General features: G+C 72.7%; 79 protein-coding genes and 1 tRNA gene. 28 read left to right on the plus strand and 52 right to left on the minus strand.

The features are described 5' to 3' along the window. Positions 1-199 precede the first annotated feature (199 nt). Positions 200-2,191 carry a M1 family metallopeptidase gene (locus tag Z164_RS0116570; protein WP_043690583.1) on the minus strand — a complete coding sequence of 664 codons (1,992 nt, stop codon included), beginning with the start codon at positions 2,189-2,191 and terminating at the stop codon, positions 200-202. Between the two features lie 67 nt (positions 2,192-2,258). Beyond that, complete coding sequence (gene ubiE / locus Z164_RS0116575) at positions 2,259-3,020, minus strand: bifunctional demethylmenaquinone methyltransferase/2-methoxy-6-polyprenyl-1,4-benzoquinol methylase UbiE (RefSeq protein WP_024891798.1); 762 nt, start codon at positions 3,018-3,020, stop codon at positions 2,259-2,261. Positions 3,021-3,112: 92 nt separating this feature from the next. Between ubiE and Z164_RS0116580 the strand changes: the two genes are divergently transcribed. Next, entirely contained in the window at positions 3,113-3,568 is a 456-nt protein-coding gene (locus Z164_RS0116580; RefSeq protein ID WP_024891799.1) for a nucleoside deaminase, read from the plus strand. Positions 3,569-3,593: 25 nt separating this feature from the next. Here Z164_RS0116580 and Z164_RS22835 read toward each other — a convergent pair whose 3' ends face one another. The 20 genes from Z164_RS22835 to Z164_RS0116685 form a co-directional block, all read right to left on the minus strand. Next, on the minus strand, positions 3,594-3,737 hold the full coding sequence (locus Z164_RS22835; RefSeq protein ID WP_160170699.1) for a hypothetical protein: 144 nt from the start codon (positions 3,735-3,737) through the stop codon (positions 3,594-3,596). Positions 3,738-4,352: 615 nt separating this feature from the next. Beyond that, on the minus strand, positions 4,353-6,212 hold the full coding sequence (locus tag Z164_RS22630; protein WP_152540987.1) for a hypothetical protein: 1,860 nt from the start codon (positions 6,210-6,212) through the stop codon (positions 4,353-4,355). Positions 6,213-6,427: 215 nt separating this feature from the next. After that, entirely contained in the window at positions 6,428-7,063 is a 636-nt protein-coding gene (locus Z164_RS0116600) for a hypothetical protein (RefSeq protein WP_024891801.1), read from the minus strand. A 108-nt stretch (positions 7,064-7,171) separates the two neighbouring features. Beyond that, on the minus strand, positions 7,172-8,494 hold the full coding sequence (locus tag Z164_RS0116605) for an acyltransferase family protein (RefSeq protein WP_024891802.1): 1,323 nt from the start codon (positions 8,492-8,494) through the stop codon (positions 7,172-7,174). Between the two features lie 130 nt (positions 8,495-8,624). Next, positions 8,625-9,125, minus strand: coding sequence for a GNAT family N-acetyltransferase (locus Z164_RS0116610; RefSeq protein WP_024891803.1), 501 nt, complete (start codon positions 9,123-9,125; stop codon positions 8,625-8,627). Between the two features lie 82 nt (positions 9,126-9,207). Further along, a complete protein-coding gene (gene hslU, locus Z164_RS0116615; protein WP_024891804.1) occupies positions 9,208-10,587 on the minus strand; it encodes an ATP-dependent protease ATPase subunit HslU in 1,380 nt (459 codons plus the stop codon). A gap of 103 nt (positions 10,588-10,690) precedes the next feature. Then, entirely contained in the window at positions 10,691-11,242 is a 552-nt protein-coding gene (hslV, locus tag Z164_RS0116620; protein ID WP_024891805.1) for an ATP-dependent protease subunit HslV, read from the minus strand. A gap of 93 nt (positions 11,243-11,335) precedes the next feature. Beyond that, entirely contained in the window at positions 11,336-11,887 is a 552-nt protein-coding gene (locus Z164_RS0116625) for a hypothetical protein (protein ID WP_024891806.1), read from the minus strand. Next, a complete protein-coding gene (locus Z164_RS22840) occupies positions 11,880-12,377 on the minus strand; it encodes an RNA polymerase sigma factor (RefSeq protein ID WP_024891807.1) in 498 nt (165 codons plus the stop codon). The genes Z164_RS0116625 and Z164_RS22840 overlap by 8 nt, the downstream gene beginning before the upstream one ends. Continuing rightward, positions 12,374-13,108, minus strand: a complete 735-nt coding sequence (locus Z164_RS22845) for a hypothetical protein (protein ID WP_024891808.1) — start codon at positions 13,106-13,108, stop codon at positions 12,374-12,376. Before Z164_RS22845 ends, Z164_RS22840 begins: the two co-directional genes overlap by 4 nt. Before the next feature lie 190 nt (positions 13,109-13,298). Next, positions 13,299-14,219, minus strand: a complete 921-nt coding sequence (xerC, locus tag Z164_RS0116640; RefSeq protein ID WP_024891809.1) for a tyrosine recombinase XerC — start codon at positions 14,217-14,219, stop codon at positions 13,299-13,301. 14 nt (positions 14,220-14,233) lie between these two features. Further along, a complete protein-coding gene (locus Z164_RS0116645) occupies positions 14,234-14,908 on the minus strand; it encodes a DUF484 family protein (RefSeq protein ID WP_024891810.1) in 675 nt (224 codons plus the stop codon). Next, positions 14,905-15,741, minus strand: a complete 837-nt coding sequence (dapF, locus tag Z164_RS0116650) for a diaminopimelate epimerase (protein ID WP_024891811.1) — start codon at positions 15,739-15,741, stop codon at positions 14,905-14,907. The genes Z164_RS0116645 and dapF overlap by 4 nt, the downstream gene beginning before the upstream one ends. A 16-nt stretch (positions 15,742-15,757) precedes the next feature. Beyond that, positions 15,758-16,051, minus strand: a complete 294-nt coding sequence (gene lptM / locus Z164_RS21495; RefSeq protein ID WP_052338496.1) for an LPS translocon maturation chaperone LptM — start codon at positions 16,049-16,051, stop codon at positions 15,758-15,760. A 52-nt stretch (positions 16,052-16,103) separates the two neighbouring features. Continuing rightward, the gene (locus Z164_RS0116660; protein WP_024891813.1) at positions 16,104-16,499 is read right to left on the minus strand and encodes a YbaN family protein; all 396 of its coding nucleotides are present in this window, start codon (positions 16,497-16,499) and stop codon (positions 16,104-16,106) included. 42 nt (positions 16,500-16,541) lie between these two features. After that, positions 16,542-18,710 carry a S9 family peptidase gene (locus tag Z164_RS0116665; RefSeq protein ID WP_024891814.1) on the minus strand — a complete coding sequence of 723 codons (2,169 nt, stop codon included), beginning with the start codon at positions 18,708-18,710 and terminating at the stop codon, positions 16,542-16,544. A gap of 76 nt (positions 18,711-18,786) precedes the next feature. Continuing rightward, positions 18,787-20,886: a prolyl oligopeptidase family serine peptidase gene (locus Z164_RS0116670; RefSeq protein ID WP_024891815.1), complete on the minus strand. Its 2,100-nt coding sequence runs from the start codon at positions 20,884-20,886 to the stop codon at positions 18,787-18,789. Positions 20,887-20,986: 100 nt separating this feature from the next. Then, the gene (locus Z164_RS0116675) at positions 20,987-21,316 is read right to left on the minus strand and encodes a hypothetical protein (protein WP_024891816.1); all 330 of its coding nucleotides are present in this window, start codon (positions 21,314-21,316) and stop codon (positions 20,987-20,989) included. Positions 21,317-21,406: 90 nt separating this feature from the next. After that, on the minus strand, positions 21,407-22,315 hold the full coding sequence (locus Z164_RS0116680) for a patatin-like phospholipase family protein (RefSeq protein ID WP_024891817.1): 909 nt from the start codon (positions 22,313-22,315) through the stop codon (positions 21,407-21,409). A 1-nt stretch (position 22,316) separates the two neighbouring features. Next, a complete protein-coding gene (locus tag Z164_RS0116685; RefSeq protein WP_024891818.1) occupies positions 22,317-23,285 on the minus strand; it encodes a helix-turn-helix transcriptional regulator in 969 nt (322 codons plus the stop codon). A 190-nt stretch (positions 23,286-23,475) separates the two neighbouring features. Between Z164_RS0116685 and Z164_RS0116690 the strand changes: the two genes are divergently transcribed. The 5 genes from Z164_RS0116690 (at position 23,476) to Z164_RS0116710 (ending at position 26,817) form a co-directional block, all read left to right on the plus strand. Further along, positions 23,476-23,703 carry a hypothetical protein gene (locus Z164_RS0116690; RefSeq protein ID WP_024891819.1) on the plus strand — a complete coding sequence of 76 codons (228 nt, stop codon included), beginning with the start codon at positions 23,476-23,478 and terminating at the stop codon, positions 23,701-23,703. Positions 23,704-23,867: 164 nt separating this feature from the next. After that, on the plus strand, positions 23,868-24,611 hold the full coding sequence (locus tag Z164_RS0116695; protein ID WP_024891820.1) for a hypothetical protein: 744 nt from the start codon (positions 23,868-23,870) through the stop codon (positions 24,609-24,611). A gap of 15 nt (positions 24,612-24,626) precedes the next feature. Then, positions 24,627-25,220, plus strand: coding sequence for a hypothetical protein (locus tag Z164_RS0116700; protein WP_024891821.1), 594 nt, complete (start codon positions 24,627-24,629; stop codon positions 25,218-25,220). Between the two features lie 102 nt (positions 25,221-25,322). Further along, positions 25,323-26,006: a DUF481 domain-containing protein gene (locus Z164_RS0116705; protein ID WP_024891822.1), complete on the plus strand. Its 684-nt coding sequence runs from the start codon at positions 25,323-25,325 to the stop codon at positions 26,004-26,006. Positions 26,007-26,055: 49 nt separating this feature from the next. Beyond that, positions 26,056-26,817 (plus strand): DUF481 domain-containing protein, encoded by a 762-nt coding sequence (locus Z164_RS0116710; RefSeq protein ID WP_043690587.1) that lies wholly within the window; start codon positions 26,056-26,058, stop codon positions 26,815-26,817. On the opposite strand, the gene hemC is transcribed toward Z164_RS0116710, so the two are convergent. The 9 genes from hemC to Z164_RS0116755 all read right to left on the minus strand — a co-directional run bounded on the left by hemC (position 26,802) and on the right by Z164_RS0116755 (position 37,492). Continuing rightward, positions 26,802-27,716, minus strand: coding sequence for a hydroxymethylbilane synthase (gene hemC / locus Z164_RS0116715; protein WP_024891824.1), 915 nt, complete (start codon positions 27,714-27,716; stop codon positions 26,802-26,804). The genes Z164_RS0116710 and hemC overlap by 16 nt on opposite strands. A gap of 51 nt (positions 27,717-27,767) precedes the next feature. Continuing rightward, positions 27,768-28,496, minus strand: a complete 729-nt coding sequence (locus tag Z164_RS0116720) for a LytR/AlgR family response regulator transcription factor (protein ID WP_024891825.1) — start codon at positions 28,494-28,496, stop codon at positions 27,768-27,770. 108 nt (positions 28,497-28,604) lie between these two features. Then, a complete protein-coding gene (locus Z164_RS0116725; RefSeq protein WP_024891826.1) occupies positions 28,605-29,660 on the minus strand; it encodes a sensor histidine kinase in 1,056 nt (351 codons plus the stop codon). A 21-nt stretch (positions 29,661-29,681) separates the two neighbouring features. Further along, positions 29,682-30,350 carry an alpha/beta hydrolase gene (locus Z164_RS0116730; RefSeq protein ID WP_024891827.1) on the minus strand — a complete coding sequence of 223 codons (669 nt, stop codon included), beginning with the start codon at positions 30,348-30,350 and terminating at the stop codon, positions 29,682-29,684. A gap of 82 nt (positions 30,351-30,432) precedes the next feature. Beyond that, on the minus strand, positions 30,433-32,352 hold the full coding sequence (gene mdoH, locus Z164_RS0116735) for a glucans biosynthesis glucosyltransferase MdoH (protein WP_024891828.1): 1,920 nt from the start codon (positions 32,350-32,352) through the stop codon (positions 30,433-30,435). 467 nt (positions 32,353-32,819) lie between these two features. Next, a complete protein-coding gene (locus Z164_RS0116740) occupies positions 32,820-33,314 on the minus strand; it encodes a YciE/YciF ferroxidase family protein (protein WP_024891829.1) in 495 nt (164 codons plus the stop codon). A 278-nt stretch (positions 33,315-33,592) separates the two neighbouring features. Further along, on the minus strand, positions 33,593-34,459 hold the full coding sequence (locus tag Z164_RS0116745) for a ribonuclease H-like domain-containing protein (RefSeq protein WP_024891830.1): 867 nt from the start codon (positions 34,457-34,459) through the stop codon (positions 33,593-33,595). After that, on the minus strand, positions 34,456-36,867 hold the full coding sequence (locus tag Z164_RS0116750; RefSeq protein ID WP_052338501.1) for a DEAD/DEAH box helicase: 2,412 nt from the start codon (positions 36,865-36,867) through the stop codon (positions 34,456-34,458). Before Z164_RS0116750 ends, Z164_RS0116745 begins: the two co-directional genes overlap by 4 nt. Positions 36,868-36,967: 100 nt before the next feature. Continuing rightward, positions 36,968-37,492: an FAD-dependent oxidoreductase gene (locus Z164_RS0116755; protein ID WP_024891832.1), complete on the minus strand. Its 525-nt coding sequence runs from the start codon at positions 37,490-37,492 to the stop codon at positions 36,968-36,970. 83 nt (positions 37,493-37,575) lie between these two features. On the opposite strand from Z164_RS0116755, the gene Z164_RS20850 reads away from it, so the two are divergent. Together Z164_RS20850 and Z164_RS0116765 are read left to right on the plus strand one after the other, a co-directional pair. Next, entirely contained in the window at positions 37,576-38,274 is a 699-nt protein-coding gene (locus Z164_RS20850; RefSeq protein WP_152540989.1) for a hypothetical protein, read from the plus strand. Next, a complete protein-coding gene (locus Z164_RS0116765) occupies positions 38,271-38,588 on the plus strand; it encodes an excalibur calcium-binding domain-containing protein (RefSeq protein WP_024891834.1) in 318 nt (105 codons plus the stop codon). The genes Z164_RS20850 and Z164_RS0116765 overlap by 4 nt, the downstream gene beginning before the upstream one ends. Positions 38,589-38,864: 276 nt before the next feature. Here the strand turns inward: Z164_RS0116765 and Z164_RS0116770 are convergent, their stop codons facing one another. From Z164_RS0116770 to Z164_RS0116780, 3 genes are all read right to left on the minus strand, one after another. Further along, positions 38,865-42,005 carry a DEAD/DEAH box helicase gene (locus tag Z164_RS0116770; protein WP_024891835.1) on the minus strand — a complete coding sequence of 1,047 codons (3,141 nt, stop codon included), beginning with the start codon at positions 42,003-42,005 and terminating at the stop codon, positions 38,865-38,867. A 394-nt stretch (positions 42,006-42,399) separates the two neighbouring features. After that, positions 42,400-42,475, minus strand: a tRNA-Ile gene (locus tag Z164_RS0116775). 82 nt (positions 42,476-42,557) lie between these two features. Continuing rightward, positions 42,558-44,894, minus strand: coding sequence for a GH92 family glycosyl hydrolase (locus Z164_RS0116780; RefSeq protein ID WP_043690589.1), 2,337 nt, complete (start codon positions 44,892-44,894; stop codon positions 42,558-42,560). Between the two features lie 134 nt (positions 44,895-45,028). Here Z164_RS0116780 and Z164_RS0116785 point away from each other — a divergent pair, with 134 nt between their 5' ends. The 4 genes from Z164_RS0116785 to Z164_RS0116800 are packed head-to-tail and all read left to right on the plus strand — an operon-like array spanning position 45,029 to position 49,732. Then, a complete protein-coding gene (locus Z164_RS0116785; RefSeq protein WP_024891837.1) occupies positions 45,029-46,099 on the plus strand; it encodes a LacI family DNA-binding transcriptional regulator in 1,071 nt (356 codons plus the stop codon). Continuing rightward, on the plus strand, positions 46,096-47,406 hold the full coding sequence (locus Z164_RS0116790) for a sugar MFS transporter (protein ID WP_024891838.1): 1,311 nt from the start codon (positions 46,096-46,098) through the stop codon (positions 47,404-47,406). Before Z164_RS0116785 ends, Z164_RS0116790 begins: the two co-directional genes overlap by 4 nt. Further along, complete coding sequence (locus Z164_RS0116795; protein WP_024891839.1) at positions 47,406-48,392, plus strand: carbohydrate kinase family protein; 987 nt, start codon at positions 47,406-47,408, stop codon at positions 48,390-48,392. The genes Z164_RS0116790 and Z164_RS0116795 overlap by 1 nt, the downstream gene beginning before the upstream one ends. Beyond that, a complete protein-coding gene (locus tag Z164_RS0116800) occupies positions 48,389-49,732 on the plus strand; it encodes an AGE family epimerase/isomerase (protein ID WP_024891840.1) in 1,344 nt (447 codons plus the stop codon). Before Z164_RS0116795 ends, Z164_RS0116800 begins: the two co-directional genes overlap by 4 nt. Here Z164_RS0116800 and Z164_RS0116805 read toward each other — a convergent pair. From Z164_RS0116805 to Z164_RS0116830, 6 genes are all read right to left on the minus strand, one after another. Continuing rightward, a complete protein-coding gene (locus Z164_RS0116805) occupies positions 49,683-51,278 on the minus strand; it encodes a serine hydrolase (RefSeq protein ID WP_043690592.1) in 1,596 nt (531 codons plus the stop codon). The two genes, Z164_RS0116800 and Z164_RS0116805, sit on opposite strands and share 50 nt — an antisense overlap. A 53-nt stretch (positions 51,279-51,331) precedes the next feature. Then, the gene (locus Z164_RS0116810; protein WP_024891842.1) at positions 51,332-52,372 is read right to left on the minus strand and encodes an N-acetyltransferase DgcN family protein; all 1,041 of its coding nucleotides are present in this window, start codon (positions 52,370-52,372) and stop codon (positions 51,332-51,334) included. A gap of 59 nt (positions 52,373-52,431) precedes the next feature. Further along, positions 52,432-54,759, minus strand: a complete 2,328-nt coding sequence (locus Z164_RS0116815; RefSeq protein WP_024891843.1) for a TonB-dependent receptor — start codon at positions 54,757-54,759, stop codon at positions 52,432-52,434. Between the two features lie 178 nt (positions 54,760-54,937). Then, complete coding sequence (locus Z164_RS0116820) at positions 54,938-56,200, minus strand: peptide MFS transporter (protein WP_024891844.1); 1,263 nt, start codon at positions 56,198-56,200, stop codon at positions 54,938-54,940. Then, positions 56,197-57,198 carry a dipeptide epimerase gene (locus Z164_RS0116825; protein WP_024891845.1) on the minus strand — a complete coding sequence of 334 codons (1,002 nt, stop codon included), beginning with the start codon at positions 57,196-57,198 and terminating at the stop codon, positions 56,197-56,199. Before Z164_RS0116825 ends, Z164_RS0116820 begins: the two co-directional genes overlap by 4 nt. A gap of 66 nt (positions 57,199-57,264) precedes the next feature. Further along, complete coding sequence (locus tag Z164_RS0116830; protein ID WP_043690594.1) at positions 57,265-59,286, minus strand: serine hydrolase domain-containing protein; 2,022 nt, start codon at positions 59,284-59,286, stop codon at positions 57,265-57,267. A 240-nt stretch (positions 59,287-59,526) separates the two neighbouring features. Here Z164_RS0116830 and Z164_RS0116835 point away from each other — a divergent pair, with 240 nt between their 5' ends. Beyond that, entirely contained in the window at positions 59,527-60,219 is a 693-nt protein-coding gene (locus Z164_RS0116835; RefSeq protein WP_024891847.1) for a helix-turn-helix domain-containing protein, read from the plus strand. 402 nt (positions 60,220-60,621) lie between these two features. On the opposite strand, the gene rpoD is transcribed toward Z164_RS0116835, so the two are convergent. After that, complete coding sequence (gene rpoD / locus Z164_RS0116840) at positions 60,622-62,496, minus strand: RNA polymerase sigma factor RpoD (RefSeq protein ID WP_024891848.1); 1,875 nt, start codon at positions 62,494-62,496, stop codon at positions 60,622-60,624. A 269-nt stretch (positions 62,497-62,765) separates the two neighbouring features. Further along, positions 62,766-63,206, minus strand: a complete 441-nt coding sequence (gene dtd, locus Z164_RS0116845; RefSeq protein WP_024891849.1) for a D-aminoacyl-tRNA deacylase — start codon at positions 63,204-63,206, stop codon at positions 62,766-62,768. A 129-nt stretch (positions 63,207-63,335) separates the two neighbouring features. Here dtd and Z164_RS0116850 point away from each other — a divergent pair, with 129 nt between their 5' ends. The 6 genes from Z164_RS0116850 to Z164_RS23575 all read left to right on the plus strand — a co-directional run bounded on the left by Z164_RS0116850 (position 63,336) and on the right by Z164_RS23575 (position 69,929). Then, positions 63,336-64,277, plus strand: coding sequence for a lauroyl acyltransferase (locus Z164_RS0116850; protein ID WP_024891850.1), 942 nt, complete (start codon positions 63,336-63,338; stop codon positions 64,275-64,277). Beyond that, a complete protein-coding gene (locus Z164_RS21500) occupies positions 64,274-64,861 on the plus strand; it encodes a PH domain-containing protein (RefSeq protein ID WP_024891851.1) in 588 nt (195 codons plus the stop codon). The genes Z164_RS0116850 and Z164_RS21500 overlap by 4 nt, the downstream gene beginning before the upstream one ends. After that, the gene (locus Z164_RS0116860; RefSeq protein ID WP_024891852.1) at positions 64,845-66,416 is read left to right on the plus strand and encodes a PH domain-containing protein; all 1,572 of its coding nucleotides are present in this window, start codon (positions 64,845-64,847) and stop codon (positions 66,414-66,416) included. Before Z164_RS21500 ends, Z164_RS0116860 begins: the two co-directional genes overlap by 17 nt. A 92-nt stretch (positions 66,417-66,508) precedes the next feature. Next, complete coding sequence (locus tag Z164_RS0116865; RefSeq protein WP_024891853.1) at positions 66,509-68,659, plus strand: TonB-dependent siderophore receptor; 2,151 nt, start codon at positions 66,509-66,511, stop codon at positions 68,657-68,659. Positions 68,660-68,667: 8 nt separating this feature from the next. After that, complete coding sequence (locus Z164_RS20860; protein WP_052338498.1) at positions 68,668-69,804, plus strand: PepSY-associated TM helix domain-containing protein; 1,137 nt, start codon at positions 68,668-68,670, stop codon at positions 69,802-69,804. Next, positions 69,801-69,929, plus strand: a complete 129-nt coding sequence (locus tag Z164_RS23575) for a hypothetical protein (RefSeq protein WP_269079018.1) — start codon at positions 69,801-69,803, stop codon at positions 69,927-69,929. The genes Z164_RS20860 and Z164_RS23575 overlap by 4 nt, the downstream gene beginning before the upstream one ends. Here Z164_RS23575 and Z164_RS0116875 read toward each other — a convergent pair. The 5 genes from Z164_RS0116875 to def all read right to left on the minus strand — a co-directional run bounded on the left by Z164_RS0116875 (position 69,867) and on the right by def (position 75,014). Further along, positions 69,867-71,099, minus strand: coding sequence for a glycosyltransferase (locus Z164_RS0116875; RefSeq protein ID WP_024891854.1), 1,233 nt, complete (start codon positions 71,097-71,099; stop codon positions 69,867-69,869). The genes Z164_RS23575 and Z164_RS0116875 overlap by 63 nt on opposite strands. Next, positions 71,096-72,094: a glycosyltransferase family 2 protein gene (locus Z164_RS0116880; protein ID WP_024891855.1), complete on the minus strand. Its 999-nt coding sequence runs from the start codon at positions 72,092-72,094 to the stop codon at positions 71,096-71,098. Before Z164_RS0116880 ends, Z164_RS0116875 begins: the two co-directional genes overlap by 4 nt. Before the next feature lie 56 nt (positions 72,095-72,150). Further along, positions 72,151-73,458, minus strand: a complete 1,308-nt coding sequence (gene rsmB, locus Z164_RS0116885) for a 16S rRNA (cytosine(967)-C(5))-methyltransferase RsmB (protein ID WP_024891856.1) — start codon at positions 73,456-73,458, stop codon at positions 72,151-72,153. Next, positions 73,455-74,390, minus strand: a complete 936-nt coding sequence (gene fmt / locus Z164_RS0116890; RefSeq protein ID WP_024891857.1) for a methionyl-tRNA formyltransferase — start codon at positions 74,388-74,390, stop codon at positions 73,455-73,457. The genes rsmB and fmt overlap by 4 nt, the downstream gene beginning before the upstream one ends. A gap of 111 nt (positions 74,391-74,501) precedes the next feature. Continuing rightward, on the minus strand, positions 74,502-75,014 hold the full coding sequence (gene def / locus Z164_RS0116895; RefSeq protein WP_024891858.1) for a peptide deformylase: 513 nt from the start codon (positions 75,012-75,014) through the stop codon (positions 74,502-74,504). 128 nt (positions 75,015-75,142) lie between these two features. On the opposite strand from def, the gene Z164_RS0116900 reads away from it, so the two are divergent. The 5 genes from Z164_RS0116900 to tsaC all read left to right on the plus strand — a co-directional run bounded on the left by Z164_RS0116900 (position 75,143) and on the right by tsaC (position 81,728). Continuing rightward, positions 75,143-76,324: a LysM peptidoglycan-binding domain-containing protein gene (locus tag Z164_RS0116900; RefSeq protein ID WP_425477237.1), complete on the plus strand. Its 1,182-nt coding sequence runs from the start codon at positions 75,143-75,145 to the stop codon at positions 76,322-76,324. A gap of 372 nt (positions 76,325-76,696) precedes the next feature. Then, on the plus strand, positions 76,697-77,872 hold the full coding sequence (gene dprA / locus Z164_RS0116905) for a DNA-processing protein DprA (RefSeq protein WP_024891860.1): 1,176 nt from the start codon (positions 76,697-76,699) through the stop codon (positions 77,870-77,872). Next, complete coding sequence (locus Z164_RS0116910; RefSeq protein WP_024891861.1) at positions 77,869-78,342, plus strand: DUF494 family protein; 474 nt, start codon at positions 77,869-77,871, stop codon at positions 78,340-78,342. The genes dprA and Z164_RS0116910 overlap by 4 nt, the downstream gene beginning before the upstream one ends. Positions 78,343-78,571: 229 nt before the next feature. Continuing rightward, entirely contained in the window at positions 78,572-81,103 is a 2,532-nt protein-coding gene (locus tag Z164_RS0116915; protein ID WP_024891862.1) for a DNA topoisomerase I, read from the plus strand. A 52-nt stretch (positions 81,104-81,155) separates the two neighbouring features. After that, positions 81,156-81,728: an L-threonylcarbamoyladenylate synthase type 1 TsaC gene (gene tsaC / locus Z164_RS0116920; RefSeq protein ID WP_024891863.1), complete on the plus strand. Its 573-nt coding sequence runs from the start codon at positions 81,156-81,158 to the stop codon at positions 81,726-81,728. A 242-nt stretch (positions 81,729-81,970) separates the two neighbouring features. Here the strand turns inward: tsaC and Z164_RS20870 are convergent, their stop codons facing one another. Together Z164_RS20870 and Z164_RS0116930 are read right to left on the minus strand one after the other, a co-directional pair. Continuing rightward, positions 81,971-83,617: an XVIPCD domain-containing protein gene (locus Z164_RS20870; RefSeq protein WP_024891864.1), complete on the minus strand. Its 1,647-nt coding sequence runs from the start codon at positions 83,615-83,617 to the stop codon at positions 81,971-81,973. Positions 83,618-83,632: 15 nt separating this feature from the next. Beyond that, positions 83,633-84,496: a hypothetical protein gene (locus Z164_RS0116930; RefSeq protein WP_052338499.1), complete on the minus strand. Its 864-nt coding sequence runs from the start codon at positions 84,494-84,496 to the stop codon at positions 83,633-83,635. A 198-nt stretch (positions 84,497-84,694) separates the two neighbouring features. Between Z164_RS0116930 and gltB the strand changes: the two genes are divergently transcribed. From gltB to Z164_RS0116950, 4 genes are all read left to right on the plus strand, one after another. Continuing rightward, positions 84,695-89,155: a glutamate synthase large subunit gene (gltB, locus tag Z164_RS0116935; protein ID WP_024891866.1), complete on the plus strand. Its 4,461-nt coding sequence runs from the start codon at positions 84,695-84,697 to the stop codon at positions 89,153-89,155. A gap of 124 nt (positions 89,156-89,279) precedes the next feature. Next, entirely contained in the window at positions 89,280-90,761 is a 1,482-nt protein-coding gene (locus Z164_RS0116940) for an FAD-dependent oxidoreductase (protein ID WP_024891867.1), read from the plus strand. Between the two features lie 156 nt (positions 90,762-90,917). Continuing rightward, a complete protein-coding gene (locus Z164_RS0116945) occupies positions 90,918-91,664 on the plus strand; it encodes a DUF4124 domain-containing protein (RefSeq protein WP_052338500.1) in 747 nt (248 codons plus the stop codon). Further along, positions 91,661-92,278: a DUF4124 domain-containing protein gene (locus tag Z164_RS0116950; RefSeq protein ID WP_043690597.1), complete on the plus strand. Its 618-nt coding sequence runs from the start codon at positions 91,661-91,663 to the stop codon at positions 92,276-92,278. The genes Z164_RS0116945 and Z164_RS0116950 overlap by 4 nt, the downstream gene beginning before the upstream one ends. Before the next feature lie 105 nt (positions 92,279-92,383). Here the strand turns inward: Z164_RS0116950 and Z164_RS0116955 are convergent, their stop codons facing one another. The 3 genes from Z164_RS0116955 to Z164_RS0116965 all read right to left on the minus strand — a co-directional run. After that, positions 92,384-93,856: a DUF11 domain-containing protein gene (locus Z164_RS0116955; protein ID WP_024891870.1), complete on the minus strand. Its 1,473-nt coding sequence runs from the start codon at positions 93,854-93,856 to the stop codon at positions 92,384-92,386. An 11-nt stretch (positions 93,857-93,867) separates the two neighbouring features. Then, complete coding sequence (locus Z164_RS0116960; protein ID WP_152540995.1) at positions 93,868-97,545, minus strand: TonB-dependent receptor; 3,678 nt, start codon at positions 97,543-97,545, stop codon at positions 93,868-93,870. A gap of 28 nt (positions 97,546-97,573) precedes the next feature. Further along, positions 97,574-100,114: OmpA family protein (locus Z164_RS0116965; protein WP_024891872.1), on the minus strand; the 2,541-nt coding region annotated here is incomplete at its 5' end.

The following is a 100,114-nucleotide window of genomic DNA, read 5'->3' on the forward strand; positions in this document are numbered from 1 at the left end:
TGCGGCGTGCCCCCATCCGCCTTCGGCACCTTCCCCCGCTCGCGGGGGAAGGGAAAAACAACATGCTCCCCGCTCGCGGGGGAAGGGAAAAACAACATGCTCCCCGCTTGCGGGGGAAGGGAAAAACAACACGCACCCCGCTTGCGGGGGCGGAAATCGCCTGGGCGCACCGAGCGTCGATACGCCCTAGCGGCCGCGCTCAGCCGCCCGTCGCTTGCGCATCGGCCGGATCGACCGGCGCCTCCGGCGCTTCCGCGCCGGCTGGCGCGGCCGGCTTCGGCTTGGCCTCGTCGATGATCCGCTGCACCGAGGCCGCGGTGATCGGATGGCTGCCCGGCCGCGCGCGCTCGAACACCTCGCGCGCCAGCGCCAGGCCCTCCGGCGTTTCCACCAGCGCGGCGTAGATCGGCAGGATCAGCTTGCGCCGGCCCACGGTCTGCAGGAACTGGGTCATCGGCTCGAAGGCCAGCATGTAGCCGCTGCGCACCGCCAGCGGGTACCAGCGCATCGCCAGCTCGCCGTTGGGGGTGCCGGTGAAGGCGTAGGCGGTGTCGAGCTGCGCCATCTGCTCCTGGCTGAGCGTGGGCGGCAGGCCCTCCAGGAAATGGATCCATTCCTGCGTGGTCCACTCGGCGGTCAGTTGCTGCGGCGGCAACTGCGCGCTGCCCAGCCAGGCCAGCCGCGCCGAGTCCACCAGCCCCAGCCGCGGCGACATCACCTGCGGCGCGGACGCCGGGATGCCGGGCGCGTAGACCCATTCCTGGATCTCGGCCTCGGTGGTCTTGCCGGGATTCGGATCGAACAGGTGCTCCTTGGCGTAGGCCAGGAACTGCTCGGTGGTCACGCTCTGGAAGGCGAAGTGGTCGAAGTAGCCGCGCAGGAACGCGTCGAAGGTCTCGCGGCCGTAGCGCTCCTCCAGGAACTGCAGGAACCACGCCCCCTTGTCGTAGGCCACCGCGCTCAGCGCGTCGTCGGCGTCGAGCTCGGTGCCGGGCTTCACCGCCAGCGCCTGGGTCGCCTCGGGCATGTCGCCGATGTTGTCCTTCAGCGCCTCGCGGGCGATGACGAACTCCATGTCGCTGAACTCCTTGCCGTACAGCGCCTCGACGATGCGGTTCTCGACGTAGCTGGTCACGCCCTCGTTGAGCCAGCCGTGCTTGGCGCTGGCGAAGGTGACCAGGTTGCCGGACCAGCTGTGCGCCAGTTCGTGGGCGATCAGCGAGACCAGCGACTTGTCGCCCACGATCACCGTCGGGGTGATGAAGGACAGGCGCGGGTTCTCCATGCCGCCGTAGGGGAACGACGGCGGCAGCACCAGCAGGTCGTAGCGCTCCCATCGGTACGGGCCGTACAGCGCCTCGGTGGCGGCGATCATCTTCTCGGTGTCGGCGAACTCGGCCACCGCGCGCTCGACCATCGCCGGCTCCGCCCACACGCCCGAACGCGCCGAGATCGGCTCGAACACCAGGTCGCCGGCGGCGATCGCCATCAGGTACGAGGGAATGCGCTGCGGCATGCGGAACGCGTACTCGCCGTCGCGCTGCGCGGCCGGATCGTTGTCGGCGCTCATCAGCACCATCACGTCGGGGCGCGTGCGGATGGTCGCCGAGTAGGTGTAGCGCACCGCCGGCGTGTCCTGCAGCGGCACCCAGCTGCGCGCGTGGATCTGTTGCGACTGGCTGAACATGAAGGGCAAGCGCTTGCCCTCGGTCATCTCCGGGGTCAGCCACTGCAGGCCGGACGCCTCGGGCGAGGTGCGGTAGGTCACCCGCACCCGCGCGTTGCGCTGCGGCACCTGGATCGCCAGCCGGCTGCCCAGGGTCAGGTGCGGCGCGTCGAGCGCGAACTGCAGCGGGCTCCATTGCCCGTCCGCCTCGCCCTCCACGCGCTCGATGGTCAGCGCGCGCGTATCGAGCACCAGCTCGGTGGCGTTGTCGTCCTTCCAGTCGAGGGTATAGGTGGCGGTGCCGGCGAGGGTGCGGCTGTCGAAGTCGAGGTCGAGGTCGAGCGCGAGGTCGTCGACGACGACCTGGGTCGGCTCGGCGTAGGAGTGTTCGTCGCGGTCGGCGGCCACGGCCGTCTCCTTCGTCGGAACGGGGGTGGCGGCGTCGGGGCTGGGCTCGCGGGAGCAGCCGGCCAGGGCGAGAACGGCCAGGGCCAGCGCCCATGCGGCGGACTGGATTGATCGCATCGGGAGGTTCCGTGCCGGGGGACGCGCCATTCTACGCCGCCGGCCGGACCGGTCGCTCCCGCGCTCCTCAGGCCTTGTAGCCGTCGTGGATGGCCACGATCCCGCCGGAGAGATTGCGGTAGCGGGCGCGGGCGAAACCGGCCGCCTGCATCATCGCCTTCAGCGCCTCCTGCGGCGGGTGCTTGCGGATCGATTCGGCGAGGTACTGGTAGCTCTGCGCATCGTTGGCGAACAGCTTGCCCAGGCGCGGCAGCACCTGGAAGGAGTGGAAGTCGTACAGCGGCCGGAACCACTCCGCCTTCACCTCGGAGAACTCCAGCACCCGCGCCTGCCCGCCCACCTTCAGCACCCGCAGCATCTCGCGCAGGGCGGCATCCTTGTCGGTCACGTTGCGCAGGCCGAAGGCGATGGTCACCAGGTCGAAGCTGCCGTCGGGGAACGGCAGCGCCTCGGCGTTGCACTGCACGTATTCCAGCCCGCGCACGCGCCCGCGGTCGGTCATGCGGTCGCGGCCCACGCGCAGCATCTCGCCGTTGATGTCGCCCAGCACGATCCCGCCCGTCTCGCCGACCCGGCTCGACAGCAGCGCCGCGATGTCGCCGGTGCCGCCGGCGAGGTCGAGCACGCGGTCGCCGCGCTTGACCTGCGCGGTGGCCGTGAAATAACGCTTCCAGGCCCGGTGGATGCCCAGGCTCATCAGGTCGTTCATCAGGTCGTAGTTGCGCGCGACCGAGGAAAACACCTGGCCGACCAGCTTCTGCTTTTCCGCCCGCGGAACGTCGCGGAAGCCGAAGTGGGTGGTGTCGCCGGGTTCTGGGGATTCGTTCATGGGCCGATTATCGCACCCCCGCGCCGGCGGCGCCCGGACGCGCCGCGGGCCGGCGTGCGACACTGCCGCATCGTTCCCGCCGCGCCGCCGCCATGATCGCCACCCCCGACTACCGCGCCCTGCTCGACACCGCGCTGGCCGAGGCCCGCGCCGGCCTCGCCGAGGGCGGCATCCCGATCGGCGCCGCCCTCTACCATGCCGATGGCCGGCTGCTGGGCTGCGGCCACAATCGCCGCGTGCAGGAGGGCGATCCCTCCATCCACGGCGAGACCGACGCCTTCCGCAAGGCCGGCCGCCAGCGCTCGTACCGCGACACGATCATGGTCACCACGCTGTCGCCGTGCTGGTACTGCAGCGGGCTGGTGCGCCAGTTCGGCATCGGCACGGTGGTGATCGGCGAGTCGGTGAACTTCGCCGGCGGCGCCGACTGGCTGCGCGAGGCGGGCGTGCGGGTGATCGATCTCGCCGACGCGCGCTGCATCGACATGATGCGCGAGTGGATCGCCGCCAACCCGGCGCTGTGGAACGAGGACATCGGCGAGGACTAGGCGCCGGACGCGGCGGAGGAACGGACTACCGCCCGTCGACCAGGACGTATTCCCCATCGCCGTTGCGCCAGGTCGGCGCCCGCGCGTCCACCCGGATGCAGGCGCGACCGCCGCAGGAACTGATCTCGACCTGGCGCAGCGCCTCCAGCACCTCCGCCTGCAGTTCCACCGCACCTCCAGCAGCTTCTCCGACAACCGCAACCGGGTCATGTCGAAGGTCATCCGCGGCGCCTCCACGCCCGGCTGGGGCGGATTGTGATGTCGCTCGCGCTGCGCCACGAAACTCACCAGGCTCGCGGCGTAGTAATTGACGTAGTCGGCGCTGCCCTGGGGGCCGAGGCCGCCGGGTTGCCTCGGCGGCTTGTCGAAGTAGTGTCGGCCCATCGCCTCCAGGTTCTCCGGCGTCGTGGGCATGGTCATGTCGGGGTTGAGGGTGAGACCGGGTTTGAGGGTGTAGGTCGGTGGACTATCCCCTGTGCCCTCTACGATGAAATCCATCATCCGCTGATCGGCCTTGTCATAGATTTCGCCAAGGGAAGGATTCGCGCTCTCGACTTTTACCGCGCTGACGACCGCATTCCAGCCCGCAACTTGTGCATCAGCTTCATTGCGTCGATGGACCAACAACATGTCTGCCGTGGCAGGGGTGTAATCATGTACCGGGCCGGAGCTGGTGGCCACGTTCTCTACTTGCTTTGAGAACGCCATCGACGCCTGACGCACCGCCTCGGCGTTGAAGCCATGCTGCAGTTCGTGCCCCATCACGAAGGTCAGGTCGCCTACGTCAGGCGGCGTGTTTAATTTGGCCAGCGGCAGCCGGATGGTCTTGCTTGCGGGGTCGTACTCTCCGCCCGCATTGGCATGGGCGAGCGGCGCGATCTGCTTGAGATGCCCCTGCGCGATGGCGGTATCGAACCGATCCACCAGGTCCGGCGAGCCCTCGAGGATGCCGCGCAGGTTGTCCACATGGTGCGGGGCAACGCCCGGTCACGATGACCATCTTGACGCAAGTACGCCCCCCGCCTCGCTCTTCCGTCCAGACTCGCTCGCCTTCGGGAACAACCTCGACGCGCATCCCCGGGCGGTCGAAGATGTGGCTCATCAAACGGTCATGCTCGCCGTAGCTTGGTGAACTCGAGAAGCCAAGCGCCTCCAATCCCGCAGAGAACGTCGGGAAATCCATTCGGCAAACATCGACCATGGAGAGTGATGGATCACCCCCCCTCGGAGTGAGGCTATAGCGGAATCCAGACCGCCCACTCAGGTCTTTGTAGACCAAGCCGCCGTGAGACCAGTCCAAGGTTAGTCTTTCGCCGAATCCATACCGCTCGGGTCCATCCTTCCAGACCTCAAGACCAAATGCTTCCCTCAACCTCTCCGGCGTGAACTCCCGTACCGTTTCGGTCGTGCGGATCAGTTCGAGCAGCCGGGTCAGGGCCTGCTCCGCGGTGAGCATCGGCTGCACGGCGGGCGCAGTGGTTTCGGGAGGCGACATGGCGGCGGACTCCTGTGCCGGGATCGAAACAGACGGCGCGGCGCCGTGGGCGCAGGCGGCCAACAGCGCCGCGGCCAGCGGCAGCGTGAGGATGGCGAGGGGACCGGGGCTTTGGGTCATCGCAGCATTCCTTGCCGGGCTCGGCCTGGAGTCTTTCGCTTCTTCCGACAGCCAGTCAAGACGCTTCCGATTTCCCCATGCGTCTCGTTGCGCCGACGGGCCGCCAGCATGTCCGCCGTGGCTGCGGGGTAGTCGTGTACCGGGCCGGAGCTGGTGGCTACGCTCTCTACTTGCGTTGAGAACGCCACCAACGCCTGGCGCACCGCCTCGGCGTTGAAGCCATGCTGCAGCTCGTGCCCCATCACGGAGGTCAGGTCGGCCACGTCGGGTGGCGTGTTCAACTTGGCCAGCGGCAGCCGGATGGTCTTGCTCGCGGGATCGTACTCGCCTCCTGCATTGGCATGGGCGAGCGGCGCGATCTGCTTGAGATACCCCTGCGCGATGGCGGTATCGAACCGATCCACCAGGCACGATGACCATCTTGACGCACTTATGCTTGATTCTCTCCAGCGTGTCGTTCGCCTCGCCCCGGGGAAAGACTTCCACCCGCATCCCCGGACGGTCGAAAAGATGACTCATCAAACGACCATGCTCGCCATAGTTGGGCTCGCTCGAGAATCCCATGCCTTCCAAATGCGCCGAAAATTTAGCGAAGTCCATCTGGCAAACCTCGGTCATCGCGATGAACGGATCGCCCCCCACCAGATCCACGCTATAGCTGAATCTGAAGCTTCCATTCGGCTCCTTGTAGATCATGCCTCCATGCGACCACTCTGAGTTGAGTCTTTCGCCGAATCCGTATCGGTTTTCGTCCGTCCATACCGGCAGCCCGAAGGTGTCCTGCAACTTCTTAGGGGTGAACTCCTGCACCGATCCAGTGGTGCGGATGAGCTCGAGCAGCCGGGTCAGGGCCTGCTCGGCGGTGAGCGTCGGCTGCACGGCGGACGCAGCGGTTTCGGGAGGCGACATGGCGGCGGATTCCTGGGCCGGGGTCGAAGAGGACGGGGCGGCGCCGTGGGCGCAGGCGGCCAACAGCGCGGCGGCCAGCGGCGGTGCGAGAGTGGCGATGGGGCCGGGGCGCTGGGTCATCGCAGCGTTCCTTGCTGGGCTCGACATGGTGTCTTCCGCACCGACCGAGAGCCAGTCAAGACATCCTGCGTTGCGCATTCTTCCCCTTGGTAGCCGAGCCTGGTGACGCCCGCGCAGGTACGAACAAGCGCCGTCACCGATGCCTGTGTCCGCCGCGACAAGACCACGAGCAGCGATTCGAACTGCGGACTGAGCGTCGGCATGGCGCGTCCTCGTCAGCGTGGGGAAATGATGACCATGTTGACGCAGCGATGCTTGATCTTTTCCAGAGTTTCGTTCGCCTCACCTCGGGGAAATACCTCCACGCGCATTCCCGGGCGATCGAAGACATGGCTCATCAGACGCCCATGCTCCCCGTAGCTGGGCTCGTTCGAGAAGCCCATGTCTTCAAGCGCAGCGGAAAAAGACCCGAAATCCAGCCCGCAAATTGCGGTCATATCCGGAAACGATCCCGTAGCGACCGGATAAAACATCAGGCGTAGACGAACTCCGTTATTCGAAACGGTATAGAACTCGACCGAGTAGCACCAATCGGTCGTAACTTGCTCGCCGACGCCATACTGCCCCCCTTGCCCGTGCCAGATCGGCAGCCCGAATCCGCTTTCCAGCCTCTCCGGCGTGAACTCCCGCACCGATTCGGTGGTGCGGATCAGCTCGAGCAGCCGGGTCAGGGCCTGCTCGGCGGTGAGCGTCGGCTGCGCGGCGGGCGCAGCGGCTTCGGGAGGCGACATGGTGGCGGACTCCGGTATCGGGGTCGAAGAGGACGGGGCGGCGCCGTGGGCGCAAGCGGCCAGCAGCGCGGCGGCCAGCGGCGGTGCGAGAGTGGCGATGGGGCCGGGGCGCTGGGTCATCGCAGCGTTCCTTGCTGAGCTCGGCCTTGAATCTTTCGCACGGGCCGAGAGCCAGTCAAGACCTCCCGCAAGCCCCAGCGATGGAGCACATGGATTGCATCCATTGCATCACGGACGCACAGGCTGCGGATGCGCGCGCAGCAGCCACGAGGCCGCGCCGACGCAGGCCACGGCCACGAACGCGCCGGGCGCGGCGCCCAGCAGCAACGCGGCGGCGAGGCCGGCGAACAGCGCCGCGCCGCCAGCGGCGATGGCGAGGCTGCCGGCCGCCGGTTGCAGCCGCCGCCGGCGCCGCAGCTCGAACGCGACCGCGGCCGCCATCACCGGCGCCAGCGTCGCCGCGCACAGCGCCAGCCAGCACAGGCGGCCGAGCCAGAACCCGGGCTGGCCCGGATCGCCGGCGTCGATGGGCGCGCCGAGCCGTTCGCCGAGCCATGCGGCCGGCACCTCGGCGAGCTTGTGCCACAGGTACAGCGGCATGCCGAGCGCGCCGAGCACCGCGATCGCGCGCGAGACCGCGTGCCGTTCCAGGAACCGGCGCGCGGGCTGCTCGCACAGCAGCACCGCGCCGGCCTGCAGCCACATCACGCCGACCAGCGCGAGCGTGGGCGGCAGCATGTTGTTGCCGGCCAGCGCCACGCCCACCATCGCCACCGGGTAGCCGCTGGCGATCGCGGCCGCCAGCCAGAGCGCACCGATCAGCAGCAGCGCCGCGCCGTGGCCGGCGCCGCCCAGGCGCCCGCGCCGCCAGGCGATGCCCAACTGCTGCGGCAGCAGCCAGACGGTCAGCATGTTGAGCCAGCCGATGCCGCCCGGCGCGGCGTCGACGCGCGCGCCGAGCGCGAGCAGGTCGCCGGGTCCGCGCACGCCGGCGCGCAACAGGTCGGCGACCGCCGCGGCGACCACCAGCGCCGCCACCGCCTTCAGGCCGAAGCGGCGGTCGGCGCGCACGCACAGCGGCAGCAGCGCCTGCACCGCGAGCAGCATGACCAGGAACCACAGGTGGATGGTGAGCGAGTGGTTGAACGGTTCGAGCAGGCGCCCGCCGGTCCACAGGCCGGCCAGCGCCAGCGCCGCCAGCACCGCGAGATAGGTGGTCGTCGGCCGTGCCAGGCCCAGCGCGCGCCCGGCCCACCAGCGCCGTTGCGAACCGCCCTCGCGCAGCCGCCGCTCGACGCCATCAGCGCTTACCGCCGCCGAGACGAACACGAACAGCGGCACCACCTGCACCAGCCAGGTCAGCGCGCCGGCGGCGTCCCAGACCCGCAGCAGGTGTTCGGTGCCGGCCAGCCGGCCGTCCTGCACCCTCGGCAGGGTGGCGATCCAGTGGCCGAACACCACCACCAGCAAGGCGCCGGCGCGCAGCGCATCGGGATAGGCGTCGCGCCGCGGCGCACTCGTCGCAGCGGCGCCGTCTGGGCTGGCGGACATCCGGAGATTCCTCGCGCCGAACGGGCGGCATCGTGCGCCAGCATGCCGCAGCGGACACGTGGCCGCCATGGCGCGGCGCGCGGCGCGCCGACGGAAAAGAGCGCGCCGCGGCCCTCGGACGCCGGGGCCGTCAGCTCGCTGGCGTGGCGGCCGCTGCGGCGGTCGCCGGCGCCCGCAGATCCAGCGTCATGAAAACGCTGTTGGGGTCTTCGCGGTAGCGGCCGAACGGCGGGCACGGCACGAAGCCCGCGGCGGCGTACAGGCGGCGCGCCGGCTCGAAGTAGGCCATCGATCCGGTCTCCAGGCTGAGCCGTGCATAGCCGCGCCGGCGCGCCTCCTCGACGATGTGCGCCAGCAGCCGTGCCGCCACGCCGCGGCGCAGGTGCGCGTCGGCGGTACGCATCGACTTGATCTCACCGTGGCCGGCGCCCAGCGCCTGCAGCGCGCCGCAGCCCAGCAGCGCCTCGCCTTCCCACGCCGTCCAGAAGGCGATCTCTGGCCGCCGCAGGCCGTCGAGATCGAGCGCGTGCCGGCTCTCGGCCGGCGCGGTCGGCGCCAGCGCGCGCAGGTGGGCCTCGAGCAGCGCGATCACGCGCGGGTCGTCGATACCGGGGTCGTGCTGGATGCGCATCGCGGCGGGTGGCCTGCGGCCGGGGCGACCGCCCGCACAGCATGGCGGCCGGCGAGCGCCACGCGCAAGCCGGCCGCGCCGCTCACAGGATGTAGCGGCTCAGATCCTGGTCCTGCACCAGTTCGCCCAGTTGCGCGTCCACGTAGGCGCGGTCGATGGTCACGCTGCCGCCGCGGTCCGGGGCCTCGAAGCTGAGGCCGTCGAGCAGCCGCTCGAGCACGGTGTGCAGGCGGCGCGCGCCGATATTCTCCTGGCGCTCGTTGACCTGGGCGGCGATCTCGGCGATGCGGTCGATCGCCTCGTCCTCGAAGCGCAGTTCCACGCCCTCGGTCTTCATCAGTTCCACGTACTGCGTGGTCAGCGCGGCCTTCGGCTCGGTCAGGATGCGCACGAAGTCGTCCTTGGTCAGCGCGGTCAGTTCCACCCGGATCGGAAAGCGGCCCTGCAGTTCGGGAATCAGGTCGCTGGGCTTGGCGAGGTGGAAGGCGCCGGAGGCGATGAAGAGGATGTGGTCGGTCTTCACCGGGCCGTACTTGGTGCTCACGGTGGAGCCTTCCACCAGCGGCAGCAGGTCGCGCTGCACGCCTTCGCGGCTGACGTCGCCGCCGCCGACGTGTTCGCCGCGCTTGGCGACCTTGTCGATCTCGTCGATGAAGACGATGCCGTGCTGCTCGCAGGCTTCGATCGCCGCCTCGCGCACCTCGTCCTCGTTGATCAGTTTGGCGGCCTCCTCCTCGATCAGCTGCGGACGCGCGGCGCGGATGCTGAGCTTGCGCGACTGGGTCCGGCCGCCGGCGAGGTTCGCGAACATCTGCCGCAGCTGCTGGCCCATTTCCTCCATGCCGGGCGGCGCCATGATGTCCACGCCGACCTTCATCGACAGTTCCAGCTCGATCTCGCGCTCGTCCAGCTCGCCCGCGCGCAACTGCCGGCGCAGCTTCTGCCGCGTCTCCGATTCCTGCCGCGACGGCTCCTCGCCGATGTCGATCGTGGTCTGGGTGTTGAAGCCGAACGCCGGCGGCGCCGACTCGCGGCGCGGCAGCAGCGCGTCCAGGATGCGGTCCTCGGCGCGCTCCTCGGCGCGGGTGCGCACGCGCTGCTTGGCCTGCTCGCGGTACAGCTTGACCGCGGTGTCGGCGAGATCGCGCACGATCTGCTCGACGTCCTTGCCGACGTAGCCGACCTCGGTGAAGCGGGTGGCCTCGACCTTGACGAACGGCGCGTTGGCCAGCGTGGCCAGCCGGCGCGCGATCTCGGTCTTGCCCACGCCGGTCGGGCCGATCATCAGGATGTTCTTCGGCATCACCTCGTTGCGCAGCCCGTCGTCGAGCTGCATGCGGCGCCAGCGGTTGCGCAGCGCGATCGCGACCGCGCGCTTGGCCGCCTGCTGGCCGACGATGTGGCGATCGAGCTCCTGCACGATCTCGCGCGGGGTCATGGTGGAAGAGCCGGGATGGGTCATGGGGGATCCGGGATTCATTGGCGGGGCGGGGGTCGGATCGAAGGTCGGCGATGCGAGGAAGCGGGATGCGGACTCTCGCGAATCCCCGATCCCGTATCCCGGATCACAGTTCTTCGACCACCACGTTGCGGTTGGTGTAGATGCAGATGTCGCCGGCGATGTTGAGCGCCTCGGTGGCGACGGCACGGGCGTCGAGCTCGGTGTGGGCCAGCAGCGCGCGCGCGGCCGACAGCGCGTAGGGGCCGCCGGAGCCGATCGCGACCAGGCCGTCCTCGGGCTCGATGACGTCGCCGGTGCCGCTGACGATCAGCGAGGTCTCGCGGTCGGCCACCGCCAGCAGCGCCTCGAGCTTCCCGAAGCGGCGCTCGGTGCGCCAGTCCTTGGCCAGCTCCACCGCCGCGCGCACGAGCTGACCGTGCTTCTGCAGCTTCGATTCGAACAGCTCGAACAGGGTGAAGGCGTCGGCGGCGGCGCCGGCGAAACCCGCCAGCACCTGGCCCTGATCGCCCAGGCGGCGCACCTTGCGCGCATTGGCCTTCATCACCGTGTTGCCCAGGGTGACCTGGCCGTCGCCGGCGATGGCGACGCGGTCGCCGCGGCGCACCGAGACGATGGTGGTGGCGTGGAAGACGTGCGGGTTCTGGCTGGGGTCCATGCGGCCTCCGGGAGTGTCCACCCGAATTGGGGACCCGGCCGGGAAGTTCAACCCGCACGTCCGGCAGGCGCCGCCGCCACCATCGCCGCGGCGTCAGTCCTCCAGCGCCCGGCGCTCCTGCAGCAGGCGCGCCAGGCGCCGCCGGAGCCGAAGCGTGCGCGCGATGGTCCAGGCCAGCAACCCGAGCATGGCGACCGCGCACAGCCGGGCCGCGGACGGATCGTCGAGGATCCCGAGGGTTCGTTGCGCCCACGCCAGCACCAGCACGCCCCCGCCCAGGCCGAGCCAGTGGTAGGCGACGACATAGCGTGCCCGGCGCCGCTCGGCCTCGATCCAGCCGGCGAGGCCGGCATCGGGTGCGACGAACAGACCGAACGCATGGCGGGTGGCGACATTCAGCAGTTGCCAGGTCACCACGATGACCGCGAAGCCGGCCAGCCAGGCCGCCTCGCCACTGCCCCCCTGGCCGCGGGCGAACGCGAACGCGACCACCAGCAACGCGAGCGCCGTGCCGGCGAGTTCCAGATACAGGCCGAGCCTGCGCCGGCGCAGCGCGCGCCGCACCCGCGCCGCCAGTTCGGGCGACTCGGCGGCATCGCTCGCGCGCCAGTCGCAACCCAGTTCGGCCCAATCGTCCTCACGCATGCGTCGTCTCCAATCGTGCGCGCAGGAGCGCGCGCGCACGGCTCAATCGCTGGTCGACCGTGTTGGCCTGGATGCCGAGGATCCCGGCGATTTCGCCGTTGCCGAACCCTTCCAGCGCCAGCAACACGCACTCGCGCTGCCCGAGCGGCAACTGCGACACCGCCGCCATCAACCGGCGTTGCCGTTGCTGCGCCTCGAACTGCCGCTCCGGCCCGGGCCCGGGCGCTTCCAACCGGTCCAGCGCATCGCCGTCATCGTGCGCCGGACGCCGGCGGCGCAGGCGCTCGAGCGCCGCGAACTGCGCCACCTTGGCGACGAACCCCTTCAGGCTGCCGTCCCCGCGGTACTTCGGCAGGGAACGCCACACCGCGATCGCCATCTCCTGCACCAGTTCCTCCTGGTCGCTGCGGTTGCGTTCGTAGCCCGAGGCCAGGCGACGCAGGAACGCGCCATGCTCGGCGAGGACTGCGGCGGCATCCGGCCCGCTCAACCGACGCGATCCCTGCCGGGGCGCGCGAACACGTCTTTCCATGCCGCGTAGCTGACGTACAGCCAGAGCGGCAGATACAGCACCAGCACCGGCGGCCACCACACCACCAGGGCCAGGACCGGCGCGGCCGACGCCACCAGCCCGAGCGCCGGAACGCGATAACGCACCAGCGCACGCATGCCGTCGCCGAACGCCGCGGTCACCGAGCGCCCGGAAAACAGCACCTGGCCCGGCACGAACAGCAGGACGAGGGCCGGCAGCATCCCGGAGACCAGCATGCCGGCGACCTGCCAGCGGTCGAGCCGGACCGCGCCGACGTCGCCCACCGCCACCGCCCAGGCCTGGTCGGCGCCGGCGATCGCCATCAGCACCAGCATCTGGAAGCCGAACACCAGCGCGGCCATCGCCACGGCCAGCATCGCCAGCGCCGGAAGCCGCCGCCACCATTGCCTGCCCGCATCGCGCACGCGCCATTGGCCGCACGTGGCGCGCTGGTGCAGCAGCGCCAGCACCCAGGCCGAAGCGAGCGGCACCAGCAGTTTCGACAGCGCGATGCCGGCCACGGGAACCGCCTGCGCCAGCGCTTCCAGGAGGATCGGCGACAACGCCAGCAGGCAGCCGCGCAGGGGCGCGGCCCGGAGCAACGTCCAGCCGCGGCGCAGCCAGCGACCCAGATCGGCAGTGGAGGGGGACGCGGGCAGCGGGGAGACGAGATCGATCGCGGTGGACATGTCGGCGGGCTCCTGTTGGGGTGACCTGTCCTGAAGACGCGCACTGGGCGGAAAACCTGACAGGCTCCGGAAGGACCGATCCCGCGCGCGCTGCCGGACCGCGATCACCGACGTCTGCGCCCTCCGTTCGCCGCCGCCGTCCGCCCGTCGTCCCGCGGGCGCCCATCGCGGGACGCAGGCACCGGCGCGCTCAGGGCTTGCGCCGCTTCGCCCGCGGGTGCGCGTCGTCGTAGACGCGCGCCAGGTGCTGGTAGTCGAGGTGGGTGTAGATCTGGGTGGTGGCGATGTCGGCGTGGCCGAGCAGCTCCTGCACGCCGCGCAGGTCGCCGGAGGATTCGAGCACGTGGCTGGCGAAGGAATGCCGCAGCAGGTGCGGGTGCACGCGCTTGAACAGGCCCTGGCGCTGCGCCAGGCCACGCAGGCGCAGCTGCACCGCGCGCGGGCCGATCGGCCGGCCACCGCGGCCAGGAAACACCGGCGCGTCCGGCGCGGCGCCGGCCTCGGCGGCCCATTCGGCGAGCGCGCGGCAGGCGTGCGAGCCCACCGGCACCACGCGCTGGCGGGCGCCCTTGCCGAGCACGTTCACCAGGCCCTCGGCGAGGTCGAGATCGCGCCAGCGCAGCCCGCAGAGTTCCGACACGCGCAGGCCCGAGGAGTAGAGCAGCTCCAGCATCGCGCGATCGCGCAGGCCCAGCGGCGCGGCGGTGTCCACCTCCACCAGCGCCTTGGCCTCGTCGGGGTCGAGCACCTGCGGCAGCTTGCGCGCGGCCTTGGGCGCGCGGATGCCCAGGGTGGGATCGGCGACGATGCGGCCGTGCCGCAGCAGCCAGCGGTAGAAGCTGCGGCAGGCCGACAGGCGCCGCTGCAGGCTCTTGGGCGACAGCCCGCGGCGATGCTCGGCGGCGACGAAGGCGCGCAACTGCGCGGTGGCGAGCGTCGCCGGCGCGGGCGCATCGGGCTGCGCGGCGGCCCACTCCGCCAGCGCCGCCAGATCGCGGCGGTAGGCGTCGAGCGTGTGCGCGGAGGCGCGCTTCTCGACCTGCAGGTGGTGCAGGAACGCGGCGACCTCGGGCGGCGGCGCGCCGGGCCCCGCGCTGGCGTCCGCCGCCACGTCCGCCGCTCCGCTCAGTCCCCGAAGCGCCGCAGCGCCGCGGCGAAGGCGTCGCCCATCATGCGCAGGAACAGCGTGCCCATGCCGGGATAGAAACGGTTCGGCTGGTGGCTGCCGACCGCGATCAGGCCGATGCCCTCCAGCGCCAGCAGCGCGCTCGACTGCACCTCGTCGACACGGGCGCCGTACAGCAGCGCCTGCTTGTCGGGGTGCAGGCGGCCGCACAGCGGCTCGCCGTCCTTCAGCGCGTCGGCGAAGGGCTGCAGCGCGTAGGCGTCGCGCGCGACCACTTGCAGCCAGTCGGCGTCGTCCAGGCCCTCGACCGGCGCGAACAGCACGATGCGCACCAGATCGCCGTCGAAGTCCTCGGCCAGCGAGGCCGCCAGCGCGCGCACCGTGTCGGCGGCCGTGGTCTGCCGCATCAGCGCGAGGGTCAGCTGGTGGGTGCGCACGGCCAGCCGCTCGTTCTCCTGCGCGGTCGCGAACAGCTCGTGCAGGCGCCGCGACAGTTCGCGGTTCTTGTCGCGCAGCACCTCCAGCTGGTAGCCGGCCAGCGACGCGGCCGGGCCGTCCTCGCGCGGCACCACCAGGGTCAGCGCCAGGTCCGGGAACTGCTGCAGGAACTTCGGATGCTGCCGCAACCACGCGGCGACCTCGTGCGCGCCGAGCTTGGCGCCGGTCTCGCTCATGCGATCCATTCTCCCTCGAAGACGAAAGCGGCCGGTCCGGCCATGGTGAGTCCGGCGTCGTCGGCCGGCCAGTCGATGTCCAGCGCGCCGCCGGGCAGCTCCACCCGCACGCGGCGGTCCACGCGGCCGCGCCGGACCAGCACCGCCGCGGCGGCGCTGGCGCCGCTGCCGCAGGCGAGCGTCTCGCCCACGCCGCGCTCGTACACGCGCAGGCGGATGCGATCGCGGCCGGCGACCTCGGCGAAGCCGACGTTGACCGATTCCGGGAACGCCGGCTGCCGCTGCAGGGCCGCGCCGAGCTCGGCGACGGGGGCGTCGTCCACGCTCGGCACTTCGATCACCGCGTGCGGATTGCCCATCGAGACCGCGCCGAACGCGACCTCGCGGCCCTCGACCCGCAACCGGTAGGTCTCGCGCGCAGCGTCGAAACCGACCAGCGGCACCGCCGCCGGCTCGAAGCGCGGCACGCCCAGGGCCACGCGCAGGCGGCCGTCGGGCAGCGCCTCCACCGCATGGGTGCCGGCGGGGCTGTCGAGCGCGAAGGCGCCGGTCGGGGCGGCACCGTCGCGGCGCAGCCACGCGGCGACGCAGCGCGCGCCGTTGCCGCACTGCCCGGAGGCCGAGCCGTCGGCGTTCCAGATGCGGTAGCTGGCGACCGAACCGGCCTCGCGCGGCGCCTCCACGGTCAGGATCTGGTCGCAGCCGACGCCGGTGTGGCGATCGGCCAGCGCGCGGCACAGGGCGGCGCCGGGCGCCGGGCGGCCGCCGCGCAGGTCGAGCACCACGAAGTCGTTGCCGGCCCCGTGCATCTTGCTGAAGCGCAGGCCGCTCATGGCCGCATCGCGCCGCTCACGCGCCGTCGTCGCCGGCGCCGTCGTCCTCTTCGACCGGCAGCGGCGGGGGCGGCAACGGCAGGGCCTGCGCCGGTTCGTCGGCCGCATCCCGGGCGTCGTCGGCGGCCTCGTCCTGCGGCGTGGCGTCCGCGTCGTCGTCGGCCTCGTCCGTCGCCTCGACCGGCCGTCCGGTCTCGTCGTCGACGACGGTCTGCGGCGGCGGCGGCAGGAACAGGTCGCCCTTGTTGCCGCAGGCGGCGAGCGGGAGCGTGAGGGCCGCGAGCAGCGGCAGCAGGCAGAGGCGATTCATGGCGGCAGTTTAGCCGCAGCCCACGCCGCGAGGAACGCCACGCGCGGCGCGTTCAGGTCTGCGGCGGCTCGGGCCGGCGCCACAGCCACAGGGCGACGCAGGCCATGCAGGCGATCGGCAGCGCGGTCATCCACCAGCGGTGCGCGGCGTGCAGGGGCATCACCAGCAGCAGGATCGCGGCGCACACGGCCATCGCCAGGGTCGCCAGCCGCTTGCCGCGGCGGCTGACCGCGCCGTGGTCCTCCCAGTCGCGAATCGGCGGGCCGAAGCGCGGATGCGTCAGCAGCCAGCGGCGCAGGCGATCGGAACCGCGCGCCGCGGCCCAGGCGGCGATCAGCACGAAGACCGTGGTCGGCAGGCCCGGCACGAACACGCCGACCAGCCCCACGCCGAGACTGACGTAGGCCAGCAGCCACCAGGCCCAGCGGAAGCGGACGCGCGATCGCATGCGGCGATGATACGCGTCCGCCCGTGCGCGCCCGGCGCTGGGTCAGCGCGCCACGCCGAGCTGGTCGAGCAGGAAGGCGTACATCTCGGCCTGCTCGCGGTAGCGGCGGAAGCGGCCGGACTTGCCGCCGTGGCCGGCGTCCATGTTGGTGCGGAACACGATGGGGGCCTCGCCGGTGTTGAGGTCGCGCAGCCTGGCCACGTACTTGGCCGGCTCCCAGTACTGCACCTGCGAATCCCACAGGCCGGTGCCGACGAACATCGCCGGGTAGGCCTGCCGGCTGAGGTTGTCGTAGGGCGAGTAGCCGAGCATGTAGTCGTAGTAGGTCTTCTGCTCGGGATTGCCCCACTCGTCGTATTCGTTGGTGGTCAGCGGGATGCTCGGATCGAGCATGGTGGTGACCACGTCGACGAAGGGCACCTGCGACAGGATGACCCGGTAGTCCTGCGGCGCCATGTTCGCCACCGCGCCCATCAGCAGGCCGCCGGCGCTGCCGCCGTAGGCGGCCACGCGATCCTTGGCCGCGTAGCCGCGCGCGACCAGGTCGCGGGTGACGTCGATGAAATCGGTGAAGGTGTTGACCTTGTTGAGCAGCTTGCCGTCCTCGTACCAGCGCCGGCCCATCTCCTGGCCGCCGCGGATGTGGGCGATGGCGTAGACCATGCCGCGGTCGAGCAGGCTGATCACCGGCAGGTTGAAGGCCGGGTCCGTGGAGGAGCCGTAGCTGCCGTAGGCGTACTGCAGCATCGCCGCCTGGCCGTTCTTCTCGAAGCCGCGGCGATAGACCAGCGAGACCGGGATCCGGGTGCCGTCGCGCGCCTGGCTCCAGACCCGCTCGGTCACGTACTGCGCGGGGTCGTAGCCGATCACCGGCTGCTGCTTGAGCTGGCGGCGCTCGCCGCTGTCGATGTTCACCTCGTAGGTCGTGGCCGGCGTGGTCAGCGAGGTGTAGGTGTAGCGCAGCCAGCGCGTGTCGGGCTCGGCGTTCACCGACAGGCCCATCGAATAGGCCGGCTCGTCGGCGGCGACATGCTGCTCGCTGCCGTCGTCCTTCAGGATGCGCACGCGCTCCAGCGCCTCGGCGCGCTCGCCGATCGCGGCGAAGCCGTCGAACAGCTCGAAGTCCTCGATGAAGACGTCCTCGCGGTGCGGGACCCAGTCGGTCCACTGCGCGCGCGAGGTGGCGCCGTCGGGGGCGGTGACCAGCTTGAAGTTGGCGGCGCCGTCGGCATTGGTGCGGATCACCCAGCGGCCGCCGTGATGGTCGGCGCTGTACTCCACGTCGCGCTCGCGCGGGGCGAGCACGGTGAAGGTCTCGGGGGCGTCGGCCGGGGCGTAGCGCAGCTCGTCGGAGACCGTGCTGCTGACGCCGATGACGATGTAGCGGTCGTCGCGGGTGCGGTCGATGCCCATGTAGAAGCTGTCGTCCTCCTCCTCGTAGACCAGCGCGTCGTCGGCGACCGGCGTGCCCAGCACGTGCTTCTTCACCCGCACGGTCAGCAGGGTCTCGGGATCGTTCTCGACGTAGAACAGGGTGCGGTTGTCGTCGGCCCAGATCAGGTTGGGCGAGACCCCGGCGATGACGTCCGGATAGTCCTCGCCGGTGGCCAGGTTGCGGAAGCGCACGGTGTACTGGCGGCGGCCGTTGGTGTCCTCGGCGTAGGCCAGCAGGCGGTTGTCCTGGCTGACCGCGTAGTCGCCGATGCTGTAGTAGTCCTTGCCCTCGGCCAAGGCGTTGACGTCGAGCAGCACCTGCTCGCCGTCCAGGCGGCCGGCGTCGTTGTCGGCCAGCAGGCGCGCCGCATCCACGCCGTCGGCGTCCGCGCGGCGGGCGTAGACCGGGTAGTCCTTGCCGGTCTCGTAGCGCGCGTAGTACCACCAGCCGCGCTCGCGGTACGGCACCGAGCTGTCGTCCTGCTTGATGCGGCCGACGATCTCCTCGTACAGGCGGTCCTCCAGGCCCTTCAGCGGGGCCATCACCGCGTCGGCATAGGCGTTCTCGGCCTGCAGGTACTCGATGACCGCCGGCGCCTCGCGCTTGTCGTCGCGCAGCCAGTAGTACTCGTCGCTGCGCACCGCGCCGTGCGGGGCGCGGACCTCGTGCGGATGGCGGGCGGCGTCGGGCGGCGTCGGCAGGTCGGCGGTCTTGGCGTTGGCGGTCATGGTCAGGGCGATGAGCGGGGTCGCGATGAGCGAGAGCAGGCGCTTCATGGGATGGGGTCCGTGCGTCGGGGCGCAAGACCGCCGCCGCGCCCGTGGGCGCCGGCGGCGGACCGGCAGCGGGCGGCTACTTCAGGTGCCGCCAGAGGAAGGTGTAGTACAGCGCGTCCATGTGCGCGGCCTGGCGGTTGTTGGCCGCGCCGCCGTGGCCGCCTTCGATGTTCTCGTAATAGCGCACGTCCTTGCCGGCCTCCGACATCAGCGCATGCATCTTGCGCGCATGGCCGGGGTGGACGCGGTCGTCGCGGGTCGAGGTGAGGATCAGCGTCGGCGGATAGTCCTTCGCCGGGTCGAACAGGTGGTACGGCGAGAACGTGCGGATGTAGGCCCACTCCTCCGGCACGTCCGGGTTGCCGTACTCGGCCATCCACGAGGCGCCGGCCAGCAGCTTGTGGTAGCGCTGCATGTCCAGCAGCGGCACCTGGATCACCACCGCGCCGAACAGCTCCGGGTACTGGGTGAGCATGTTGCCGGTCAGCAGGCCGCCGTTGCTGCCGCCGCGGATGCCCAGGTGCGCGGGCGAAGTGACGCGGCGGTCGATGAGGTCCTGCGCCACCGCGGCGAAGTCCTCGTAGGCCTTGTGGCGGTTGGCCTTCAGCGCCGCCTGGTGCCAGCGCGGGCCGTACTCGCCGCCGCCGCGGATGTTGGCCACCGCGTACACGCCGCCCTGCTCCAGCCAGCCCTTGCCGACGCCGCCCGAATAGCCCGGCGTCAGCGAGATCTCGAAGCCGCCGTAGCCGTACAGCAGGGTCGGATTGCGGCCGTCGAAGGCCAGGTCCTTCGGCCGCACCAGGAAGTACGGCACGCGGGTGCCGTCCTTGGAGGTCGCGAAGTGCTGCTCGATCTCGTGACCGGAGGCGTCGAAGAACGCCGGCATCGCCTTCAGCGGCTCCGGCGCGCGGCCCAGCTCGACCAGCGAGAGGGTGCTCGGGGTCAGGTAGTCGGCGACCGTCATCCACACCGCGTCGGATTCGTCGCTGTCCACCGCGCGCACCGACACGGTGCCGAACTCCGGCGCGCCGACGAACTCGCCGCGGGTCCAGCCGTCCGGGCCCGCGGTCAGCACGCTCAGCCGGTTCTTGACGTCGTCGAGCACGTTGAGCACGAGGTGGTTGCGGGTGAAGGTCGCGCCCGCCAGCGAGGTGGTCTCGGTGGGCTCGAACAGCACCTCGAACTCGCGCGCGCCGGCCAGGTAGTCGTCGAACTTCGCCGCCAGCAGCGAACCGGCCGGATAGGTGCGGCCGCCGACCTCCCAGGGTTCGCGCAGCTCCAGCGTCAGCCACTCGCGGTGCACGCCCTTGTTGGCGGAGTTGGGGGCGTCGATCCGGGTCAACGCGCCGTCTTCGCCGCGCAGGTACAGCTCGTCGTTGTAGAAGGCGATGGTGCGGCTGACGAAATCGCGCTCGAAACCGGGCGTGTGGTCGCGCATCGCGGCGATGTACATGTCGTCGGGGCGGCCCTCGTAGACCACCCGCGCCTGCTCGATCGGGGTGCCGCGCTTCCACTCCTTGACGATGCGCGGATAGCCGGACGCGGTCAGCGAGCCCTCGCCGAAATCGGTGTAGACGTAGACCGTATCGCGGTCGATCCAGCCCAGGCCGCCCTTGGCCTCCTCGCGGAAGAAGCCGTCCTCGACCCAGCTCCGGGTCTCGAGGTCGAACTCGCGGGTGACGTCGGCATCCGCGCCGCCGCGCGACAGCGCGATCAGGCAGCGGTCGTAGTCGGGGCGCAGGCAGTCGGCGCCGTGCCAGACCCAGTTCTCGCCCTCGGCGCGGTTGAGCGCATCGAGATCGAGCAGCACCTCCCACGCCGGCTGCGGCTTGCGGTATTCCTCCAGCGTGGTGCGGCGCCAGATGCCGCGCTCGTGGTTCCGATCGCGCCAGAAGTTGTAGTAGTAGTCGCCCTGCTTGACCACCTCGGGGATGCGGTCGTCGGAGTCGTAGATCGCCAGCAGCTCGGCCTCCAGCCGGCGGAACTCGGGCGTCTGCGCTAGCTCGGCCTCGGTCTTGGCGTTCTGCTCGCGGACCCAGGCCAGCGCGCGCTCGCCCTCGACGTCCTCGAGCCACTGGTACGGATCGGTCATGGCGGTCTCCTCCTGCGCCCGAGCGCCCGCGACCAGCCCGAACGCGAGCCCTGCGGCCAGGCACAGTTGCGACAACTTCGGCATGCGGCCTCCCTTGGCGGTGTTTGCGGAAACCGCGAACGCTAGCACACGCGCCGGCGCCGGCCGCCGTGCCGGAGGTCCTGCCCCGGCCCGCGGCGCGGGTTCAGGCCGCGCGCGGCAGGGCGCGGCGACGCGGGCGGACCGCGCCCCGGGCCGGTGCCGTGGCCGCCCGCCGGCGGATCGACGGCACCGACGGGGCCGTCATCCGCGGCGGCGCCCGCAGCCGCGCGCGCAGCGCCAGCGCGGCCAGGCTGGCCAGCGGCATGCCGATCAGCCACAGCGGCATCGCGCCCACTGGCGAGGCCAGACTGCGCGCGGCCGGCAGCGACAACATGGCCACCGCGCCCAGGAACAACGCGCCCAGCAGCCACCGGCGCAGCAGCGGCAGGGCATCGTCGAGGTCGGCACGGGCATGGGCATGGGGACGGGACATGGCGGGCTCCGGGAGGGTGGATGGCGCCAGCCTCCCGTGCCGCCGTCGCACCGGCTGCGATCCGTTCCCGGCAGCGCCGGCCGGCAGCCCTCAGTACCCGGCCGCGTCCAGCGCGCGCGTCGCTTGCGCGCGGCCCAGGTCGATCAGCTCCGCGGCGCGCCAGAACTCGTAGAACTGGCAGGCGTCGCGCGGGATGCGGATCACCAGTTCCGGCGGGTCGAGCGCGAGCTGCACGCGGGCGATCTGCGCCTGCATGGTGTCGAGGGAACGCGACATCAGCTCGGTGAAGCCGATGCCGCGCGCGTCGCGGCTGGGGCTGCCGAAGCGCCGCGTCCAGCGGCTGAGCAGGGCCAGCGGCGAGGGGCCCGGCGCTTCGGCCTCGGCTTCGACCGGTTCGCCGGCGGCCGGCGCGGGCTGCGCCAGCCGGCCGAGCGGGCGGCCCGACAGGCCGTGCATGTCGACCGCGATCAGCCGCTGCGCGCCCGACAGCCGGGTCGCGGTGATCGGCAGCGGCGCCAGCACGCCGCCGTCCACCAGCTCGCGGCCGCCGAGCACGTGCGGGGTGAACACCCCCGGGATGGCGATCGAGGCGCGGATCGCGTCCCACAGGTCGCCCTCGCGCAGCCAGACCTCGCGCTCGCGGCGCAGGTCCACCGCCACCGCGGTGAAGTCGATCGGCAGGTCCTCGATGCGCGGCTCGCCGGTCAGCGCGCGCAGCGTCTGCATCAGGCGCTCGCCGCGGAACAGCGCCGGCCCGCCGAAGCCGGGATCGAGCAGGCGCAGGATGTCGGCGCGGCTCATGCCCAGCAGCCAGTCGCGGTAGACCTCCAGCCGCCCGGCGGCGTACAGGCCGCCGACCAGGGCGCCGCAGGAGGAGCCGGCGATCGACTGGATGTCGAAGCCGCGCGCCTGCAGGACCTCGATGACGCCGATCTGCGCCAGCCCGCGCGCCCCGCCCGCCCCCAGGACCAGCGCCACCGCCTCGCCGGACGTCGCCATGTCAGCGCTCGTAGTTGGTCAGCGCCAGCTCCAGCAGGCTGCGCGCCTGCTCGCGCAGCGAGGCGGGTTCGACGATGGTGGCGTCGGCGCCGTAGTGCAGCACGTCCATCAGCAGTTCGCGCGAGGAGCTGTAGGGCACCTTGAGCTCGTAGCTGCCGTCGGACAGGAAGCGGCCCTGCTGCTGCGAGTGCCAGTGCTCGTCGGCCACCCAGCGCGCGGCCTTGGCGTTGAAGCGGATGGTCGCCCAGCCCTTGGGCTCGCCGGAGAAGATGCCGTAGCTGCCGGCCAGGTGGCGGTCCAGCTCGGCCTCGTCGATGTCCTGCGCGGCGGCGTCGAGCACGCGCGCGCCGCCGATGCGGTCCACCGAGAAGCTGCGCAGGCCGTCGCGGTCGTGGTCCCAGGCATCGAGGTACCAGTTGCCGCGGTAGTGGGTGATCCGCTGCGGCGAGACCGTGCGGCGGGTCTTCTCGTCGGTGGAGCGGGCACGGTACTCGAAGCTCAGCCGCTTGCGCTCCAGCACCGCCGAGCAGACGAAGCGGAACGCCTGTTCGTCCATGCGCCGCGAGTGGTGCGGGATCACCCGCACCCGGTCCACCGGCCAGTGGCGGCCGGAGGAGTGTTCGTCGAGCAGCTTCTCGATGCGCTGCTGCAGCGGCGCCAGCGCGCTCGACAGCACGCCGCCGCCGCTGCGCGCGAGCAATTGCTGCGCGGCCAGCAGCGCGTGCAGCTCGTCGGAGCTCAGCCACAGCCCCGGCAGCTCGAAGCGGTCGCCCTCCTCGGCGTCGTAGCGGAAGCCGGCCTCGCCGTCGCCGACGATCGGCGCCATCAGCGCGTCGCGCAGGAAGGCGAGGTCGCGGTAGACGGTCGCGCGCGAGCAACCCAGTTCGTCCTGCAGGCGCGCCACCGTCACCGGGTAGCGCGCGCTCTTGAGGGTGCGGTGCAGCGAAAGGATGCGTTCGTATCGGTCCATGGCGCCATTATGCGGCCTGCGTGCGACCGCGCGCGGGCCGGCCCGCGACGCTGCGGGGCGGCCGTCGCGGGCGCCGCCGGCCCGCCCGGATCGGGCATGATGCGCGCATGCCGACCGTCGCGCCCGCGCCCGCGTCCCGCGCCCGCCCGGCGCGTCCGCCGGGCTTCGGCGGCGGCCGGGGGCCTGCGCCGTGAGCGGCCTGCGCCGCGCGCTCGGCGCTCTGTGCCTGCTGCTGGCGGCGGTCGCGGCGATCGCCGGCGCGCTGGCCATCGTCGCGCCGCACCTGTTCCCGGCGCCGCCGCCGGGGCCGCTGTCGCCGCCCTCGCCGCGCTGGCGCGGCGCGCTGGTCGTGCTGTTCGCGGTGCTGGTCGCGCTCTACGGGCGCCGGCTGCTCGATCGCGGCGACGATCCCCCTTGAGCGCCGCCGCCGGCGGGAATGTGACCCGCGACCTGGGCGCGCGCCCGGGGAGGCGGTATGGTGCGGCGCGGACGCACCACGGGGAGACGCTCGGTGCGGCCGCCCATCCACACGCGGACCCATCCGGCGCCGGCGCGAGCGCGCGGCGCCCCAGGACCTGACGCATGCCCACAGCCTTCCCGGCGGTCCTGTCCGCCACGTTGTCCGGCGCCGGCTTCGGGCTGCTGGCCTGGCTCGGCCTGTCGATCGTGCTGCTGCACGCGCGCGCCGACTTGGCGGCGGCGCTGTCTCCCCTGCAACTGTGCGCGCTGATCGCCGGGGCGGCGCTGGCGGCGACCGCCCTGCCGGCCCGGACCGGCCCCTCGCGGCGCGCGCGCCTGCGCCGGGCCGCGACCGGCGGCGCGCTGCTGGCGGCGGCCGCCACGGCGCTCGTGCTGGCGGCGTGGCCGCCCAGCGCCGATCGCGCGCTCGCGCTCGGGCTGCTCGGGCTGCTGCTGGTGGCTTCGGCACTGGCCGCCATCGCCTGCGCCGGCGTGGGCGCCGGTCCCGAACCGCCGTCGGCGCTGGCGGTCCGCCTGCTGGCGGCGCTGGCCCCCGGCCTGGGCCTGCTGTTCTGGCTGATGGCCCTGCTGCTGCCGATCGGCGGTGCGGGCGGCGGCATGCCGTCGATCCTGTGCCTGCTGGGCGTGCTGCTGGCCGCCTGCGCGGCCTGGCGCTGGCAGGTCACCCCCGGCGGCGCGCCGCCTGCGCGGTGGCGCCTCGCCGCGCTCGCGCTGATGGCCGGCGGCCCGCTGCTGGGCTGGGGCCTCGCGGCGCTTGGGCTGCCCGCATCGCTGCTGCTCGCCTGTGCCACCCTGTCGCTGATCGCCGGTGCCGGCCTGGAACGCCGCTTCGCACCTGCCCCCTGACCCCTGGAGCCCGTCATGCCCGTCTGCCGCCCCCTTCCGTTCGCCGCTGCCCTGCTCGCCGCGGCGCTCGCCGCCTGCGCCGGCCGGGTCCCTCTGCCCGACACCGAGGGCATGGAACAGATCGAAGCGACCCGGCTGACGGCGTCCGGCACCATCGTCGCGCTCGACGCGGCGCGCCGCCTGGTGACCGTACGCAGCGATGGCGGGCAGGCCCTGCAGGTTCACGCCGATGCCTCGGTGCGCGGCTTCGAGCGTCTGCGCGTCGGCGACGTGGTCACCCTGGACTACCTGCTGGCGGTGGCCGCCGACATCCAGCCGGCCGGCAGCCTGCCTCCGGGCGCCTACCTGCAGGAAGCCAGCGAGGCGCCGCGCCACGCCGGCCGGCCCGGGCGCCGGCTCGCCGAACGGGTCACCGTGGTCGCGCCGATCCTGGCCGTGGACCCGGCCGCCAACACCCTCACCATCGAGGCGCCGGGCGCGCGCCCGGTGACCCTGGCGGTCGAGACGCCCGAGCATCGCGCCGCACTGCCCGGGCTACGCGTGGGCGACCTGCTGCGGGTCGCCTTCACCGAGGCCGTGGCGGTCGACATCCGCCCCGGCGGGCGCTGACCGCGAGCGCCGCCGGCCACCGCAACGTTCGCCGGGGTTGCCCCTGAATGCGTTGGGATTCATACTGCATTCGTCTGAAAACGTTTCCAGAGAAGGTCGTTCATGTTTCCCGGTTGGTGGCTCGCGGTCGTCGGGCTCCCCGTCTTCACCCAGCCCCTGCCCGATGCGCTGAAGCCGGCGCCGATCGCGCTGGTGCTCGGCGAAGTCTCGCTGCGCGCGCCCTGCTACCGGCTGGTGTGCCGCGATGCCGAGTGGACGGGGCAGCGGCCGCGCGCGCTGCCGCTGCCGCCGCCGCCCGGGGCCGCGGCCAACGTGCGCCGCAAGCAGGCGGCGACCCAGCGCCTGGCCTACCGCCGCCTGATCGACCTGTACACCCCCGCCGCCGCGCGCGACCGCGTCATCGCCTATGCCCGCAACTGGCGCGTGGACACCACCTATCGCCTGGACGCGGTGCGCGAGCAGGACACCAGCCTGCAGGTCGAGCTGGGCACCGGCTACCGGATCGAGCCCTATACCGACTACGGCACCGCGGTGCCCGGCGTGGTCGCGCGCGGCGGTTTCAGCCTGCGCCAGCGCTTCGGCGACAAGGCGCTGTGGAACCAGCGCGTGCTGTTCGAGACCGGCCGCGAGAACACCTACGTGCGCCAGACCATCGGCCTCGACGTCTACCTGCTGGACAACTGGACGCTGCACTCCTCGCTGGAGATGTGGCACGACACCGCCGCCGATGGCGGCCAGGGCCGCACCGAACGCTCCGGCGAAGTGCGCCTGCGCTACGCGTTCTGAAGCCCTGCCCGGGCCGCGCGCCCATCCGATCCCCGAGGACCCCCGCACGATGCCCATGCTGCTGCCCGCCCTGCTGCTCGCCACCGCCCTGCCCGCCGACAACATCGATGCGGTGGTCGAGGACACCGGATGGCGCGGTACCGGGGAACTGGGCTTCGCGATGGCGCGCGGCAACAGCCGCTCGGAAAGCCTCAATACCCGGCTGTCGTTCGAGCGCGAGAACGCGCGCCGCAAGCACCAGCTGCGCGCCTCGGCGCTGCGTACGCGCAGCGACGTCACCGCCGACTTCGACGGCGACGGCGAGCCGGAGACGCGCTACGAGGTCACCGCCAACCGCTACGACGTCGGCGCCTCCACCGCGCTCAAGTTCGACCCGCGCCGCTACATGGTCGGCGCGTTCCGCTACGAGAACGACGACTTCTCCTCCTACGAGTACCAGGGCACCGCCTCGATCGGCTACGGCCACTATTTCCTGCGCAACGAGCGCACCACGCTGCTGACCGAGATCGGCCCCGGCTACCGCCGCGCCCACGAGATCGGCGGCGACGTGCAGAGCGGCGTGTTGCTGCGCGGCCTGGTGGACTTCAAGACCCAGCTCACCGAGACCACCACGCTGGTCAACACGCTGCTGGTGGAAGCCGGCGACGACAACACCTACGCGCAGAATGACTTCGGCGTGGCGGTGGCGATGAATGCCGCGCTGGCGCTGAAGGCCGGCTTCCAGACCCGCCACAACACCGAGGTCGACGATCCGCAGACGCGGCGGACCGACACCCTCACCACGATCAACCTCGTCTACACGTTCAAGTAGGCGGCCGCGCCCGCGGCCAACAGCCGCCGCGCCACCTCCTCGCCCAGCGCCTGCGGCGCCGCGCGCGCGCCGGTGGCCTCGGCGCGCAGCGCGGCGCCGTCCTCGGCGCGCCCGACCAGCCCGCGCAGGTGCAGCCGCTCGCCGTCGAGCGCGGCCAGCGCGGCCACGGGCACGTGGCAACTGCCGTGCAGGGCGCGGTTCATCGCCCGCTCGGCCTCCACGCAGGTGCGGGTGTCGGCGTCTTCCAGTGCGGCGGCCAGCGCGACGGTGTCGATGTCGTCGCGCAGGCATTCCACCGCGATCGCGCCCTGCGCCGGGGCCGGCAGCCATTCCGGCGCCTGCAGGCGGTAGCGGATCCGCTCGCCCAGGCCCAGGCGCTCCAGGCCGGCGCAGGCCAGCACGATCGCGTCGTACTCGCCGGCATCCAGGCGCGCCAGGCGAGTATTGACGTTGCCGCGCAGGTCGCGCAGCTGCAGATCCGGGCGCAGCGCGCGCAGCTGCGCCTGGCGCCGCAGCGACGAGGTGCCGACCCGGGCGCCCTGCGGCAGTTCGGCGAGATTGGCGTAGCGACCGCTGATGAAGGCATCGGCATGGTCGGCGCGCACCAGCACCGCCGGCAGCGCGAAGCCCGGCTCCAGGTCCATCGGCACGTCCTTGAGCGAATGCACGGCGCAGTCGGCCTCGCCGCGCTGCATCGCCAGCTCCAGCTCCTTCAGGAACAGGCCCTTGCCGCCGATCGCCGCCAGCGAACGGTCGAGCACCTCGTCGCCGCGGGTGGACATCGGCACCAGCGCCACCTCCAGCCCCGGGTGTGCGGCGCGCAGGCATCTTGCGACGTGTTCGCTCTGCCAGAGCGCGAGCGGGCTTTTTCGGGTGGCGATGCGCAGGAGGGACTTCATCGGCGCATTATCCCAGAGCGCACGGCCGCGGCGCGGCTCGCGGCGCCGGCCCTACAGCCGGCGGATCAGCTCGCGGACCTGGGACACGCAGCGGCGGCTGATCTCCAGCGGCTGCGGCACGTGGCGCAGCACCGCCTGCACCTGGCCGGGACGGCTGCGGCGCATCTCGACCAGCTCGTGGCGGGCGACCAGGCAGTTGCGGTGGATGCGGATGAAGCGCTCGCCGAACTCGTCCTCCAGCGACTTCAGCGATTCCTCGATCAGGTCCTCGCCGCGGGCGTGGTGCACGACCACGTACTTCTCCTCGGCCTGCAGGTAGCGCACTTCCTCGATCGGGATCAGGCGCAGGCTGCCGCGCAGGCGCGCGCACAGGTGCGTGCGCCGGTGCGCGTGGCCGGCCCCGGCCGCCGCCTCGCGGCCGAGGGTGAAGGTGCGCGCGCGCTCCAGCGCGGCATGCAGGCGCTCGGCGCGCACCGGCTTGAGCAGGTAATCGACCGCCGCCGCCTCGAACGCCGACAGCGCGTGCGCGTCGTAGGCGGTGCAGAACACCACCGCCGGCCGCGGCTCGAACGCGGCCAGGTGGCGCGCCGCCTCCAGTCCGTCGATGCCGGGCATGGCGATGTCCAGCAGCACCAGCTCGGCGGCGTGCTCGGCGCAGGCGTGCAGCGCCTCCTGGCCGTTGCCGACCTCGGCCACCAGCCGCACGCCGGGCTCGTCGGCCAGCAGGTCGCGCAGGCGCTCGCGCGCCAGCGGCTCGTCGTCGGCGACGACGACCTTCATGGCCGCGCCCGGACGGCGCGGCGCGGCGCGATCGTGGTCCTTCGGGCCCGCATGGCATCCGCCTCCTCATCCCCTCGCGCGCATTCGCGCGGCGCCGCCGTCGACCGGTCAGGTCCCCGGCCGGTCGCCGAGCGGCAGCTCCAGCGTGCATGCATAGTAGCCCCCGTCCCACCCGCCGGTCATCCGCGCCTCCGGGCCGAAAGCCCAGGCCAGCCGGTGGGCGACGCTGCGCCGGGCGTGCCCGGCACCCGCGCCGCCGCTGTCGCGCGCGGCGGGCGGCGGCGACGGATTGCGCACCCCGACGTGCAGGCGGCGCGCGTCCGCGCGCAGGACGATCTCGATGGTGCCGCCCTCCGGCAACCGCGAGATGCCGTGCAGCACCGCATTCTCCAGCAGCGGCTGCAGCACCAGCCGCGGCATCGGCAGCGACCACGGCAACGGCTCCTCGCGCCGCCACGCCACGCGCAGCCGCTCGCCCAGCCGCAGTTGCTCGATCGCCAGGTAGCGCTCGACCAGCTGCACCTCCTCGGCCAGCGTCGCGCTGCCCTCGCCGGCGGTCAGCGAGGCGCGGAACAGGTCGGCCAGATCGAGCACGGCGCGCTCGGCGACCGCCGGATCGCGGCGCAGCAGGCCGGCGATCATGTTCATGCTGTTGAAGAGGAAGTGCGGACGGATGCGCGCCTGCAGCGCGTCGGCCTCGGCGCGCGCATGCGCGCTGACCTGCGCCTGCCACCGGTCGGTCACGTAGAAGTAGCGCAACGCCAGCGCGGCGATCAGCGCGGTGACCGCCGCCGAGCCGGTGGTGAAGCGCCAGAACCCGGACCACGCGGCCGCAGCGCCCACGCTGGCGTACAGCCCGTGCACGATCGCCGCCGCAAGCCACGCCACGCCCGCCGCCAGGGCCAGCGCGGCGAGCGCGCCCAGCCGCATCGGCAGCCGCGACAGCGCGCCGCGCGACACGCACAACAGCACCGAGACCGCCAGCGCCAGCCACAGCGCGTAGCCGCTGACGCTCAGCAGTTGCGGCAGCGTCCACGCCGGCCGCCCGTCGGGCACCAGCGCCACCACCACGACAACCAGTTCGGCCAGCCCCAGCATCGCGCCCACGCGGCGCAGCCGGCACAGGTCGGGCAGCCACGGCTCGGTCGCGCGCGCCTCGTCCATTCCCCGTCCCCAGGCGCCCGGCTACCCCGCCGCGAAGCGCGCCGACAGCCAGTCGCCGAGGTCGGCGATCTCCTCCATGCACACCGCGTGCTGCATGGGATAGGTTCGCCAGTCGACCTGGAAGCCGAGCGCGCGCAGCGCCTCGGCGCTCTGCTGGCCGGCGGCAAACGGCACCACCGGATCCTGGGTGCCGTGGGCCATGAACACCGGTTGCCGCTGCGCGCCCGCGGCGAGCGCGGCCGCCGCGGTCTGCGGCGCCGGCAGGTACGTGGACAGCCCGACCAGCCCGGCCAGCGGTTCGGCCCGGCGCAGGCCGGCGGCCAGCGTCACCGCGCCGCCCTGGGAGAAGCCGGCCAGCACGATCCGCGAGGGCGGCACGCCGCGCGCGCCCTCGCGCGCGATCAGCGCCTCGACCTCCGCCACCGAGGCCAGCACGCCGGCCTCGTCGGCGCGCTGGGCCAGGTCGAGCGCGCGGATGTCGTACCAGGCGCGCATGCGCATGCCGTTGTTGATCGTCACCGCCCGTACCGGCGCATGCGGGAACACGAAGCGCAGCGCCGGCCAGTCGCCGCGCACCAGCTCGGGCACGATCGGGGCGAAGTCGTGGCCGTCGGCGCCCAGGCCGTGCAGCCAGAGGACGGTCCACTGCGGGTCGGCGGCGGTTTCGCGTTCGAAGGTATCGAGCGGCATTGCGGTCCTGCGGGGTCGGGCGGAGGCGACAGGGTACCGGGCCGCGGCCGTCCGTGCCGCGCGGGCGCGGCACCGGCCGGGTTCAACCGCCGCGGCGCCGCGGCGCGCGCGCCGAGGACGGGTGCGGCTCGGCGCGCAGTTCGCTGGCGCGCACCAGCACCTCGGGCGGGTCCAGCTCCTCGGGGGTGCAGAAGATGCGCCGGCGCTTGAGCCATTGGCCGGCGGCCGTCGAGGACGTCAGCATCACGATCGGGATCGAGCACACCAGGCCCAGGATCACCGGCGACATCCACGCCGCCAGCCCCGGCGAGATCGCCAGCGCCGCGACCAGCGCCAGCAGGCCGAGCAGGGTGGTGCCGCCGTAGGTGCGCAGCAGCGAGGACAGCGGCTGGGTGCCGTCGTCGCGGCGCTGCGAGTCCCAGCCGGAGTCCCTGCCCGCCAGCACCTCGGCCACGCCGCGGCACTGCACGTACATCGTGACCGGCGCCATCAGCGCGGCCAGCACCGTCTCCAGCAGCACGCCCGCCGCGGCCCGCAACGCCCCGCCGCAGCCGCGGCGCATGTCGCGGTCGAGCACGGTGGCCAGGTAGCCGAACAGCTTGGGCGCCAGCAGCATCGACATCGTCAGCGCGAACACCCACAGGAAGCGGTCGGCGTCCTGCTGCATCCAGTAGCGCCCGGCGGAATAGCCCTGCCCGGGCTCCATCGCCAGCAGCGGCAGCGCCAGGCCGACCAGCATCAGCATCGCCCACAGCGGCGCGGTGAGGTAATGGCCGATGCCGATCAGCATGTGCCAGCGGCTGACCCAGTGCAGCCCGCGCGCCACCAGCACCCCGCCGTGCTGCAGGTTGCCCTGGCACCAGCGGCGGTCGCGCACCAGCATGTCGGTCAGCGAGGGCGGTCCTTCCTCGTAGCTGCCCGGCAGGCCGGGCACCATGTGCAGGGCCCAGCCGCCGCGGCGCATCATCGCCGCCTCGACGAAATCGTGGCTGAGCACATGGCCGCCGAACGGGGTGGGGCCCTCCAGCTTCGGCAGCCCGCAGTGCGCGGCGAAGGCGCGGGTGCGGATGATCGCGTTGTGGCCCCAGTAGTTGCTCTCCGCGCCGTGCCACCACGCCACGCCGTGGGCGATCACCGGCCCGTAGACGCGGCCGGAGAACTGCTGCATGCGCGCGAACAGGGACTGGCCGTTGACGATGACCGGCAGGGTCTGGATCAAGGCGACGTCGTCGTGCCGCTCCATCGCATCGGCCAGCCGCACCAGGGTCTGGCCGCTCATCAGGCTGTCGGCGTCGAGGATCAGGAACTTCGGCCAGCCGCCGCCCCAGCGGCGCACCCAGTCGGCGATGTTGCCGGCCTTGCGCTCGCGGTTGTCCTCGCGGCGCCGGTACCACACCCGAATGCGGTCGCCGATCCGCTCGCGCAGCAACGCGAACTCGGCCTCCTCGGCGGCCTGCAGCTCCGGCTTGCGGGTGTCGCTGAGCACGAACACGTCGAACAGGTCGGCGTGCCCGGTGGCGATCAGCGATTCGCAGGTGGCCTGCAGGCCGGACATCAGCCGCGCCGGATCCTCGTTGTAGGTCGGCATCAGCAGCGCGGTGCGCTCGCGCGGCGTCGGCAGCGGCGCGCGCGGATCCAGCCCGAGCCGGGCCGGGCGCCGCTGCAGCATCACCAGGAAGCCGGCCAGCGTGCTCACGAACGACTGCACGATCCACGCGAACAGCGCCACGAAGATCACCAGCAGCACGCCCTCGGCCACGCTGATGCCGCCGGCGCGCAGCAGCCACCAGATCTGGTAGGTCGCCACCAGCGTCAGCGCCGCCGCGCCGCCGATCACCGCGGCGCGCCGCCAGGCCATGCCGCGCGGCGTGGTCGGCAGGCGGCCGGGCGGCACCCGGCCGGCATGCAGCGGCCGCACCGGCATGGCCATCGGTGCTTCGGGCGGCATCCGGGCGGCAGCGGCCGGCGCGGGGGCGCGCGGCGGCGAGGTCGTGGGGCTCATGCGCGAGGGGATGGCGTGGAGAACGGAAGGCACGGCGCGCGGACGGCGGACCGGACCCGGGGCGACTGGCGATGGATCACGCGCGCTCCTGCTGCGGACAAGACCGACATGATGCCCGCACCCCGCGTTCATTTTTCGCAAATCCGGAGCGATTCGCCTCCCCGCGCTCAACCGCGGGACAGCTTCGCGCGCCTGCAAACGTTTCCGGCCGCGGGCGAGCCGCAGCGATGGCGACGCGCCGCGCGCGACGATGCGCGGCAGCACGGCGCCGAGGTCGTGCGGGCCTGCGATCGGTCGGCGTCTTCCCTCGCCGTCCGCAGGCCGCGCTGGAAGTCGGCCGCCGGCGTGCGCCGGACGACGCCGGCCCTGGGCGTCCCATCCTGTCACGCCGGCCGGGCGGCATCGGCCGCGACCGGCGCAGCGCGCGCCTGCGGGAGCGCGGCCCGCAGGCGCGCGCTGCGTGCGGATCAGGCCGCCGCGGCTTGCGCGTTGCCGCCGCCCTCGGCCAGCAGCGTCAGCTTCTCGTCGGTGGCCTTCTCCTCCTCCAGCGTTTCCTTCAGCAGCTTCAGCGCATCGGTATAGCCGAGCTGCTTGGCCAGCGCGCACAGGGTGCCGTAGGAGGCGATCTCGTAGTGCTCCACCTTCTGCGCGCCGCCGATCAACGCGGCGTCGCGCAGCGGCCCGGCCTCGATCGTGTCGATGACCTCCTTGCCCTCCTCGATCAGGCCCTCCATCGCCGCGCACTTGATGCGCTTGACCCGGGTTTCGAGCAGTTCGACCACGCGGTCGATGCGCTCGATCTGCCCCTGGGTCTCCTCCAGGTGGGTCTCGAACGCGGTCTTCAGCTCGGGGTTCTGCGCGGCGCGCGCCAGCCTCGGCAGGGCCTTGGTCAACTGCTTCTCGGCGCTGTAGATGTCCGACAACTCGTGGATGAAAAGTTCTTCGATCGTGGTGACGGCCATGGGTGTCTCCGCAAGCGAATCGATGAGGGGATGCGATGCCGCCGCGCCCGGCGACGGAGCCAGACGCTACGCGGGGCGGGGTGATCGCGTGGTGACTCCTGCGCATGCCTTTCGTTAGCCGGCGAAGAACCGCAACGCCGGGACCGCGCCCGGCCGGGAGCCGGCGGCCCGGGCGCCGAGAGCGACGCCGCCATGCGCACTCATGCCGCGCCGCGCGGGTTCGGCCCGCGGCCCCGGGCCGCGAGCGCCGCACGAAAAGCGGGACCGCCCGGCCGCGCTCAGGACGCGTCGGCGAGCGCCTCCAGCAACCCGCACAGGCTGCGCAGGTCCTGCGCGTTGTGCAGCCCCACCCGCCGCAGCTTGGCGGCGCTGCCGCCGCGCAGGTAGTGCAGCCAGGCAGCGGGCGCCTCCGCGCCCGGCAGGTCGTCCTCGCGCAGCACGCCCAGCAGCTGGCGCTCGGCGGTGGCGAGCCGGCAGTTCGGCCAGACGTTGCGGTAGCGGCGCCGCATCGGGTGCAGCAGGTCGATGTGGCCGCAGGCCGGCAACGGATCGGCCATGCGCGCCAGCCGATAGCGCGTGCTCAGCAGCGGGCGGTCGTAGCTCTTGCCGTTGTAGCTGAGCAGCACCGTGTCCGCGCCGATCCAGCCGGCGAAGGCCGCCAGCATGGCGCGCTCGGCGGCCAGGGTGGCGATGGTGAGCTGGCGCAGGCGCAGGCCGCCGTCTCGCCAGTCGGCCGCGCCGATCATGAAGGCGCGGGTGCCGGTGCCGCCGGCCAGCCCGGTGGTCTCGGTGTCGAACGCCAGCACGCGCGCGCGCGCCACCTCGCCCTGGCCGATGCCGTGCAGCGGCAGCGCCTCGCCGGCGCCTTCCCAGGGGATGCGCTGCTCCAGGTAGCGCAGCCCCGGCGCGATCTCCTCGCCCGGCAGCGCGCGGTCGGCGGCGGGCGCCGGGCGCAGCGCCGGCTGCGGGCGCAGGTCCAGCAGCCGGCGCAGCTGCGCGGCCGGATCGGCGCGGCGCGCGGGCGCCGCTGCGGACATGGGCGGCGTGGGCGGCACCGGCGACCGCGACGGTGGCGCGGGGCGCGACGGCACCGAACCGCCGGCCTGCCGCCGCAGCCCGGCCAGGCGGCTGGCCAGCGCGCTCAAGCCGCCTCCCCCAGCAACGCCAGCACGCGCTCGGCCTGGCGCTTCGGGGAATCCTCGCCGGCGTCCTCCTGCGCGGCCAGCACCGGCCCCACGCAGGCGGGGCAGCCGGCGGCGCAGGCGCAATCGCGCACCAGCTCCACCGCGCGCGCGTGCAGTTCGGCGCGGCGCTCGAACAGCGGCAGCGACAGGCCCACGCCGCCGGGATAGTTGTCGTAGAGGTACAGCGTGGGGACGAAGCCGCGGCTGGCGTCGGGCGCGCCCGGCCGGCCCTCGGCATCGCGCCACTGCCCGCGGCCGGCGGCGTCGGCGCTGGCGAACCAGGCGCCGTCGCCGCTGCCCACCGCCTTCTGCAGGTCCTGCGGCTCGGCCATCACCAGCAGCTGCGCGACCAGGTGCAGCGCGTGCGCCGCGCCCAGGAACCCGTCGAGCGCGTGCTGGCGGCTGTCGAAGGCGGCGTCCAGCACCGCCTGCGGCAGCTGCCACCACGCCGCGGTGGTGTGCAGCTCCTGGTCGGGCAGGTTGACCGGGCCGTAGCCGATGTTCTCGTGGGTATGGAAGCGGATCTTCTTGTAGCCGGAGACCCGGCGCACCACGTGCACCTCGCCGTGCAGCGCGCGGCCCTCGCCGGCATGGGCGCGCTCGGCCTCGTCGAGCACCTTCAGCTTGGTGTAGTCGATGGCGTCGGTGTAGTAGTCGACGTGGGTGCGCCGCACGTAGGCCTTGCGGCCGTCCCAGTCCAGCCGCTCCACCTGGAAGGGCTCGGACTGGATCATGTGGATCGCGCCCTCGTACAGGGTCAGCGCGGCGGCGGAATAGTCCACCTCGGCGACGATGGTCTGGCGCCCGTCGGTGCGGTCGACGACCACGAAGTTGCCGTCGGCCACCGCGCGCAGGCTGACCGCCTGCGCCGGGTAGCTGTCGGCGATCCACTCCCAGCGCTCGCCCTCGTGGTGCAGCACGCCGGATTCGGCCAGCACCTCCAGCCACGGGCCGGGCTCTACCGGCCCGAAGCGGTCGCCGTCCACGAACGGCAGCTCGAAGGCGGCGCAGCGGATGTGGTCCATCAGGATCAGCGGCTGGTCGGGCTCGATGCGCGCGTGCTCGGGGTTGGCGTCGGCGAAGAACTCCGGGTGGCGCACGATGTACTGGTCCATCGGCTGCGAGCTGGCCACCAGCACGCCGAGCGAGGGCTGCTGGCGGCGGCCGGCGCGGCCCAGCCGCTGCCAGGTGGCCGAGACGCTGCCGGGATAGCCGTTGAGCACCACCACGTCGAGGCTGCCGATGTCCACGCCCAGCTCCAGCGCCGAGGTGCTGACGATGCCGTCGATCTCGCCGGCGCGCATCGCGCGCTCCACCTCGCGCCGCTCGGTGGGGAGATACCCGCCGCGGTAGGCGCGGATGCGGCGCGGCTTGCGCGGGTCGTGGTCGAAGACCTCCTTCAGGTACTTGGTCAGCACCTCCACCATCAGCCGGGTCTGGCAGAACACCAGCGTCTTCAGCCCGGCCTTGATCGCGATGCGGGCGATGCGGTTGGACTGCGAGCGCGCCGAGGCGCGCAGGCCGAGGTCGGGGTTGACCACCGGCGGGTTCCACAGCAGCACGTGCTTGTCGCCCCGGGGCGCGCCGGACTCCAGCACCGCCTCCACCTCGTCCTCGACCAGCGCCCGCGCGTGCTCGGCGGCGTTGCCGATGGTGGCCGAGCACAGCACGAACTGCGGGCGCACGCCGTAGAAGGCGCACACGCGCTTGAGCCGGCGGATCACGTTGGCCACGTGCGAGCCGAACACACCGCGGTAGGTGTGCACCTCGTCGATCACCACGTAGCGCAGGTTCTCGAAGAACTGCGCCCACTTGGTGTGGTGCGGCAGGATCGCCCGGTGCAGCATGTCGGGGTTGCTGACCACGATGTCGCCGTTGAGCCGGATCGCCTGCCGCGCGTCGCCCGGGGTGTCGCCGTCGAAGGTGGCCGCGCGCAGGCCGAGCTGGCCGGCGCGGTTGAGTTCCAGCAGCTCGGCCACCTGGTCCTGCGCCAGCGCCTTGGTCGGAAACAGGTACAGCGACTTGCCGCCCGCCTCCAGCGCCGCGGCCACCACCGGCAGCGTGTAGCACAGCGACTTGCCCGAGGCGGTCGGGGTGGCCACCACCACGTGGCGCCCGGCGCGCGCCGCCGCCCAGGCCCGCCCCTGGTGGCTGTACAGCCGTTCCAGGCCGCGCGCGCGCAGCGCGTTGGCCAGCGCCTCCGGCAGGTCGTCGGGGAACGGCACGAACGCGCCCGCCTGCCCGGGCACCAGCAGGCTGCCGGTGATGCGCTCGGCGTAGCGGCGGGTCAGCCGCTCGGCCAGCCCGCGCCCGCCGGCGGGGGCGAGCGCGCGCTCGGCGGCGACGGGATGGTCGGTGGCGCGAAGGATGGCGTTCAAGCGGCGGCCCGGCGGCGGAGGGGCCGGTGTTGTAGCCGCGGCGCGTCTCAGCCGGTGAGTCTCGGCGGGGCCTGCGCCGGTGCCGGGCGGCTCAGGCGCGCGGCGCGAACGGCAGCGCGTTGTGGGCGTGGGTCGCGGCGACCGCGGCCTGCCCCACCGCCACCGCGATCTGGTTGAGGCCGCTGACCACGTCGCCGATCGCGTACAGCCCGGGCACGCGGGTGCGCTGGTGGCGGTCGACCCGCAGCGCGCCGTCGTCCTCGGCCGGCAGGCCCAGCCCGCGCAGCAGCGTGTTGCGGCCCGCGTAGCCGAGGTAGGGGTAGACGGTGTCGAAAACGGCCTCGGTGCCGTCGGGCGCGCGGTAGCGGCAGCGCACGCCGTCGAACGCCAGCGCGCCGCCGGCCGGCAGCACCGCCATGCCGAGCGCCCGGGCCTCGCGCAGGGCATGGCGACCGGGCGCGCGGTCGGCCGGCAGCAGCGCGACGTGGGCCGAGTAGCTGCGCAGGAAGCGCGCGTGGCCCAGCAGCCCGCGCGCCGGACCGTAGATGCCGATGCGCTGGTCGCTGGCGATCGTGGCGCCGACGCCCTTGGCCTGCGCGCGCAGGCGCCCGAGCAAGGCGAGGCCGGCGCCCCCCTGCGGAAACCCGGGGCAGTTGCGGCTTTCCGGGATGAGGCCCGAGGCGGGACAGCCGTCCGTGAATGGCCCGCTCGGAAAATTCCTACAGCACGGCGCGGCATTTTCCGAATGACGATCGTCACATTCCGGCGCAAGCTCTCGCGCACCGGCCGATCCCGGCCGGCACGACGGGCGTCCGGGCGCTCCAGGGGACCCTCATGAAGCACCTGTTCGCGCTCGTGGCCGCGCTCGTCCTGGGCGGCTGCGCCTCCTCCCACATCCTGGTCGGCCAGGCGCGCCCGCCGATCCCGCCCGAACAGGTGCGGCTCTACTTGCAGCCGCCGCCGGTGTACGAGGAAGTGGCGATCCTGGAAGCGAGCGATGCCGCCTCCTGGGCGATTACCGCCCAGCAGAAGACCGACAAGGTCGTGGCGCGGATGAGAGCCGAGGCGGCCCGGCTCGGCGCCAATGGCATCGTCGTGCGCGGCGTCGGCAACCAGTACGCCGGCAGCATCGGCATCGCCAATGCCTGGGCCGGCAACGGCAGCGCCTGGGCCCTGGGCAGCAGCAGCGCTCAGTACGACAAGATCGGCAGCGGGCTGGCGATCCACGTGCCGGACGGTGCCGATGCGACCGCGGCGCCGGCCCCCTCGGCCCCAGCCATGGCCGCCGCTGCGCCCGCACCGCAGCCGACGACCGCCCCGGCTCCGCAAGCCGCCCGCAACGAACCCGATCCGGCCAAGCGCTGCGACGCCTGCGCCCGCATCCGGGTGCCGGAATGATCCGCGCCTGCGCCGCCGCGGCCCTGGCGCTGCTCGTGGCCGGCACGGCCTCCGGCCACGGCGGCGGGCTCAATGCCGAGGGCTGCCATCACGACCGCAAGAACGGCGGCTACCACTGCCATCGCGGGCCGAGCGCCCCGGCCCCGCGCAGCGCCTTCGGCCCCGTCCAGCCGCTGGGCCCTGGCGGCGGCGGCGACCGCCCCTACGCCAACTGCGCCGAGGCGCGCGCGGCCGGCGCCGCCCCCGTGCGCCGCGGCGCCCCCGGTTACGGACCGCACCTGGATCGCGACAACGATGGCATCGGCTGCGAGTGACCAGCACCGTGGCCGCGGGCCGATCCGCCCGCTCGCGACGCGTCCGTGCGTAGCGGATCGCCCCACCGCAGGATCATGGCGGGTCGCTAGCGTGGCGGCATTGGCCGAGCCCGCCCAACCGCTGCCCGACGCGCCCACGCTGGCCAAGCCAGTGGACGAGTATTCCCCGGCAGGCTGCGCCGCGAAGCGCGCCGCTGCCGGCGCTGTCCCCTCTGGCGCGACCCGACCCAGGACGACGACGGAGCAACCTGGCCCGCTCGTTCGGGGTCGCGCGTCTCACCCGAGATGAAGCCTGTCGAGCCGTTTGGCCAGGACATCGAAGTACTGCCGCCTTGCCCAGTCGGCACGTTCTCCCACGACATAGAGGCGCGTCTCGGCGCGGCTGACCGCCACGTTCAACAAGTTCGGGCGCGATGCCGCCCAGTCGCGCGCGCCCGCGGTGCCGCCTCCGAGCACCAGGATTACGACCTTGGCCTCCTTGCCCTGCGTGGTGTGGATCGTGCCCACGCGCTCCGGATCGAGTCCGTAGCGACGGCCGATGTTCTTCAGTTCGCGTACGACCTCGCGGAACGGCGAGATCAAGAAGACCTTGTCCTTCGGCACTCCATGTGCCTGTAGCAGTGCATCGAGCAAGGCTCGCAGCGCCTCTCCCTCGGCCGGCAGCCAGTTGCCGCGCGGCGCGGACTTCGGCACGTCGATCCACCCGCTGTCCGGCCAAGTTGATGTATACGCCTGCTTGTGGTGCACCATCAGCCCTTCGTAGGCGATCTCGTTGCAGATCGAGAACATCGGCTCGTCGCAGCGACGATGCACCCGCAGAGGCGCGCCAACCCAGATGGCGTCGTCGTCCTTGCCGATCCACGTGCCGATCGCCGCCGCACGATCGGCCACCTCTTGGATCGAGGTACGGCCCGGATGCCAACGAGGATCGACACCCCCATAGTTCTTCGCCAGCGCCATTTCGATCGTACGCGGCAGGGACACGACCGGCTCAAGCTGAAGCGGGTCACCGACGGCCACGACCCGCCGGGATCGCCAGATGGCGCCGGCCGCTAGCTGCGGCGCTGCCTGGCCCGCCTCGTCGATCAGCAGCCAACCGATGCTTTCCGGACCGAGATTGCCGAACAGGCTCCCGGTGGACGCGAAGGTGGTCGAGATGACCGGACAGACCAGCGCCAGACTGTCCAGCGCGATGGAACGCACCCTGACATCCGGGATGCCGCCCCCCAGCATGTCCATGGCGAGGCCGAGATTGGCAAGCATCTTGTGGGCATTGTCCTCGACGAATGCGCGATGCAGATTCATTGCCGCAATGAAGACTTCGATGCGTGCCGCCCGCCAAACCGGGTGCGCCCATGGGCTGGAACGTTCCCGATCCTGGTCGTCCGCCATCGTGGGCGGCCAATGCGCTCCCAGTGCCTCCTGGGCTTCGGCCAGCGCGGCCCTTGCGGAGGACAGGCGCTTCGAAATCCGCTCCACCTCGCGCTTTCGATCCGATGCCTGCTCGTCGAGGTGGACAAGTTCCAGTTCCACCTGCCGCCTACGCTCGCCCAGGCCGTGCAGCAGGCCCTCGGCTTCCTTCCGCCGGCACCTGTAGGTGTCCAGTTCGTTCCGCCACTCGCGGTGCGAACGGCCCAACGTCGAGAGCCACTCCAGCAACCCGGGGCGGATGTCGCGAAGCTCTTTGATGTTGCCTTCATACTGCCGCAGGGATCGCCCTGCCACGTCCAATTCACCAGCCAGGGCATCAAGATCGGCTTGGAGTTCGGCTCTGCGCGCGGTAACCACGGCATCGGACTCGATCTGGGCCAGGCTCTCTTCGAGCTTCGCGACCTCGACCGGCATGGCGCTGAGAACACCTATCTTCCGGCGCCATCGCGCCTCGTCGGCCAGAGCGCGCTCGAACTGCGAGACCGCCTCGTCCCAGGGCAACGCCGCCGTCGCCTCGCCTTGCTTGACCGCCAGCAGGCGCTCGCGCAAACCAGGCATACGCGCTCCGCCATCGCTCTTCTGCCACCAAAGGGTGCCCACGAAGTCCGTGCGATTGCTCTTGTTGCCGAGTTTCCCGGCCACCAGTGCCCAAGCGGGAGTACCGATGAGTTCGCTTGCCAGGTCGGGATACGCAATGGTCTTGCCATGCCAGGTCGCATGGATCGCTTGCGCCTTCGGCAGCTCCAGCGACACGTTCTCGACCGCACCGTTGTTGCTGGAAGCGACGACGATCGCGGAGCCGGAAAGCGCCGCATCCAACGGAAAATAGGGAATCGTACGCCCGCCCACTTCTAGGGACTGCCTCCGCCCCAACAGCTTCGCTCCGCCTGCTGCCAATCGTTTGGCCCGCTCGACGACGACGGCGGCCACGATGTCGCGTAGCAACGTGGTCTTGCCCGTTCCGGGCGGTCCGTTGATCGCGAATGCGCCCGGACGATCTCGCAGTTGTTTCCAAAGTGCGTTCACTGCGATCTGCTGGCTCCAGACCAGCGGGTGTTCGGCGGGCCAGCAGCCTTCAGGAAAGCCCGCCGGGTCCAGGATCTCGAGCGCGCGCGCCTGATCGCGCCGGACATCGATTCTCCTGGAATCGGACGCCGAACCGAGCATCGCCCGCATCGCGTTTCCGGTCTTGCCCCAACCGGCAGCAAGCAGGCGGTTCAGATCCTTGATGAAGAACGAGTTGAGGAAATCGTCCTCGGTTCTGTCACGGGCACCGACATCGGCCTGGGGTGTCTTCGGGCGGCGTACTTTGACCGAACGGATCCGGTGCATGGGCTCGGCATCAAACAATTCCTCCAGACGAAGCTTCTCGACCACCAGCTTGGCGAACGCCCCGAACCAGGCACCGCAGACCGGTTCATTCTCCTCGAGATGTCCGACACGCCAAGCAAGTTCGTCGCGCAATGCATCCAGTTGCCGATCGAAGCCGGGAAATCCACTGTCCGAAGCCGGGATGTCGAGCGCGTCCTCCGGCGCATGCAGGCCATCGACGTCGCAGGCGTCGCGATCGGACAAACCAGTGAGCCCTCTCGCACGCACGATACCGAACGCCCATGCCGCCATGCTGACCGCGAACGTCTCCACCAGCGGACGACCGCTTTCGTCGAAGGCCAGGTAAAATACGGACGATTGTCCGCTCTGCCGCTCCTCGTATAAGGCTTCGGACCTGCCCAGTCGCTCCTCGAGCAAGGCGATGAACCGGGACTGCTGATACGCCGCGCCGTACACGCTGTGGCGCCACATGCAGGAGGGCGCGATTCTGCGCTCGGCGAATCCTGGATCGAGCCATGCTGGAAGACCGTCCGGCGCCCAATCGCGGACTGGTAAGCCGGGGTCGTCCGGCGCCTTCCTGGGTATGTCCTGAGGCGTGAATACCTCCACCGCGCGCCAGAATCCGATCAGTTGGTCGTAGGTCTTCTTATCCATGATTCGACCTGCCCTCGCTGACGACAGTCTAGCAATGGCTCAGGCGCGGATGGCGGCGCGGGGCCGTTGCTGCACTCGGGCCGTGCGCATCGCCTTGCACAACCATTCGCCCGCGCCCCTGTCGCTGAAGCGAAGCGATGACTACCGCTCCACGTCACGCCCGCTTCTGGAACGCGCCTTCGCCGCCTTCCAGGATGTCGAAAACGGCTTTGCGATGTCCTTGTCTCCAATCCGTCGGATCGATGGGCGATCGGCGGCAGTGCGCCGTGGGGATGCTGGCCCGACTCCGCAAGGATGATCTGATCCGTGTCGGTGCTGATGACGGGGTTGACGTTGTGCGTGGCCATGCTTTGGAGATCGCCATCGCATACTCGGACTGCATCCGACCACAAGATGGTGGGCCCACCAGGATTCGAACCTGGAACCAAAGGATTATGAGTCCTCTGCTCTGACCGTTGAGCTATAGGCCCCCGCGAGGCTGAGCAGTGTAGACCAGCGGCGGCGCCGGCGGCGGGCGCCCGGGGACGTCCGGCGGACGGTCCGCCGCGATGCCTACCGGCTCATCGAGTACGGCGCCTCGGCGCCGGTGCCGGGCCAGTCGCGGTTGGGCTCGGCCTGCATGGCGAAGCGCAGTTGGCCGCCGGCGAGGATCTCGTCGTGGCGCAGGAAGGCGCGCACCAGCGGTTGGCCGTTGAGGGTGGCGGAGGCGATGTAGCCGTGGCCGCGCTCCAGGCCTTCGGCGACGATCTCGAAGGTGCGGCCGTTGGGCAGGTGCAGGCGGGCGCGCGGCAGGAAGGGGCGGCCGATGATGTATTCGCCGCTGCCGGGCGCGACGGGATAGAAGCCCAGCGCGGTGAACAGGTACCAGGCCGACATCTGGCCGAGGTCGTCGTTGCCGGCGAGGCCGTCGGGCCGGTCGGCGTACTGGGTGGCCATGATCTGCGCCAGCCGCGCCTGGGTGCGCCAGGGCTGGCCGGCGTGGGCGTAGAGGTAGGCGACGTGGTGGCTGGGCTCGTTGCCGTGGGCGTACCAGCCGATCAGGCCGGTGATGTCTTCCATGTGTTCGAAGATCGCGGGATCGACCTCGGCGTCGAAGACCGCGTCGAGCCGGCCGAGCAGCGCGTCGGCGCCGCCGTGCGCGGCGGCGAGGCCGGCGACGTCGTGCGGCACGTACCAGGAGTACTGCCAGGCGTTGCCCTCGGTGTAGTCGGTGCCGTAGCCGCTGGCGGTGGGGTCGAACGGGGTGCGGAAGCTGCCGTCGCGGTTCTTCGCGCGCATGAAGCCGGTGCCGGGGTCGAAGACGTGGCGCCAGTGGGCGGCGCGGGCGTCGAAGTCGCGGGCGACGTCGGCGCGGCCCATCGCCTGCGCCATGCGCGCGATGGTCCAGTCGCCGTAGGCGTATTCGAGCGTCTTGGAGGCGGCCTCGCCCTCCTCGTCGATCGGCACCCAGCCCAGTTCCATGTACTGGCGCAGGCCGTCGTAGGGGCCGTAGGAGGCGCTGGCGACCATGGCGTCGAGCGCTTCGTCGGCATCGAAGCCGCGGATGCCCTTGAGCCAGGCATCCGCGATCACCGGCACCGCGTGGTAGCCGATCATCGTCCAGGTCTCCAGCCCGTGGAACGACCACACCGGCAGGACGCCGTAGGGGCTGTGGCGCCGGTGCGCCAGGAGCGAATTGACGAAATCGGCATTGCGCCGCTCGGGCTGCACCAGGGTCAGCAGCGGGTGCAGCGCGCGGTAGGTGTCCCACAGCGAGAAGGTCGAGTAGTGGGTGAAGCCTTCGGCCCGGTGCACGGCGTTGTCGGGGCCGCGGTAGCGGCCGTCGGCGTCCATGAACAGCGTCGGGCCGAGCAGCGCGTGGTACAGCGCGGTGTAGGCGCTGCGGCGCTCGGGCTCGGGCGCTTCGATGTCGAGCACCGACAGCGCCTCCACCCATTGCCGCTTCGCCTCCGCGCGCACGCGGTCGAAGTCGAAGTCCGGCACCTCGGCGTCGAGGTTGGCGATCGCGGCGGCCTCGTCGACCGGGGAGATCGCCACCTTGACCACCAGCGGCGCGTCGAGCGGGCCGAAGTCGAAGGTGCCGACCAGTTGCCGGCCTTCGATCTGCGCGCGCTCGCCGGGCGTGCGGTCGGCGGGCGGGGCGAAGCCCTTGTAGCGGATGTCGGTCTCGGTGTTGTGGAACGCGTGGCCCTGCAGCGGCCGCGAGAAGCGCATGGCGAAGTAGAGCTGGCGGCCGGGCGCCCAGCCGCGGGTCTCGCGGAAGCCGGTGATGGTGCCGTCGGGCATGCGCCGCAGCCGCGACCACAGGATCTTGCCGGGGTAGTCGTACATCGAGGTGCGCAGGTCGAGCAGCACGCGCGCCGGCGCGCCGGCCGGGAAGGCGTAGCGGTGCACGCCGGCGCGCGCGCTGGCGGTCAGCTCGGCGCGCACGCGGTAATCGTCCAGGGTGACGGCGTAGTAGCCGGGCTCGGCGTGCTCGTCGTCGTGGCGGAAGCGCGAGGCGTAGCCGCTGCGCGGCACCTCCGGGTCGCCGCGCTCCAGGCCGGGATCGCCGGTGAAGGGCATCAGCAGCACGTCGCCGAGGTCGGAGTGGCCGGTGCCGGAGAAGTGAGTGTGCGAGAAGCCGACGATGCTCTCGTCGTCGTAGCGGTAGCCGGCGGCCCAGTCGTAGGCCCGCTCGCGCGGCTGGATGCGGGTGTCGGGACTCAGCTGCACCATGCCGAAGGGCACCGTGGCGCCGGGATAGGTGTGGCCCTCGCCGCCGGTGCCGATGAAGGGATCGACTGCGTCGAAGGCGCGCTCGCCCACCGCGGTCGGGCCCGCCAGGGCCGTGCCGGCGGCCATCAGCGCGCCGAGCGCCGCCGCCATCGTCGCGCCGCGTCGAACCATGTTCGCCCCCCTCTTTGGATCGATCCAATTGGCGCGACCCTAGCATCGCCGCGGTGGCCGGGCATGCTGCATTGCACGATGCCGCGACCGTGCGCTGGCCTCACCATGCCGCCGTTGAACCGATCCAAGCCCCCATGCCCGCCGAGCGCCCCGCAGCCCGCCGCGTCACCCTGGCCGACATCGCCGCCGCCTGCGGCCTGTCCAAGGCCACGGTGTCGCTGGTGCTGCGCGACAGCCCGCTGGTGCATCCCGATACCCGCGCCCGCGTGCGCGCGGAGCTGGAGCGGCAGGGCTACGTCTACCACCGCGGCGCGGCCAGCCTGCGCCGGGGCGGCTCGAACGCGGTGGCGCTGGTGGTCAACGACCTGGCCAACCCGTTCTTCGCCGAGTTCGCCGCCGGCGTGGATGCGGCGCTGGCCGAGGCCGGCTATGTACTCCTGCTGGGCAGCACGGGCGAATCACCGGAGCGGCAGCAGGCGGTGCTGGCCTCGCTGGTCGAGCACGGGCCGGCGGCGCTGATCCTGTCGCCGGCCGAGCACACCGACGGCGCGCGCCTGCGCCGGCTGCTCGGCCCGCGGCTGCCGGTGCTGGTGTTCAACCGCGCGCTCGACGGCGAGGCCGCGGCGAGCTGGGACTACCTCGCGCTGGACAACCGCCAGGGCGCGCGGCTGGCCGCCGAGCATCTGCTCGCCCACGGCCATCGCGCGATCGCGTTCTTCGGCGGCCACCGCGATTCCAGCTCCTGCGAGGAGCGGCGCGCGGGCTACCGCGATGCGCTGGCCGCGGCCGGCCTGGCGCCGGACCCCGGCTGGCTGGTCGAGTGCGCGCCGACGCGGCTGGAAGCGGCGCGCCACGCCGGTGCGCTGTTCGCGCGCGATCCGGCGCCGACCGCGGCGGTCTGCTACAACGACGCCGTCGCGCTCGGGCTGATGGCCGGGCTCGCCGCGCGCGGCCGCCGCGCCGGCGCGGACTTCGCGGTGGTGGGCTTCGACGACATCGCCGAGGCGGCGGTGGCCGTGCCGCCGCTGACCACCGTGGCCGCCGCCCCGCGCGAGCGCGGCCTGCAGGCCGCGCGCCTGGTGCTGGCGCGCCTGCGCGGCGAACTGCCCCCGCCGCCGCACGCGGTGGTCGCGCCGGTCACGCTGCGCGTGCGCGACAGCAGCCGCACCCTTTCCGATTCCCCGACCCAAGGAACTGCCGCATGAGCGCACCGACGCGCCCCATGTCCAATACCGCCGCGATCGCCGTGGTCAGCCTGATCTTCTTCACCTGGGGCGGCATGACCAGCCTCAACGACGTGCTGATCCCGCATCTGAAGGCCGTGTTCTCGATGAACTACGCGCAGACGATGCTGATCCAGTTCACCTTCTTCGGCGCGTACTTCCTGATGTCGCTGCCCTCGGGCGCGGTGGTGGCGCGGGTGGGCTACAAGGCCAGCATCGTGGTCGGCCTGCTGGTGGCCGCGGCCGGCGCGGCGATGTTCTATCCCGCCGCGCGGCTGCCGTCGTACGGGCTGTTCCTCAGCGCGCTGTTCGTGCTGGCCAGCGGCATCACCCTGCTGCAGGTGGCGGCCAACCCGTACATCAGCCTGCTGGGCAGCGCGGCCACCTCGCACAGCCGGCTGACGCTCGCGCAGGCGCTGAACTCGCTGGGCACCACGCTGTTCCCGCTGCTGATCGGCCCGCTGATCCTGGTCGGCGCGGTGCTGGGCGCGGACGAGATCGCGGCGATGAGCGCGGCCGAGCAGGCCGCCTACCGTGCCGCCGAAGCGCGCTCGGTGGAGCTGCCCTACCTGATGCTGGCCGGCGGCCTGCTGCTGATGGCCGCGTTCGTGGTGCTGATGCGCATCCCGTCGCTGCGCGAGGCCACCGACGCCGGCGACGAGGCCCGCCATACCTACCGCGAGGCGCTGTCGTTCCCGCGCGTGCGCTGGGGCATCCTCGGCATCTTCCTGTACGTGGGCGCCGAGGTCTCGATCGGCAGCTTCCTGATCAACTACATGGCCGAGCCCGCGATCGGGGGCCTGCGCGAGGCCGACGCCTCGCGTTTCCTGGCCTTCTACTGGGGCGGCGCGATGGTCGGCCGCTTCATCGGCGCGGCGCTGATGACCCGTTTCGATGCGCGCCGGCTGCTGGCGCTGAGCGCGGTGGTGGCGTGCACGCTGCTCGCGGTCACCATGACCACCGAGGGCCGCGTGGCGATGTGGAGCGCGCTGGCGATCGGGCTGTTCAACTCGATCATGTTCCCGACCATCTTCACCACCGCGATCGAGGGCCTGGGCACGCTGACCAGCAAGGCCTCGAGCCTGCTGGTGATGGCGATCGTCGGCGGCGCGATCGTGCCGCTGGCGCAGGGCGCGCTCGCCGACGCCATCGGCATCCAGCACGCGTTCGTGGTGCCGCTGCTGTGCTACGCCTACATCGTCTGGTACGGGCTGCGCGGCTCGCAGCTCGGCGGCGGCGCGGCGACCGTCGGCGCGCCGGCCACGGCGCGCCCCGGGCCGATGCACTGATGGCCCAGGCCCGCACCGCCGTCGTCTGCTTCGGCGAGGCGCTGATCGACTTCCTCGGCGGCCCGGCCGAGCCGGGCGCGCCGCGCTGCTTCCTCGCCCAGCCGGGCGGCGCGCCGGCCAACGTCGCGGTGGGCGTGGCCCGGCTCGGCGGCCGCGCGCGCTTCGTCGGCATGCTCGCCACGGACCTGTTCGGCGACGCGCTGCTGGAGGCGCTGCGCGCGCACGGCGTCGACGTCGCCCAGGTGCGACGCACCGCCGACGCGCCGACCGCGCTGGCCTTCGTCTCGCTGGACGCCGGCGGCGAGCGCAGCTTCAGCTTCTACCGCCCGCCTGCCGCCGACCTGCTGTTCCGCGCGCAGGACTTCGACGAGGCCGCGTTCGCCGACGCGGCGGTCTTCCACGTCTGTTCCAACAGCCTGACCGAGCCCGCCATCGCCGGGGCCACCCTGCACGGCATGGCGCGCGCCGCGGCCGCCGGCGCGCTGGTCAGCCTCGACCTCAACCTGCGACCGGCGCTGTGGCCGCGCGGCGCCGATCCGCGCCCGGTGCTGTGGCGCGCGCTCGCGCTGGCGCGGCTGGTCAAGCTCAGCCGCGAGGAACTGGCCTTCCTGGCCACGGCGAGCGACGAGGACGCGACGATCGCGCGGCTGCTGGGCGAGGCCGCCGAGGCGGTGGTGGTCACCGACGGACCGGCGCCGGTGCGCTGGTGGACGCGCGCGCGCGCCGGCACCGCCCCGACCTGCCCGGTGGACGCCGTGGACACCACCGCCGCCGGCGACGGCTTCGTCGCCGGCCTGCTGTGGCGGCTGACCGCGCGCGGCATCGGCCCGGGCGATCTCGCCGCCGCCTTCGAAGACGACGCCGTGCGCGCCGACCTGCTGCGGCATGCCGCGGCCGCCGGTGCGCTGGCCACCACCCGCCACGGCGCGTTCGCGGCGATGCCCGATGCCGACGCCGTGCGCGCCCTGACCGGAACCGCCCGATGAACCTGCCCGCCACGCCCCTGCCCGATTTCACCGCGTCGCAGGTTCTGCGCGCGCACGTCGCCGACACGATGGCCTTCTACCACCCGCGCGCGATCGACCCGGCCGGCGGCTTCTTCCACAGCCTGCGCGACGACGGCCGCATCGCCGAGCGCAGCCTGCGCCACCTGGTCAGCAGCACGCGCTTCGTCTACGGCTACGCGCTGGCCGCGGTGGAGTTCGCCGATGCGCCGCTGGCCGCCGAGTACCGCGACGCCGCCGCGCACGGCCTGCGCTTCCTGCGCGAGGCGCACCGCGACCCCGGCTCCGGCGGCTACGCGTGGACGCTGCGCGACGGCGTGCCCGAGGACCGCACCCAGCACACCTACGGGCTCGCCTTCGTGCTGCTGGCCTATGCCAGCGCGCGCAAGTCCGGGCTGGACACCGCGGCGTGGATGGACGAGACCTGGGACCTGCTGGAGACGCACGCCTGGGACCCGGCGCACGGGCTCTACCGCGACGAGGCGGATCGCGACTGGCGCTACAGCGACTATCGCGGCCAGAACGCCAACATGCACCTGTGCGAGGCGCTCATCGCCGCGCACGAGGCCGACGGCGGCCCGCGCTGGCTGCCGCGCGCGCTGGCGCTGGCCGACGCGATGACCCGCCGGCAGGCGTCGCTGGCCGGCGGCCTGGTCTGGGAGCACTACTGCGCCGACTGGTCGGTGGACTGGGACTACCACCGCGACGATCCCACCCACCTGTTCCGGCCCTGGGGCTTCCAGCCCGGCCACCAGGTGGAATGGGCCAAGCTGCTGCTGCAGCTGCGCGACCACCTCGGCGCCGACGCCCCGGACTGGCTGCTGCCCACCGCGCGACGGCTCTACGACACCGCGCTCGCGCACGGCTGGGACGACGCGCATGGCGGCATCGTCTACGGGTTCGCGCCCGAGTCCCTGCGCGCGCGCTCGCCGGCGCCGGGCGAGCCGCCGCCCGACCTCGCCGCCGCGCCGATGTACGTCTGCGACGCCGACAAGTACTTCTGGGTGCAGGCCGAGGCCATCGCCGCGGCATGGCGACTGCACGCAGCCACCGGCGAGGCGCGCTACCGCGACGACTACCTGCGCCTGTGGGACTACGCCTGGCGCCATTTCGTCGACCACGTCCACGGCGCCTGGTACCGCATCCTCGATCGCGAGAACCGCCGCTACGACGACCTCAAGAGCCCGCCCGGCAAGACCGACTACCACACCATGGGCGCCTGCCACGACGTGCTCGCGGCGATGCGCGGCGCCGCGAGCCGGCGCAACGGCGCTACCGCTGCGGCTGCGGCTCGAACAGCAGGTCGTGGTAGTCGTAGCTGAAGTCGGCCAGTGGGGAGACGGCCTTCATCCGGATCTGCGCGACCTCGCCGTCCGCGTCCAGCGCGAAGGTGACGTAGGCGGGCTCGATCGAGGCGTCGTCCCAGTCCGCGCGGAAGGTGTCGTAGTGCCAGTGGCTCAGCGTGCCGGCCATGCCCGGGGTCTGCAGGAAGTCGATGCGCAGCCGGTCGCCCTGCGCTTCGATCGCGATCGGGCCGTACCAGGCATCGGCATAGCGCCCGGCGTAGCCGGCCGGCGGCAGCGAGGGCCGCGAGGCCTTGCGCGCCGGGCCGCCGGCGGCCTCCAGGGCGGCCAGGCCGTCGGCGAGGCGCTGCCGGTTCCAGGCGTCGAACGCGGCCACCCAGTCGCGCGGCGGCAGGCCGAGGTAGTGGTCGAGCAGTTCGTAGCCGAGGCCGCGCAGCACCGCCACGTCCTCGGCGTTGATCTGCAGCGAGATGCCGATGCCCCGTTCGGGCACCAGCACGACGAAGGCCAGCACGCCGAACACCGCGCCGCCGTGCTGCACGACCTTGACGCCGCGGTAGTCCTGCACGTTCCACCCCAGCGCGTAGCCGGAGAACTGCGGGGTGATGTCGGCGATTGGCTCGGGGAAGGGCCGGATCGGCACCGGCACCTGCGGATTCCACATCTCGCGCGCGCTGGCCTCGCCGTACAGCCGCGCGGCCTGCCCGTCCGGCAGCGCGCCGAGCGCGAGCTGCACCTGCAGCCAGCGCGCGAAGTCGTTGGCGCTCCACGACAGCCCGCCGGCCGGCGCGCCGACCTGCCCCAGCCCCTCGCGCTCGGGCAGCGGCTGCTGCGCGCCGAGGCCGCGCAGGCGCGGGTCGAGGCGCGCGTGCGGCTGCGCGCGGTTGGCGGTGGCGAAGCGCTCGTCCTCGTGGCTGGTGGCCGTGCGCATGCCGAGCGGGGCGAAGATGCGCTCGCGGACGAACCGCTCCCAGCTCTGCCCGCTCGCCGCGGCGACCACCTCGCCGGCGACGATGTAGAGGATGTTGTCGTAGGCGTAGCCGCTGCGGAAGCTGGTGGCCGGGCGGAGGTGGCGCAGCGCGCGCACGATGTCGGCGCGGCTGCGCGAACTGCGCGGGACGAACAGCAGGTCGCCCGCGCCCAGGCCGAGGCCGCTGCGATGCAGCAGCAGGTCGCGCACGGTCATCTCGCGGGTGACCCAGGGGTCGTACATGCGGAAGTCGGGCAGATGATCGACGACGCGGTCGTCCCAGCCGAGCCGGCCCTCGTCGACCAGGATCGCCAGCGCCGCGGCGGTGACCGCCTTGCCGGTGGAACCGGTCGGGAAGATCGTGTCGGCGTCCACCGCCCCGGGCGCGCCCAGCCGGCGCACGCCGTAGCCTTGCGCGTGCACGATCCGGCCGTCCTCGACGATCGCGATCGCCATGCCGGGGACGTCGTGCGCGCGCATGACGGCCTGCACGCGGGCGTCGAAGCCGGGCGGCGGCGCGGCCCACGCGGCGGCCGCCGCGCACCACGCGATCAGCGCGATCGCGGCGCGCTGCGGACGGATCTTGGCGGTCATGGGCGTCTCCTCGTGGGCGGTGGAAGGGTCTGTGGCGCCGTGCGGGCGCCGGCTCAGGCCAGGCAGGCGTCGACCAGCCGCGCGAAGGCGTCGCCGCCGCGCATCGGGTCGGCCACCGGCAGGCCGAGGCGCGCGGCGGCGTCCTCGATCGCCCGCCGCGCCGCGTCGTCGTCGAGGCCGCCGGTGTTGAGGCTCACGCCCGCGCAGCGGATCGCCGGGTTGGTGCGCGCGCCGAGCCGCAGCGCCAGCTCGATGGTCTCCTCGACCGAGGGCAGCGCGTAGTGCGGATGGCCGAGCACGCGCTCGCGGCCATGTGCGTGGCAGACCACGATCGCATCCGGCTGGCTGCCGTGCAGCAGCGCCAGCGACACGCCCGCATAGGCCGGGTGCGACAGCGAGCCCTGGCCCTCGATCACGTCCCAGTGGTCCGGGTCGGCGTCCGGCGACAGCAGCTCGGCGGCGCCGGCGGCGAAGTCCGCGACCACGGCGTCGATCGGGATGCCGCGCCCGGCGATCAGGATGCCGGTCTGGCCGCTGGCGCGGAAGTCCGCGTCGATCCCGCGCTGGCGCAGCGCGCGCGCCAGCGCGAGCGCGGTGTACTTCTTGCCCAGCGCGCAATCGGTGCCGACGGTGAGCAGGCGCCGGCCGCTGCGCTTGCGGCCGCTGGCCAGCGGCAGGCCCGGCGGCGGCTCGCGCACGTCGATCAGCCGGCGGCCGTGCGCGATCGCCGCCTGCCGCAGCGGCTCGAGATCGCCCAGGCGGGCGTGCAGGCCGGCGACGAGATCGAGGCCCGCGTGCAGCGCTTCCAGCAGCGGCGGCAGCCACGCGGGCGGGATCCGGCCGCCGGGATTGGCGACGCCGACGACCATCGCGCGCGCGCCGAGCGCGCGCGCCCGCGCCGGCGTCAGCCGCGGCAGTCCCGTGGTGATGGTCGCCTCGCGGCAGGCGAACTCGCCGACGCAGCGCTCGCGGGCCCAGTCGCGCAGCCCGAAGGCGGTCTTGGCGTAGCCGGGCTCGGCGATGTCGCCCAGGAACAGCAGGTAGGGCTGCGGGAGCGCATCGGCCTCGCGCAGCGCGGGAACGGCATTCGGCATGGGGGAGGCGCTCGGATGCGGTCGGGTGCGTCGTCCCGGGTGGCGGGCGGCGCTCGGAGTCAGAAGCGGTAGTCGAACTCGATGCCGAAGGTGCGCGGCTGGATCGGCACCGCGGCCAGGTGCCCGCGCGCGCCGGTGAGCGCACCGTCGATCGGCGCGATCGACGACCAGCCGTCCTCGCCGGTGACGTTGTTGACGTAGGCGCGCAGCGACCAGCGGTCGCGGCCGATGCCGGCGTACAGGTCGAGCGCGCGGTAGCTGTCGAGTTCCAGCGGCGGGGTCAGCGCCTCCCCCAGCACCGTGGAGGGATCGCCCGGCGCGGTCAGGCGCTGGCGCTCGGTGGTGTCGTTGACGCGATCGCCGGTCCAGCGCAGCGCGGCGCCGACCTGGCCGTCCAGGCCGCCGGCGGTGGCGAACGCGTACTCGGCGGTCGCCGACCACGACAACTTCGGCACGTAAGGCATGCGGTCGCCGCCCAGGCCGGTGTTGAGGATCACGTCGAAGCCGTCCTGCGGGATCACCGTCGGCTCGAAGTCGTTCTTGACGCTGGCGCGGGTGTAGGCCGCGTTGAGGCCGAGCAGCAGGCGGTCGGTGGCGCGGAACAGCGCCGCCAGCTCCACGCCCTCGCTCTTGGCCTCGCCGCCGTTGACCAGGCCGCCGATGCCGTTGAACGACGAGGCCACCTGGATGTCCTCCCAGTCGATCCGGAACGCGGCCAGGTCGAGCTGCACACGGCGCTCGGCGAACTGCGACTTCAGCCCGGCCTCGTAGCTGGACAGCATCGAGGAGTCCACGCTGGGCGGCATGCCGGCGAGCGCGACGTTCGGGCCGCCCGGCTGGTAGCCGGTGGCGGCGCGCAGGTACAGCAGCACGTCATCGGCGAGCTTGAACTGCGGGCTCAGGCTCCAGGTGAACACGTCCTCGCTGGATTCGCCCGGCGCGTCGCCGATGGGCGCGAGGATGCCGGCGCTGACGTTCTGGCTGAACCACTGCTCGTTGCGCGCCTGGCGGATGCCGGCGTCGAGCTTGAAGCGCTCGCCGATGCGCCAGGAACCGTTGGCGAACAGCGCGAGTTCCTCGTAGGTGCTCGGCAGCGCGATCCGCGCGAGCGTCGAATAGGCCTCGCCGCCGGCCGGCAGCGGCGAGCCGTCGCGCTGGCCCAGCCAGGCGAACTGGCTCTGCTCCGCGTCCTCCTTGGTGTAGAACACGCCGACCATCCACTCGAAGCGGCCGCCGCTGGCGGAGGTCAGGCGGAACTCCTGGGTCAGCTTGTCGAGGTCGAAGTCGTAGCGCGTGAACGAACTGCCGGGCTCGGGCAGGCCCAGCAGCTGGTCGGCCACTTCGCCGAACTGCACGGTGGTGTCGATCCGGTCCATCGTCTTCGTGTTCGACCAGCCGGTGGCGGAGACGAAATCGCCCCAGCCCAGGTCCCAGGCCAGGCTCAGCGAGGCCAGCGTCAGCTTCTTGTCGAACGGCTGCCGTTGCCAGCTGCGGCCCGACAGCTCGCCGGCCAGCGGCGCCCGGGTCTGCGGATCGAGCGCGACGCTGGCGCGGTCGTCGCTGCGCACGCGCTGCTGCAGCACCGACAAGCCGACGTCGACGGTATCGCCGTCCCAGGACAGCGCCGCGCGCGCGCCGGTCTGCTCGCCGGTGTTGACGTCGCGGCGGCCGTCGACGGCGTTGTCGGTGTAGCCGGGCAGGCCGTTGCGGGCGGCGCTGACGCGCAGGCCGAGCCGGTCGTCGTGCAGCGGCAGGCTGGCGCCGAAGCGCCCGTTCCAGTCGTGTCCGCCGTCCTGCACCGCGCGCCCGCCGAGGCCGACGCGGAACTCGCGGCCGGCCGCGTCCGGCGCATGGGTCACGTACTTGAGCAGGCCGCCGATCGCGCCGGCGCCGTAGAGCGTGCCCTGCGGCCCGCGCAGCACCTCGACCCGGCTGATGTCGTAGGGCAGCAGGTCGAGCATCAGCGCGCCCGCGCCCTGGTAGATGCCGCTGGAACCGACCGGCACCTCGTCGATGTAGGTCGCCACGGTGGCGCCCGAGGACAGCGCGGAGATGCCGCGCAGCGATACCGAGGTCAGGCCGGGGCTGCCGGCGTTCTGCACCTGCAGGCCGGGGATCAGGGCGGCGTAGTCGGACAGCGAGCTGGCGCCCAGGTTCTCCAGCTCGCGCTCGCCGACCACGCTGATCGAGGCGCCGACGTCGCGCACGTTCTCCACGCGCTTGTTGGCGGTGACCACCACGGTGTCGAGCGTGGACGCGTCGCCCGCGGCGAGCGCGCCGACGTCCTGCGCCAGCGCCGGCACCGCGGCGGCGCAGGCCAGGCTCGCGGCGACGGCCATCGACAGCGGGGAGCGGCACCACGGGCGTGCGGGCTGGAACGCGTTCATGTCTGGGCTCCCCGGCCGGTCGGCGGAATGGGTCATCGGAATCGAGCGGTCGACCACCCGGCGGGCCCCCTGGCGGCGATGCGCACCGGATATCCTGATTGGGGATCATGATCCCAATCGGAGAATTGTCAACTCGTTCGGAAAACATGCCGGATCGGGCCGGCCGCCGCGCCGCAGGTCAGGGCAGCGCGCGGATCGGCCGGTCCAGCCGCCACAGCAGCAGCGCGGCGGCGACCGCGAGCCCCGCCAGCAGCAGGAAGAAGCCGGCGTGGTCGAGCCTCGACCACAGCGTGCCGACGACGCCGGCCAGCAGGCTGCCGGCGAACACGGCGAGGAACCACGACGCGACGGTGGTCGCGCCGAGGCGCGCGGGCGCGAGCCTCGCGAACAGGCCGAGGCCGGTCGGCAGGATGTACAGCTCGCCCAGGGTCAGGAGGGCGAAGAACGCCAGCAGCCAGCCCCAGCCGACCCGCGATTCGCCGGCCACGGCGGCGACCGCGGCCAGCAGCCCGTAGGCGGCCGCGACGATCAGCGCGCCGATCGCCATGCGGATCGCCGGCGAGGTCTCGCGGCCGGCGTCGGCGCGGCGGCGCCAGGCCATCAGCAGCAGCGGCGTCATCGCGATCACCAGCAGCGGGTTCAGCGACTGGAACCAGGTCATCGGGATCGCGCGCCCCGCCCAGCCGCGGTCCACGGCGGTGTCGATCCACAGCGGCAGCGTGTTGCCGATCTGCTCGTAGGCGCCGCGGAAGATCGTCGCCGCGATCCCGACGCCGAGCAGCAGCCGCCACAGTCGGCGGCGATCGCCGCGTTCCTGCCGCGCATCCGCCGGAGGCGGCGGGGCGCGCGGCGGCTCCGGCGGCAGGTCGTGGCGGCCGGCGACGTAGATCGCCAGCCCCAGGCACATGCCGATGCCCGCGGCGCCGAAGCCGTAGTGCCAGCCGTACAGCTCGCCGAGCGTGCCGCAGACCAGCGGCGCGAGGAAGCCGCCGATGTTGAGGCCCACGTAGTAGACGTTGTAGGCGCGCGCGCGGCGCGGATCGTCGGCGCGGTAGAGGTCGCCGATCTGGCTCGGCAGGCTGGGCAGGAACAGGCCGTTGCCCAGCGCGATCGTGACCAGCGCGAGGTAGAACAGCGGCTCGAAGGCCATCACGAAGTGGCCCAGCGCCATGATCGTGCCGCCGAGGACCACCGCGTTGCGCTTGCCCAGCCAGCGGTCGGCGATCGCGCCGCCGAGGATCGGGGTGAAGTACGCCATCGCGGTGTAGGCGCCGTAGACGAAGGACGCCTTTTCCTGCGCGAACAGCAGCTGCTTGGTCATGTAGTAGACCAGCAGCGTGCGCATGCCGTAGTAGGAGAACAGCTCCCACGTCTGGGTGAGGAACAGCACGGTCAGCCCGCGCGGCTGCCCGAACCAGGTGCGGCCGCCGGGCGCGCTCAACCGGGGGCCCCCGGGCCCCAGACCTCGTCGCCGCAGACGATGCGGCCGTCCTCGTAGCGCACCGACGGGCTGCGGTCCTGCGCCAGGAAGATCGGGCCGTCGAGGTCCACCACGTCGCAGTACTGCCCCAGCACGAACGCGGGCGCGGCGGCGAGGCTGGTGCCGGCCATGTTGCCCACCATCACCCGCTTGCCGAGCGCGCGCGCGCGTCTGGCCATCAGCAGGCCCTCGGTGAGGCCGCCGCACTTGTCGAGCTTGATGTTGACCACGTCGAAGTGGCGATGGCGCGCCTCCAGCTCGGCGAGGTCGAGGATGCTCTCGTCGGCGGCGATCGGCACCGCGCGCGCGATGCCGTCGAGCTCGTCCTCGCGGCCGCGCGCGCAGGGCTGCTCCAGCAGCGAGACGCCGGCCGCGACCAGCGCCGGCAGCAGCCGCGGCAGCGTGGCGGCGTCGTAGCCCTGGTTGGCGTCGACGCCGATCCAGGCTTCCGGGCAGCGCGCGCGCACCGCGCGCACGCGCGCGGCGTCGAGGTCCGGCTCGCCGGTCAGCTTCAGCTTCAGCGCGCGCGCCTGCGTGTAGGCGGCCGCGCGCTCGGCCATCGTTGCGGGATCGTCGGCGCCCACGGTGAAGGTGGTCAGCAGCGGGCGCACGCCGTCGAGCCCGGCGAGCCGCCACACCGGCAGGCCGCTGCGCTGCGATTCCAGTTCCCACAGCGCGCAGTCGAGCGCGTTGCGCGCGCCGCCGGCGGGCAGCAGCGCGCGCAGCGCGCCGCGGTCGAGTCCGGCCTCGATGCGCGGGCGCAGCGCTTCGAGCGTGGCCAGCATCGTCTCCGGGCGGTCGTCGTTGTAGTAGACGCCGGCGGCCTCGCCGCGGCCGACGTGGCGGCCGTCGCGCAGCGTGGCCACCGTCGCCGGCATCGCCTCGAACACGTGGCCGGCGATGCGGAACGGCGCCGCCAGCGGCAACGGTTCGTTGTGAAGTTCGAGCTCGACCGGCACGGCTGCGCGCGCTCCCGGGGCTGGATGTGGCACGGGGCCGGCAGCACGGGCCGCCGGCCGGCCGGTTCAGTAGTACGCGCCGAAGCCGACGACGTGGTGGGCGATGCCGATCCACAGCAGGAACAGGCAGGCCAGCGCGATCAGCAGCGCCCACAGCTTGGCGAGCAGCCGCCGGCGGCCGCGCAGCACCTGCCAGGCGTTCCAGACCGCGACCGCCGCGCCCAGCGGCAGCACCACCGTGGCGAACAGCCGCAGCGCGACGATCGGGCCGTCGCTGCCGGGACCGGTCAGCTCCAGGTTGCCGAGCATCGCCACCACCAGGCCCAGCACCGAACCGATGGACAGCAGCACCAGCAGCGCCGCGATCCGCACCCACCGGTGCGCGCGCGCATCCGCGCCCGCCAGCCGGTAGGGCACGCCGTAATAGCGCCGCACCAGCGCCGAGACCGGCCACGCCACCACGGTCAGCAGCAGGATCGCCAGGCTCGCCGCCAGCAGCAGCGGCGCCAGCGCGGCCCAGGCCGACAGCCGCTCGAACAACATGATCGGCGCGTACGGCTCCAGGCTGAAGCGCGTCACCCGGCCGTCGACCACCTCGGCCGCCAGCCGGTCGCTGCTGGCGGTGTCCTGCCACAGGTAGGGCTCGATCTGGCGCCATCGCTTCGGCGCGCCGCTCGGGCCGAGCGCCAGGTTCACGCCGATCGTGCCGTCTTCGTTGGCCACCACCTTCACCGGGCCGAGCAGGTTGGCCAGCGAGAGGAAGCTGCTTTCGGGCCGGCGGCTGCTGACGTAGGTCCCCGCGATCTCACGCGCGTACCGCTTCGCCTCGTCCTCCGCCACGCGCTTCGGCGCCGCCGGCGGCCCGGGCAGGTAGCGGTCGGCGAAGCCGCGCGACAGCGCATAGCGGATGTGGCCCGTCGCGCCGTCGCGCCCGGAACTGTTCATCGACACGAACACGCCGATGCCGTCGTCGGGGAACAGCTGCAGGTCGCTGTGGAACCACTGCGTGTCGCCGCCGTGCGAGATCGCGCGATGGCCGTTGAGCGTGGTCTCGTAGAAGCCGAGCATCATGCGGTTGAGCGGCCCGACCGAAGCCTGTCCGGTCGAATGCATCGCGCGCGCGGTCTCCGCGCGCAGGATGCGGCCGTCGCCGTAGGCGCCGCCCTGCAGGTGCGCGATCATGAAGCGCGCCATGTCCGCGCCGGTGGAGGCCAGGCTGCCCGCGGGCGCCAGGCTGATGAACTCGTAGGGCTTGGGCTCGCCGTCCGATGCCTTGGCGTAGCCCTTCGACATGCCCGCCAGCAACGGCGCCGGCAGCGGCTGGCGGAAGCTGGAGCGCGCCATGCCCAGCGGCCGGAACAGGTGCCGCTCGACGTAGTCGTCGAAGGGTTCGCCCGAGACGCGCTCGACGATGTAGCCCGCCAGCGCCGTGGCGTAGTTGGAATAGGCCGGGGTGGTCCCCGGCACGTGGATGCGCTCGGGCACCCAGCGCTTGAGCGCGTCGCCCAGCGGCACCAGCTCCTCGGCGCGCGCGGTGATCAGCGCGCGGATCTGTTCTTCCATGCCAGTGGTGTGGGTCATCACCTGGCGCAGCGTCGCCGGCACGCCGTCGCGCGCCGGGATCTCGAAGTCGAGGTACTGGTTCACGTCGGCGTCGAGGTCGAGCCTGCCCTGCTCCACCAGCTGCATCACCGCGGTCCAGGTGAACAGCTTCGACACCGAGCCGGGGCGGAACAGCGTGTGCTCGGGATCGACCGGCGCGCGCGCGGCGAGGTCGGCGTAGCCGTAGCCCTTCTGCAGCAGCACCTCGCCGTCCTTCACCACCACGACCACCGCGCCGGCCACGTCGCCCGCGTCCAGCGCGTAGGGCAGGAAGCCGTCCAGCCAGGCCTCGAGGTCGGGGCGGGTCAGGCGGGCCGTCTCCGCCGGCGCCGGCGCGGGCGCGGGCTCGCCGGCCGTTTCCGCGGCCGGCGCGACCGGCGTCGGCGCCGGCACGGCCGCGGGCGGGAGCGAGGCTTCCTGCGCCGCGGCGCAGGCGAGCCCGGCCGCCAGCAGCCAGCCGCACAGGATCGAGGGAATCGCGCGCATCGAACGGTCTCCGGGCGGGGTGACGACTTCGGGACGCCGCGGCCGCGCCCGCACCGCGGCCCGCCCCTTCGACTGTCCTGATCTGGCGATCATGATCCCAATTGGAGAATTGTCAACCGGGACCGAGCCGATGCACCTCAGCGTATCGATCGCGGCCCTTCCCAGCGATCCCCGGCGGGGCGATCATGCTCCCCCGCGGGCACGAGCCATCGCGGGCGTTCTCCTGGAGATCCGGCACGGATGACATCGCAACACCCCACCATCGGCGGGCTGCTGCGCTCGCTGCGCGCGCGCAGGGGCTGGACGCTCAAGCAGATGAGCGAGCATTCCGGCATTCCGCTGTCGACCCTGTCGAAGGTCGAGCACGACCGCCTGACCCTGACCTACGACAAGCTGCTGCAGCTCAGCCAGCGCCTGCAGCTGCGCATGTCGGAACTGTTCGCCGAGCAGACCGAGGCGCCCGAGCCCGCGGTCACCGCGCGCCGCAGCATCGGCCGGATCGAGGACGCGATCCGCGTCACCACGCCCAACTACGACTACCACTACCTGTGCCCGGAACTGCGCCGCAAGCGCATGATCCCGGTGCTGACCCGGGTGCGCGCGAAGAGCCTCGACGAGTTCGGCGAGCTGGTGCGCCATTCCGGCGAGGAGTACGTCCACGTCCTGGAAGGCCGCGTGGAGGTGCATACCGAGTTCTACGACCCGATCGTCCTGGAAACCGGCGAATCGGTGTACATCGACTCCAACATGGGCCACGCCTACATCGCCGCCGACGGCTGCGACGAGGTGCTGCTGCTCGGCGTCTGCTCCAGCGCCGACGAGCACCTGATGGAATCGCTGATGACGCTGCACGCCGACGAGAGCGCGCCGCAGGCGCGAGCGCCCGCGAAACCCGCCAGGCGCATCGCGAAGAAGAAGCCCGCCAGACGCTAGGCGGCATCGACATTCATCGCGCGAAAGCGGTCCCTCCCGGGGGCACGCGGTCTTTGCCTTCCCCCGCAAGCGGGGAACACTCTGTTTTTCCCTTCCCCCGCAAGCGGGGGAAGGTGCCGAAGGCGGATGGGGGCACGCCGCAGGCGTGTAAAGCGGCCCTCATCCGGCGCTTGCGGGAGAAGGAACAAGATGAGCCCGCTTGCGGGAGAAGGGGCGACATGGCCCCGCTCGCGTGAGAAGGAACGGCATGTCCCGCTTGCGGGAGGAGCGACAGCGCCGGTGCTGCAGGTCGAATGCCGATACACCCCGGCGGCGGCGCAGCTTGCGCCCTCCGGAAACGCGAAGCCCGCCTGACGGCGGGCTTCGTCGCTGCGACCGGTTCCGGGCCCTCGGCCCGCGGCCTCAGTCGATGTCGAGGAAGCTGCGCAGCTGCTCGGAGCGGCTGGGGTGGCGCAGCTTGCGCAGGGCCTTGGCCTCTATCTGGCGGATGCGTTCGCGGGTGACGTCGAACTGCTTGCCGACTTCCTCGAGGGTGTGGTCGGTGTTCATGTCGATGCCGAAGCGCATGCGCAGCACCTTGGCCTCCCGCGGGGTCAGGCCGGCCAGCACCTCGTGGACGGTCTCGGAGAGGTTGATGTTGGTGGTGGCCTCGACCGGGGACTCCACGTTGGTGTCCTCGATGAAGTCGCCCAGGTGCGAATCCTCGTCGTCGCCGATCGGGGTCTCCATGGAGATCGGCTCCTTGGCGATCTTCATGACCTTGCGGATCTTGTCCTCGGGCATGTCCATCTCCTTGGCCAGCTCCTCCGGCGTGGCCTCGCGGCCGTACTGCTGGAGCATCTGGCGGGAGATGCGGTTCAACTTGTTGATCGTCTCGATCATGTGCACCGGGATGCGGATCGTGCGCGCCTGGTCGGCGATCGAGCGGGTGATCGCCTGGCGGATCCACCAGGTGGCGTAGGTCGAGAACTTGAAGCCGCGGCGATGCTCGAACTTGTCCACCGCCTTCATCAGGCCGATGTTGCCCTCCTGGATCAGGTCCAGGAACTGCAGGCCGCGGTTGGTGTACTTCTTGGCGATCGAGATCACCAGGCGCAAGTTGGCCTCGACCATTTCCTTCTTGGCCTTGCGCGCCTTCGCCTCGCCGTAGGCCATCGCCCGGTTGATCTCCTTGAGATCGGCCAGGGTCACGCCCATCGCCTTCTCGGTGGCGATGATCGCTTCCTGCTCGGCGATGATCTGCTCGCGCACCTCGCGCAGGCCCGAGGACCACTTCTGCTTGCGCTTGAGCATCTCGTCCACCCAGCCCAGGTTGGTCTGGTTGCCTTCCCAGGCGCGGATGAAATCCTTGCGCGGCATCTTGGCCACGCGGGTGGACAGGTCGAGGATGCGACGCTCGCGGTCCTTGATCTCGTTGACCACCTCGCGCAGCTTGCGCACCAGCGTATCCACCAGCGGCAGCGGCAGCTTGAAGGTGACGAAGATCTCGGCCATCTCCTCGCGCAGCTTCAGCACCGGCTTGGCGGTGGGGCCGTTCTTGGCGTAGGACTTCAGGAACTTGGCGTACAGCGCGCCCATCGCCTCCATGCGGCGCGCGACTTCCTCCGGGTCGGGGCCGGAGGGACCGGCTTCCTCGGCCTCGCCGGCGTCGTCGTCCTCTTCCTCGTCGGCATCGGCGTCGGCGTCGGCATCGACGTCGGCCGCGCGCGCCTCCTCGGCGGCGGCCGCGGCGTCTTCCTCCTCGAGGTGGTCGTTGAAGCCGACCACGATCTCGGCCAGGCGCTTCTTGCCCGCCTTGTGCTGCTCGTAGTCCTCCAGCAGCAGCTGCACCGACCACGGGAAGCTGGCCACCGAGGCCAGCATCTGGTTCAGGCCCTCCTCGATGCGCTTGGCGATCGCGATCTCGCCCTCGCGGGTCAGCAGCTCGACCGTGCCCATCTCACGCATGTACATGCGCACGGGATCGGTGGTGCGCCCGCCTTCGCCGTCGAGCGCGGTCAGGGTGGCGGCGGCCTCCTCGGCGGCGGTGTCGTCGACATCGCGGTTGCCGCCGGACTCGCCGGCCAGCAGCAGGGTCTCGGCATCGGGCGTGGTCTCGTGGACCTGGATGCCCATGCCGTTGATCATGCCGATGATGTCTTCGATCTGCTCCGGATCGACGAGGTCGTCGGGCAGGTGATCGTTGACCTCGGCATAGGTCAGATAGCCCTGCTCAAGGCCCTTGCTGATCAGCTGCTTGATGTCGGACTGCGGCGCTGCCTGACGTTCGTTGGCCATAGAATCGCGCTACCGGAAAATGGGGAAAAAGTGAACCCGTAATTATACCATCGGGGCGCCCGCCCCGCCCTGCCGGGCGGCGGACGCCGCCTGCGGCGCGGTTCAGGAACGCGGCAGGCGAGTGCCGGCGCCAGCGCCCGGCCCGCCCGATATGGGCCCGCTCCGCCGGTTTTCCAGCGCCGGCCACGGGGCCCCGGTTCACGCTCGCCGGACGCGCCCGCGCGGCGCGGGCCCACAAGCGGCGCCGGCGAACCCGGCGGCCGCGCCGTTCAGGACCGGAGCAGGAAGGTGACCGGCCCGTCGTTGACCAGGCCGACCTCCATGTGGGCGCCGAAGCGGCCGGTTTCCACCCCGGGCGCGTGCCGGGCGCGGCAGGCGGCGACCAAGGCGTCGAAGACCCGCTCGGCGGCCTCCGGCGCCGCCGCGGTGCTGAAGCCGGGCCGCATTCCGGAGCGGGTGTCGGCGGCCAGGGTGAACTGGCTGACCAGCAGCAGGCCGCCGCCGGTCTCGGCCAGCGAGCGATTCATGCGCCCCGCCGCGTCGCCGAACACCCGGTACCCCAGCAGCCGCGCCGCCATCCGCTCGACCTGCGCCGCACCGTCGCCGGGCTCCACCCCGACCAGGGCCAGCAGCCCGGGACCGATCTCGCCCACGACCTCGCCACCGACGACGACGCGGGCCTGGGAAACGCGCTGGATGAGGGAGAGCATGGGGGGGCAGGGGCCGGGGGCCAGGGAGGAGCGAGGAAAGTATCGCGATCGCCTTCGCGCGGTGAAGGCCCCTGCCCCCCGACCCCTGGCCTCTGACCTCTGCCCCCCCGCCCCACTACACTTGCCGGGATGTCCGATCTGCTCGCCCGCCTCCTCTACGCGCTCGCCGCCGGCTTCGCGCGGCTGCCGTGGCCCTGGCAGCGCGCGATGGCCGGCGGACTGGCGCGGACGTGGATCCGGCTGGATGCGCGCGAGAGCCGGGTTGCGCGGCAGAACCTGGAGATCGCCTATCCCGAGTGGCTGCCCAGCGAACGCGACGCCTGGCACCGCGCGGTGCTGCGCACCACCGCGCTGCAGTTCGTGGAAACCCTGCGCTTCTGGACCCAGCCGCACGCGCGCAACCTGGCGCTGATCCGCCAGACCCACGGCGTGGCCCACTTCGATGCCGCGCTGGCGGCCGGGCGCGGCCTGATCGTGGCCGCGCCGCACTACGGCAACTGGGAGCTGCTGAACCAGTGGCTGGCCTCGCGTACGCCGATCTCGGTGCTGTACCGGGCGCCGGAGTCGAGCGTCGGCGAAGCCTTCCTGCGCCGGGTGCGCGCCGACGCCGGCGACCGGGTCACCCAGATCCGCGCCGAGGGCCCGGCGGTGCGGCAGTTGTTCAAGCTGCTGCGCGAGGGCGGGGTCGCCGGCATCCTGCCCGACCAGCAGCCCAAGGCCGGCGAGGGCGAATACGCGCCGTTCTTCGGCAAGCGCGCGCTGACCATGACCCTGCTCGGCCGGCTGGCGGCCAGGACCGGGGCGACGGTGCTGTTCGCCTACTGCGAGCGGATCGGCGCCGGGCCGGAGTTCGCGCTGCGCATCGAGCCGGCGCCGCCGGCGCTGGCCTCGGACGATCCGGCGGAGTCGGTGGCCGCGCTCAACGCCGCGGTGGAGCGCATCGCCCGCCGCGACCCCGCGCAGTACCAGTGGACCTACAAGCGCTACTCGCTGCGCCCGCCCGGCAGCGGCGAGCCTTACCCCTACCCCAAGGCGCACGAGGTCCCCGGCGCCGACGAAGGCGCCGCATGACCGATCCCGATCGCGACACGCCCGACGCGGCCGCGGCCGACGCGCCGCCGCCCGCCCCGGCGCCGTCCGCGCCGTCCGCGCCATCTACGCCGCCTGCGCCGCCGCACGGCGACACCGGCTGGCAGGCGCTGCCGCCGCGCGCGCGCTGGCTGTTCGTGCTCTCGGGCGCGCTGGGCTTCGCGCTGCCGGGCGCGATCGGGCTGGCGGTCCTCGGCACCCTGCTCGGCGGCGGCGAGAGCGTGCGCACGCTGATGCTGTCGGCCTGGGCCGGCACGCTGGCCTGGGGTGCGTGGATGGGCCTGCGCCGCTACCGCTACACCCGCTGGCGGCTGGACGCCGACGGCTTCGGCCTGCAGCGCGGGCGGCTGTGGTTCACCGAGACCCGGGTGCCCGGTTCGCGGGTGCAGCACATCGACATCCGCCGCGGGCCGCTGGAGCGCCGCGCCGGGCTGTCGACGCTGCTGGTCCACACCGCGGGCACCCGCGACAGCGCGGTGGCGGTGCCGTGCCTGGACGCCGGCGACGCCGAGCGCCTGCGCGACCGCCTCGCGGCCTGGGTGGGGGCGGATGACGACGAGGCCTGAGCCGCCCCCGGGCGATGGCGACACCCCGCCCCCGCTCGACGCGGCCGAGGCGGCGCTGCCGACCGCGGCGGAGCGGCGGCTGCATCCGCTGTCGTGGGTGTTCGTGCTGTCCTCGCAGGTCGGGCAGATGCTGCTGCCGCTGCTGGCGGTGGCGATCTTCGGCGCGCGCGGCGAGGACAACATCCGCTTCGCGCTGCTGATGATCGTGCTGGCGGTGCTGCTGGCGGCGGCGATCTGGCGCTACCTGACCTTCACCTACCGCATCGGCGAGGACAGCGTGTTCGTGCGCAGCGGCGTGCTGGAGCGCAGCCTGCGGCAGATCCCGTTCTCGCGCATCCACGACGTCGCCCTGCACCAGAACCCGCTGCACCGGCTGCTGGGCGTGGCGGAGGTGCGGCTGGAGTCGGCCGGCGGCAGCCGCCCCGAGGCGCGCATGCAGGTGCTGGCGCTGCCCGAGGCGCTGGCGCTGGAGCAGGTGATCCGCCGCCGCGGCAAGCCCGCCGCGGCGCCCGCCGAAGGCGCCGGCGACGCCGCCGCGACGACGCCCGAGGCGCGCACGCTGCTGACCCTGCCGCTGGGCGAGGTGGTGCGGCTGGGCCTGGTCTCCAACCGCGGCATGGTGGTGGTCGCCGGCGGCTTCGCGGTGCTGATGCAGGCGCTGCCCGACGACGTCGCCGGCGACCTGCTCAATCGCTACGCCGGCGAAGTCTTCGGCTACGCCAGCCACCTGGCCGGAACCGGCGTGCAGCGCGCGGCCGCCGCGGCGCTGCTGCTGGTCCTCGCGCTGCTGGCCCTGCGGCTGCTGTCGGTCGCGCTTGCGCTGGTGCAGTACCACGGTTTCCGGCTGGTCGAGGACGGGCGCCGGCTGAGCGTGGAGCGCGGCCTGCTCACGCGCATGCGCAACAGCGCGCCGCGGCGCCGGATCCAGGCCTGGACGCTGCGCGAGACCCTGCTGCACCGCCTGCTGCGCCGGCGCGCGCTGCATGTGGACACCGCGGTGATCAGCCGCGGCAACGAACTGCGGGGGCTGTCGGAACTGGCGCCGATCGCCACGCCGGAGGCCTGCGACGGCCTGGTGCGCCACCTGGCCGGCGCGCAGGCCTGGCCGCCGGCGCGCTGGGCGCCGCTGCACCCGCGCGCGTGGCTGCGCCTGCTGCTGCCCGGCGCGCTGTTCGCCGCCGCGCTGACCGCGGGCCTGTCGTGGTGGTTCGGCGCCTGGGGCCTGCTCGGCCTGCTGTGGCTGCCGTGGTCGGCGCTGGTGGCGGTGCAGCACGCGCGCCGCGCGGGCTATGCGCTCGATGCGCGCATGCTGGCAGTCCGCGAGGGCTGGTGGTCGCGGCACTGGCGCTTCGCCGAGATCGACAAGCTGCAGGCGCTGCGCCTGCGGCGCTCGCCGCTCGACCGCTGCAGCGGCATGGCCTCGCTGTGGCTGGACACCGCGGGCGCGGGGGCGATGTCGCCGCCGCTGCGCATCCGCCACCTGCCGGTGGCCGAAGCGCAGGCGCTGCTGGAACGCCTCAACGCCGCGGTCTCGCGGCGCCGGCTGCGCTGGTAGCGGCGCCGCGGCATCGCGTCGGCCGAGGGGGCACACACAAAAGACGATAACAATTATCATTCCCGCCCCCCCCCTTCGCTCCTGGCCCCCGGATGTCGCGACCCGCTTTCCGCCTCCTCCCCCATCCCCTGGCCCTCGCGCTGCTGCTGGCGCTGCCCGATGCCGCCGCGCAGGCGCCGACTGAGGGCCGCGAGCCGGAGGCGACCGAGCTCGACGCGGTGAAGGTGTTCGGCCGTGCGCAGACGCTGTACCGGTCGGAGGACGCCGCCGTGGCGACCCGCACGGACACCCCGCTCGCGCTGGTGCCGCAATCGGTCCAGGTGCTGCCGCGCGAGCTGATCGACGACCAGGCCGCCTACGACGTGACCGACCTGTACCGCAGCATCAGCGGCGTGAGCTACTTCAGCTACGCGGGGGTGACGCTGCGCGGCTTCCGCCAGGAGAACGTCCTCTACGACGGCCTGCGCGGCGATCCGTACGCGGGCTTCTCGGTGCCCCAGCTGTTCAACATCGAGCGCGTGGAGGTGCTGAAGGGCCCGGCCGGCGCCTTGTACGGCGGCGGCGAGCCGGGCGGCGTGATCAACTACGTGACCCGCAAGCCGCAGCGCCGGGCGCTGCGCCGGGTGGAGGTCTCGCTGGGCAACGAGGACTTCGCGGCCGGCTCGTTCGAGGCCACCGGCCCGCTGTCGGACCGGATGCGCTACCGGGTCGGCCTGCACGCCGACGGCGACGAGGGCGTGCGATGGAACGCGGACAGCGAGAGCCGGATCGGCGATGCGTCGCTGGCCTTCGACGTCGGCGTCGCCGGCGAGTTCACGCTGCAGGTGACCGACATCGAGCAGAACCTCGGCGGCAACCGGCTGCGCGGGGTGCCGGCGACCGACGACGGCGCGTTCCTGACCGACCGCCGCTGGAACCACAACGAGGCCACCGATTTCCTCGACATGGACGCGCGCGTGGCGCTGGCGCAGTACCGCGTCTCGCCCTCGACCGACTGGGACATCGAACTGTCGGCGCGCTGGTTCGAGAACAGCGAGCACCAGATCTACCACGAGCCGATGGGCCTGATCGACCGCGACGGCGACGGCACCGCCGAGTGGATGACCCGCCAGCTGCGCAACCAGCTCCGCGACAACGAAGGCCTGACCGTGGCCGGCAACGCCGTCTGGCGCTTCTCGACGGGCGCGGTCGAGCACAAGCTGCTGTTCGGTGCCGACGGCTACCGCCTGGACGCGGACTTCCGCGCGCAGACCGCCAACAGCGCCGACCTGGCCAGCGGCGCCGGCCCGGTACCGGGCATCGACCTGTTCGCGCCGGCCTACGGCCTGAGCTCGTACCTGGACTACGGGCTCGACGCGCTGCCCTGGCGCGGCACCAGTACCCGCGGCGTCCGCTACGGCGGCTACGTCCAGGACGAAATCGCGCTGACCCCGCGCTGGCAGGTGCTCGCCGGCCTGCGCTGGGACGGCTTCGAGGACGAGGACCGCCTCGGCGGCGGCCGCGTAAACGGTCACGACCTGAGCTGGCGGCTGGGCAGCACCGTCGTGCTGCGCGAGGGCGTGAACGCCTACGCCAACGTCGCCAGCGGCTTCGTGCCGCAGGCGACCGCCAACCAGGATCCCGCCGCGGGCGGCCCGTTCGACGCCGAGCGCGGCCGGCAGTGGGAGGCGGGTCTGAAGACCGAGCTCGCCGGCGGCCGCGTGATGCTGGGCGCCGCGCTGTACCGGATCGAACGCAGCAACATCGTGCAGGCCACCGGCGAGGTCGTGGACGGCGTCAACCAGCTCGCCGCGCTGGGCCTGGTGCGCAGCGAGGGCCTGGAGATCGACCTGCTCGCCGACCTCACCGAGCGCTGGGTGCTCAACGTCGCCTACGCCTACAACGACGCCCGCGTGGTCGAAGCCGGCAGCAACGGCATCACCAACGCCTCCGGCGACCGCTTCGCCAACGCGCCGCGCAACAAGCTGGGCCTGTGGACGCGCTACGACCTGCCGGCGTTGTCCTCGGCGTTCGGCTTCGGCCTGGACTACACCGACGAGCGCCTGAGCCTGGACGGCCAGCGGGTTGCGCCGTACACCGTGTTCGACCTGAGCTGGCAGACGACGCTCGGCCCGTGGAAGTTCCAGGCCAACGTCAAGAACCTGTTCGACAAGGTGTACGCGGCCAGCGGCTTCACCGAGCGCACCGGGCACTTCCCCGGCGAGCCCCGCCGGCTCTACCTGCAGGCCGCGTACGCGTTCTGACCGTCACCGTGCCCGCCGACGCGCCAGCCGGCCGCCAGCGCCCTTCCGCGAACGCGAAGAAGGGCGGCGGCCGACGCCTGTGGTTCGACCTGCACAGCTGGGTCGGGCTCAAGCTGTGCCTGCTGATGGGCTTCGTCTGCCTCACCGGCACGCTCGCGACGGTGTCGCAGGAGATCGACTGGCTGGTCTTCCCCGAGGCGCGCGTGGCGCCGGCGGCGCAGCACGCGAGCTGGGGTGCGCTGGTCGCCGCGGTGCAGCGCGCCTACCCGGCCTGGACGCTCGAATCGCTCACCGCGCCGCACGCCTCGCGCTTCGCCGCGCGCGCGACGATGCGCCTGCCCGACGGCACGCGCCGCTTCGCCTGGGTCGACCCGTACACCGCGCGGGTGACCGGCGACACGACGTGGTTCAACGCCCAGCGCATCCTGCGCAACACCCATCGCCATCTGATGCTGCCGCTGAAGGTCGGCGTGCCGCTGGTTTCGGCGCTGTCGCTGCCGCTGCTGCTGTCGCTGGCCAGCAGCGTCTTCATCTACAAGCGCTGGTGGCGCGGCTTCTTCGCCTGGCCGCGCGCCGACCGGCCGCGCCGGCTGTGGGGCGACGTGCACCGCCTCGCGGGCGTCTGGAGCCTGTGGTTCGTCGCGCTGATCGGCCTGACCGGCGGCTGGTACCTGGTCGAATCGCTCGGCGGCGATGCCGGGCCGCCGCCGGAGGTGGCGCGGCCGGAGGCGGGCGCGGGCGACGGGCGCGCCGATCCGCAGGCGATCGACCGCGCGATCGGCCAGGCCCGCCTGCGCTGGCCCGAATTGCGCATCCGCGGTCTGCACGACGTCGACGCGGCCGGGCTGCTCGTCGACGGCCAGGCCCAGGCCTGGCTGGTGCGCGACCGCGCCAACGCCATCGGCCTCGACCTGCGCGGCGGCACGGTCGCTGGCCTGCGCGACGGGCGGGCGATGACCCTGCACCAGCGCATCGCCGAGATGGCCGATCCCCTGCACTTCGGCACCTTCGGCGGCTGGCCGGTGCGCTGGCTCTGGTTCGCCTTCGGCGCCGCGCTGACTGCGCTGTGCTTCACCGGGATCTATCTGTACGGGCTGCGTATCGCCGACGCGCTGCGCTCGGCGCGGCGGCGGAGCACCGCATGAGGCGGGACGATCCGCCAGGGCCGTGGCGACTGGCCTGGCGCGGGATGGGCCGCTGGCGCTGGCTATGGCTGGCGCTGCTGCTGGTCTGGCTGTCGCAATTGCTCGCCGCCATCGCCGCCGCCTGAGACCGCAGCGGCGCTCGCGCCGGGGAGCGGCGACCCGCGATCGCCCCGGAACGGCGGCGACGCCGCCAGCTCCAGGCACAGCGCCTCGTAGCGGGCGTTCATGCGCTCGCGGCCGTATTCCGACAGCGCGCGTTCGCGCGCGGCCGCGCCCAGCCGCGCGGCCAGCGCGTCGTTGCGCAGCAGCCGTTCCAGCGCGTCGGCCAGCGCCGCCGGATCGGCCTCGGGCACCAGCAGGCCGTCGACCTCGTGCGCGATCGTCTCGCGCACGCCGGGCACCGCGCTGCCGACCACCGCGCAGCCGGCGGCCATGCCCTCGATCAGCGCCAGCGGCATGCCCTCGTAATGGGTGGAGAGCACCGCGATGCGATGCGTCGTCAGCAGTTCCGGCACGTTGCGGCACAGGCCGAGGAAGCGCACCTGTCCGTCGAGCCCGAGTTCCGTCGCCAGCCGCTCCAGCGCCGCGCGCTGGCGGGCCTTGCCGGCGCCGGCCAGCAGCACCGGCGGCTGCAGGCCGCGCGCGCGCAGCAGGGCCACGGCGCGCAGCAAGGTGGGATGGTCCTTCTGCTTGGACAGCCGCGAGACCATCACCAGCCCCGGCGTGCGCGCGGCCAGCGGGTGCGCGCCGGCATGCTCGAACGGCGCCAGGCGGATACCGTTGGGGATCGCCACGGTGCGCTCGGCCGGCATGCCCATGTCCAGCAGCACCTGGCGCACGCCCTCCGAGCAGCCGACGATGCGCGAGGTCCGCCGCGCCAGCCAGCGGGTCTGCGCCAGCCGCCAGCGGGTGTAGCGCTCGCGCGTGTTGTGCTCGACGTGCACCAGGTGCGGCACGCCGGCGAGCAGCCCGGCATAGCGGCCCCACAGGTGCTCGCTGAAGCCGTGCGCGACCAGCACGTCGGGCCGGAACGCGCGGCACAGCCGCACCAGCGCCAGGATGGTGGCCGCGTGCGACCAGCCCGGCACCACCCGCAGCGGGGTGCCGGCGGCCTCCAGCTCGGCGATGCGCGCCGGATCGGTCCTGCGCTTGCGGCGCAACACCAGCAAGGGCTCGACGCGCCCGCCGTCGCGACCGGCGTTGACCAGCTGGATCGCCACCTGGGTGGCGCCGCCCGAGAACCCGCCGGTGACGAAGTGGAGCACGCGCGGCCTGCGCGGCGCGCGTTCGCTCATGCGATGTGCTCCAGCCGCTCGATGCCGCGGCGGATGCGCCAGCCGCGCAGCCACCAGCCGCGGCGCCGGCATTCCTCCAGCAGCGACGGCAGCCCGGCCGGAAACAGCCGCCCCAGCGTCTCGCGCATCTGCGCGGCCAGGGCGAGGTCGTCGCGGGGCATCTTGTTCGCCACCGAGGACAGCGTGCGTACGCAGAAGTAGTCCACCGCGAAACGGGCGCGGGCGTTGAGCGATTGCGCGCGGGTCAGGCCCTCGTGCAGCTCGCGCAGCGACAGGTTCACGTCGCGGAACTTGTCGCCGTCGAGCGTGGCCAGCGCGCTGCCCGGCCGCTGCCGGTAGCCGACCCAGGTCTCGGGCACGTGGACGAAGCTGCGCACGCCGCGCACCAGCGCCGGGATCGCGGCCACGTCCTCGGCCAGCCGCCGGCCGACCGGGAACGGCGCGCGGCCCCAGGCCTCGCGACGCGCGATCTTCGACCACGGGTGCAGTTGCCGGGCCGCCAGCAGGCCGGCGACCAGCGCGTTGCGATCGGTCTCCAGCACCGAGCCGCGCCCGGCATAGGTGGACCGATGCAGTTCGCCGCGCATGCGGTGCTTGAGCGTGGTGCGCTCGCGCAGCACGCGGAAATCGCACAGCACCAGATCGGCGCCGGTGCGCGCGATCGCGGCCTTCAGTCCGGCGATCGCGCCGGGCAGCATCACGTCGTCGGAATCGAGGAACCAGACGTACTCGCCGCGGGCATCGGCCAGCAAGGTGTTGCGCGCGGCCGAGATGCCGCGGTTGCGGTCGTGGCCGAGCAGGCGGATGGTCTCGCCGTGGCGCTTGCGCAGGTCGCGCGCGATCTCGGGGCAGTTGTCCGGCGAGGCGTCGTCGAGCAGCACGATCTCCACCCCGCCATCGACCTGCGCCAGGATCGATTCCACGCATTCGCGCAGGTAGGGCTCGACCCGGTAGAAGGGCACCAGCACGCTCAGCCAGGGTTGCGGGGGCGACATGCGACTTGGAAGGGAGGAGGCCCGCGGAGTCTACACAGCGACACCGAAGGGTTTGGTTATCCGCCGGCCTTGCGCAGGCGGGCGTAGAAGAAGCCGTCCATGCCGTCCTCGCCGGGCAGGCGCTGGCGCCCGGCCCCGGCCTCGCGGCCGAAATCGGCCTCCAGCGGCTCGGCCGCGGCGCCGGGCGTGCGCGCCAGGAACGCGGCCACCTGGGTCGCGTTCTCCGCCGCCAGCACCGAGCAGGTCGCGTACAGCAGCACGCCGCCCGGGGCCAGCGTGCGCCAGCAGGCGTCGAGCAGCCGCGCCTGCAGCGCGACCAGCGCGTCGAGGTCGGAGGGCCGGCGGTGCAGCAGGATGTCCGGCTGCCGGCGCACCACGCCGGTGGAGGAACAGGGCGCGTCGAGCAGGACCGCGTCGAACGGCGCGCCGTCCCACCAGTCCTGCGGCCGCGCCGCATCGGCCTGCCGGAGCGCCGCGCCGTCGAGCCGCAGCCGGCGCAGGGTCTCGCCGACCCGCGCCAGCCGGCCGGCATCCACGTCGAGCGCGGTCAGCCGCAATGCCGGGTCGCGTTCGAGCAGGTGCGCGGCCTTGCCGCCGGGGGCGGCGCAGGCGTCGAGCACGCGCGCGCCGGGCGCCGGGGCGAGCGCATCGGCGACGCGCTGGGCGGCCCCGTCCTGTACCGAGACCTCGCCCTCGTCGAAGCCGGGCAGCGCGGCGACGGCCACCGGTGTGGGCAGGCGCAACGCGTCCGCCGGCCCGGCGGCCGGCGCCTCGGCCTCGATGCCGGCCGCCTGCAGGCGCGCGCGGTAGGCCTCGCGGTCGCCGCGGCGGCGGTTGACCCGCAGCCACATCGGCGCGGCGACCGCGCTGGCGGCGAACAGCGCTTCGGCCTCGTGCGGCCAGTCGGCGATCACGCGTGCGCGCAACCACTCCGGCCAGGCGGCGTCGGCGGCGGCCGGCGGCAAGCCTTCGCGCTGCGCGCGCCGCAGCAGGGCGTTGACCAGCCCGGCCTGGTGCGCGCGGCCGAGCGCGCGCGCCGCCTCCACGGTCGCGGCGACGGCGGCGTGCGCGGGCAGGCCGAGCGGGTCGAGCTGGGCGAAGCCGGCGTGCAGCAGCGCGCGCAGCGGGCCGTCGCGCGGCGGCAACGGGCGCGCGGTCCAGGCGGCCAGCGCGGCGTCGGCGCGCGGGTGCTGGCGCAACGCGGCGAAGCAGATCGCCTCCAGCAGCGCGCGGTCGCGGGCGTCGGGCAGGCCCGGCAGCGCCGCGGCCAGTTCCGGCCGCAGCGAGCGCCCCTTGCGCAGCACCGCGTCGAGCACGCGCGCGGCGGCCACGCGCACCGCCACGCCCGGGGCCGCCGCGGTCATCCGCGCGGCGCGCCCGGCACCGCCAGATCGCGGCGCGCGTTGAGCCAGTCGGCGGCGTCGATCGCCTTGCCGCCGGCGCGCTGCACGCGGCGCAGCCGCAGCGCGCCTTCGCCGCAGGCCACGTCCAGGCCCTCGCGGCCGGCCGCCAGCAGCGTGCCCGGCGCGCTGCCGTGGGCCAGCGGCAGCGCGGTGGCCGCGTGGATGCGCAGGCGCTCGCCGGCGACTTCGGCCTCGGCCACCGGCCAGGGCTGGAAGGCGCGCACGCGCCGGGCGAGCACTGCGGCCGGCTCGCGCCAGTCGAGCCGGGCCTCGGCCTTGTCCAGCTTGCGCGCGTAGGTGACGCCGGCCTCAGGCTGCGGCCGCGCCACCGGGCGGATGCCGGCGCGCAGCAGGCCCAGGCCATCGGCGAGCACCTGCGCGCCGAGCGCGGCGAGGCGGTCGTGCAGTTCGCCGCCGGTCTCCTCCGCGCCGATCGGGGTGCGCTGTTCCAGCAGCACCGGCCCGCTGTCCAGGCCCTTCTCCATCTGCATCAGGCACACGCCGGTCTCGGCGTCGCCGGCCTCGATCGCGCGCTGGATCGGCGCCGCGCCGCGCCAGCGCGGCAGCAGCGAGGCATGCACGTTCCAGCAACCGAAGACGGGCACGTCCAGGATCGCCTGCGGCAGCAGCAGGCCATAGGCGACCACCACCATCAGGTCGGGCTTGAGCGCGCGCAGCGCCTGCACCGAGGCCTCGCCGCGCAGCGTCTCGGGCTGCAGCACCTGGAAGCCGCGCGCCAGCGCCTCCTGCTTGACCGGCGACGGGGCGAGCGCGCGCCCCCGGCCGGCGGGCCGGTCCGGCTGGGTGTAGACGGCGACGATCTCGGCCTTGCCCGCCGCCGCGCGCAGCGAGGGCACGGCGAACTCGGGGGTACCGGCGAAGACGATTTTCATGGGCGGGGGACCGGGGATTCGGGATCGGGAATCGCGGATTCGGAAAACGCGAGGGCCGGGACGGGGGCGGGGCGGCGCTTCGCCGAATCCCGCATTCCCCGCTGCCGGCCGTCAGCCGCGCTTGCGCAGCTTGGCGAGCTTCTTCAGCGCCATGCTGCGCTTGAGCGGGGAGAGGTAGTCGATGAACAGCTTGCCGTCGAGGTGGTCGATCTCGTGCTGCACGCAGGTCGCCAGCAGGCCGTCCACCCGCATCGAGAACGGCTTGCCGTGGCGGTCCAGGGCCTCGACCTCGATGCCGTCGGCGCGGGTCACCTCGGCGTAGACGCCGGGGATCGACAGGCAGCCCTCCTGGTGGGCGCGCAGCTCGGCGGAACGCTCGCGGATCACCGGGTTGACGAACACCATCGGCTGGTTCCGGTCCTCGCTCACGTCCAGCACCAGGAAGCGTTCGAGCACGTCGATCTGCGGCGCCGCCAGGCCGATGCCGGGCGCCTCGTACATGGTCTCGAACATGTCGTCCAGGCGGCGCTGGAACGCCGGCTCGACGATCCGGGCCGCATCGACGTCCTGCGCGCGCTCGCGCAGATGCGGGTTGGGATACTCGATGATCTGCAGCAGGGACATGAAAAGGGGGCCTGGGTCACAACGGAAAAACGACCCCGACAGTGTAACCCCGGGCTCTTGCGCCCGGCCGCGATTTGTAGGCTATAGTGCCGGCGCTGCAAGGGGAAATATCCAAGGGGAGCAGGTACATGGCTCGCATGCTTGAGCGCCTTTCGCGGTCGCTGCGCACGGTTTGCGCCGTGTCGCTGCTGACCGTGGCCACCTACGCCGCCGCCCAGGGCGTACGCGGCGACCACCCCGACACCTACGTGGTCCAGCGCGGCGACACGCTGTGGGACATCGCCGGGCGCTTCCTGCAACGGCCGTGGCTGTGGCCGGAGATCTGGCAGGCCAACCCGCAGATCCAGAACCCGCACCTGATCTATCCGGGCGACGTCATCAGCCTGTCCTACCTCGACCGGGTCACCGGCGTGGCGGTACGGCCGGGACCGCGCCAGGACGCGGCGCCGATCGATGCGGTCGCGCTGTCGGACATCGAGCCGTTCCTGCGCGATCTGCAGGTGGTCGATGAGTTCGAGCACCTGCCCTACGTGGTCGGCCTGGAGGAAGAGCGCATGCGCGCCGCCGAGGGCCAGGTGGTCTACGTGCGCGGCCTGGCCGACGCCAATCCCGGCGACCGCTACACCATCGTGCGGCCGACCACGCGCTACCACCGGCTGGAGCGCTCCGGCCTGTGCTGTGACCTGTTCTACAAGGACGACCTCGACTTCCGCGGCCGCCACACCCGCGACGGCCGCCAGTTCTGGACCAACGTGGTGTTCCCCGACAGCGGCCGCGAGACCCTGGGCCACGAGCTGGTCCGGGTCGGCGGCGGCACGGTGACCCGCGGCGAGGTCGGCGGCATCCAGGTCGCCACCCTGCTGCTGGACCAGGAAGGCAACGAGGTGCGCGTGGGCGACCGGCTGATGCCGGTGAACCCGCAGCCCTACGACCTGCAGTTCTTCCCGCACCCGCCGCGCCTGCAGACCGAGTACGGCCGGGCCCGCGTGCTGGCGGTGGCCGACATGCTCACCTCCGGCGGCCCGCGCGACGTCATCGCCATTTCCGTGGGCAGCCGCGAGGGCGTGGACAACGGCACCGTGTTCTCGCTGTGGCGGGAAGGTTCCAGCAGCATCGACCGCGTCGAGAAGGGCCCCGACCGCGACCCGCAGACGGTGTTCTTCGAGAACAAGGTCCGCCTGCCGGACGAGTTCTCCGGCCACGCCATGGTGTTCCGCACCTACGAGCGCGTGAGCTACGCCCTGGTGATGGACAGCATCAAGCCGACCCAGGTCGGCTACCACCTCAAGCACCCCGACGCCCCCTACTGATTGCCGGCGGCCGCAGGCCGCCCACCGCCGCCCCTCTCCCGCCCGCGGGAGAGGGGGGGACCGCCTGCGACCCGCAGGCGGTGGGGTGAGGGCACCCCGCACCGCCGCAGGCCGCCCACCGCCGCCCCTCTCCCGCCCGCGGGAGAGGGGGGGGACCGCCTGCGACCGCAGGCGGTGGGGCGAGGGCCGCGCGCATTCCGAGCCGGACGCGCTCCGCGATCCGGCCCGCACCGCCCGCATGCCGATCCCCAGCGCTCCCCGCCCGAGCCCGCCACCTGCAGCTTTTCCGCATCCGCGGCGGGCGGCTTTCCTACGCCGCGCCACGTCGCCTCCCGACTGCGCAGCCCCGCCCCGTCGGGCCAAGCTGCGGCCATGCCCGCCCCGCACCCCGACGCCGACACCGACTGCCTGCTCCGCCTCGCCGCGGCGGGCGGCGCGCTGGCCCCGCGCCGCGCGCTGCTGGCAGCCCATGCCTCGCCCGCCGCGGCGCTGGCCGCCGGCCCGGAGGCCTGGGCCGCGGCCGGGCTGGATGCCGCGCAGCGCCGTGCGCTGCGCGCGCCGCCGCCCGACCTCGCCGCCGGCTGGTCGAGCGCGCGCGGCCACCGCGTCTTGGGCTGGCGCGATCCCGACTATCCCCCGCTGCTGCGCGACGCCCCCAACCCGCCGCCGGTGCTGTTCGTGGCCGGCGACGTGGACCTGCTGTGGTCGCCGCTGGTCGCCGTGGTCGGCAGCCGCCGCCCCACCGCCGGCGGCCTCGACCACGCCCGCGCCTTCAGCCGCGCCCTCGCCGCCGCAGGCCTCGGGATCGCCAGCGGGCTGGCGCTGGGCGTGGACGCGGCCGCCCACGAGGCGGCGCTGGACGCCGGCGCCGCCACCGTGGCGGTGCTGGGCTGCGGCCCGGACCTGGCCTATCCGCGCGCGAACGCCCGCCTGCACGCCCGCATCGAGGCCGCCGGCGCCGTGGTCAGCGAGCACCCGCCCGGCACCCCGGCGCTGCGCGAGCACTTTCCCGCCCGCAACCGCATCGTCGCCGGCCTGTCGCTCGGGGTCCTGGTGATCGAGGCCGCCTATCGTTCGGGCGCGCTGATCACCGCGCGCCTGGCCGCCGAGGCCGGCCGCGAGGCGTTCGCCGTGCCCGGCTCGATCCACAACCCGATGGCGCGCGGCTGCCACCGCCTGATCCGCGACGGCGCCCAACTGGTGGAGCGCGCCGAGGAGGTGGCCGCGGCGCTGGCGCCGGTGGCGCAGGCGCTGGGCGGCGCCTTGCGGCGGCGGCTGGGCGCCCCCATTTACGCCCCCGGCGCTCCTCCCGGAGCCCCGGGAACCGAGCCGGTCTCCGCCGACCCCGACTACAACCGCTTGTGGCAGGCCCTCGGGCACGACCCCACAGGTATGGATCGGCTGGTCGAGCGAACCGGATTGACGACGGCCGAGGTGTCCTCCATGCTGCTGCTCATGGAGCTCGATGGCCGCGTGGTGGTCGAACACGGCCGCTACTCCCGCACTTCCGCAACGAGGCGTCCGCAGGGCGCAGGCCGGGGGCAATGAAAGAGAGCATTCTGGACGTCCTGCTCTACCTGTTCGAACACTACTTCACCGACGACTCGGATCTGCTCCGCGACCGCGACTCCCTCCAGACCGGCCTGCTCCAGGCCGGGTTCAGCCCCGCAGAGATCAGCAAGGCCTTCGACTGGCTCGACGCCCTGGCCGACCAGCGCCCGGCGCCGGTCACGCCGCGCGCGCATGGCCCGGTGCGCATCTTCGCCGGCGCGGAGCTGGACAAGCTGGACAGCGAATGCCGCGGCTTCCTGCTGTTCCTGGAACAGCACGGGGTGCTCGACGCCGACCAGCGCGAGCTGGTGCTCGACCGCGCGATGGCGCTGGACCAGGACGATCTCGACCTCGACGACCTGAAGTGGGTGGTGCTGATGGTCCTGTTCAACCAGCCGGGCAGCGAGGCCGCCTACGCCTGGATGGAGACCCAGATCTTCGCCGACGAGCCCGAGCCGGTGCACTGAAGCGCACAGGGCCGCCGGGGCACGGCCCCGTGCCCGCTCCGGCTGGCCTCCGGCTGCCGGACCGGCCACAATCCCGGCCCGCGCCGGGCCCGCGGCTTGACAGCCGACGGCCCGGCATGATTCCACTAGAAAGAGCACGCCCGGGGTCAAGGCCCCGGGCGTCCCTGTCTGCGAGACTTGTCGGCCCGGCGGCACCCGCGCCCGGCCCTTTCCGGAAAACGCCCCCGTCATGGCCAAGAACCTCCTCATCGTCGAGTCGCCCGCCAAGGCCAAGACGATCAACAAGTACCTCGGCAAGGATTTCCAGGTGCTGGCCTCCTACGGCCACGTCCGCGACCTGGTGCCGAAGGAGGGCGCGGTCGATCCCGACAACGGCTTCCGGATGCGCTACGACCTGATCGACAAGAACGAGAAGCACGTCGAGGCGATCGCCAAGGCCGCCAAGGCCGCCGAGGGCATCTACCTGGCCACCGACCCGGACCGCGAGGGCGAGGCGATCAGCTGGCACATCGTGGAGATCCTGCGCGAGCGCGGCCTGCTCGACGACAAGGACCTGCACCGGGTGGTCTTCACCGAGATCACCCCCCGCGCGATCAAGGAAGCGATGTCGCGCCCGCGGCAGATCGCCGAGCCGCTGGTGGACGCGCAGCAGGCGCGCCGGGCGCTCGACTACCTGGTCGGCTTCAACCTGTCGCCGGTGCTGTGGCGCAAAGTGCAGCGCGGCCTGTCGGCCGGCCGCGTGCAGTCACCGGCGCTGCGGATGATCGTCGAGCGCGAGGAGGAGATCGAAGCCTTCGTCGCCCGCGAGTACTGGACCATCGCCGCGGAGCTGGCGCACCCGGCGCAACCGTTCTCGGCCAAGCTGGCCAAGCTCGACGGCAAGAAATTCGAGCAGTTCACCATCACCGACGGCGACACCGCCGAGGACGCCCGCGCGCGCATCGCCGCGGCCGCCGGCGGCGCGCTGCACGTCACCGACGTCGTCAGCAAGGAGCGCAAGCGCCGCCCGGCGCCGCCGTTCACCACCTCCACCCTGCAGCAGGAGGCCGCGCGCAAGCTCGGCTTCACCACCTCGCGTACCATGCGCGTGGCGCAGAAGCTCTACGAGGGCGTGACCCTGGGCGAGGAAGGCACCGTCGGCCTGATCACCTACATGCGTACCGACTCGGTGAACCTGTCGCAGGACGCGCTGGGCGAGATCCGCGACGTGATCGCGCGCGATTTCGGCACCAGGTCGCTGCCCGACAAGCCGAACTTCTACCAGACCAAGTCGAAGAACGCGCAGGAGGCGCACGAGGCGATCCGTCCCAGCTCCGCGCTGCGCACCCCGGCGCAGGTCGCGCGCCATCTCGACGACGACGGCCGCCGCCTCTACGAGCTGATCTGGAAGCGCGCGGTGGCCAGCCAGATGGTGCCCGCCACGCTCAACACCGTCAGCGTCGACCTGGCCGCCGGCAGCGAGCACAGCTTCCGCGCCAGCGGCACCACGGTGGTGTTCCCGGGCTTCCTGGCCGTGTACGAGGAAGGCAAGGACCAGAAGGCCGCCGAGGACGAGGACGAGGGCCGCAAGCTGCCGCAGATGAAGCCCGGCGACCGCGTGCCGCTGGACCGCATCGTCGCCGCGCAGCACTTCACCGAGCCGCCGCCGCGCTATTCGGAAGCCTCGCTGGTCAAGGCGCTGGAGGAGTACGGCATCGGCCGCCCGTCCACCTACGCCTCGATCATCCAGACCCTGCAGTACCGCAAGTACGTGGAGCTGGAGAACCGCCGCTTCCGCCCCACCGACGTCGGCCGCGCGGTGTCGAAGTTCCTGTCCAGCCACTTCAGCCGCTACGTGGACTACGACTTCACCGCCAAGCTCGAGGACGAGCTGGACGCGGTCAGCCGCGGCGAGGAGGCGTGGGTGCCGCTGATGGAGAAGTTCTGGGGACCGTTCAAGGAACTGGTGGCCGAGAAGACCGAATCGGTGGACCGTTCCGAAGCGACCGGCGCGCGCGAGCTGGGCACCGATCCCAAGACCGGCAAGCCGGTCAGCGTGCGCCTGGGCCGCTACGGGCCCTACGCGGCGATCGGCAGCACCGCCGAGGACGCCGAGGACAAGCCCAGGTTCGCCTCGCTCCGGCCCGGCCAGAGCATGCACACGATCACCCTGGAGGAGGCGCTGGAACTGTTCCTGCTGCCGCGCGTGCTGGGCGAGGACAAGGGCGAGGAAGTCAGCGTCGGCATCGGCCGCTTCGGCCCGTTCGCCAAGCGCGGCAGCACCTACGCCTCGCTGAAGAAGGAGGACGACCCGTACACGATCGACCTCGCCCGCGCGGTGTTCCTGATCGAGGAGAAGGAAGAGATCGCGCGCAACCGGATCATCAAGGCGTTCCCGGGCAGCGACATCCAGGTGCTCAACGGCCGCTACGGCCCCTACATCAGCGACGGCAGGCTCAACGGCAAGATCCCGAAGGATCGCGAGCCGGCATCGCTGACGCTGGAAGAAGCGACCAGGCTGCTGGAGGAGACCGGCAAGCCCGCGCGCGGGCGCTTCGGCAAGAAGACCGCGGCGAAGAAGGCGCCGGCCAAGAAGACCTCGGCCGCCGCCAAGGCCCCTGCCAAGACCGCCGCCAAGAAGACGGCCAAGAAGGCCGCGCGCAAGACCGCGACGAAGAAGGCCGCCGGCGCGAAAACGGCGGCGAAAAAGGCGCCGGCGAAGAAGACGGTGGCGAAGAAGGCCGCGCGCCCGGCCGCCGGCGACGACGACGCGCCGTTCTGAGCCGGCCCGGCATGCGCGCGTCCGCGCTCCTGTCCGCCCGCGGCGGCGCCCGGTGAACGCCGCGGCGCCGCGCCTGGCGATCGCCGAGGCCGCGCAGCGCCTGCGCGCCGGCGCGGTGCTCGCCTATCCCACCGAGGCCGTGTGGGGCCTGGGCTGCGATCCGTTCGACGAGGCCGCGGTGCGGCGGCTGCTGGCGATCAAGTCGCGGCCGGCCGACAAGGGACTGATCCTGGCCGCGGCCGATCCGGCCCAGCTCGACGGCCTGGTCGACTGGGCGGCGCTGCCGTCCGCGCGACGCGACGCGGTGCTCGCTTCCTGGCCGGGCCCGCACACCTGGGTGGTGCCGGCGACCGCGCGCGTACCGCGCTGGATCCGCGGCGAACACGACAGCGTGGCGGTGCGCTGCAGCGCGCACCCGCAGGTCGCCGCGCTGTGCCGGGCCTTCGGCGGCGCGCTGGTGTCGACCAGCGCCAACCACGCCGGCGCGCCGCCGCCGCGCAGCCTCGCGGAGATGGAACCGGCGCTGCGCGCCGCGATCGACGGCGTGGTGGACGGCGAGACCGGCGACCTCGACCGGCCTACCCCGATCCGCGACGCCCGCGACGGACGCGCGCTGCGGCTGTAGCGCGCAGGCAGCCGGCACCCCGAGGCGAACCGCTTGCCGTGCGTGCCCCGTTTCGTGCCGCTTCCTCGCCCGTCGCCAGGACACGGGCGCGCCGGCCTGGGTGGCGAGCCGGCGTTTTCCTGCCGTCGCCGGGCATCACCGCTCATCGGACGCCCCGCGAGCGGGAAGAAGCACCCAGGAGCGGCGCGCGATCGGCCGCAGGGCGATGCGTCCGGATGGCGTGTCCGCGCGGCGGATGTCGCTCAGATCGCGAGCGCCGCCTCCTGCGCCCGCTGGCCGCGCTGCGAAGCCTCGTGCATCTGTTGCGCATGCCGATCGTGCTGCGCATCGATGCGCGCCAGGCTCTCGGCGGCCGCCGGCGCCGGCGCGGCCACGTCCACCTCGGCGCGCCAGCCCGGCGGTGCGATCTGCACCCACAGCGCATCGCCCGCCATCGCCACCCGCTGCACCCGGCCCGCGTCGCTCGCCCCCTGCTCGCGCGCCTGCGACAGCGCATGCAGCACGTGGTCGTCGCCGATGTGCGCGGGCGCGCCCTCGCGGATGCGCGCATACAGCGCCAGATCGGTCGGCGACAGCCGCGCGATCGCCTGCAGTTGCGCCGGCGACCGCGCCGCGGGCGGCGCGTCGCTCGCGTAGTGCGGCGACTGCAGCGCCGCCCAGGCCCGCGAGCTCGCCTCGATCGGCCGGTTGGAAAGCGCTGCCGCATCGAATCCGACCCGCCGCTCGCCCGCGCCGCCCGCGGACGCGCGCTCGACCAGCGCCAATCCATCGGCCACCGTGCCGCGCACGAACGCGCGATCCAGGTCGATTCCCTCGCGCTTGGCCAGCACCGACAGCGACGCCGCCAGCCGCTCGCTGTAGGCGCTCTCGGCGATCCCGTGCTGGGTCTCGAACAGCCGCACCCGCTCGTAGGCGCGCTGGTACTGCAGGTGCCCGGGATGGCCGGCATCGCGCAGATCGGACGGCCGCGTCGCTGCGGTCGCCGCGACCAGGTACGGCGCCGTCTCCACCTCCGGCGCCTGCACCAGCAGCCGCGGACTCCTGGCGATCGGACGATAGCCGTCCTCGGGGTGGAACTCTTGCCGACGCTGCTGCTGTTCCAGGCGCAGCGCATGGGTGTCTTCCAGCCGCGCCAGACGTTCGGGTTCGCGTACCGGCATCGTGGATACGCCGCGCGAGTGCTCGACGACCCACGACCACCGCCCCTCGTCCTCCCGCCGGTAGTACACGTTGCGCGCGCCGATCCGGTCCGGATCGGTCGCCGGCAACGCGACCGCCGCCTCCGCATAGGCCAGTGCCACGTCCCTCGCGTAGCGATGTCGCTGCGGTGCCGGCAAGTGCTCGGCGACGTGGCGCGCGGTCGCCGCCGCCCGCGCAAGGCCGCGCGCATCGTTGTCCAGCATGTCGCCCCAGACCTGTTCGGCCGCCGCCTCGCCGCCCTGCCGGCGCGCCGCTTCCAGCAGGATTCGCGGCGTCCAGGCGTTGGGGTCGATCTGGTGGTCGCGGAAGGCCTGGTCATGGGAGTCTTGCACGTCCCGCACGGGCAGGTTGAGCGCGAGTTCGGGGCGCTGGCGCTCGATGTAAAACTCGCGCCGTTTGAAGTCCTCTTCGACCAAGCGCTGCCCGAACCGGTCCCACTCGCGCTCGCTGATATCGTTCCGGTCGGCGAACTCGGAGCCGTGCCGGGTCTGCTGCACCCGTGCATGGCCCTGCGCATAGGCGTTGGCGGTGGCACCGGGCATGTTGTCGTTGCGCACCACGCCCAGTGCCAGCAGGCCGTAGCCGTCGTTGCCCGGCGTCTGGGCAAGATAGTTCCAGTAGAGTTCGCGATTGCCGTCCCGTGCATACTCGCCGAGTATCTTGAGATCCTTCTCGATCAAGCCGCCCATGCACCCCTCCTTGCGCTACCGCACCCTGTAGTCCTGCAAAATTTGCTTGATCCGGCTCTCGAAACGCTTCCAGTCCGGCAGCAGCACGCGCACGTACGTGATGCGAACCGAAATGTCGTCCTCCGGCAGGATCAGGTAGTGCGTACACTGAGCCACTCGGTCCTTCGGATTCGGGCTGGGACGCAGCTCGCCTCCTTCCACGACCAGCCCATCGGTGATCTTGTCGGTATCGCACTGGATGAAGGTGACGATCTCCCCGTCGGCATCCCGGGCCACGTACCAGTCCTTCCGCCAGCCGGGAATCGGCGCATAGGGGCGCCCCCATTGGGCCTCGTACGCGCGCGCATACGCCGCCGCGTCGTCCGGGTCCACGTCGTAACGCACCAGCCCCATCGCCTCCGGCTGCGCCACGCGCAGGTCCAGCCGGCCCTCGGGGTCGCGATATTCCACGTCGTCCGGTTCGTAGATGTACTCGCCGCGCATGGTGGTCCGCCGCAGGCTCTCGCGGATCGGCACGCGGTCCACGTAGTCCAGCGCGTAGTCCACCGCCTTCATGAACGCGTCCATCGTCTGCCGAGAGGTCTCCCCCGGCGGCATCGGCGCCAGGTCCGGCCACTGCACCCGCAGGCCCAGGCTGCCGTCGAAGAACGGGCCCATCTGGTCGTCGTAGTAGTTCGCCGGGAAGCGAAAGACATGCGGCCCCAGCCGCGCCTCCACCGGCGCATCGGTGTAGGTGTAGCCGTCCACCGTGCGGCCGCGAGTCACCGTATCGGACATCCGCTGCGCCTCCTCGTCCTCGGCTGCGGGCGCCGGCTGCGCGCAGGCGCCGGCCGCCAGGCAGGCCGGCAGCAGCAGGAGCCAGCGCGCGCGCTTGCGCATGTGCAATCCCTCGCCTGGTCAACGGCCCGAGTCTAGCAAGCGCCGGCGCCTGCTGAACGCGCCCCCCGCGAGCCGCGGCCGCCGGGCGATTGCCGCACTGCACTAAAGTGTGCTGTAGTCGGGACGCGGATGCGTTGCGCTCCAGGCATGAGGCCGGGCGCTCCGAACCCCGCCCTCCCCCAGCACACGGCAGCGACGATGCGGAATGCTCCGGATCGGGGCCTGTACGACCCCGACAACGAACGCGACAACTGCGGTTTCGGCCTGATCGCGCGGATCGACAACGCGGCGCGCCGCGAGACGGTGGACGATGCGCTGACCGCGCTGTCGCGGATGGGGCATCGCGGCGGCATCAACGCCGACGGCGAGAGCGGCGACGGCTGCGGCGTGCTGTTGTGCAACGCCGGCGCCAGCGTGCGCTGGCTGGCGGACCAGGCCGGCATCGCGCTGCACGCGGGCACGGTCGCCGTGGGCACGGTCTTCCTGCCGCTGCACGACGCGCTGGCCGCGCAGCGCTGCCGCGACGCGCTCGGCGCCGAGATCGCCAGGATCGGCGCGCGCGTGGCCGGCTGGCGCGCGGTGCCGGTGGACCCATCGGCCTGCGGCCCGCTGGCGCGCGAGGCGATGCCGCGGGTGGAGCAGGTGTTCGTGGAATCCGACGGCGCCGACGACATGGAGCTCGAGCGCGCCCTGTACCTGGCGCGCCGCCGCGCGGAGCAGGCGCTGCGCGAGGTCGCCGATTTCTACGTGACCGGGCTGTCGGCGCGGCTGTTCGGCTACAAGGGCATGGTGCTGCCGACCCGGCTCGCGCAGCTCTACCCCGACCTGGCGCGGCCCGAGCTGGCGGCCAGCGCGGTGGTGTTCCACCAGCGCTTCTCCACCAACACGCTGCCGCGCTGGGCGCTGGCGCACCCGTTCCGGCGCCTGGCCCACAACGGCGAGATCAACAGCATCGAGGGCAACCGCCGCTGGGCGCAGGCGCGCAAGGGCGTATGGGCGTCGCCGCTGCTCGACGTCTCCGAGTTCGACGATCCGGTGTCGATGCACGGCTCGGATTCGCAGACGCTGGACAACATGCTCGAATGGCTGCTGCTCGGCGGCATGGACCTGCTGCAGGCGATGCGCATCCTGATGCCGCCGGCCGCGCAATCGGTCGAATACAAGGACACCGATCTCGCCGCCTTCTACGAGTACTACTCGATCAACTCCGAGCCCTGGGACGGCCCCGCCGGCGTGGTCATGTGCGACGGCCGCTACGCCGGCTGCACGCTGGACCGCAACGGCCTGCGCCCGGCGCGCTGGACGCTGTCGACCGACGGCGTGTTCCTGATCGCCTCGGAGACCGGCGTCTGGGACCTGCCGGTGGAGAAGATCCGCGCCAAGGGCAAGCTCGGCCCGGGCGAGATGATCGCGGTGGACATGCAAGAGGGCGTCCTGCTCGGCAACGACGCCATCGACGACATCAACCGCGCGCGCGCGCCCTACAAGCAGTGGCTCAAGCGCGGCATGACCTACCTGCACACCGAACTGATCGATCCGGCGCTGACCGATGCGCCGTTCACCCCGGAGACCCTGCTCGCCTTCCAGAAGCTGTTCCAGCTCAGCCGCGAGGAACAGGAATCGGTGCTGCGGCCGCTGGCCGAGACCGAGCAGGAAGGCATCGGCTCGATGGGCGACGACACCCCGGTCGCGGCGATGAGCCAGCGCGTGCGCCCGCTGTACGACTACTTCCGGCAGGCCTTCGCCCAGGTCACCAACCCGCCGATCGACCCGCTGCGCGAGGACTGCGTGATGACGCTGTCCACGCAGATCGGCCGCGAGGGCAACCTGTTCCTGGACCGCGCCGAGAACGTCGATCACGTGCTGCTGAACTCGCCGGTGCTGTCGCAGCGCAAGCTCAACCAACTGTTGGCGCTGCCGCGCTTCGCCGAGCGCTATCGCTACATCGATCTCTACTTCGACGCCGGCGAATCGCTGCGCGACGCCCTGCTGCGCATCCGCGCGCAGGCCGAGGCGCTGGCGCGCGAAGGCGTGGAGCTCTTGATCCTGTCCGACCGCCGCCCGCGCCAGGGCGCCGCGGCGGTGCACGCGCTGCTGGCCACCGGCGCGGTGCACCTGCACCTGGTGCGCACCGGCCTGCGCTGCGCGGTGAACCTGGTGGTGGAGACCGGCACCGCGCGCGATCCGCACCACTTCGCCTGCCTGATCGGCTACGGCGCCACCGCGGTCTATCCCTACCTCGCCTACCAGACCCTGCACGCGCTGGGCCGGCGCGGCATCCTCGGCAGCCGCTTCAGCGGCGAGCCGCTGCAGATCGGCCGCAGCTACCGCCGCGGGGTCAAGAAGGGCCTGCTGAAGATCCTGTCGAAGATGGGCATCTGCTCGATCGCCAGCTACCGCGGCGCGCAGCTGTTCGAGGCGGTGGGCATCGACGACGAGGTGGTCGCGCTGTGCTTCGAGGGCACGCCCTCGCGCATCGGCGGCGCCGGCTTCGCGCGCCTGGAAGCCGACGCGCGCCACCTCGCCGCGCTGGGCTGGGACGACAACGCCCTGCCCGAGCCCGGCGGCCTGCTGCACTACGTGCACGGCGGCGAGTACCACGCGTTCAACCCGGACGTGGTGCAGAGCCTGCAACGCGCGGTGGCCACCGGCGAGCGCGCCGACTGGAAACGCTATGCCGCCTTCGTCGACGAGCGCCCGCCCGCGGCGCTGCGCGACCTGCTGCGCCCGCGCGCGGCCGCCGCGCCGCTGCCGCTGGACGAGGTGGAACCGGTGTCGGCGATCGTGCGGCGCTTCGATTCCGCCGCGATGAGCCTGGGCGCGCTGTCGCCGGAAGCGCACGAGGCGCTGGCGATCGCGATGAACCGCCTGGGCGGGCGCAGCAACTCCGGCGAGGGCGGCGAGGACCCGGCGCGCTACGGCAGCGAACGCCGCAGCAAGATCAAGCAGATCGCCTCCGGCCGCTTCGGGGTGACCCCGGAGTACCTGATCAACGCCGAGGTGCTGCAGATCAAGATCGCCCAGGGCGCGAAGCCCGGCGAGGGCGGCCAGCTGCCGGGCAGCAAGGTGGACGCGCTGATCGCGCGGCTGCGCTACGCCAAGCCCGGCATCGGCCTGATCTCGCCGCCGCCGCACCATGACATCTACTCGATCGAGGATCTGGCGCAGCTGATCTTCGACCTGCGCCAGGTGAACCCGGATGCGCTGATCTCGGTGAAGCTGGTCTCCCACGCCGGCGTGGGCACGATCGCCGCCGGCGTGGTCAAGGCCGGCGCGGACCTGATCACCGTGTCCGGCCACGATGGCGGCACCGGCGCCAGCCCGCTGGGTTCGATCCGCTACGCCGGCGTGCCCTGGGAACTGGGGCTGTCGGAGGCGCGCCAGGCGCTGCAGGCCAACGGCCTGCGCGAGCGCGTGCTGCTGCAGACCGACGGCGGGCTCAAGACCGGGCGCGACGTGGTCAAGGCCGCGCTGCTGGGCGCCGACAGCTTCGGCTTCGGCACCGGGCCGATGATCGCCCTGGGCTGCAAGTACCTGCGCATCTGCCACCTCAACAACTGCGCCACCGGCGTGGCCACCCAGGACGCGCGCCTGCGCGAGGCCCACTTCAAGGGCCTGCCCGAGCGCGTGGAGACCTTCTTCCGCAACATCGCCGAGGACGTGCGCGAGGAACTGGCGCGGCTGGGCGCGCGCTCGCTGGACGAGATCGTCGGCCGCACCGAGCTGCTGGAGCAGTGGCTCGACACCCCGCGCGAGCACGTGCGCATCGACCTCTCGCGGCTGCTGGAGCGCGACCCGCGCCACCCGGCCGCCTACTGCGGCGCGCCCGCGCTGCATGCGCCGCCCGACGGGCTGTCGCGGCAGCTCGACGCGGCGCTGGCCGCGGCCATCGAGGCCGGCACCGGCGCGCGGGGCGAGTACGCCGTGCGCAACACCGACCGCTCGATCGGCGCGCGCCTGTCCGGCGCGATCGCGCGCCGCCACGGCAACACCGGGATGGCCGCGCAGCCGATCTCGCTCAAGCTCACCGGCACCGCCGGCCAGAGCTTCGGTGCGTTCAACGCCGGCGGCCTGGAGATCGCCCTGGAAGGCGATGCCAACGACTACGTCGGCAAGGGCATGGCCGGCGGGCGGCTGGTGCTGTACCCGCCCAAGGGCTGCGCCTACGACTCGCGCGCCACGCCGATCCTGGGCAACACCTGCCTCTACGGCGCCACCGGCGGCGAGCTGTACGCCGCCGGGCGCGCCGGCGAACGCTTCGCGGTGCGCAACTCGGGCGCGGTGGCGGTGATCGAGGGCGCGGGCGACCACTGCTGCGAGTACATGACCGGCGGCGCGGTGGTGGTGCTGGGCCGCACCGGGCTCAACTTCGGCGCCGGCTTCACCGGCGGGCTGGCCTACGTGCTCGACCTCGACCGCGACTTCGTCGACCGCTACAACCATGAGCTGATCGACATCCTGCGCATCTCGCCGGAGGGCCTGGACAACTACCGCCAGCACCTGACCGACCTGGTCTCGGCGCACGCCCAGCTCACCGGCAGCGCCTGGAGCGCGCGCATCCTGGAGGAGTTCCGCGACTTCATCGGCCGCTTCTGGCTGGTCAAGCCCAAGGCCGCGAGCCTGGAAGCGCTGGCCGAGGATCTGCGGAGGGCGGCATGAGCGCTGGGAATCGGGAATCGGGAGTGGGGAGTCGAAAACGCGGGTCCCGCATTGCGCGCGCGCCCGCAGCGCACGCGCGTTCCGCTTCTCCCATGCCCGATTCCCCATTCCCGATTCCCGCCCCATGAACAAGCGCAACGTCTTCCGCTTCCTCGACGAGCCGCGCGAGATGCCGCGGCGGATCCCGCTCGCGCTGCGCACCGCCGGCGACTGGAACGAACTCTACGGGCGCTTCGACCCGGGCGAGGCGGCGCTGCAGGCCGGCCGCTGCCTGGACTGCGGCAACCCGTACTGCGAGGCCAAGTGCCCGGTACACAACTACATCCCCAACTGGCTGCGGCTGGTGGAGGAGGGCCGCCTGCTGGAGGCCGCGGCGCTGTGCCACGAGACCAACCCGCTGCCGGAGATGTGCGGCCGCGTGTGCCCGCAGGACCGCCTGTGCGAGGGCGCCTGCACCCTCAACGACGGCTTCGGCGCGGTGACCATCGGCGCGGTCGAGAAGTACATCGTCGACACCGCCTTCGCCCAGGGCTGGCGCCCGGACCTGTCGAAGGTGGTGGCCACCGGCAAGCGCGTGGCCGTGGTCGGCGCGGGGCCCGCCGGGCTCGCCTGCGCCGAGCGCCTGGCGCGCCACGGCATCGAGGCGGTGGTGTTCGACCGCTACGAGCAGATCGGCGGCCTGCTGCACTTCGGCATCCCCAGCTTCAAGCTCGACAAGTCGGTGATCGCCACCCGCCGCGAGGTGCTGGAGGGCATGGGCGTGCGCTTCCGCCTGGGCGTGGAGGTGGGCCGCGACGTCGGCCTCGACGCGCTGCTGGACGAGCACGACGCGGTGTTCCTCGGCCTGGGCGCCTATCGCTACACCGACGGCGGCCTGCCCGGCCAGGACCTCGACGGCGTGCTGCCGGCGCTGCCGTTCCTGGTGCAGAACGGCCGCGTGGTCACCGGCCTGCAGCCCGAGGGGCGGCCGATCGCCGGCTGGGAGGACCGCGTCGCCGTGCCGGACCTGCGCGGCAAGCGGGTGGTGGTGCTGGGCGGCGGCGACACCGGCATGGACTGCGTGCGCTCGGCGATCCGCCTGGGCGCCGCCGAGGTGAGCTGCGTGTACCGCCGCGACGAGGCCAACATGCCCGGTTCCGCGCGCGAGGTCGCCAATGCCCGCGAGGAAGGGGTGAGCTTCCTGTTCAACCGCCAGCCGCTGGCGGTGGAGGCCGGCGCCGACGGGCGCGTGGCCGGCGTGCGCGTGGTCGAGACCCGGCTGGGCGCGCCCGACGCGCACGGCCGCAGCCGCCCGGAGCCGGTGGCCGGCAGCGAATCGACGGTGGCCGCGGACGTGGTCGTCATCGCCTTCGGCTTCTCGCCGGAAGCCCCCGACTGGCTGCGCGCGCACGGCGTCGAGACCGCCGCCAACGGCCGCATCCTGGCCGGCGGCGAGGGCCGCCTGCCCTACCAGACCGCGCACCCGCGGCTGTTCGCCGGCGGCGATGCCGTGCGCGGCGCGGACCTCGTGGTCACCGCCGTGCAGGAGGGCCGCGACGCCGCCGCCGCCATCGCCCGCCTGCTGCGCGCCGACCAGCCGCGGCGGGCCGCGCTCGACGCGGCATAGGGGCCCGGACCGCGGAAACCGTCCGGGCGGCGCGAGCCGTTCGCCCCGGGCGTCTCTGCCGCGCCCGGCGCCCGGCGCGCGTCCGCCGGCCGCCGCGCCTGAACGTCCGGGCCTGGGGAGGTTTTCCCGTGGCGCCGGCTCGCGCATGATGCCGGCATGCCCGACGTCCGCCCGATACGCGTCTGCGCGCTGCTCGCCCTGGCGACGGCCCTGCCGCTGCGCGCCGCCGACGAGGTGACGCTGTACCGCTGTACCGACGCGCACGGCCGGGTCACCCTGCAGGACGCCCCCTGCACCGGTGGCGCCCGCCAGCAGACGCGGGTCATGCAGCGCCCGCAGGATCCGCCGCCGCGCCCGCCCCCCCCGCCCGTCCCGGCCCCGCCCGCGCAGGTCGTCGAGCCTGCCCAGGTGGCGGTCTTGCGCGCGCCGCAGCCGATGTACGAATGCGTGACCCCGGAGGGCGAGCGCTATCTGAGCGACGACGGCGAGGGCAATCCGCGCTTCGTGCCGCTGTGGACGCTGGGCGGGCACGACGCGCGCGGCCCGCGGCCGGCCCGGCCCGGACAGCGCGGCGCGACCCGCCCGCCGGCCACGGGCCTGAGCACGGTGCCGATCAACAACATCAGCATTCCCTCGCCGCGCAACCTGCCGCAGGCGCCGCCGCCGCCGCCGGTCCGCCCGCGCCCGCCGCACCCCGATGGGGCCTACTACGGCGGCGGCGGCACCTGGATCCGCGACGCGTGCACGCGGCTGCCGCAGGCGGAGGTGTGTTCGCGGCTGCGCGACCAGCGCGAGACCCTGCGCCGCCGCTTCTTCAATGCGCAGGAGAGCGAACGCAGCCGCCTGCGCGTGGAGGAACGCACGCTCAACGCGCGGCTGGCGGAGGATTGCGGGATTCGATGAAGGCGCGATGGGGCATCGCCGGTGCGCTCGCGGCCGCGGCGCTCGCCGCAGGCGCCGGCGAGCGCGTGATCTACCGTTGCACCGACGCCCGCGGCGCGGTGACCCTGCAGAACCTGGCGCCCTGCCCCGCCGGCCAGCGCCAGCAGATCATCCAGGTCGAGGTGCCGCCGCCCCTGCCCACCTTCGTGCCGGCGCCCACGCCGGCCCCGCCCGCGGAACCGGCGGCGGCGGCGGAGGCGCCGGCCGTCGCCGGCGACGCCGAGCGCCCGGAACCGCCCGCCGAGCCCGAGCCGCCGCCTGCGCTCTACCAGTGCATGCGCTGGGACGGCGAGCGCTATCTCACCGAGGACGCGGTGCCGGCCACCCGCTGCCGCCCGCTGGCCACGGTCGGCATCGGCGGCCTGCCGGGACTCGGCGCCGGCCAGGCCTGCGAGCAGGTCGAGGACGTCTGCGAAGCGGTACCCGAAGAGGCGCTGTGCCGCGCCTGGGAGAACCGCATGCGCGAGGCGGAGTTCCGTTGGCGGGTGGCGCCCGCCGCGCCCGGCGCGCACGAACGCCAGGCCGCGTACGAGGCGCTGGCGCGGACCTATCGCGGCAGCGCCTGCGCGCGGTAGGCGCGCGTCGAGCCGGAGCGCGTCATGCGCTCTGGAGCGCGCCGCCCGCGCCCGGCCCGCCGCGAGGCCAGGCGTGCGCAGACGCGCGAACGCGGCCGATCCCGCTCAGTCCGCGGTGCAGGTGTAGCCGAAGGTGACGCTCGCGCCGGCGGGCAGCGCGCCGAGCACGACGCCGTTCAACAGGTCCTGCATGGTCAGCGCTGCCGCCGGGCAGGCCGATGGCGATGCGGAGCTGCTGCACGTCACCGGGCTGGCGGCCGGGCAGGTCAGGCCGGCGCCCGGGGCGTCCGTCACCGTGGCGCCGGTCGCCGCCGACGGCCCGTCGTTGGTGACCACGAGGGTGTACTCGACGTCGTCGCCGCTGGCCACGTTGTCCGCGGCGACCTGCTTGTCGATGCGCAGGTCGACCAGGCGCGCGGCGTTCGCGATGCTGCAGACGATCTGGTCGTCGCCGCCGCTGGTGGCGACGCTCCAGATCCGGTCGCCGGGCGCGCCGACCTGGGTCGGCACGAACGGAGCGCCGTTGTTGCTGCACTCGATCTTGGTGTCGTAGGCGGCGAGCGAGGAAACGCTGCCGGCCGCCATCGCTTCGCGCAGGTAGTAGGTCGTATTGGCCGCGGCGGGGAACGCGCCGGTGCTGGCCGCCTGGCCGGTGCCGCTGCCCGCGGTGACCGCCGCCCGCACCGTGCCGCCTGTCGGCGACGTGCCGATCTCGATGACGAACTGGTCGCTGGGATCCACGCGCTCGGTGCCGAGCACCTTGTTCAACACCAGCGCCCGGCCCTGTCCGGTGATCGAGCCGTTGCAGTCCGCGGCGCTGACCGGCTGCGACGGATCCCGGAACGCCGAGGCCGGCACGATCTCGGTCGTGCCGTTGGGCAGCGTCCAGCGCAGCCTGCTGTGGTTGACGCCGTTCTGGTTGGTCCAGTACACGCGGATCAGCGCGCAACTGCTCGGGCTGGCCGCATTGAAGGTGCCGACCGTCGCGAAGGTCTGGTCATTGCTCGTGTACTCGGCCAGCGCGCCCACCGGAATGTCGTAGGAGGCGTTGCGGTAGTTGGTGTTGGTGTAGTCGGTGGACAGTTCCACCACGAGGTTGTCGTCGTGGGCGGCCTGAAGCGTGTAGGTGCCCGCCAGCGGGAACGAGATCAGCGAGTACATCACCCGCCCCTGCGCCTGGTAACGGCAGGCGGTGCTGGTCGTCCAGTTCGGAAGCGTGCTGTTGCACAACGCGGGTTCGTCCGGGGCCTGCGGCGCCTGGCGGAAATCGATGTTGGGGCTGCTGCCGGTCCGCGCCGCGTTGGCCGGGTCCGCGGTCAGGGCCCGGAACAGCGGCATGGCGATGTTGTTCGGGAAGTTGTCGAACTTCGGCGCGCCGGGCGTTCCGATGTAGTTGGCGTCCGAAGGGACGTTGTCCTGCCCGCGATAGTCCTCCCACAGCACGTTCTGCGCCGCGGCCAGGCCGGGCGCCAGCGCGCAGAGCAGCAGCAGCGCCGGGCGCGACGCGCGGCGGGCCGTCCATGCCGGCGGCGCCGCGCCGAAGCGGGTCTTCGGCGTCGTTGTCTCGATCTTTCTCATCGCTCTCGATCTCAGTAGGAGCCCACGAAGTTGACGAACCATCCGCGGTGGTCGTAGTCGAAGTCGGTCAGGTCGTCGCTGAAGTCGGTGAAGTTGTAGCCGGCGCCGATGCGGAAATTGCGGCCGATGTCGCGGTCCACGCCGGCCATCCAGCCCTGCCGCGTGCCGCCGTCCTTCACGTCCAGCCAGCGGTACTCGGCCATCGCGTGCCAGCGCTGCACCAGCTCGTAGCGCACCTGGCCCGCGGCGAAGGTCGTGGCCGAGTCGAACCACGCCCCGGTGCCGCGGCCGAAGCGCACGTCGCCCTCGCGCCGCGCCAGCTTGCCGGCGAACTCCCAGTGATGGTCCAGCCGGTACACGCCCTCGAACGACAGCACCTGGGTCCGCTGGTCGTAGTCCGCCCCGCCCACCTGCCCCAGCGTGGCCAGGTCGTACAGGTGGGTGTAGCGCCCGAACAGGCCCCAGCGGGCGCTGTTCCACGGGCGGTAGGCGAAGCCGACGTTGCCTTCGATGAACTTCGCGCTCGCCGCCGGGTTCAGGTCGTCCTGGGTGTCGGCGTAGTTGAAGCGCGCGGCGATCCGCCAGCTCTCGTTGAGCTTGTGGGTCAGGCGGTGGGTGGTGACCCACTGGGTGACCCGCTCGGCGCCGCTGTCCTCGCGCCACTCCAGCTTGCTCTGCCAGCTGGTGACGGCCGAGGTGCGGCCGCCGCTGAGGCTGATCGCGCGCCGGTCCACCTGGCCGCCGGCGCTGTTGGTCAGCTCGCCGTCGCTCAGGGTGAAGCCGAGGTTCCAGCCCTGGGCCGGATAGAAGTCCATGCCGTAGGTGTGCGCCAGCCCGCTCTCGCGGCGGCTCTTGAGGAACTGGCTTTCGTTGAACAGGTTGACCTGGTTCGACAGCCGCCAGCGCTGGCCCAGCGTCCAGCCGTTCTGCGCGTTCGGGTTGAACAGCGGGTCGTAGTCGCTGCGGTCGGTCGAGTAGGTGTAGGCGCCGTAGAAACTGTGCTGCGGCGACAGCCGGTACTCGGCGTCCACCCGCGCGGCGTCGCCGCGATCGCCCGTGGTCAGCTCGGCGCCCACCGTGGACAGGTTGGCGAAGTTGTAGCGCCCGCCCAGGGTGTAGGCGTCGTTGTCCTCGTAGCGGCCGCTGTCGTCGTCCAGGGTCAGCTGCGCGATGCCGTACAGGTCCAGCGCGGTGCCGATGCGGCGCGTGTAGCGCAGCGCACCCAGCAGCCCGGCGGCGTCCAGCGAGCCGCGGCGCTCCTCCACCCGGCGCAGCTCGAAGGCCAGCGCGTCGACCTCGCCGATCCGCCATTCGACGTTCGCCTGCGCCTGGGTCAGCGCATCGTCGTCGCGCTCGGCGCGGCTGTAGCGCGCGTACACCCCCACGTTGGGCGTGAACTGGCCCAGCACCTCGGCGCCGTATTCCTCGATGTCGGCGCCGGTGTCGAAGCGCGAGATCGAGTAGCCGGCATCCACCTGCCGCCACCACGCGCCCGCGCTCCACGGCTGCGCCGCCCAGCCCAGTTCCTGGAAGTTCGCCCGCGCCTCCACCGCCGTGGCCTCGCCCTCGCGCGGGCCCGCCGGGTTGATCCGGGTGAAGCTCAGGCCGCCGTTGTCGGAGAAGAACACCGGCGCGCTGGTGGCCTCCGTCCGGCTGTGCTCCAGCTTCAGGTACGTGCCCTTGCCCGCCTGCAGGGTGACGTCGGCCGACATCAGCGAGTAGTCCTCGCCGGCGCGGTTCTCGTCCACGTAGGTCAGCCCCACCCCCACGTGGTCGCCGAACCAGTGCCTGCCGCGCACGCCCGCCGCGATCTCGTCGGCGTCGAAGTCGTTCGGCACCCACTCGTAGTCCACCAGCAGCCGCTGCTCGTAGCCGTCCAGCGGCGTGTCGCGCGTCAGCGTGGGCATGTTCTGGCGGGTGATCTGCGCCAGCGCCCGCGTCAGCAGGATCCGGCCCTGCAGCTCGTCGATCTCGTAGTCGGCACCGCGCAGCAGCTCCACTCGCTGCTCGACGCGGCCGGTGGTGCGGTCGCGCACCTCCAGCACCACCTGCTCCGAGCCCGGCAGCAGGTCGGTGTGGCGCAGGTAGTACAGGCTGCCGCCGGTGCCGATGAACTCGCTGTGGCCCGGCGCGGTCTGCGCCTCGGAGGCGAACGCGCGCAGCTGCGTGGCCGGGTCGCCCCACGCATTGGCCCCGCGCGAACGCCAGTTCAGCGCCGCGCCGTACAGCGAGCGCACGTACTGGCCGTACTCGGTCCCGGTCAGCCCGGTGTCGAAGTTGCCCCACAGCGCCTCGTTCTTGTCCCATTCGGCGCGCAGGTAGAAGCGGCCCATGGTGTCGACGTCGCGCCAGGTGTTGGAGTCGTCGCCGTAGGTCGGGTAGTACAGGTCCGGGTCGAGGCGCCGGAACACGTCCTGCGGGTCGGCCGAGGTGAAGCCGTCGAACAGGTCCTCCAGCGGCCGGTTCTGGGTGTCGGCCTGGGCGGTGATCAGGTACTTGCCCTGCGTCTTCGCCTTCAGGTAGAACGCCAGCCGGCCGTCGCTGAGGATGTCGTCCTCGCGCCCGGCCAGCGCCAGCGAGCGGCCGGGGCCGCTGGCCTTGTTCTGGTACACCGTCACGTCCGCCAGGCCCACGCCGAAGAAGTAGCGCCCGCTCACCTCCACGTCGAGCGCGCGCCGCAGCGGCCGGGTGCCCTCCGGCCCGTCCAGCTCGAGCTCGAAGCGGTGGCGGCCGATCGGCATCAGGTACTCGGCGACGAACTTGCGCTCCAGATCGACCGGGTAGCTCTCGCCGTTGATGCGCAGGCCATAGCCTTCCGGCAGGTTGCGGCCCTGCACCCGCACCCGCGAGCCGTAGATCGGGATGTTCTGCTGGCGCAGGCCGTTCTCGGCGAACACGTCGTCGAGCAGGGCCTGGGTCTGCGCCTGCTCGGCGCCGAGCGGCGCGCCCAGCGAGCGCTCGAGGCTGTCGCGCAGGTACTGCGAGCCGCGCTCGGCCTCGTCGGGCCGCACCAGCTGCAGCTTGCGCGGCGCGGTCTCGTCGAAGTTGCCGGCCGCGTCGTAGGCGCGCAGCACGTACACCAGCTCGTCGCCGGCGCGGAAGCGGATGTCGGCCGGCAGTGCGCCGTCCCACTCGCTCTGCGACACCGCCTCGACCGGCAGCGCCAGCCGCGCCACCGGGTCGATCAGGTCGCCGTCGTTGCCGCGGTAGAGCGCGAGCTCGTAGCGATCGACGAAGGCGACGTAGTTGCTGCGCACGAAGAACTTGACCGGCTCGACGATGCGCCCCCCGTCGAAGGCCACCATCGTCGGCGCCGACACGGTCAGTTCCGGGGCGCCCAGGCTGGGATCCTCGGTGGCCCAGACCACGCCGCCGCCGGGCAGCTGCACCGAAAACCCGCCGCGCACGTCCGCGCGGCCGGGCGCGTCCAGCGCCACCGTCGCCCGGCGATCGGGCTGCAGCGCCTGCGAGGAGGAGCGCTCGCTGGTGCCGGTGGTGACGGGCTGGTCGTAGCTGCGGGTACGCACGCGGAACAGCAATTCGCCGTCGGCGCTGCAGGCGCCGTCGTCGCAGTCCATCGCCGCGTCGGCGGCCGCGGCCCCCTCCGACGACGGCGCCTGCGCCAGGGCGGCGGAACTCATGCCCGCCAGGATGCCGAGCAGGGCGGTGTCGAGCAGTGTCTTCTTCATGATCCGGTTCTTGTCCATGACGCCCCCCTTACTCGCGTTCCGTACCGACGGGGACCGTCGGATCGCCGCTGGACTCCACGCGCACCCTGTCTCTCGTTTCTGCGCTCAGCCTGGCCGCCAGCGCCTGCTGCACCGCCTTGGCGCGGCGCAGGCCCAGCTCGGCGTTGTAGGCGTGCGAACCGCGCACGTCGGTATGGCCGACCACCGACACCACGCCGCCGCCCAGCGCCTCCAGCCGCCGCGCCACCGCATCGAGCAGACCCTCGAACTCGGGCCGGATCTCGGCGCGATCGGTATCGAACAGCACCGTGCCCAGCAGCGCGCCGCCGGCGTCCACGCCCGCGACCAGGGTGTGCGGATCGTCCACGCGGGTGCGCAGCACCACGCTCAGGCCCGCCCGGGACTCCGTTCCCAGCCGCGCCAGCAGCGCATCGCGCACGGCGTTGGCGCGGTCGTAGGCCAGCGCCCGGGTCTCGCCGTCGGCCTCGATCGCCACCTCGCCGCCGCCGTAGCGCTCCACCTGCTCGGCCATGCGTTCGATCGCAGGCAGGTACGCCTCGCGGATCACCGCGCTGTCCGGCGCGAAGATCACCTCGCCCAGCTCCAGCTCCACCCGCTGCTCGCCGCCCGGGATCTCCTCCACCGGCAGCCGCACGCCGAAATCGAACCGCACCGGCAGACCCGGCGTCACCCGCCGCACCAGCGGGTTGGCGGTCGTGAACTCCGCCCCCGCCGGCAACGTCGCCGGGTCCACCTTCAGGATGAAGTTGCGCCCGTGGTGCCATTCGCCGCCGTGCACGTCCGCCAGGTGATAGCGCCCGTACTGGTCGGTCTCGATCAGCAGGCCCTCCACCGAGGCGATCCGCACGCCGGGTATGCCGCGCTCGTCGATGCCATGGTTGTCGATGACGTAGGCCACCTCGAAGCCGCCTTCCACCGCCGCCACGCTGCGCGTCACCACCGGCTCGGCCGCATTGAGCCCCTTCGCCGCCTCGCCCTCGCGTTCCACCCGCGTCGAACCGTCGGCCGCCATCCGCACGCGCACGCCCTGCGCGCTGGTCAGCACGAAATCGTCCGTGAACTCGAGCGTGCGCAGCCGCTGACGGATCGTCACCCGGTGCGCGTCCACCGGATCGGCCACCGACTGCCGCGCGGCGATCGCGCCCACCTCGATCCCGTGCAGCAGCGGCGCGCTGGCGTCGGCCACCGGCTGCGGGCCGTCGCCGCGGTCGAGCGTCGTCGAGCCCGCCACATAGGCGCCCGGCGCGAAACCGCCCTGCACCCGCACCCCGCTCAGGTCCGCGCGGTCCTGCCAGCCGTCGCCGTCGCGGTCGTCGAACACCGTGCCGAAGATCAGGCTGTCGTCGAGCAGCGGATCCGTCTCCAGCGTCACCTGCGCGCTCGCCACGTTGGACACCCGCTCGCCCGCCTCGTCCACCGCGACCGCCTCGTTGACGTGCACGCCCGGGCGCACGCCCGCGCCCACCCGCAGCAGGTAGACGATGGTCGCCTGCTCGCCGGCGGCGATGTCCAGGCCGCCGATCCGCAGCGGATGCCGCCCTTCCAGGGTGAACGCACCGTCGCGGTCGGCCACCGCCATCGACCCTTCCACGTAGCCGAAGCCCGCCGGCGGCGTGTCGATCACGGTGCCGTCGGTCACGTTCACCGCCCCCACGTTCTCCACCGTCAGCGTGTAGCGCACCAGGTCGCCGATCGAGACGTTGCGCGAGCCCACCGTCTTGACGATCCGCAGCTCGGCCTCGTCGGCCACCTCGTGGCGGGTGCGGCACTGCGTGCACTCCGGCTCCGGGCCGCCGCCCTCGCCCACGTACGCGCCCAGCACCACGTTCTCCACCGCACCGGCCGCATCGGCCGTCACCACCGCCGGGTAGACGAAGGTGTACGCGCCCGGCACCGCGCCGGCGGGCAGCACGCAGGTCACCCCGTCGCCATCGCCGGCGCAGCCCGCCGGCAGCGCGCCCACCGCCAGGCCCGGCCCGGGCGTGTCGGTCAGCCGCACGTCGGCGAGCGTGGCCGAGTTCTCCACCGTCACCGTCAGCGTGTACTCGATGCTGTCGCCGACCCGCACTTCCTGCCCGTCGCCGGGCGCGGCGTGCTTGGCGATCGTCACCCGCGGCGCGGCCAGCGGATGCTCGGTGCTGCACGCCGCGCACTCCGGCGGCGTGCCGCCTTCGCCGGTCCCGCCGCTGGCGGCCACCACGTTGCCGACCGCACCGGTCGCGTCCGGGTTCACCGTCGCGGTGTAGGTCAGCGCGTAGGTGCCCGGCAGCGTGCCCGCCGGCAGCGTGCAGCTCAGCGCACCGGTGCAGGCGAACGCACCGGCATCGGTCACCTCGCCGAAGCTCAGCCCCGCGCCCAGCGTGTCGGTCAGGGTCAGCGCGTCGAGCGTGGCCGAATTCGAGACCGTCGCCGTCAGCGTGTAGACGAGCGTGTCGCCCGCGCGCACTTCCGCGCCGTTGCCCGGATCGGCGGTCTTCGATACGGCGATCGCGGGCGCGACCACCTCGTGCTGGGTCTCGCACGCGGCGCAGACCGGATCCGGGTCGTT

It is taken from the genome of Luteimonas huabeiensis HB2 (genome assembly GCF_000559025.1).
GTDB classification, from domain to species: domain Bacteria; phylum Pseudomonadota; class Gammaproteobacteria; order Xanthomonadales; family Xanthomonadaceae; genus Luteimonas; species Luteimonas huabeiensis.

Coding starts and splice junctions, on each gene's coding strand:
- Z164_RS0116570 (WP_043690583.1), bottom strand. CDS start 2,191: ATGCGATCAATCCAGTCCGCCGCATGGGCGCTGGCCCTGGCCGTTCTC.
- ubiE (WP_024891798.1), bottom strand. CDS start 3,020: ATGAACGAATCCCCAGAACCCGGCGACACCACCCACTTCGGCTTCCGC.
- Z164_RS0116580 (WP_024891799.1), top strand. CDS start 3,113: ATGATCGCCACCCCCGACTACCGCGCCCTGCTCGACACCGCGCTGGCC.
- Z164_RS22630 (WP_152540987.1), bottom strand. CDS start 6,212: ATGACCCAGCGCCCCGGCCCCATCGCCACTCTCGCACCGCCGCTGGCC.
- Z164_RS0116600 (WP_024891801.1), bottom strand. CDS start 7,063: ATGACCCAGCGCCCCGGCCCCATCGCCACTCTCGCACCGCCGCTGGCC.
- Z164_RS0116605 (WP_024891802.1), bottom strand. CDS start 8,494: ATGTCCGCCAGCCCAGACGGCGCCGCTGCGACGAGTGCGCCGCGGCGC.
- Z164_RS0116610 (WP_024891803.1), bottom strand. CDS start 9,125: ATGCGCATCCAGCACGACCCCGGTATCGACGACCCGCGCGTGATCGCG.
- hslU (WP_024891804.1), bottom strand. CDS start 10,587: ATGACCCATCCCGGCTCTTCCACCATGACCCCGCGCGAGATCGTGCAG.
- hslV (WP_024891805.1), bottom strand. CDS start 11,242: ATGGACCCCAGCCAGAACCCGCACGTCTTCCACGCCACCACCATCGTC.
- Z164_RS0116625 (WP_024891806.1), bottom strand. CDS start 11,887: ATGCGTGAGGACGATTGGGCCGAACTGGGTTGCGACTGGCGCGCGAGC.
- Z164_RS22845 (WP_024891808.1), bottom strand. CDS start 13,108: ATGTCCACCGCGATCGATCTCGTCTCCCCGCTGCCCGCGTCCCCCTCC.
- Z164_RS0116645 (WP_024891810.1), bottom strand. CDS start 14,908: ATGAGCGAGACCGGCGCCAAGCTCGGCGCGCACGAGGTCGCCGCGTGG.
- dapF (WP_024891811.1), bottom strand. CDS start 15,741: ATGAGCGGCCTGCGCTTCAGCAAGATGCACGGGGCCGGCAACGACTTC.
- lptM (WP_052338496.1), bottom strand. CDS start 16,051: ATGAATCGCCTCTGCCTGCTGCCGCTGCTCGCGGCCCTCACGCTCCCG.
- Z164_RS0116660 (WP_024891813.1), bottom strand. CDS start 16,499: ATGCGATCGCGCGTCCGCTTCCGCTGGGCCTGGTGGCTGCTGGCCTAC.
- Z164_RS0116665 (WP_024891814.1), bottom strand. CDS start 18,710: ATGAAGCGCCTGCTCTCGCTCATCGCGACCCCGCTCATCGCCCTGACC.
- Z164_RS0116670 (WP_024891815.1), bottom strand. CDS start 20,886: ATGCCGAAGTTGTCGCAACTGTGCCTGGCCGCAGGGCTCGCGTTCGGG.
- Z164_RS0116675 (WP_024891816.1), bottom strand. CDS start 21,316: ATGTCCCGTCCCCATGCCCATGCCCGTGCCGACCTCGACGATGCCCTG.
- Z164_RS0116680 (WP_024891817.1), bottom strand. CDS start 22,315: ATGGCGACGTCCGGCGAGGCGGTGGCGCTGGTCCTGGGGGCGGGCGGG.
- Z164_RS0116685 (WP_024891818.1), bottom strand. CDS start 23,285: ATGGACCGATACGAACGCATCCTTTCGCTGCACCGCACCCTCAAGAGC.
- Z164_RS0116695 (WP_024891820.1), top strand. CDS start 23,868: ATGCCCACAGCCTTCCCGGCGGTCCTGTCCGCCACGTTGTCCGGCGCC.
- Z164_RS0116700 (WP_024891821.1), top strand. CDS start 24,627: ATGCCCGTCTGCCGCCCCCTTCCGTTCGCCGCTGCCCTGCTCGCCGCG.
- Z164_RS0116705 (WP_024891822.1), top strand. CDS start 25,323: ATGTTTCCCGGTTGGTGGCTCGCGGTCGTCGGGCTCCCCGTCTTCACC.
- Z164_RS0116710 (WP_043690587.1), top strand. CDS start 26,056: ATGCCCATGCTGCTGCCCGCCCTGCTGCTCGCCACCGCCCTGCCCGCC.
- hemC (WP_024891824.1), bottom strand. CDS start 27,716: ATGAAGTCCCTCCTGCGCATCGCCACCCGAAAAAGCCCGCTCGCGCTC.
- Z164_RS0116720 (WP_024891825.1), bottom strand. CDS start 28,496: ATGAAGGTCGTCGTCGCCGACGACGAGCCGCTGGCGCGCGAGCGCCTG.
- Z164_RS0116725 (WP_024891826.1), bottom strand. CDS start 29,660: ATGGACGAGGCGCGCGCGACCGAGCCGTGGCTGCCCGACCTGTGCCGG.
- Z164_RS0116730 (WP_024891827.1), bottom strand. CDS start 30,350: ATGCCGCTCGATACCTTCGAACGCGAAACCGCCGCCGACCCGCAGTGG.
- mdoH (WP_024891828.1), bottom strand. CDS start 32,352: ATGAGCCCCACGACCTCGCCGCCGCGCGCCCCCGCGCCGGCCGCTGCC.
- Z164_RS0116740 (WP_024891829.1), bottom strand. CDS start 33,314: ATGGCCGTCACCACGATCGAAGAACTTTTCATCCACGAGTTGTCGGAC.
- Z164_RS20850 (WP_152540989.1), top strand. CDS start 37,576: ATGGCCCGCTCGGAAAATTCCTACAGCACGGCGCGGCATTTTCCGAAT.
- Z164_RS0116765 (WP_024891834.1), top strand. CDS start 38,271: ATGATCCGCGCCTGCGCCGCCGCGGCCCTGGCGCTGCTCGTGGCCGGC.
- Z164_RS0116770 (WP_024891835.1), bottom strand. CDS start 42,005: ATGGATAAGAAGACCTACGACCAACTGATCGGATTCTGGCGCGCGGTG.
- Z164_RS0116780 (WP_043690589.1), bottom strand. CDS start 44,894: ATGGTTCGACGCGGCGCGACGATGGCGGCGGCGCTCGGCGCGCTGATG.
- Z164_RS0116785 (WP_024891837.1), top strand. CDS start 45,029: ATGCCCGCCGAGCGCCCCGCAGCCCGCCGCGTCACCCTGGCCGACATC.
- Z164_RS0116790 (WP_024891838.1), top strand. CDS start 46,096: ATGAGCGCACCGACGCGCCCCATGTCCAATACCGCCGCGATCGCCGTG.
- Z164_RS0116795 (WP_024891839.1), top strand. CDS start 47,406: ATGGCCCAGGCCCGCACCGCCGTCGTCTGCTTCGGCGAGGCGCTGATC.
- Z164_RS0116800 (WP_024891840.1), top strand. CDS start 48,389: ATGAACCTGCCCGCCACGCCCCTGCCCGATTTCACCGCGTCGCAGGTT.
- Z164_RS0116805 (WP_043690592.1), bottom strand. CDS start 51,278: ATGACCGCCAAGATCCGTCCGCAGCGCGCCGCGATCGCGCTGATCGCG.
- Z164_RS0116810 (WP_024891842.1), bottom strand. CDS start 52,372: ATGCCGAATGCCGTTCCCGCGCTGCGCGAGGCCGATGCGCTCCCGCAG.
- Z164_RS0116815 (WP_024891843.1), bottom strand. CDS start 54,759: ATGAACGCGTTCCAGCCCGCACGCCCGTGGTGCCGCTCCCCGCTGTCG.
- Z164_RS0116830 (WP_043690594.1), bottom strand. CDS start 59,286: ATGCGCGCGATTCCCTCGATCCTGTGCGGCTGGCTGCTGGCGGCCGGG.
- Z164_RS0116835 (WP_024891847.1), top strand. CDS start 59,527: ATGACATCGCAACACCCCACCATCGGCGGGCTGCTGCGCTCGCTGCGC.
- rpoD (WP_024891848.1), bottom strand. CDS start 62,496: ATGGCCAACGAACGTCAGGCAGCGCCGCAGTCCGACATCAAGCAGCTG.
- dtd (WP_024891849.1), bottom strand. CDS start 63,206: ATGCTCTCCCTCATCCAGCGCGTTTCCCAGGCCCGCGTCGTCGTCGGT.
- Z164_RS0116850 (WP_024891850.1), top strand. CDS start 63,336: ATGTCCGATCTGCTCGCCCGCCTCCTCTACGCGCTCGCCGCCGGCTTC.
- Z164_RS21500 (WP_024891851.1), top strand. CDS start 64,274: ATGACCGATCCCGATCGCGACACGCCCGACGCGGCCGCGGCCGACGCG.
- Z164_RS0116860 (WP_024891852.1), top strand. CDS start 64,845: ATGACGACGAGGCCTGAGCCGCCCCCGGGCGATGGCGACACCCCGCCC.
- Z164_RS0116865 (WP_024891853.1), top strand. CDS start 66,509: ATGTCGCGACCCGCTTTCCGCCTCCTCCCCCATCCCCTGGCCCTCGCG.
- Z164_RS23575 (WP_269079018.1), top strand. CDS start 69,801: ATGAGGCGGGACGATCCGCCAGGGCCGTGGCGACTGGCCTGGCGCGGG.
- Z164_RS0116875 (WP_024891854.1), bottom strand. CDS start 71,099: ATGAGCGAACGCGCGCCGCGCAGGCCGCGCGTGCTCCACTTCGTCACC.
- Z164_RS0116880 (WP_024891855.1), bottom strand. CDS start 72,094: ATGTCGCCCCCGCAACCCTGGCTGAGCGTGCTGGTGCCCTTCTACCGG.
- rsmB (WP_024891856.1), bottom strand. CDS start 73,458: ATGACCGCGGCGGCCCCGGGCGTGGCGGTGCGCGTGGCCGCCGCGCGC.
- fmt (WP_024891857.1), bottom strand. CDS start 74,390: ATGAAAATCGTCTTCGCCGGTACCCCCGAGTTCGCCGTGCCCTCGCTG.
- def (WP_024891858.1), bottom strand. CDS start 75,014: ATGTCCCTGCTGCAGATCATCGAGTATCCCAACCCGCATCTGCGCGAG.
- Z164_RS0116900 (WP_425477237.1), top strand. CDS start 75,143: ATGGCTCGCATGCTTGAGCGCCTTTCGCGGTCGCTGCGCACGGTTTGC.
- dprA (WP_024891860.1), top strand. CDS start 76,697: ATGCCCGCCCCGCACCCCGACGCCGACACCGACTGCCTGCTCCGCCTC.
- Z164_RS0116910 (WP_024891861.1), top strand. CDS start 77,869: ATGAAAGAGAGCATTCTGGACGTCCTGCTCTACCTGTTCGAACACTAC.
- Z164_RS0116915 (WP_024891862.1), top strand. CDS start 78,572: ATGGCCAAGAACCTCCTCATCGTCGAGTCGCCCGCCAAGGCCAAGACG.
- Z164_RS20870 (WP_024891864.1), bottom strand. CDS start 83,617: ATGGGCGGCTTGATCGAGAAGGATCTCAAGATACTCGGCGAGTATGCA.
- Z164_RS0116930 (WP_052338499.1), bottom strand. CDS start 84,496: ATGCGCAAGCGCGCGCGCTGGCTCCTGCTGCTGCCGGCCTGCCTGGCG.
- gltB (WP_024891866.1), top strand. CDS start 84,695: ATGCGGAATGCTCCGGATCGGGGCCTGTACGACCCCGACAACGAACGC.
- Z164_RS0116940 (WP_024891867.1), top strand. CDS start 89,280: ATGAACAAGCGCAACGTCTTCCGCTTCCTCGACGAGCCGCGCGAGATG.
- Z164_RS0116945 (WP_052338500.1), top strand. CDS start 90,918: ATGCCCGACGTCCGCCCGATACGCGTCTGCGCGCTGCTCGCCCTGGCG.
- Z164_RS0116950 (WP_043690597.1), top strand. CDS start 91,661: ATGAAGGCGCGATGGGGCATCGCCGGTGCGCTCGCGGCCGCGGCGCTC.
- Z164_RS0116955 (WP_024891870.1), bottom strand. CDS start 93,856: ATGAGAAAGATCGAGACAACGACGCCGAAGACCCGCTTCGGCGCGGCG.
- Z164_RS0116960 (WP_152540995.1), bottom strand. CDS start 97,545: ATGAAGAAGACACTGCTCGACACCGCCCTGCTCGGCATCCTGGCGGGC.